The organism is Arthrobacter sp. MYb229 (assembly GCF_002975405.1).
Taxonomy (GTDB): Bacteria; Actinomycetota; Actinomycetes; order Actinomycetales; family Micrococcaceae; genus Glutamicibacter.
In genome coordinates this window covers 56,769-169,821 of the sequence record NZ_PCPS01000003.1, presented here as the reverse complement: position 1 = coordinate 169,821, position 113,053 = coordinate 56,769, and the positions used below count along the sequence as shown (strand labels likewise).

Below are 113,053 nucleotides of genomic sequence, written 5' to 3'. Positions count from 1 at the left end.
CCAGGCCTTGCGCCTGCCCGTCGACGTCGAGCTGGAGAAAATCTCCGGCTAGCAGGGTGAGCACCTGCGAGGTCCCCGCGTTGTGGAAGGACCCGGCCTTTTCGATCGAGCGAATCGAAAGTTGCCAGCTGCCCGAATCTTGGGATGCCGCGGTGAGCTGCCCGCCGTCAGTCAATTCACCGGCGCAGATCTGGCGGATCTGGCCCAGCTCCCACTGCTTCTTGCTGCTCTGGGCAAGCGGGGTGATGGAACCTGGCAGGAATTGCTGGGGAGCTTCACTCATGGTTCGAGTTTACTTCTCCAAGAGGGTCATCAGCTCATCGACCACCCGCGCGGTGCTCTGCGTGGCATCGATGACGGGCCAGCCGTGGGTTGCCGCAAGCCGCAGATACTCTGCCCGGCTGGCATGCAAGAAGGCGTAGGTTTCCGAATCCTCGCCGCGCGCAAGGATGCGAGCATGAGCGGTACGCACGTCGACGTCGAGGACGACCACCTGCGCCCGCTGCACGCTGTTCCGGGCCAGCCAAGTCAGGAAGCGTCCGTGCGGCAACTGGCGGATGCTGCGCAGCGCAAGCTGGCAAAAGAGGTGGCGGTCCATCACGGTCACGCCCGGGAACAGCGCGGCTCGCCTAGCGTTCAAGGCGATGTTGCCGGTGCGGATCATCGTCTCCATCGCGTCCTGAAGGGCTATTGGCATAGTGAGCCCGAGCTTTTGTTCCGCACGCGTCAGCCAGCGGCGCCCGGCAGGGTTTGCCAGGCTTTGGGCAGCTTGGCCACGGAGCTCCAAGCTGCGCACCAGTTCGCGGATGGTGGTGGTTTTCCCCGCACCGTCCATGCCCAGAATAATCAGGGCCTGGCAGGAATCCTCGGCGGGGGCTCGAACGGCAGGCGTGATGGGTCTAATGGCAATGGAGGCGATCTTGCGGCTCCCTTCGAATATTGGTGGATGGACAGTGTGCTCGAAACGTATAACGAGTGGCAACGCCGTGGTGATACCAATTTCTGGCTGAAAATTCGATGTGAATCTCATGAAGGCTGCTTGTGCGGGACGCGGTTCAACGGCGGTAACCGGAGTGGCCATCCCAGGCAAGGGCGAAAACAGAACTCAGCGGTGAAAGCGAAGAAGCCGAAAACTTTGGCGCGTAAGCTAACGAAACGACGTTATCGACGCGATTTTTACCGAATTTCTAGAAAAATTACCTGTTCTTCGCTTAGGCTATGAATGTGACTGCACCCACATGGAATCGAAGCTCATCGCAAGAACCGGAAACCGATCAGGGAATTGACGCCGCCCTGGACACGCTCGCGCTCGGCCGGCGGATCCGCCACCTGCGCAAATCCCAGGGGTTGACCCTGGACGACGTTTCAACCTTGGTCGATACGGCGCCGAGCCAGCTGTCGCTGATCGAAAACGGCAAACGCGAACCGAAGCTTTCCCTGCTGAAGTCTCTGGCCAGGGCGTTGCAGGTAGGTGTTGATGATCTACTAGGTGCGGAGCCTCCCACTCGTCGCGCGGCGCTGGAAATCGATTTGGAACGGGCCCAACGCGGCCCGCTCTACGAGGCATTGGGTCTGCCCACGGTGCGGGTCGGCACGCGGTTGCCGATGGACGTGCTGGAATCCCTGGTCGGCCTGCAGCATGAATTGGAGCGCCGGCTCAACGAACAGGCGGCAACTCCCGAGGAAGCTCGTCGAGCCAACACGGCATTGCGCCAAGAGATGCGCCAACGCAACAACTACTACAAGGAAATCGAGCAGGAAGCGGCCAAGGTGCTCGCGGCGGTAGGCCACGACGAAGGCCCGCTCTCGCACCATCGCGCGGCGGATATCGCCGAGCATCTCGGCTTCAGCCTCCGGTTCGTGGGAAATCTCCCGCACTCGACCCGTTCGGTCACGGATCTGAAGAACAAAAGGATCTATCTGACCCAGACCAGCCGCTCCGAGCATGATCCGCGCTCGGTGCTATTGCAGGCGCTGGGCCACTACCTGCTCGGGCATGAGGCACCCACAAGCTATGCGGACTTCCTGGACCAGCGCGTCGCCACAAACTATTTCGCCGCGGCGCTGATGATGCCGGAGAAATCCACCACGGCATTCCTGCGCCGGGCCAAGGCCAACCGGGAACTGGCCATTGAGGATCTGCGTGATGCCTTTGCGGTTTCCTACGAAACCGCGGCGCACCGGTTCACCAATCTCGCCACCGAGCATCTGGGCATGACCTGCCACTTCCAGAAGGTCCACGAATCGGGCATCCTGCACAAGGCCTACGAGAATGACCGGGTGAATTTTCCTGCCGACCATACCGGCGCCATCGAAGGGCAGAGCATCTGCCGCTACTGGACCAGCCGCGTGGTCTTTGACCAGCTGGATAAGTTCCGCTCCTTCGAGCAGTACACGGACACGGTCAACGGGACCTATTGGTGCACCGCGCGGACCGAGCGGCACTCCTCGGGATTGTATTCACTGTCCATAGGCGTTCCCTTTGAGCATGTGAAATGGTTCCGCGGCCGCGACACCAAGGAGCGTTGCCAGTCGACCTGTCCAGATGAAAATTGCTGCAGGCGTCCACCGGCCGAGCTGTCCAGCGAGTGGTTCGGCAACGCATGGCCTTCGACGCGCGCCAACACCCACCTCTTGGCCGCCATGCCAACCGGAGCCTTCCCCGGCGTGGATGAGACCGAGGTCTACCGCTTTTTGCAGCAGCAGAGATAGCCAATAAGTGGCGATGAATCGAAGCGATTTGTTCTTGCCGGTGCGTCGGATCGAGGCAAGCGAGCCGAATGCCGAGTTGCCCGCGCACTGGCCTATGGTGATGCCGCCGGTACGCCAACTTCTGCTCGAAGGCCTGGACCTGGGAGCGGTGACCGTAATGGTGGGGGAGAACGGGGTCGGCAAGTCAACGCTGCTCGAAGCTCTGGCCATCGCGTACGGGTTGAACGCCGAGGGCGGATCCACCGGCGCCATGCATGCCACCCGGGCCTCTGAATCCACCCTCTCGCAGCTGCTGAAACTTCACCGTGGTGCTGCCGCCTCACGCAAGGGGTTCTTTCTGCGTGCCGAAACCATGCACTCTTTCTACACGTACTTGGAGGAATCGAGAGTGGGATCGGCGTTGCATGAGCGCAGCCATGGCGAATCTTTCTTGGACCTCATCGAGGAACGGATCCGGCTCAAAGGGCTGTGGGTCCTCGACGAGCCCGAGTCGGCGCTGTCCCTAACCGGCAGCGTGCAGTTGATCGAGCGGCTGCGCGGGATCGTGGAGCGCGGCTCGCAGGTGCTCATCTCCACCCATTCCCCGGTACTGGCCGCCTTCCCCGGAGCACGAATACTGGAGGTCGGTTCCTGGGGGTTCCGCGAGCGCGAATACGACCACTTGGAACTGGTCAGAAACTGGCGGGAATTCTTCACCGATCCGGACGCTTTCCTCGGCTCGCCGGAGACGGAGTAACCGCGCAGAATTGCTGCACCGATGATGGTGAAACAGATGGTGATCACCGCCGGGGGCTTGGTGATCCAGGGACCGAAACGACTGGGGGTTCTGGCCTTGCCCGAAGGTACACGCAGTCATTCGGATACCGTCTGTTTTTGTGTTGCGATGTGCCAGACATCAGTTCAGGTGCCTTCGAATGAATTTCTCGGTGGCTTCGGTCAATTGTGCGCCATCCTCGGCGACGCTGCGACCGGAACGGGCAACCTTGAATGAATGGTCACCGCCCTCGAACCAGATAAGTTCGCAGTCGGCGTTCAACCCTGCGACTACGCGAGAGATGATTGCCGGGTTCGCGAAGGGATCACGGGTTCCTTCGAGGAAAAGCATCGGTGTGCTCAGCGGGTAGAGATGCTCGTCGCGAAGCTTTTCTTCCTTCTTGGGTGCATGCAAGGGATACCCAAGAAAAATGAGCGCTTCGGTGGGCATGTCCTCGGCAACCGCCAGAGACGCCATTCGCCCGCCGAAGGATTTCCCGGCGGTAAAAACGGGTAGGTCGCCTGTCAGGTGGGTGCCGGCCCATTCTCGGACGTGTTTCCACACCGCTAGGGCAACGGGAGCCTTATTAGGAAACTTCTTCCCGGCGTCCATATAGGGGAAGTTAAAACGCAATACCGATACTCCACGCTGAGCCATTGCTTGGGAAAACCCCGACATGAAGTCGTGGTCTTTGCCCGCTCCAGATCCATGAGCCAGAATCAGAAAAGCGCTGGGATGCTCCGCGTGGTCAACGATGGCGGTGAGGGTTCCGCTTTCCCATGGGATTCTCATTTCCTGGTCCATGCCTTCAAGGCTAAGTCTTGTTGTTCGGTTCCACGAACCGGGTGTTCACCACTTTGGCTCGTATGCGCGGGCCGGGGCCCGTCACTGACCAAACGCCTACTGGGTCCACTCTGATTTGTGTTCGGTACTCGTTTCCTCAGTTCCCTGCACCTTGACGGTGAGAGTTTCCACCTGCTCCGGTCCGTGGGCTTTGCTGTTGATTTTGAGCATCATGTTGCCCGAAACGAAGTCGACGCCGGGTATCGAATCGGTATCGTAGGTGTTCCCCTGCCAGATCCCCGGGGCGAGGGTGACGACTAGCTCGCCAATTGCCGGGGAAGAGACCGAATCGATGTAGGCGTGGGGATCGGTGGGAATGCAGTCGCGATAGGTTTCGATCTTCTTGATGTTCGCCGAGCAGAATGACTCGTAGGTATCATTCATTGCTTCGAGCCACTGCACGTACTTTTCCTCGGCCCAAGCCTCCCGGTCAGCCGGGTCCGCTCCGGTGCGGGCACGCGAGAAGGTGCCCGAATGCTGCTTGTTCTCCGTGGCAAAGGTGACCGATTCGAGCTCCGGGGATTTTTTGCCGATGCTTTCGAACATGATCCGCCCCATAAATCGCAGTTCGTCCGTGGAGACTTCATGGCTTTCGGCCGATCCGTCCTGATTAAAACGGTATGAGTTGTCCAGATGAATGGACAGATGCCCGGGCTTGGGTGAATCCCACGAATTCATGAGCTTGTAGGCACCGAGAAAACCCTTGACCGACTTGATGCCGGAGTTATCCAACCAGGCCTGGATCTTGGAATCGGCCCAGTCCTGTCCGCTAGCGTCTATGCCGCGCGCAGGATCATAGTCTTGCGTCGCTGAGGATTCGGCCGCAGCGGGGCTCGGGCTTGGCGAAGGTGATGACGTCGTGGCCGAAGCCGGAACACCTGCAGTTTCGCCGGGCGGTGGGGTTGCTTGAACCGAGCAACCGGTCAGCGCCAAGGCGGCTAGCGCCGCGGTGAAAACTACGCGCAAGCGCATGAGAACCTCCGGAGACTCGAGTAAATATCAGTCTATCGAAGCAAATTCGCTCAGCAAGTTTCGGTAGTGCGTGTGACTTAGTGTGGGTCGGAAAGGCAGAAGGTAATGCCGAAGGGATCGCGCAGTACGCTCCACCCAAAGCTAGGATCCTCGGTGTGTTCTTCAACCAAGACCGCGCCAGCGGCCACAAAGCCGGCCACGGATTGTTCGCGGTCGCCGTCGGCCTCTAGATCGAGATGCACTCGATTCTTATCAGCGGAGACCGACCCAACCTTCTGGAATCCAAGCCTGGCGCTGAAGCCCGGGGCGGTAAGCATGGTGAACCCCGGGTACTGCCCGGCGTATTCGGCTCCGAGACGTTCCCGCCACCACTCGGCGGCAGCCACTTCGTCTAGGGCATCGAGGGTGATCATGGCGATGTTTGGCATGAGCTCAACCTACCGCGAGCCGGCAGTGGTTTCTAGACTTAAACGAAAAGCAGACCCAACAGATCGCGATGATCTGTTGGGTCTGGCTTTCATGGGGTCTTAGCTGCCGAAGTAGTCCATAACCGGTGCAGCCGGTTCCGCGGCTACGGCCGGAACCTGCTTGGCAACCGAGAGCTGGCCTCCGGCGAAGTCCACCTCGATGGTGTCTCCGGCGGCGACTTCGTCGCCGATCAATAGATCGGCAATGGCGTCTTGCACCTTGCGCTGCACCAGGCGGCGCAACGGGCGGGCACCAAACTCCGGGTCATAGCCCTCGGCTGCCAACCAGGTGATCGCGGCGTCGGTGACGTGGAGCTTGAGTTCCTGCCCCGCCAGGTGCTTGCGAGTCTCATCGAGTACCAGCTTGACGATCTGGGCGATCTCGGATTCGCTGAGCTTGCCGAAGAGCAGTACCTCGTCGAGCCGGTTCAGGAACTCGGGACGCATGAACTCGCGTACCTTGCCCATTACCTTGGCTCGAATTTCGGCCTTCTCGCTGCCGGCATTGATCGAGGTGAAGCCGAAGTTGCCGGCCTTGCTGGCGAGGTGTTCGCCGCCGAGGTTACTGGTCATCAGGATCAGTGTGTTGGAGAAGTCCACGGTGCGTCCGGCGGTATCCGTCAGCCGACCGTCATCCAGTACCTGCAACAGCACGTTGAACACGTCCGGGTGGGCCTTCTCGATCTCGTCGAGCAGGATCACCGAATACGGGTTGCGGCGGACCTTTTCGGTGAGCTGCCCGGGTTCGTCGTGGCCGACGTATCCCGGAGGGGCTCCGATGAGCCGCGAAACCGTGTGCTTCTCTCCGTACTCGCTCATGTCGATGCGCACCAGCGACTCGGAGGAGCCAAAGAGGTTGTTGGCCAGGGCCTTGGCCAGCTCGGTCTTGCCCACACCGGTGGGACCGAGGAACAGGAAGGAACCGATCGGACGCTGTGCCGGGGCCAACCCGGTACGGCTACGGCGTACCGCGCGGGATACCGCGGCCACCGCGTCATGCTGGCCGATGACCGAAGCGTGCAGCTGCTCCTCAAGGGAGGCCAAGCGGGTCTTGTCGTCCCCGTTGATCCGCGAGGTCGGGATGCCGGTAGACCGGGAGATCACCTCGGAAATCTGGGCCTCATCGACGATGCGGGTAACCCCGGAGTCTCCCGCCTGCTCGGCAGCGGCGATGCGTTCGGTAAGTGTTGCGATGTGGTCGCGCCACGCACCGGCATCTTCGAAGCGTTCCTCGCCGACGGCTCGGGCCTTATCGCGATCTGCTTCCACCAGTTCGTTGCGCAGCGCCTGCACGTCTTCGGTACCGCCTGCGGCGATTGACCTGCGGGCACCGGCGATATCGAGCAGGTCGATGGCCTTGTCCGGCAGGCGCCGGTCGGTCAAATAGCGTGCGGACAGCGAGACCGCGGCCTTCAATGCTTCCGGGGTGTACTGCACCTGGTGGTGGTCTTCGTAGGATTCGCGCAACCCGTCGAGGATTGCCAGCGCAACTTCCTGAGAGGGTTCTCCCACGGTGACCTTGCCGAATCGGCGGGCCAGGGCGGAGTCCTTCTCTACCTTGCGGAATTCATCCAGGGTGGTGGCGCCGATCAGGTGCAGCTCGCCGCGGGCCAGGCGTGGCTTGAGGATATTCGCGGCGTCCATATTTCCGGACTCGCCGGAACCTGCACCGACCAAGAGGTGCATTTCATCGATGAATATCAGTGTTTGACCCTCGGCGTCGGCTACCTCTTCGAGCAGGCCGGTCAGCCGCTGTTCGAAGTCACCGCGGTACCGGGTGCCGGAGAGCATGCCGGGCAGGTCGATGGAGATCAGCTGGACGCCACGGATCTGCTCCGGGACTTCATCGGCAACGATGGCACGGGCGAGCCCCTCGGCGATGGCGGTTTTGCCGACGCCTGCCTCACCGATGAGCACCGGGTTGTTCTTGGTTCGACGGGCCAGGATCTCAATGGTCTGGGCCAATTCGTCCTCGCGGCCGATGACCGGGTCGATCTGGCCGTCGGAGGCCAGCGCCGTCAGGTCGGTACCGTAGCGTTCCAGCATAGAGACGTCTTGCTCTTCGCCGGACTCTGCCTCTCCCGTCTGGGCGCGCTGGGCCTGCTCCATGGCTGCCTGCTGCAGGGACTGGCCGGTGATCCCGTGCTGCGCGAGCAGCACGCCCACAGGAGATTCGGGGGAGAAGACAAAGGCGAGGAACAGGTGTTCCGGGTCGATGTAAGTCGAACCGTAATTTCGAGCGACCTGATAGGCATCGAAAAGGCTGCGCTGGGCTGCGGAGGAGAGGCGTGATGGCTTCTCGGTGGCTTCTTCCCGACGTGGCAAGCGTTCGATGGCGTCTTTGGCCAGGGCTTCCAGATCAACGCCCATGGCGCTCAAGTGCTGGCCAGCGGGTTCGGTGCGAAGCAGCGCGACCAGCAGGTGCAGTGCGTCGATTTCTGCATGACCGTTTTCATGTGCGAAGGCAGCCGCGATGGACACTGCTTCGTGGGTGCGCTGCGAGAGCAGGCGGGTAATGTCGATGGGTCGCGCGGCTTGGGTGCGCGAGGAAAGGAACCGGGAGAGGAATTCCTCGAACGAGCCATCTGACGAGGAGCCGAAAAATGCTGGCAAGTGAGCCTCCTAATAGAAACTTGAGTGGTCTATGCTCATGTTCAACGTAATACGAGCGAATCTATTCCCGCAATGTCGGTCAAGGCAACAATAAGAGGCCGAGTTCACAACTCTAGGCTTGGCGGGAGATCTCAACGAGTCCTAGCCTGGCTGCGGCCACAAGTGCCTGCACACGGTCGCGTACTTCGAGCTTCATGAAGATTTTCGCCATATGGGTTTTCACCGTCGCCTCGGAGATCACGAGCTGTCGGCTAATTTCCGTATTATTGAATCCCTTTGCCAAAAGATCCAATATCTGCATTTCGCGATTAGTTAGTCCGAGATCTTCGATAAGTCCTGCAATGTCGTGCGATTTACTATAGACGTTTTTTACAGCGGAGATTAGATCAGAAGAAACCGACGGGGAAATAGCCGCCGAACCTTGGTGAACGGCATGGACTGCCGCGATGATTTCGGCCGGTTCCGTGTCCTTCACGAGGTAGCCGCTGGCTCCGGCCATGAGGACCGGAACTAGATAGTCATCAGACGAAAAGGCCGTAATTGCAAGGACTGCTGGGCTGTTTTGGGCGGCCTTGATAATTTTGGTCGCTTCAATCCCGTCCATAATTGGCATTTGCAAATCCATAAGAACAACGTCTACATCATTTGTTTCACAATAATTAACCGCACCTTCACCATTTTCTTGAGTATTAACGGTCACAATTCGACGATCAGTTGCTAGGATCGTGCTAAGCGCATGCCGAATCAGCGGCTCGTCATCGACGATGAGCACCTTAATCTGTTCCATTGGAGTCCTTTGAACGGTGGTTGGCACAAGAACCAACCTGGCATGAATCGAAGTATATAAGTTCAAGAGTTTGGGGTTTGAAATGAAAGCTTTAAAGATCTTGGCGGTGGCCGCGCTGGCGGCAACTCCGTTGGCGTTTGCCGCGCCTGCTATGGCGGCACCAGTGGCAGAACCTACCTATTCTTCATCGGGCGTTGCGAATCCTGCCGGTTGGGGCACTGACTTCTCTAAATGGGTGTGCGAGAATTACGGCTACGCTTGCGGTTAGCGGCATATTTGACTTTACCCGCAACCAGGTAAAGTATTCCGCATATGAGACTGCGAATAAAAACCGCCCTGACTAAGCTTTTTGCTGGTCGGGGCGTTGTCGTCTGGACGGGTATTCTCGCCTTTGTCGCCATTACAGCGACTGAGGGATACACCTTGCTTCAGGACGGGATTGATAATTCGTCCTCGAGCGTTATTCGCGGGGTGGCCGTTGGGTTGCTGCTGTCCGCCTCGTTGGCGATCGGAATGCGATGGGTTGCCACTTCGCTCGGCATGTATCTAGCCACGCTCTTTTTCTTCTTCTGGGATGGCGGCCTCTTGCTATGGCTGGTCTTCTCGCTCGTTATCTTCAGTGTTCTCGCGGCGACGGTTGCATCTTCACTGGTGCGTAATTGGTATCTGGTGATGCTATTCGTGTGGATGGGGCAATACGGAGTTAGGGCAGGCAAGGACGCCATCTTGCTGGTGATTTTCGTTCCGCTTGCCCTGTTGGCCTATATCCTGGCCCGCAGCATTTTCAACTTGCGCGAACGAAATCTAAATGCGATTCGGCAGATGCAGGAGAACAGCGAGCAGAGCAGGATTGCCGTTGAGCGCGAACGCAAGAATATTGCGCGCGACCTGCACGATATCGTCGCGCACGATATTACCGTTGTGGCCATGCAGTCCAAAGCTGCAAAGTTCGCCAATAATGGGGAAGCGGCCATCGAGGCAATCGACATCATCGCCAAGCTCAGTACCGAAACATTGCATGATTTGCGCCTGATGCTAAACGTCTTGCGGACCGACGGAACGATGAGTGGCTCGCCTGGGTCCGGTGTCGACAAACCGGCGGCGACAACTGTTTATGCGGTCCAGGGCGTGGAGATCTTCTCTCAACGATTGCATGAGTCTGGATTTGAAGTGACATCTCACACGGGCGAGAACATTTCGGCGCTCCCGAGATCTGCGCAGACCGCGCTATATCGGGTTATGCAGGAAGCGACGACCAATATCATCAAACATGGTCGTCGGGGAGGAGCCTGCACCATGTGTTTGGAGATCGTAGGGCCGAATGCTGTTCTTGAAATGACTAATCAGATGCCGAATTCGCATTCCACGAGAGAGGAGCTCTCCGGCGGTGGAATCGGGCTGATCGGTATGAAGGATCGCATGAATGCCTTCGGTGGGCGGTTCAGCACTAGCGTTGTGAACGATCAGTGGATACTTAGTGCCAGCATCCCCTTCTGAGCCCTACCCTCCTACTTAAGTATGATTTCGGAATTCTTGTAATCGCGATAAGTTATATACGTATCGGTGAAGACCGATCACCGCAGGGAAATTGGTGATGTTTTGCGAGTGGCATCATCAAGGGTTCCGCAGTGATTAAAAGGTACGTTGCGTCATGGATGAACTGATCTTTCTTCGGCGTTGTGCCCCCATCGCACGCCTGAGTTCGTTAGTGGCGCGACGTACCTTTTATAATCACCTTCAGCCTCAGAGCGCTGTAAACCACTCCCCGATTTCGGGATGACCCCATCGAGCTTTCTTGCTAAGCCTCTTGAATCCTATTGTCATTCGAGAGTGGGCATCACATGTTGGTTCAGGCTGAAAACCAGCCCCGCGAATCGCTGAGCATTGGGTCGGAAGCGGCGGATCAACTGTTTTTCGAAGCCTGCAACGCAAACACCTTCAGCGATGAACCGGTTTCGGATGAAGTGCTTGAAGCTACCTACGAGACCATGAAAATGGGGCCAACGCTCATGGATAACCAGCCGATGCGCATCCCCTAGGTGAAGAGTGCGGACGCTCGCCAAGAGATCTCTGAGACTATGGCGGGAACCAATAAGCAAAAGGCACTGAATGCGCCGGTCTTTGCGATCCTTCCTGTCGAAACCGAGTGGCACGAAGGGTTCGCGTCTTTCTTCCCTCACGCCCCGGAATGCAAGGCGATGCTTGGTGATCAGGGCATGCGCGTAGCAGTGGGCAACCATAGTGCATGATTGCAGGCCGGGTATTTCATCACGGCAGTTCAGGCCGTCGGCTTTGCAGCAGGCCCAATGGCCGGGTTCGACAACTCTGCCGTTGACGCAATCGTAAACACCGATGGTCGAAACGAGTCATTCTTTGTAGTGAACGTGGGAAAGCCTGGCGCGGATGCGTGGTTCGGACGCATTCCACGCCACGCGGCCGAATTCGCTACGGGCAGCATCTAGGCTTCGCAGTGCTTAGACACCGGAGGGGTGAGAAACGCATCGCGTTTCTCACCCCTCCGGTGTTTTGGCCCAGTTACTCAGTCATGCCGACAGGGTCGTTCTCCAGCAGGTGATCCGACACCTTGGATAGCGCACGTTCCAATGCCGCGCGCAGGATCACCGGGACGGTGATTTCTTCCTCAAGTTTCAGCATTCCTTCGCGTTCAAAGGTCCGCAAGATCGCTTCAACCCGTGGGACGGACTCTTCGAGGCTCGTGATGAGGTGATGCTGCTCAACAGGCAGATCGTCTTCGGAAGGGATCTGCAGAGCGAATTCTGTGCGTGGTGGCTTCGAGGAGGCCGCATGGGTCAATAGCCCAGCAACCATCTCGGCAACCTGTGCCTGTCCGGGAATTTGCAAGGTGGTGATCAGCACATGCGAATAGATGATCTCTGCGATGAGTTCCTTGACCAGACGAGCACCCGGTCCGCTGGAGGCTAGCAGGGCCTCTCGCAGTGATTCGGTAGGGACCGCATTCGGCGCGCTGTAGCGAAGCATCGCGGTGCCGATCAAGGCATCCCAGTAGGCCGCGAGTCGGGGGATGGAGGCAAGATCCGAAACAACTGTGCCGTCTTCGGGTTCCCAGGCATTGGTGCCTTGGGCGGCGGGTTCATCGACGGAGACCAAGAGTCCCAGCGCGCCGGCGGCTTCCTGGAGCGTCTGTCCGCTGATCATTCCGGAGGGGTCGCTTGGCTTGCCGTCTCCAACCCACTCGATCAGCTCACGTGCCGCGAAAACGAATGGCATCGCCTCCAGGACTGCGTTAGCTTCTTCGTCATCCATAAAGGGGACCACGATCGGCGAATCACCGGCCATGCGGGAGAGGAATTCAAAGGTCTCCTTGAATTCCTCGACGCTACCGCCGAAGTTCGCAGTGGTGCCCAAGAAGGTCAGGTAATGCTTGAAGATCGCCGCGCTCGCTTCGGAGACCTCTTTGCCCAGTGAGGAAAGGTGGCCTAGCTGTTCACCGAGAACGGTGGGGTCCAGTGTGGTCACGTCGACTTTATTGCGCAACTGCGCGTGCGCGATCAGCAGGGTAGTCAAACCCTCCAGGCCGGCGCGAGTTTCGCTGGCCGGCTGGTCTTCTTCTTGGAAGTGGCGGAACAGCTGCGACTTGAAGGGCTGCAGAGCCTGGCGAACCTCGGATTCGAAGGGGGCACTGCTCCCTCCCGGACGTCGAGCTGGGTGACCTGTGGAGGCCTTCTTCTTGGGGGGCTTACGTGATGCCATGATCTACTGCTGTTCCTTCGCTATGCGGGAAAAGGTCGTTACTTCCAGTCTACGCAGGGCGCTCCGCCCGGCGAGGCCGGACGATCCTTGGGAGAACCACCTCTGGGGGATACCGCAGGGATAGCCTAAAAGCTACGTATTTTATACGGGAAGCAGGTGGACTTGCCGCAGAAAATGCAGATCACTTAGTTGTGTGGTTGCGGTCACCGTTGAATCCTCAGTGCCCGTTGATTTTCCTTTCTGTTCGCGCGAGAGTGAAGGTATATGGCTCCGCATGCGGGCCTCAAAAGTCGTTCTAGGAGAGTAGCCCATGGCGGTAACACCAGCACCGGATCATGTTGTTATTGTTGGCGCCGGATTCGTTGGACTGTCGACGGCTTGGTACCTGCAAGAGGCTGGCGTCAAAGTAACCGTGGTTGATCGTGGCGGTGTAGCGTCCGGGTCTTCGTGGGGTAACGCTGGATGGCTGACCCCAGCACTGACCTTGCCGATCGCCGAACCGTCGATCTTCTCCAGTGGCCTGAAAATGATGTTCGACCCGGCTTCTCCGCTGTACATCCCGCTGAAGGCCGACGCAAAGCTCTTGCGCTTCCTGCTCGGTTTCACTTGGCATTCCACTCCCAAGAAGTGGGAGCAGGCCATGCGCGTCTTCTCCGAGATCGGCACCAACGGCCTGGACTCCTTTGACGAGATCGCAGAGGCCACCACGGCCGGAGCGGGCGTAGCCGAAAAGACCAAGCCCGCAGATCCATTCCTCGCCGGATTCACGTCCGTTAAAGACCGGGAAGGGTTGCTGCACGAATTTGAGATGATCCACAAGACCGGCGGCAAGGTCGAATTCGACCTGTTGAGCGGTGACGAACTGCGCACCATCGAACCGACACTGTCCAACAGCGTCGCGGCTGGTATTGCCATCAAGAACCAGCGTTATATTAACCCGCCTAAGTTCATGGATTCGCTGGCAGAATCCGTGATCGCCCGTGGTGGCGACATCATCGGTTCCTTCAACGTCACCGACGTGCGCGATAACGGTGCATCGGTCACCGTGGTTGGTTCGGAGGGGCGTGCGATCACCGCGGATCACGTAGTAATGGCCACTGGCGCGTGGATGACAGATCTGGCCAAGAAGTTTGGCGTCAACGTGGTGGTTCAGGCGGGACGCGGTTATTCCTTCACCGTAGAGCCTGAAGACATGCCAACTCACCCAATTTATTTCCCGGCCCAGCGCGTGGCCTGCACCCCCCTGGGAGATCGCTTCCGCATTGCCGGGACCATGGAATTCCGGGACGTGAACCACAAACTCGAGCCGAAGCGCATCGAGGCCATCGTCGCCGCTGCCGCACCGGTGTACCAGGGAATCAATTGGGAGAATCGCAAGGAAGAGTGGGTGGGCGGACGCCCATGCACCGCGGACGGGCTACCTCTGGTCGGCCAAACCGAATCTTCGCGTATCTCGGTCGGAGGCGGTCATGGCATGTGGGGCGTCGCCCTTGGCCCGTTGACCGGCAAAATTCTTGCCGCGCAGATTACCGGCCAGACGGTGCCTAGCTTGGCACGTCACTTCAACCCGTTGCGCAAGGGGTTCTAAACCAGGGCGCATAGGTGCAAAAGCACCGGCCCGGTAGTCAATTCATGTGAGCCCTGCAATTGTGAGCGCATGTCTCAATTGCGGACCTGCAGCTTCGAGCCGTATCAGTAGCAGCCGGTGCGTCGGCCGACACGGCCAAGGGCGTTGTGCCAGGCAGGCGGCAGTAAATGTGGGCATTGAGCTTGGGGTCGAGGCCTCCGGAGCTATATCGGATCCCCAGGGTGTATGGCACACCGTGCGCTGAGAGGGAACTATAACTCCGCTGGATGACCTGCAACGTGGCTCGGCTCTGGTGAGCTTGTCCGGCCGGCGTTTACGCGAGCTGAAAGTTTGTGGATCTCGCCGATTCGCAACCGAGCTGATTGACACGATCGAAGTCTCGGCGATGCGTCCAGTGCTTGAGGCGGTGATCTGCCACTCGCTCGCAACTGAGCGGGCGCTGAATACTTTTGACGCCGGTAGTCGCACAGCATGGACATCGAAAGTGCTCAACTAGCTGACTGCTGACTGCTGACTGCTGACTAGCTGGTGGCGGACAGCCGGTCGCGAAGCCAAGAAATGGCGGCATCGCCCTGGTCTTGTTGAAATGCGCGCAGGGTAGGAAGGCGTGCCGGCGCGGGGAGTCGCGCACTATCGATGAAATATGCGGCCATGCCAGCCAAAAATCCATCAACGCATTCGGGGGTCATGGTTGCGAATATCTGGTGGTTCTGGATTATCGTGTCCACGTCGAATTCGCTATTGTGCACGCGCACATTGAGCAGCACTGATAAAGCGTCGAACCAAGGGGCGCCAAGACAAGCCCAAGGCCAATCCACGAGGATTGCGATGTGTTCGTCGGTTAGCAAGATATTGTCTGAACGAATATCCGAGTGAACCAACGTTTGCCCTTCGAGGTGCGTAAGCCCGATGCGAGCGAGATCCCGAAGTCGCTGAAGGTTTTCCCTGGCCCATGGATCCAAAGTGCGGGGTGGGTCATCATGAATCCGTTCCCAGCCGGAGAAATCAGATGCAAGCTCCGTGTGGAGTTTTGGTAGCTGAGACAAGGAGTCGGGAACTTCAAGGTCGCTGAGTTTCTGCAGCGAATTCAGCACGACGGTGAGCTCGGTAGCAACCCATGGAGTTTGCGGATGGCTGCCAGCGATGTCTTCAAACACCAGCGCTACCCAGCTGTTGGCATCGTAGGAACCAATGAGCTTTGGCACCGGTAAGGTATCGGGCAACGATGCGGCGATCTTTGCCTCAGCCCGGTGGATGCGTGGAGATTCTTTATTCAGAGGCTCTCCGACTGCCTTGACGAATGCTCTGCGCCCGTTGGCGGTGAGTGTTCGATCAGCTGTTCCTGGGGAGAAGCCACCTTGTTGGCCGGTTGCTTCGACTACTGGGGAGTCGAGTATTTCGTTGACTGCGCCGCGTACATGACCAGGCAGCTGTTCCCAACCGATTCGAGTAGTCCATCTGGATGTCATTCCTTCATTCTTTCAGCCGAAATCCACAAAAGGATAGGTGGCTTGAGAATTAAACATCTAGCGTTACCTACTCGTGGCGAGTGGAGTCGCCGGCAAGAATTGATTTGTAGCCTTCGCGGTAGCTAGGGAATCGGGGGATGAATCCAGAAGCGAGCAAACGGGCGTTGTTCAGCCTGCGGTCCGCGGACCGACGAGAAGCGTGGCTTTCTGCTTCGATCTCGGGAGATTTTTCTTCGAGCTCTTCGGCGAGGAAGCGGTATACGTCAGCAAGCTGAGCCGGTTCGCTGTCGGTGGCTATATAGAGGCTCTCGGCTCTATTTCCGAGTGCGGCAACGTGGACGATCGCCGCGGCAAGATCATCGCGGTGGATTCTGTTGGTCCAATGAGAGGTTCGCGGAAGTCGTGCGGTCCCGTTGCGCACCAGATCGATCAGTCGCGTGCGTCCCGGTCCATAGATTCCTGAAGCTCGGAGAATCGTTAGCGGCAGACCACTATCGGCCAGCAATAGCTCGGTTTCGGCCAAGATCTGCGATGTGGGGCGAGTCGGGGCTAGCGGTGATGATTCGTTGGCCCATTGGCCTTCCGTACCGCCGGTGACCGCGGAAGAAGAGACGTAGATAAGTCGTTGCAGGCCGGGGCATGAGGTGACCAGTGTCTCGACGAGGCGACGCGCTACTCGCAGATAGCCCCGGTCGTATCCGTCGACATCTCGGGTGGCGGGAACCGGAGTCAAAAGTACGATGTCGGTTTCCGGATCTATCTTCGGCCAGGCTTCTGGTTCGAGAAGGTCTACGCTGTGTCCGGTGAAAGAGGGCGGAAGTTTGCCGCCGTTTCGGCGCCATGCGGTGACCTGATGGCCCGCGGCCAGGAAGCGTAAGCCTGCTTCGGTGGCGACATCTCCGCAGCTGATCAACAGTATCTTCATTCGGCGCCTCTTCTGTTGGTCGGATGGCACCATTAGTGGAGCCCTGCTACTAACCCTAGGGCTTGCAAGGCGAGTTATGTGCTTGATGAAGAGGCGCGTGGTCCGCGGTTGCGGATAAATCGATAAAATAGACTGGTTGTGTGCCTTGGGTCGCGGTCTTGTTGACGGCGGAGTGCGGGTCGCAGGGGCATTCGCGTTGGATTGACCCATATTGATCACCATAGAAGGGTGCAAGAAGATTCGGTCTTCAATTTTTCGTAAGGTACATCCAGGCACTGCAATCCTTGAGATTCTGCTGGTCGCGGCTTTGATTAGTGTTCTCGTGGCTATCGAACCAACCGGTTGGGATCTGTCGGTGTATCGTGAAGGCGCACTGACGCTGTTGCGTGAGCCCGAAGCTCTCTACGGTCCATTCGTCGGTCCAGCGAATGCGCCGGGTTTGCCATTTACCTACCCCACATTTGCGGCTATTTTGTTTCTGCCCATGGCGTTTTTCCCTTACTGGGTTTCGGTCTCGCTCACCATGGCCGCCTCGATCATTCTGACCTACCTTGTCGCAAAAGATCTCTCTGCCCGGGTTGTGCAGAAATGGCCGACCTTGGCTCCTGTTATCACGCCATTAACATTGACGTGCCTGATGCTGATGTCCGCTCCCTTCCGGGACACGGTGTGGTTTGGCCAGATCAACATCTTGATACTTGGCGCCTGTTATCTGACCTTCGTGCGCTACAAGTCATTGATGCCGTTCGTGATTGCGGTGGGTATCTGCGCCGGCATTAAGCTCACCCCTATTGCACTACTGATTCTGCCTTTCGCAATGCGCAAGTGGCGTGCGGTGCTGGTCGGGGTAGCAACATTTATTGGTACCCAGGTTGTTGGCTTGCTTTTTCAAACGCAGAACACCTTGGACTACTGGCTAGACGTGGTGCAGGATCCATCGCGTGTGGGCAATGTGGGCTACATCGACAATGTCTCGCTTCAGGGAATGCTTGAGCGACTCAATGCTCCGTCCTTGGTATGGCTCGTGCTGGCCCTGGGTGTGGGCCTTTCCTTCGTCATTTTGCTCTGGAAGTTGCATGAGAAGGTGGATCGGGTGGTCCTGCTCGGTGTGGCGTCGGCCTGTCCGTTGCTCGTCTCTCCGGTGAGCTGGTCCCACCACTGGGTGTGGTTGCCGGTGATGACGTTCGCCTGGACCGTCTTGGCCCTGCGCTTCGCCCCGGTGCTGCGTCGCACGATGCTGATTTCCATGGTGCTGTGCTACGTCGTGTTGTCGATTGGGGCCAAGAAGATCGTGGCGTTCGCTGGATATTTCCCGGATGGGGAATTGCCAGTTTGGTGCTACATACTTCCCGCGGTGCCCGTGCTGGTGCAACTCTTGTGTCTTGCTATTTCCTTGGTAAGCACGCGGCAAGCCAGCAAAGCGGAGCCCGCCAGTCTGCTTTCCTGAGCCGGGTAACTAGGGGTCGGCAAGCGCTGTACAATTCTTAGTATTCGAAAGTTTGTTCTAGCTAAGGGTGGTGTCTAGGTGAGCGATGCTGACTCGGTGATGCCCCCGGGGGAAACCCAAGGTCCGGTGCAGGCGGTCTCCGCCATGGGCTTCCCCTCGCCTGCGCGAGATTATTTTGACGGCGGGCTCGACCTGAACAGGTTGCTCGTCCATGACCGGGTTGCCACCTTCATCATGCGGGTAGCTGGCCACTCGATGCATTCGGCCGGAATCTACGACGGCGACGAAATTATCGTGGACCGCTCGCTGAGCGTGAAACACGGATCGGTGGTTGTGGTGAGCCTGAATGGGCAGATGCTGGTGCGGCGCTGGCAAGTTGACGGAGCGCATGTTAGCTTGCTCAGCGACGAGTCGCCGCTACCGGTAGTGCTCACGGAGGGCGATGAAGTTGAAGTCTTTGGCGTGATCACTAGGTGCCTGCACCATGTCCGCTGAGCCGGGAGCTTCTGAGCAGAGTGACCACGTGGCGCTGGTGGACGTGAACAACTTCTATGTCTCGTGCGAGCGCGCCTTCGACCACTCGCTGCGGAACCGACCGGTGGTCGTCCTATCAAACAATGACGGGTGCGTGGTAGCTCGGTCGCAAGAGGCCAAAGGCCTGGGGATAGCCACCGGTGAACCGTTCTTCAAAGTGCGTCGCTATATGCAAAGCCATAACCTCGCGGTTCGCTCTAGCAACTATGAACTTTACGGCGACATGTCTGCTCGCGTCATGGAACTGCTTGGCCGCTTCGGCACCTGGCATGAGGTGTATTCCATCGACGAGTCATTTGTCGGATTGAATGGAACCCTTGAACAGGTGCGGAGCACCGCCGCGCAGATCCGTGCGGCAATCGACCAGTCGATCGGCGTGCCGGTGTGCGTCGGCGTCGCTGCAACGAAGACACTTGCAAAATTCGCAAACCATATTGCCAAGCACAATCCACATATGCGCGGGTTGTGCATCGAAGGGCTGATGGAACCGGGCCAAGTGGACAAGATCATGTCGCAGGTTCCCGCGACCGACGTCTGGGGTGTGGGGAAGAAATCCGGCGAGAAGTTGACCGGCATGGGAATCCAAAGCATCGCCCAGCTGCGCGCCGCTGATCCGCAAGTGATTCGCAAGAAGTTTTCGGTGGTGCTCCAACGCACCGTGCTGGAACTGAACGGGCAGCGCTGTATCGGGCCGATCGAAGAGCGATCGGACAAGGGCCAGGTGATGTTCACTCGTTCCTTCTCCACACCGGTTCGCACGCGCGAAGCGATGGCGGATGTCATGTCGATCTACGCGCAGAAAGCGGCAAGCCGCTTGGCACGCGAAGGACGCTATGCCAGCCTGCTGACAGTCACCGCCGGAACCAGCAGATTTGCGAACTCGGCGGCCTCATTTCCCACCGCTCAGGTACGGTTGGCCCGGCCCACCAGAGACCCGATCACGCTGACCCGAATCGCGGTCGGTGCGATGAGTGAGCTGATGGCACCCGGGGTCGACTATGTGCGTGGGGGAGTCATCCTCTCGGGGCTCAGCGACCACCCGGGGGCGGAAGAACTCGATTTGGGACTGCTCGATTCGCACAGTGCGCAGGAGTCCGAGAAGATCAACGTGAGCGACGTAGTGCAGCAGGTATCCCAGCGCTTCGGGGCCAAGGCCATCGGTTTAGGACGGGCCGGTATTGCCAAGGATCCCGAATGGTCGATGAAGCGCGAACATATGTCACAGCGCTACACCACCGACTGGGACGAGCTGCTCATCGTGCAAGCGTGAGGTTTTCGGTGGCAGAATGTCGAATATGAATACTGCGCTTCGTCGAACTTTGGGACTGGGCCTGCTCGGCACCCTGTTGCTCAGCGGGTGCACGGCCCCCACTGGCACCGCCGACCGGCCCGAGCCCGGTCAATCAAGCAATCCGAATACCCAAACGCCGGGCTCTGCAGCACCCGCGCCGAGTCCGACAGCAGCAGATCCACAGGCAGAACTGCGCGAGAAGGCCGAAGCGCTCGCCGATGAGATGAGCCTTGTCGAGCAGGCCGGCAGCCTCGTGATGGCTGGCGTATCGGCCGACGGTGCTTCTGCCGCGCAGATCCAGGCGCTCAAGCAGCAAGGGATCTCCAATGTGTTCCTGCGTGGCCGTTCGCAACTCTCGCATGCGCAGATTTCCAGCCACGTCGCGGAACTGCATGACTCATTGGCCGCAAATGTTCCAGCGGACCTGCCCGTCTGGGTTGCCACCGACCAGGAAGGCGGGTTCGTCCGGGTCCTTCAGGGACAGGGCTTCTCCGAGCTGCCCACCGCATTGGAGCAGGGTGCTTGGGATGCGAAGAGGCTTGGTGCGGAAATCTCCGAGCTGGGCGGAGAGCTAGCCGACGCTGGAATCAACGTAAACCTCGCACCGGTTGCAGATGTGGTACCGGCAAGCCTGGGTACAGGCAACGCGCCCATTGGCAAGTTCGGGCGGCAATACGCCAACAATGCGGGGGATGCCGCGGCCGCCATGCTGATTGTTAATGAGGAGCTGGCCGAGGCCGGAGTGCAACCGGTGGTTAAGCACTTCCCGGGACTGGGCAGGGTCTCTCTGAATACGGATACCCATGCGCAGGTGACCGACACAAAAGTCGGTGACGACAGCACCGACCTTGAACCTTTTGCGGCGGCGGTAGACCAAGACTTGGCCTGGGTGATGATTTCGAACGCCAGATACACCCGGCTCGATAAGGCAAACGACGCACCATTCTCGAAGAAGATCGTCACCGGTCTGCTGCGGGAGGACTTGGGCTACGAGCGGCTCATCATTTCCGATGACCTCTGCGACGCCAAACAGGTTTCCGCGGTTCCGGTAGGCCAGCGTGCGGTGAAGTTTGTTCGGGCCGGTGGCACCATGCCACTGTGCGTGGATGAAAGCAAGGCGCTGACCATGGCTGAAACGCTGGCCACGCAGTCCGGCGAAGACGAAGAGCTGGCGGGGCAGGTCCGCGAGGCAGCAATCTTGATTCTTGCCGAAAAGCTTCGCCTGCAGAGTTAATGATCGGCCCATTTTCCGGGCAGCAAAGCCTTTTGCGACAAGGGAAGACCCGGGCGAAACCCTACTCGCTAGGGAACGCCCGGGTCTAGATTGAAGGTCTGCGCGATCAAGCACAGACGCTTAGCTCAGGTGAGGTTTAACCCTTGCCGTTTCCTTTCTTGCCACCCTTGGTGATTTCCAGGACCTGTGCACGGTCTCCGGTCTGGTTCTTCTTCTCGCCGAGCGTGCCGGTGCTGTTGTGCAGGTGCAGCAACAACGCCTTGGAAGCAACGGAAGGCTCTGCCACGGTGACCGGGAGCTTGGTGCCGTTCAGATCGGTGAATAGCGAACCCTGAGCCCCAAAATCAACCTGAGGTTCGGCAATATCGAACGTGACCCAGTCGGTCTGATCCACCGGGATCATCGCCCCCTGGTCATTGGTGTGGTACCAGGAGAAACTGGAGACGCTGTAGGAGATTTCGGTGGAATCCTCATCCAGGCCGAGCGCCGCAAGCGATACCGGCAAGACTGCCACATTGGTGTCGAAGCTGTTGGTGTCAACATCTCCAAGCACCCCGTTGACCGGCTGCAGATCCACCTGTTCGCCGGTCTTCAAATCGAAGGTGGCAGCGAGGTCAAGGTCGATTCCGTCGAGCGCGGTCGTGAAGGTCACGAAGTCGGCTTCGCCGTCGCCATTGGTGTCGATATTGACATCCAATTCGGTGCCGCCGGCTAGATGCGCCCAGTTCCCCCAGGTCGAGATGCCCACGTTGAGCAGGCCATCGGCCACGCCGGTTCCCGGTGCGGTGCTTGAAGCGCCAACGTGCTGCAGATCCATCGAGCGGGCCCCTGGAACGCTGTCCATGGTCTTCGGCCCGCGTTCGCTGGAAGCACCCAATTCAAATGCGCCGAGCAGCGAGACTACCTCGGTGGCGCCTTCGCCCGCGCGGACATCCTTGCCCTTGAGCTTCAGCTCGGTGGTGTTCTCACCCTTCTTCAGCTTCTTGACCGAAGCGGACATATCGGCAGAGAGCTTTGGAGCTGCCTGAACCGGGACGCGCAAGGTTGGAGCCTCCGAGCTGGTGAGCTCGACGCGACCGCTGGCATCGGAAACCCATGCGCGGGCCAGACCCGACTGGGCGCTGTCCATGGTCGGATCCAGGGTCTTGGTCCATGTGGCTGGATCCACGCTCAGGGTGACCTCGACGTTCTGCGAGGTTCCCGGAGCCAGGGTGAGACTCTGGCGGTCCAGCGTGAAGCTGGTGCCCGGGATCTCGGTAGCTGGCACGTAGTCGACCTTGTAGGTCTGCGTCGTGTCGCTGGTGTTCTCCACGGTGATTGAACGTGAATCGGTAAACGTTTTCTTGCCTTCGATTTCAAGCACTCCGAAGACGACGCTTGTCAGATCCGCGGCCTCGGAATCGTAGGCGATGGCCGGGGTGGACAGGGCAGCTTCGGCCATGACGCGGCCCGAGCCTACACGGTTTGGACCATAAGCCTTGCCATTTGCCGCGAGGACATCGGCTGCCGCGGTGTTCATGATGGTGCTCTTGGCCTGCGCGGCGGTGAGCTCCTTATCCTGCATCACCAGGGCCGCCACACCGGCAACCATTGGGGTTGCCATGGAGGTGCCGGACATGACTGCCGGTCCGTTGCCGGTACCAACGCCTACCGAACCGATCTGCGTGCCGGGGGCCGCAACATCGGGCTTCACCACGCCGTTCGAACCATGTACGCCACGTGACGAGGAGGAGTTCAGGGTGTCCTTGACTCCGGAGTCGCCCGAAGCGGCACCCACAAACGAAGCATCCAAGCTGACCTGCAGCTCGCCAGCGTCGGCCGCTGGACGCAGCTTATTGGAGTAGTCCAGCGTGAACTGGGCGCCGGGGATGGTGGCGTTGCCGGCGATTCCGGCATCGAAGAGGTTGGTTTCAGCATCCAACAGGACGCCGGTGGCACCGGCGGCTTCGGCGTTGTTGAAGCGTGCGCCGGATCCACAAGGGAATTCGCCGTTCTCGCTCCACTGCAGCCAAACCCACTTGCCTTCCAGCGATCCTGGTTCAAAGGCCGAGCAGCCGAAAGCGTTATCGGCCGGAGCCATGGCCACTTCGCCGCTCAAGTCGGCCGGATCGGCCGCGGTGTAATTAAAGTTTGCCGAGTACTGGCCGGCGGCGGTTCCGGCAACGCCCTCGGGCGCATCGATCTGGATCTTATCCAGGGTGACCTGCGAGCCAACGGAGTTGGCGACGGTCAGCGAGGAACGCGAGTTGCCCGGCGAACCGCCGACATCGGTCACGTCCCCGGCATTGCCCGAGGCGATGACGGAGAGAATTCCAGCCTCGGAGAGCGCATCGACAATGTCATTTTCCGGGTCCTCGACGGGGGAGTGATCCGAGCCGAGGGACATGTTGACCACATCGGCGCGGTCTGCGAAGTCGCCGTCGCCGTTTGGATCAAGCACGTAGTCAAGAGCCTGGCCGACCACGGCGGAGGATCCGCCGCAACCGAAGACGCGAATGCCGATCAGTTGCGCCTCCGGGGCGGTGCCCGGGCCGACCTTCATCGTGGCTACCTCATCGGCGGTCAGCGAAGCGTAATCGCCGGTGAAGGTGGAACCTTCCGCGTTGACGCCATAACCGGCAGCCGAACCGGCCACGTGGGATCCGTGTCCTGCGGCTTCGCAGTCCAGCGGGTTAGGGTCGGGATTTGGAATCGGCTGGTAGTCCGGGGCGTCTGGGTTGGCGTTGTAGTCATCGCCGACCAGGTCCCAACCGCCAATGAACTTCTCTGAATCGATGAGGCCGGAATCCGCCGTCGGGAGTTCAGCTGAAGCCTGTGCCTGCTTATAAGCCTCGATGGTTCCGGGGCCGCCAAAGCCGGCGTGCGTGTAATCTACACCGGTATCCAGCACGGCGATTTTTACGCCTTCGCCGGTGGTGTCCAACGCGGTCCACGCGTCGATAGCCTCGGTGTCGATGACGGCGCCGCGGTTAGTTGGAGATTTTGGCACGATGGCGCTGATTTTTGCGACATCTCCGCGTTCGGCCAGCGCGCGTAGCTCTTTGGCGTCACCGGTAAGCGCGACACCCCGCAAGGCGTTGGACGTTGTGTAGATGACCTCGGACTTGGCTTCCTTGGCTAGCTCCTTACCCTTGGCTTTAACTTGGGATCGGACCGATTTGACCTTTGCCTTGTCTTTTTTCTTTCCGGACTTTTTGACCTCCTGGTAAGCGCTGTCTCCTTCGAGCTGGACGAATACCGACACCTCGCCGGAGGACTTCGCCAGCTGGCCGCTGACCTTCAGGTCTGCAAGAGTTTGGCTTTTAACTATTGGCAGGGAAGCTGCATTCTCTCCGTCAGATGGTTGCGGGATGTTGGCAGCTGACGCCGGACCTGTCATCGTGACAGCCAATGCTAAAGCGGTGGCTGATCCCAGAATGAGGCGCGGCAATCGTGGATTGCGCCGAGTGACCATGATTCTCCTAGCTGAACAGGAAGCGGGATGCTTCCGTGTGAAGATGCGACGGTTTCACTCGCGGCAGGTCGGTGCGCGTTGAGTGATGACCGGGGCCGACGTCCGCTGAAACGTCGAGTCTCCTACTGAGGAATCCTAAGTGACCCACGTCATATATCAAGGGGTTATTGAATAGTGATATTTTTCAGCTAAAAACATTTTGCATATGCTTCACACCCAAAACCCCGGATCACCAACCGAAACTCGACGTACTAAGCGCCTAGTGGTTCTCTATTTTTTAGAAATTATTAACCAAGTGTTACTCCCGGGTAGGGGATTTCATCACTCGGGTGAGATTAGTAGCCGTCGGAGTCCTTGGCGAAGCCCCAGCCCAAAACGAGCGGACGCAATGTGCTCATGCAGAGCCCGTTGCATCCGCCCGTGAAGCTGCGAAGCAGTTATGGGAAATGGACCTTAAACGCGGTCGACGAAGCTGTTGACCCGTTCCTCGAGCAACCTGATCCGTTCGGCCACTACCACCATCGGGTCGGGATAAATCGGGTTCTTTGGCGGGGGAATCCGCACGTTAGTCGAGCATTCGAAGTTTGCGCAGATCATGGTGCCCAAGGTATCGCCGTCGCGGCCCGGTTGCCCTGCCCGGCGGGTACTGAACATGCTCACGTAGCAAGGGATATTTACGTCCCGGCAGATATCGCACATGGCGACACTACTGCGTTTTCGCAGTCCATCGGCCGAGCGCAGCAACAGCGCCCGAATCTGGCCGGCTGGATTGCTGTGGATGAGATAACCGCGCTGCGGCATCTTGGGATCGCGCCACCCAAGGTACTCGAGGTTTTCCCAGTCCAGCGCCGAGAAGTTTTCCGGCAAGGTCAGTTTCTTCGTCTCGCTGCGACTGGCGTTGAGGAAGGAGGAGCGAATGGTTTTTTCTGTCAATGGCTGCATTGCAGGTCCTTAAAGAGATCTGCGGGCGTACGGCGCGCGCAGAGAGTTGCGGGGAAAGGGCATGTCCCATCGGCAACGGAAAACAGGCAGAGCAGCACAATTAAACGCCTGCAACGCCTATGGCGTTGGAGCGGTGTTTGGAAGCTACCCGTCCGTCGAGGGGACGAACGGGGAAGGCATCAAAGTGGCTTGCATAGCCGACCTCCCTACCGCGTGCCCTGAGCACGCAACGACTTGACAGTGTGGTCTCCAGGCTCAAGCTGGAGCCGCGATTTTCCAATCATAGCAAAGGCCACACCCGCAGATGTGGCCTTTGCCTACTACGACGCAAGTGCTGTTAGCGTCGGCCGCCCTGCCAGAGCGCATCGAAGGGGGTGTTTCCGGCGACGCGGTTGCGGATGCCTTCGGTAACAAAAGCCTTGGCGGTGCGCGCCGCTTCCAGCGGCGTCGCACCCTTGGCCAGCTCGGCGGTCACCGCTGCAGCGAGCGAGCATCCTGCGCCGGAGACGGCAACCTCGCCGATCTTCTTTTCGCGCAGCACTTCGAGGGTGGTTCCGTCGTAGAAGACATCGATTGCGTCTTCGCCGGCAATGCGCACGCCGCCCTTGGCCAGGACTGCGGCACCGGAAATGGCATGGATCTGTTTGGCGGCCGCAACAAGGTCATCCTCGCTGTTGATGCTCAGTCCGGAGAGCTGCTCGGCTTCGAAGTGATTTGGGGTGACAAAGCTTGCCAGCGGCAGCAGGTTCGATTTCAGCGCTTCGTCGGTGTCCAGCGCGTGCCCTGGTTCCTGGCCCTTGCAGATCAGCACCGGATCCAACAGCACGTTGTTCCACTGCTGGGATTTCAGTGCGGTGGCAACGGTGTTGATCGTAGCTGGTGATCCCATCATGCCAAGCTTGACGGTGCCTAGTTGGCCCTCGTAGCAGGTTTGGATGGCTTCGAGCTGGTCGGCGATGACCTGCTGCTCTACCGGCACGAAACGGTGATTCCACGAGGCCTTCGGGTCGAATGACACAATGCAGGTCAGGGCAACAATTCCGTAGGTGCCTAGCTCTTGGAAGGTCTTCAAATCTGCCTGCGCTCCGGCGCCTCCGGTGGCTTCCGAACCGGCAATGGTCAAGGTCAGGGCTGGGCCTGGGGTGTTGATTGTAGTAGTCATAGTCCCAATTGAAGGTAGTACGGATTGAATAGGTGTTTAGCTTTGCTGCCAAATGCTGATTTTAGTGGCTTTGGACCAGCCTTCTGTCATCGCTTCGGAATGTTCCGCGGCGGCAACGAGAAGAATCCATGGCAAATCATGGCTGTAAGCGGCTCCGGCAAAATTTGCCAGTACTGCGCGCCGCGCCAAATCCGGGTTCGTTGGTGCGTACAGATCCGGGTCGGACAAGAGTCCAAAAGTTGAACCATAATGCATTCGTCCGCGCGCTACCGGGCGATCGAATTCGGCCACCTCAACTACGTCGTAGTTGTCCATGGGAGCTTCGAAGGCGGTCGATGTCTCGGCCAGTTTGACGACCTGCTCTACGTCCTCCGGTTTGGCTGCCAGGAGGTTCAGCGTTGCGGTTTCATGCCAACCGGCCGAACTGAGCGAGGAGGCAACTGCCGGGTTCGGGGCCCCGAGCAGGATGACGCGACGATACTCGTTGGCTGGAACCCAGTCGTTTCTGGGCCAATAACGTAAAAGTTCAGGATCGTCGCCATTCAGATCAACCGAGCGCAACTGATCTGGGCCGGGGAATGAGGCGATGCGGTCGCGTAGGAGTGCGTAGCCTTCAGTCCACTCCGGCAGGGGAGTCGCAGTTCCGCTCATCGTGAGATTCGCTCCTAAGCATCTCGGAAGTAATTAGGTCGGTACTTCGACTTTACGCCTTAAAGGCGACGAGCACGGAACCATGAAGCGGAACCTGCGCCCCGCGATGCCACGGACCCAGCGGATCGAGCGCTTCCATGGAGGAAGGGGCGGCAACCGCCCAAATTACACCAAGGCCAGCTGCTACGAGGCCTTTGCCTTGGTGATGTTCGCCTGGCGGCTTGTTCCGGTGGCGGTACTGCCACGTTCCGCATTTTGGTCACCGCTGGAATCCATCAGGGCGAGTACATCTTCGAAAAGGGAACGCACCACCGGCAGGCGGCAGAGGATTGCAAACTTGCCGACGACGGGAGCGACGTTGCGCATCAGCGCTCGCGAACGTCGCTGATCGGGTGAACTGTCGTAGGCCCAAGCGGAGAATACCTGTCTGGACAGCAGCCAGAGGAACCTTGGCAGCTCACGCCGAATACCTAGCGGGGGAAGTGGCCGCGCGCCAGCGACCGCGCGTTCCCACAGCGACATCTCAAGCTGAGCCAGTTCGCTGTTTTCGGGATCGCGCGAGAGCAGGACCTTCAAGAATGCCGGCCCGAAATCGTGGTACTTCTCCATCACCTGCAGATTTGCGTTGAAGACCGTATGGATATTCGCTTCCAAGGTGTTGCCGTCGTCGAGTTGGCCATTGCATAGCGCGTATTGCTCCGCCCGCAAGGATAGGAGCAATTCGAGGACGATGTCTTCTTTGGAATGGAAGTAATAGTAGGCGTGCGACAGGGAAACCCCGGCCCGGGCGGCGATGGCGCGCATGCTCGCCGCTTGGTAGCCGTCTTCGGCGAAAGCCGCCAGAGCTGTGCGAAGCAGTTTGGCCTTGGTCTGCTGGCCCTTGCCGGTACGCGGTTCTTTGAGCTGCGTTAGCTCGCGAATAATTTCCATACGGGTCAAGTGTATCCAAATATTGAACGCGTTCAAAAATCAACTCTGATTACGCTGAAGCGTGCGGAGCGAGTCACTGCCATTTTTGGTTCCTCAAATTCATATTTTGAAGAACGCAAAGTGAGATAGCTGATTGAAAATTTCATGGATATCAAACTCCGGTTGCCGTGAAGCAGGTCACGGTGAGTTTGTGATGGCTCCGTGGGATACTGGCAAGGCAAGTGCTAATACAGCGGGACAGCGCTCCGCCACATAACCACAGATCAGCGAAGAGTTGCTGGTATCTGGGTGTCGGTCCACGCGGAGTCTTGGCGAACCACTTTTAACGAGGAACATTTTCATGGGCGAAACTAACGCCAAATCAGTAGCCGCGCGGCCTTCAAAAGCAATTTTTGCCGCCGCCGGATCTCCATACTTCTCCGCAGTGCTCGCGCTGATGGGAGCGGTCGTCATACTCTCCAATATTGGTGCGTCGAAGGGCGTGGCCATCGGCCCATTCATCACCGATGGCGGGTTTTTCCTTTTCCCATTGGCCTACATCATGGGCGATGTGATTTCAGAGGTCTATGGCCTCAAGGCCGCTCGCCGATCGATTCTCATCACCTTCGCCCTGGCCTTCTTCGCGGTGTTCGCCTTCTGGATTATGATCCAGCTGCCGTCGGCAGAATTCTACGACGGCCAAGAAGCCCTCGAACGCACCTTGGGGCCGATCTGGCAGATCGTGGTTGCCTCGGGCTTGGGCTTCCTGGTGGGGCAACTGGCCAACTCGTGGGTGCTGGTGCGGATGAAGCAGCGATTCGGGGAACGCGGGCTCATCGGACGGTTGATCGGCTCCAGCGGTGTTGGTGAATTCCTGGACACGCTGATCTTCTGCGCCATTGCGGCTCCGGTTATCGGAATCACCGATATGCCGAATTTCATCAACTATGTCGTGGTCGGGTTCGTTTACAAGACGGCGGTGGAGATCATCTTCGTGCCAATCACCTCGCTGGTGATCCGCTGGTTCAAGAAGCGCGAACCTAGCTATGCGGCGCTGCTTGCCGCACGGTAAGACACGAATCCCATCAGCAGTTTGGACGATGCCCCGGAGGCAGGCCACTAGATACTGTTGAGAGATGAGCATAGGGAACGTGCAACTGGCAGTCGAGCACTTGGAAATCGGCTACGCCGGTCAGGCCCTTTGCGAACCGATCAATCTGTCGTTGACGCCCGGTGCCGGTCTGGGAATCATTGGCGCGAATGGCAGCGGGAAATCCAGCTTGATCCGCACGGTGCTGGGCTTGCAGCCGGCGATCTCCGGTACGGTCAGCTTTCATGGTGCAGCCCTCGACGAAGGCTCGGCACGCTTCCGCAAGGACGTCGCGGTCCAGGTGAGCGACGGCGTATTCTTTGAAGAACTCACGGTGGCAGAACACCTTGAAATGGTGGCGCGAGGCCATGGGGTGCAAGACTGGAATGACGCGGTCACCCGAGAACTTGAGTTTTTCGAGCTGCAACAGGTTGCCAAGCAGCAGCCCCGGGAGTTATCTTCCGGGCAGCGGCGCAAATTGCTCCTAGCCGCGGCGCTGGTCCGCCCGGCAAGACTGTTGATCCTCGACGAACCCGAGCAGCGCCTCGACCAACGGATCAGGGTCCGGCTGTATCGCAGGCTGGCCCAGCTGCGCGAGCAATCCGTGAGCATCCTTGCGGTCACCCACGATCCGTTGATGATCCGCGACTGCCTCGAAAGTGCGCTGATGCTGCACGGCGGCCAGGTGCGAACGGTGGACGCGCAGTCCGGGGCGCTGTGGCTTGAGCGCTAGCAAGCAAGCCGACGAACTAGGCGGCTACGACCCACGGGAAATGATCACCCGGATGCGCAAGCGACGGGATCGTTCCGCGCGATTCGAGGCATTCTCCGATGCTTATATCTGGGTGCTGTTGGCGGTCATTGCCCTCGTCTATCTCTTCAGCGTGCTCTCCGGGGTGATCTTTGCCCTGCAGGGCGGTGGCATAGCGGCGCTGGATCTGCCAAGCGCGGTCTGGAACCTGCAGGATCTGGCGATCGTACTGATTCCGGCACTATTGCTCTGTGTATTTCGTGGGCTGCTCTACCTCGGCCCATGCGGGCTTTCCCCGGACAAGGCCAGCTGGTGGCTGCCGCTGCCCATCAAGCTCAGCGCCGTCAGGCAGCGTGCTCTCGGCAGCGCCATCGCGCTTGGTGCACTGGCGAATATCTTCGTCGGAGTCCTGTGGTTTGTGTGCCTCTTTGCGCTGTCCGGAGGATTCACCGCAGAAGTGCTGCTGCTGGGAATTGTTGCCGCCGCAGCATCCGGGGCGCTCTTGGGTGCCTTGGCCGCGCTCGCGCAAATCGGCGCCCGGCAAAGAGCCGCGCTCCGGGTGTGCCAGACGCTCTGGTCACTGCTCTTGCTGGGACTGAGTATTTCCTGGAGCCTGCTGCTGTTCGGGAACCGCTGGCTTCAGGGAGCCTACGGGCGGCTCGGAGAGCTGGTCTTTGAACCGAGCCTCTGGGCCGTTGCCTGCTCCGGGTTGCTAGTGCTCGCAGCGGCCGCCACATGGTTGGCGTTCAGCCGGATCGAGCGCTTGGACGCGAATTCCATGCGGCAGGCCGGGCAGGTACAGAACCAGCTGGTCGGATCGATGATCCAGATGGACCTGGGAGGAGTCCTGCCGGTGCCGAACGCGGGGCGCAACGCACGGACCAGATTGGCCCACAGTACGCTGCGCAGGTTGCCGGTGGTGCTTCAGATCTTGGTGCTGCGCTACCTGCGAGGCAGGCATTGGAATGGACCGCTGAGACTGGTCCTCACGGCCCTGGCCTTGACGCTGGGAGTCCGCGGCATCGCCAACCCGCTTGCGCTGACCGGATTCCTGGTGCTTGCACTATGCCTGCTGACGGAGAACCTCTCCCAAATGAACCGGCCACTGGCCAGCCAACCGGGTCTAGCCCAGCTGCTGGGATTGCCGCGGAGCCGGCTGGTACGCCCCGCCCTGGGGTTCACCTTGGGTTTGGCGTTCGGTGGGCTGCTCATCTGTTCGGCGTTGCCGGCCGCGCTGGGAATGATCCCGAGCGCGAATCTTTGGCCTTGGTGCGCCGGGCTGTTGGTGGCTGCCTGTGGCATCACGGCAGCGATGTGGGGCCGGGCCACGCGCGGGGAACGCGACTGGGAATCCTTGATCCTCGGATCAGCCAACGAGCTGCACACCGGTGCGTTGGCGCTCAAGGAATTTGGTCATTTCCTGCAGGCGTTGGCCTCGGGGCTGCCGATATTCTTCTTGCTTCTGGCGCCGGGGTCGCCGGTGCCGTGGGGAGTGTGGGCGCTGAGCACGCTATGCGCATACCCCGGCTATCTTGCCCTGCGCCGCGCCGGCGAACAGCAAACCGCAACGATCAGCTAGCCGCCGAGGACAGCGCGATGGCGGGCTACCCGTGCTCGGCCTGAACCGTGGTGGGCAACCCGCCGCCGTTTTTAATGCTCCGCGCCGTTAGCCGCGCAGGCCCTGCGGGTCGGGTTCGCCTTTGTAGTACTCGCCCAGGACCTTTTCCTTCAGCGCAAAGAAGCTGCCATCCTCGATGGCTTCACGGACCGAGTCCACCAGAGATACGGTGAAGTGCTCGTTGTGGATCGAAATGAGCGTGTGGCTGAGCAGCTCCTTCGACTTGTGCAGGTGGTGGATGTAGGCACGGGTGAAGTTCTGGCAGGTATAGCACGAGCAGCCATCGACCAGCGGGGTGAAATCGCGCTTGTAGCGGGCCCCCGAGAGGTTGAAGCGTCCGTGCGGGGTGTAGAACGCGGAATTGCGGGCCACCCGGGTGGGGGAGACGCAGTCGAAGGTATCGGCGCCGTTCTCGATGGCGGTGAAGATATCGTCCGGCTCGGAAATCCCCAGCAGGTGCCGTGGCTTGTTTTCGGGCAGTTCCTCGGAGCACCAGCCGACGATGGTGCCAAGGTTCTCTTTTTCCAAGGCGCCGCCGATGCCGAAACCGTCGAAGGCCATCGCGCCAAGGTCCTGGCAGGCCTTGCGCCGAAGGTCTTCATACTGGGCGCCCTGAATGACGCCGAACAAGGCCTGGTAATCCTTGCCCGCACGTGAATCGGTCAGTGCGAAGTGCTCGGCGATGCAGCGCTGGGCCCACAAGCGGGTGCGTTCCAAGGACTCAACCTGGTAGCCGCGCGAGTTCTGCAAGGTGGTCAGCTCGTCGAAGGCGAACATGATGTCTGCACCGATCTGGTGCTGCACATTCATCGAAATTTCCGGCGAGAAGCGGTGCTTGCTGCCGTCGAGATGGGATTTGAACCAGACGCCGTCGTCGTCGACATTTGCCAGGCGTTCCTTGCCTGGGGCTACCGCGTCGTCCGGACCGGACTGATCCACCGACTTCATGTCGATGACCTTCTTGAAGCCCGAGCCGAGGCTCATGACCTGGAAGCCACCGGAGTCGGTGAAGGTCGGGCCTTGCCAGCTCATGAACTTGCCGAGGCCGCCAGCCTCATCGAGGATGTCGGCACCTGGCTGCAGGTAGAGGTGGTAGGCGTTGGCTAGTACCGCTTGGGCGCCAAGCTCCGCTACCTGAACCGGGGTGAGTGCCTTGACGGTGGCTTTGGTGCCCACCGCGATAAAAGCAGGAGTTTTGATTTGCCCGTGCGGGGTGTTGATGACGCCGGTGCGGCCCAACATCTCCGAGCCTTCGGGGGAAGTGAGGCGCGTGCCTACCTCGAAACCGAATTCGGCTTGGCGGGAATGCGGGTTGCTGGGGTTAAAGTTCTTCTCGGACACGTACCAAGTGTGCCGTATGTGTAGCCGGGTGAGGAAAACGACAACCCGAAAGTGAGCCAAAACCTAGCGGTCGACTTGGTTAAAGGCGAATAATGCAAGTAACTGCACTGTGGCGAATGCGACGAAAGGATCCAGTGAATCTCCAGAATCTCAAGGAATCCGCGCGATCGTTGATAACCCTCGGACCTGCTCGGAAAGACCACTGGATCGGACTACGTACTGCCGTTGGCGTCTTCGCGCCGCTGATCTTCTTGCTCCTGATCGACCGGTTGGACCTGATGGTGTTCGTGGTCTTCGGCGCCTTTACCGGCGTCTACGGGCGCGTGGATGGCTACTGGAACCGCTTGCGCATGCAGACCCGGTCCGGGCTGTTGTTCTTCGTGGTGATCGGGTTGGCGCTGCTGGCTTCGACCTTCTGGATCGACCATGACAATCCGGAACTCAAGGCCTGGCAGGTGGTGGGGGCGACAACCCTTGTCGCCGGCGTCTGCTCGGTAGTCACCGGGTATCTGCGGTTGCGTCCGGGCGGTTCGCTGTTCCATATCTTCGCCTTCGCGGCGATTGCCTCGATCGCCAAGCCCGCACCCTTTGGCGAAGCGATGTTCGCCGCGGCGGCGACGATCCTGCTGGCGCTGTTCATCGGGGCCAGCGGCGCCCTCGGCCAGTGGTCAAGCCTGTGGAAACGCACCCCGGTGCCGCCGTTGTCCGATAACGTGCGCAAGGCTATCTGGTGGGAAGGCCTGTTCTATGTGCTGACCGCTGGTGTGGCCGGTGCCCTGGCGAATATCGTTGGCAGCCAGGTCGAAGCGGGGCACAACTATTGGGCCATGGTGGCGGCCGTGGTTCCGCTCGCCGGACACACCACCGCGTTGCGCGTGCGCCGTGGCGTGCACCGTGTACTTGGCACCTTGGCCGGCATGCTGCTCATCGCGGTGTTGATCCTAATCAACCCGGCCATGTGGATACTAGTTGCCTTCATCGGGCTGTTCCAGTTCTTGGCCGAGATGCTGGTGATGCGCAATTATTTCCTCGCGCAGGTTTTCATCACTCCGTTGGCCCTGGTGGGCACCACCCTGATCACCGGGCTGTCCACCGCGGTGATGTACGACCGTGTGGTCGAAACGATCATTGGTTCCGCGGTGGGCATCCTGGGTGTCGTGCTCGGCAGCTGGTTTGGAAACCAAATCCGGCGGCGACTGGGAATCACCGAGTCAAACGGATAGCAACCTGGCTAAATATTGATTCCGACATGAGCTAATGCCTGACGGAGAATATTCCCGCGGCCCCCGGCAAACGCACCCTGAATGTCTTCGCTCAGTGCTTCCGCTGGCGATAGCCAGGTCAGTTCGAGCGCGTCTTGACGCGGGGTCGATTCACCACGCACTGGAACGATATAGCACATGGCCACGGCATGCTGGCGATCGTCGGTCAGCCCGGTCTCGCTGGGAGATGGGAAGTATTCGGCGACGGTGAAGGGGACCGGAGACGCCGGGAGCTGGGGGAGCACCATGGTGCCCAGATCCTTTTCAATGTGGCGGATCAGGGCGGCACGAATGGTCTCGCGGTACATGACTCGGCCGGAGACAAAGGTGCGCAGCATGTGCCCGGTCTCGTCGCCGGTGAGCAGCAAGCCCACCTCGTTGACGTAGCCAAGCGGATCGAGGCGCACCGGGATGGCCTCGACGTAGAGCATGGGGAGGCGTTGGCGGGCTTCGTAGAGGTCCTCCTCGTTGAGCCAGCCTGGATAAGGGTCGGGCGTACGCACGTTCATAGAACCATCTTCATACATATTTGCTCGACCGTGGTGAACTTCCCGCTGTGTTGCGCAATTCACTGCCGATCCGAACTTTCCGCTCTGGTGCATTAAAAGGCCGAACTGTAGGATTAGTTGAACCGTTTCACCTTATTTTGGCGGTATTTTTCTCCTCGAACTTCTCTCGGAAGCAGTGTCCAGCCTTGACGAACGCCCCAGAGCGCTTGAGCAAAAAGAACTTCACCACGATTACGGTGCTGATCGTATCCAGCTTCGTGGTAATCCTCAATGAGACCATCATGAACGTGGCGTTGCCCGTACTCATGGTCGAATTCAACGTCACCGCCGATGCTATTCAATGGCTGGCTACGATCTTTATGCTCACCATGGCCGTCGTCATTCCAATGACCGGTTTCCTCCTGCAGAAGATGAGCACCCGCAACGTCTTTCTGCTGGCCATGGGCATGTTTGCCCTCGGCACCACGCTGGCGGCGGTGGCCCCCGGCTTTGGAGTGCTGCTGGTGGCCCGCGTCATTCAAGCCTGCGGTACCGCGGTGATGATGCCATTGCTGATGACCACGATTCTCGATCTGGTCCCTCCATCGCGTCGCGGCGTGCTCATGGGCAACGTATCTATCGTGATCTCGGTGGCTCCTGCCATCGGCCCGACGCTCTCGGGATTGATTCTGCAGTACCTCTCGTGGCGCTTCATGTTTATCGTGATCATTCCGATTGCGATCCTGGCCCTAGTCATCGGCACTCCACGCCTAGGCAACGAGGCGGGTCAGGCCAAGACCCCGCTGTCCTTCGTCTCGATCCTGCTGGCGGTGCCCGGCTTCGGTGGTTTGGTCTACGGCCTCAGCCGCCTCTCGGCAGCCGGTGCGTCGCCGCTGAACCTCGGGATCCTCTTCGTCGCGTTGCTCTGCTTGGTGGCGTTCACCGTCTTGCAGAGCCGTCTGCAACGTGAAGACAAGGCGCTGCTGGATCTGCGACCGCTGACCTACCGCGACTTCACCCTGTCGCTGGTGCTGATGATGTTCGCGATGGTGGCGCTGTTCGGCGTGATCATCTTGCTGCCGATGTTCTTCACCAATGTGCTCGGCATGGAGACACTGACTACGGGCCTGATCATGCTGCCCGGTGGCCTGCTTATGGGTATCTTGGCCCCGTTCGTCGGGCGACTGTATGACAAGGTAGGCCCGCGGCCATTGGTCGTTCCCGGTGCCTTGGTGCTCACCGCGGTGATGCTCGCCTATGCAATGATTCTGGATTCAACGACGCCGATCTGGCTTTTGGTCCTGTTGCATCTGGCGATGAGCCTGGGCCTGGCATTGATCTTCACCCCTGCGTTCACCACCGCGTTGAACCCCTTGCCGCATCACTTGCACTCGCACGGTTCTGCCCTGCTCTCCACCTTGCAGCAGCTCGGCGGCGCACTGGGCACCGCTCTGGTGGTTGGCGTAGTTGCCGCCACGACCGCTTCGAAGCTTGCCGAGGGAACCGACGAATTAGTCGCAGCCGTCGAGGGCTTCGCCCCGGGCTTCCTCGTGGGAGCCGCCTGCTCCATCGGCATCCTCATCATCGGTTTCCTGATGGGTGGCAAAAAAGAACTCGTGGAGGCAGAATCCGAGAGTACTTCTGCCATGCACTAATCCGGCACCGTGCAAAACCCTCGCAGATAAAAATCTGTGGGGGTTTTGCCGTTCCCAAATGCGAACTCTTCTCAAATCTTCCCGTGGCCGTTAGGCTAAATCCCAAGTCAACAACGCAAAAAAAGGGGATTCGATGGAACTGCAGGATACTGTCGCGCTAGTCACCGGAGGGCTATCCGGTCTGGGCCGAGCAACGGCAAGCAAACTCGCGCAGAGCGCCACCCACGTGGTGGTGCTTGATCTTCCCCGTGAAGACGGAGACGAAATTGCGGCCCAGATTTCTGCAAATGTCCGTTACGTCCCCGCGGATGTCACCCGGGCCGAAGATGTGGCGCTTGCGGTGCAACGCGCTGCCGAGTTGGGGCATCTGCGCGTCGTGGTGAACTGTGCCGGCGTGGCGACTCCGGGCAAGGTGCTCGGCCGCGAGGGAGTGCTCCCGCTGGAGAAGTTCGCCAAGGTTCTCGAAATCAATGTCACCGGCACCTTCAACGTGGTGCGTCTCGCCGCCGAAGCAATGGCGCACAGCGAAGCCGTGCTCGATGCGCAGGGCACCAGCGAGCGGGGAGTGATCATCAATACCGCATCGGTGGCAGCCTTTGACGGTCAGATCGGCCAGCCCGCCTATGCGGCATCCAAGGGAGCCGTGGCCGCCATGACCTTGCCGTTGGCCCGCGAGCTTGCGGCGCACCAGATCCGCGTGATGACCATCGCTCCGGGAATTTTCCACACACCCATGATGGACTCGCTGCCGCAAGCGGCCCAGGATTCCTTGGGCGCGCAGGTACCGCACCCTTCACGGCTGGGACGGCCGGAAGAGTATGCGGACCTCGTGGCGCACATTGTTTCTAACCCAATGCTCAACGGAGAAACCATCCGACTGGACGGCGCCATCCGCATGGCTCCACGCTAGTCCTCGGCGCGCAACCCCCGCTGGTTGCGATGCTCGGCGTGGCTGATCTGGAACCGCCGGCTTTCGGCGCAGATGAACACGATTATTGCCATGAAAACCAGCAATGCTGCGAACCACAGCGGCGCGCTCTCCTGCCGCCAGGCCTGATAGGCGGCGGCGAACATGCCAAATCCGTAACCGGTGGCCAAGGCGTGGCGGCCGCGCTCGGTCTGCGCGAATCCGGCGGCCAGGAGGGTAGCTAGAACGGTGACGATGCTGATCGCCAGCAAGTGCTCCGGCCGGTTCCAGCCGGCCGCGGAAAACCACAGCTGCAGGGTGAAGGTCAGCGAAAAGCCGGTGAAAAAACTGACCGGCAAATCGGTTGCGATACGTTCTAGGTGATTGCGGGCGGTGTGCCTGTTCATTTGGAACATGCCGTACAGCCCGAAACCGGTAGCCAGGGTGGCCAGCAGGGCGCCAGGCCAGAGGAGGAACCCGGCGGTGAAGGTCAGCGCGCAGGCCATGAGCGCCACGGCGGATAACCCATAGACGGTGATGGCCCGCTGCCTGCGTGAAGATAGCTGGTGCGGCAGTACCGAGTATCCTGCACTGGCGATCATGGTGATCGCTATGGCCGGCCACACGAAGGCGAGCACCGGCGAGGTATCGAGCAAGCCGCCCTGGGTGCTGGAACTGGTATCCAAAGCGGTGTTCAGCGAGGTGACCAGCAGCAGGACCCCGGCCAGGGCAAAGAGCGCTGCACGGACCTTGTCGAAGTTTTCCACCGCAGGATTGGGGCGGCGATCCGGGGCGGCGTAGGGCAATTGCAGGCTCTGCTTCTGCGAGGCCTCGGCGATCGCCTCCTGGGCCGAGTCCACTAGCGAACGCAAATTCTCGGTGGGCTGCGGCTCTGCCATCGGGGTACCGTCCTTGGGTAGGCACTTCTTCGACTGCGGTATCAATAACCGCCAGGTGTGTGCAACAGCCTAGGATAGTCCAACGGATTTTAGAAGAGCCGCAGGCTAAGGCGCCTCGATTAAGCGTTGCCGCGAGCTGAAACTGCGCGGCTGCCCGCTTAGCGGGTCGGTGAATGAAATCGTGTGCGCCAGCAGCTGCAGGGGGCGCGAATAATCATCTGGTGCCAAATCCCACAACCGCGGGTAGAAGGCGTCGTTGATGATGCCCAGCCCCAGCGAGGCAAGGTGAACCCGAAGCTGGTGGGTTTTACCCGAGAGCGGGTCCAGCTCCATCAGCGCGACCGGCAGGCCGGCATGGTGACCCTTGCTGGTGCCGAGGGAACCGAGCGAGATCCGCGTCTGGGCATTGGGAATCCCGTCTTCGACGGTGGCACGCAACTGGCCTTTGACCTTGGCCATCCGGTTTTCGAAGACCAGCGGCATGCGCTGCAGCAAGCCATGTAATTCTTCGGTGCTCCGTACATTGGGGTGTTCCCCATTGGCTTCGAGCACTCGCCCGGTTTCCAAGCCGTCGCCCGGCTGCAGGGCGACGACCGCCTGGTATTTCTTGGAGATCTTTCGATTCTCGAAAAGCATCTGATATGCGCCGCGGGTCCGCGGGTTCGCTGCGAAGAGGATGACACCTGCGGTGGCGCGGTCCAAGCGGTGCATGGGAACTAGCTCGGGGTTTCCGGTCTGGTTGCGAAGGCGCACCAGCGCGGATTCTTGAATGAAACGGCCGCCCGGTGTGGAGGGCAAGAAGTGCGGTTTGTCCACGGCGATCAGGTGCTCGTCCTGATGCAGGATTTTTGCTTCGAAGGGGATCGGTGTCTCAACCGGCAAGGAGCGGTAGTACCAAATGAATTCGTGCTCGCCCAGGGTGGTACTGGCGCTAAGCGGCACCCCGCCTAGGCCCACGATTTCCTGCTCTTCGAAGCGGCGCATGAGCCCTTGCGGATCCACATGGCCGAAGCGTTCGAGCAAGTAGTCGGCCACGGTTTCCCACGGTCCGTTCTTCGGCACACGCAAACGTGTTGCGTTGACGCCATTACGAACCGGGAGTGGGGAGAGCATTGCCATGGGACCTATTCTTTCATTGCCTGGCAATTCGGGCAGTAATAGCAGTCTCGTTCCATCCCGGTTTTCTGCCCGGCAAGCTTGAATACCGCCACGTTCGTCCCGCAGCGCAGACAAGGCCTCGCGGCGCGGCCGTAGACCCATAACGGTTCTCTGGTGCGGGGATCCCCGGTGGTGACACGGCGGCCGCGGTCCTTATTGAGCTGCAGGAGACGGTGGGACATCGAGATGACCGCGGGCAGGTTCTCGACCTCGCCCACGGGGGTCAGCGGATGAACTCTGGTGAGGAACAGCACCTCGCAACGGTAGATATTGCCGATTCCGGCCAGCAGGCGTTGGTCCAGCAGCGCCTCTTCGATGACCCGCTCGGGCTCGGCGAGCAGGTTCAGGGCGGCAAGCTCGGGATCCCAGTTGTCCCCAAGCAGGTCCGGTCCGAGGTGGCCGACCAGCCCCTGCTCCTCGGCGGTGGGCACCAGCTGGAGCTGGGCGATATCAAACCCGACGGCCGTCCAGGGAGCGGTATGCAGCGCTACACGGGCGGTATGCGCCGGACGCTTCCAGCGTTCCGCCGGCGCGTAGAGATCCCACCGGCCATCCATCAGCAAATGTGAATGCAAGGTCAACGGCACCTGCCCGCTGCCTTCGGGTGGGCTCAAGCGCATCAGCAGGTGCTTGCCGCGCGGCCGAACCTCGTGAACGGTGTAACCCGCCAGATCGGTGGTGGCCAGCTGCGGCACCCGGAAGTCGCTGCGGATCAGCCGCTGGCCGGCCAATGCCTGGTGCAGCCGTGCGGTGGCACGGTATACCGAATCGCCTTCGGGCATGGGACTCCTTCGTTTTGTCGACTACCGGCGGAACCGGATGCCCTGCGGAGTTGAATAGAATCCCGCCGTGAGCAGCGGTGCCGCCAACGGGTGGGAACTGACGGCCTGGCCATTAACCGTTGCGATGGCGATCTTGTCGATCTTCGCGGCCCGCAAGACCGCCACCAATTCGGTGGCGAGGAGCTGCCAGGCCTCTTCTGTGTGCTCCCCGAAGGTCAGGACCGTGCGGCCACCGCGTTCAAGATAGAGGCTCAGCGATCCGTCGAGCAGGCCGACCACGGCTCCTGCCTTGCGCCCCGGGCGGTGCCCGGTGTCGCCGACCGGCCAAGGCAGCGCCGCGCCGTAGGGATTGGCAGGATCGGTCGAGGCCAGCACGGTTGCGGCTGGTTTGCGGCGTGGGTCCTCGGGCAAGGAGAAGCCGCGCAACCGGTCGATGGTGTTGGATGTGGAGAACTGGGCGGCGCCGAGCTTTTCAACAAAGTAGCCGCGACGGGCGTGGCCGGCTTCCTCCAACTTGGTCAGGACCCGGTAGAGCTGGCCGAAACCTCCGGGGACGGATTCGGCGGCGACCGAGCCACGGGTGAGCACCCCGTAGCGTTCGAGCAATACCTCGGCGGTAGCATGCGCGGTGATAGTCGGGTCGCTGACCGGGACAGGAAGCAGGGACCATCTGGCCCCGCCGCGAATGGAACGGGCAGACTGCCCGGCTTGTTCGCGGGCCAAGCGGTTCAGGCCGGAAAGCCTGTTCAACCGGGCGGCGCGGGCACGCGGAGCCGGTTTGGCGATCTTGTGCGCGGTGCTGCCGCCGGCAAGGTAGCCGCGCACCGGGGCGAGGGTGTCAGGCGAAATAAGCCCCGCCCAGAACAGGTTCCAGCAGGAGTCGGTGACTTCCTGGGTCGTCGGCCGAGCCTCGTCCTCCGACCCGATGCGCGCGGCGAGCTCCTCGGTGAAGTAGGCGCCGGTGCTTTGGAATGAATTGAGTACCTTGAGATCCAGTGCGGTCAGGGCGCTGGCGTCTCCGCCGGAGAGGGTCAGTCCGGCATGCTCGGTGGTGTGCAAGGAGAGCCAACCATCCTTGCCGCCGGCGGCGCCTGCACCGCAGATCAGCACGTCGCCGGAACTGGTCAGTTCGTCGAGCCAGGCGCTCTGGTAAGCGCGCAGCCGGGCCGGGAGAATGAAGGATTCGAGGGCGGAGGCGGGCAGCTCGGAACCGGCCAGCTGGCCGATCACCTCGTAGAGCCCGTCGCTGCCCGACAGCTGGGAACCGACCTGTTGCCAGGCCGGCAGGAACCGCGCGTAGGTGGCTTGGTCGACGGGTTCCACCTCGGCGCGCAAGGCCGCCAGGGACCGGGTGCGGATGGTGCGCAGGACCGACACGTCGCTGAACTCGTCTCCGGAAATGCCTTCCGGGACCAGTTCCAGCGGTCGGAAGGCGCCGAGCGACAACCGTCCGGCGGCAACCAGCCGGTCCAGCACCGGACGCAGCAGGGCAACTCCCAGGCCCAATGTGGCCGCCAGCTCGGTGGCGGTGAATGGCGTGTGCGTGCGTGCGTAGCGCGAGACGAGGTCTTCGACCGGTTGCGCTGCGGGTTCCAGAAACACTGCCGGGATCCCGGTGGGCAAGGGCGTGCCCAAGGCGTCGCGAAGCTTTGCGGCGTCTTCGATTGCCGCATAGCTCAGCTCGCCACCCAAGCGCAGGGTGAAGGCGCGGCGGGTCGCGACCAGCGCCTCGGCGTGCGCTCGCGCGGCCGGCTCGTCGAGTTGTTCAGCTTCGTGCTCCGGGTGACGCAGGCGCCGGGCAAGTTCCGGCGCGGTGAGCGGGCCGAGCAAACGCAGCAGATCCGCGGCGCCCTCCAAGCCGGCGAACCGGCGGTTCGCCGCCAGATGCTGAAGTTGCTCACCGAGCTGCGCGATCACTTGGGCGTCGAGGACCTCGCGCACATCGTTGCGGCCAAGCAATTCGCCAAGCAGCACCGGGTCCAGGCTCAGCGCCGCGGCCCGGCGCTCGGCCAACGGAGCATCCGACTCATAGAGGAATTGGGCCACATAGCCAAAGAGCAAGGATTGCGCGAACGGGGAAGGAAGCTGAGTCTGCACTTCAACCAGGCGGATGGCCCGCGAGGAGACCTGGGAGAGGATTTCGCTCAGCGCCGGCAGGTCATAAACATCATTCAGGCACTCGCGCACGGTCTCCAGGATAATCGGGAAGTCCGGGTAGTTGCGTGCGACATCCAGCAGCTGGCTCGCCCGCTGGCGCTGCTGCCACAGCGGGGTGCGCTTGGTCGGGTTGATCCGCGGCAGCAGCAGCGCACGGGCGGCGCACTCGCGGAACCGGGCGGCGAACAGCGCCGAGTTGGCTACCTGCGAGGTGACCACGTCGACGATTTCATCCGCTTCGAAGGCAAAGAGCTCGGCTCCTGGAGGTTCGTCGTCCATCGCGGGGATGCGCAGCACGATCCCGTCGTCCGCGGCCATCGCGGAGGCATCCAACCCCCAGCGTTCGCGCACCCGGGCGCCGATGGCCAAGGCCCACGGGGCATGGACCGAAAGCCCGAAGGGAGAATGCAGGATCACCCGCCAGTCGCCGAGCTCGTCGTGGAATCTTTCGATAACGAAGTTCTGGTGGTTCGGTACCTGGCCGGTGGCACGGCGCTGCTCGCCCAGGTAGTTCAGCAAGTTCTGCGCGGCGTAGGGATCCAGTCCGCCGGACTCTAGCCGGGCCGCGGCGCTGCCGCCTTCCTCGGCAAGCAGCCCGGTAGTGAATTTTCCCAATTCGGCGCCGAGCTCAACGGGGCGTCCCAGCCCGTCTCCGTGCCAGAAAGGCAATTTGCCCGGCTGCCCGAAGGCGGGGGTCACCAGCACCCGGTCATGGGTGATGTTCTCGATGCGCCAGCTGGTGGCGCCGAGCGCAAAGACATCCCCGACGCGGGACTCGTAGACCATTTCCTCGTCGAGCTCGCCCACGCGTTTGGGCGCCTTGTCATCCTCGGACCCTGCGAGAAATACCCCGAATAGGCCCCGGTCCGGGATGGTTCCGCCCGAAATTACCGCAAGCCGTTGCGCACCGGGGCGGGCGGTGAGGGTACCGGCGTCGCGGTCCCAGATGAGCCTGGGCTTGAGCGTGGCGAACTCATCGGAGGGGTACTTGCCCGAGAGCATATCCAAGGTCGCCAGGTATACGCTGCGCGGAAGCTTCTGGTAGGGAGCCGCCCGGCGGACGGTATCGAACCAGGCCTCGACGCTCAGCTCGTCCATCGCCACCGCTGCCAGGGTTTGCTGGGCGAGCACATCCAGCGGGTTGGCGGGGATGACCATTTTCTCGATGGCGCCCGCTCGCATCCGCGTGACCACCAAGGCGGTGGAGAGCAGGTCCGCGCGGTGCTTCGGGAAGAAAATGCCTTTGGACACCGAACCGACCTGGTGCCCTGCGCGGCCTACCCGCTGCAGCCCGGAAGACACCGAATTGGGGGACTCCACCTGGATGACCAGGTCAACGAGTCCCATATCGATACCGAGTTCCAAGGAGCTGGTGGCGACGACCGCGCGCAGGCGGCCGAGCTTCAAATCCTCTTCGATTTGGGCGCGGGAATCCTTGGAGACCGAACCATGGTGCGCCCGGGCCAAAAGCGGTGCCTGCGGGTCGCTGGGCGCGCTGGATCCGGCTTGGGCCATCATCGCCGCCGGGCTGGAGCTTGCGGTATTCTCGGCGGCGAAGCCTTCGCGTTCGGCGTAGATTTCGTTCAGCCGCCCGGTGAGCCTTTCGGCCAGCCGACGCGAGTTGGCGAAGATGATCGTCGAGTGGTTTGCCAAGACCAGGTCCACCAGCTGGTTTTCCACATGCGGCCAGATGCTTGCGCCGGCCGTTGGCGAAGAACCGGGGCCCAAATCGTGGGCGCCCGCCGCCGAGGGCAGATCGGTCATATCCTCTACCGGGACCCGCACCGCCAGTTCCCATTTTTTGGTGGAAATGGGACGCACAATATTTGCCGGGGCCGAACCGGCCAGGAAGCGGGCTACCTCTTCGGCAGGTTCCACGGTGGCCGACAACCCAATGCGTTGGGCTGGGGTGGGCAGCAGGGCATCGAGGCGTTCAAGGGACAACGCCAGATGGGTGCCGCGTTTGGAACTGGCGATGGCGTGGACCTCATCGATGATGATGGTGTGCACCGTGGCCAGGGTTTGCCTCGCCTGGCTGGTCAACATGAGGTACAGGGATTCGGGCGTGGTGATCAGGATATCCGGCGGGTTCTTCAGTAGCTGACGGCGCACATTGGGGGGAGTGTCTCCCGAGCGCACGCCCACCGAAACCGAGGGCTGGGAGATCCCAAGCTGATGGGCCGTGGCGCGGATTCCGGCTAGTGGGGAGCGCAGGTTTCGTTCGACGTCCACGCCCAGCGCCTTCAGCGGGGAAATGTAGAGCACCTTGGTGCCGCTGCCCGAGCCTTGGGACTTCTCCGGCTCGAGACCCGGAAGGGCGGGCTTGGGAATCTCGGCCTGATGGAGCCGGTCCAGCGCCCAGAGGAAGGCTGCGAGGGTTTTGCCCGAACCGGTGGGAGCGATCACCAGCGTATGGTGCCCGCTGGAGATTGAATCCCAGGCGCCTTGCTGGGCCGCGGTTGGCTCGGTGAACACGTCAGTGAACCACTGGCGGGTCGCGGCACCGAACCGGGAAAGAATCTCACTCATATCTTCGATCTTAGGGGTGCGAACCGACCAAGCGAGGCCTGGCGGCATCCAAAGCCGAACTGAATTGCGCTGCTGCCAGGGGCGCTATTCGCTCTGTCTGCCCCATAGCGTGACGCACATGCTCAGCTTCGACAAATTAGGTTGCGTTTCTTCGCTGTTGGGAGAAGTAACAAAGCAGGACCGAAGAAACTTCGGTTCCACTTCAGGACGTGGCGCCACGTCCTGAATCAGTAGGGCAGGCATTTATCTCTCGTTTACCGATGATGCTAAGCAACTCAGCACCGTCTCTAGGCTCAACTTATCTCTGTGGTGTCCGGTTCGTTCTGAAAATTTCGACACCCCTACTTAAGTATGATTTACAAGTATTTCGGCATTGACTATGCTCAATATAGCAAATCGTCAGGAGTAAGCAGGTCTTCTGTTCGGTGAGCTTTCCCTTCGAGGGCACGGTACCCCTCGGTTTAGGCTACAGGCAACGCAGGAGGAAAATGCTGAAATTTTTTGGACTAACCAAGGATGACGCAGATGATGGAACATTGCCCATCTGGCAGGGTGCAAACAAGAAAAAACGGGTAATCTACTTTTCAGTTTCCCTAGTTCTGGCGATAGCTGTCTTTTTTGTAACGTCATGGTTGCTCGCAGACGTGCAACCAAAAGACTTCACCAAATATATCCCCGGCATGTTTGCATCGGGACTGCTCTTGTTTTCTACCGTGGTATCTGAACGCTCACTGCTGCGTGCTAAAGAAGGGCCCACGCGAAACGAAGACGAGCAGTAAATAGATAAGGCAACGTCCTTTTGTTTATATTTTGGAGAATGTGTGTCGATGTTTAAAAGCGCGTTGTGATGCTTTGCTCGGGGGTTCTCGTAGGAACTCTTCTAGTAGCAGCACCAAGCAGTGCTCTTGCGGCTGAAAGCCCTACCGTACCTTCAGTCGCTGTCGGGCAGCCCAAGGCGGTGGCGCTCGATCTGACTTCAAACCGGTTCGAAGATTGCCCTACGACAAATATTGAGGCCCCGAAAGCTAGCAAGCTCGGCGATAATCTAGGTCCCGGAATCACGGAAGAATTTGATACGGCAACACTCGTGGTTATCAACAAGTCGCGGATCGCCGCGGGCGAACCGGCTTTCGGAGTAAATGTCAAAGCTATGCGTTATTTCGATTCTGGACGGATCGCAACCCTGAGCGCTAAAGGCACGATCATTGAGGAAGTCGCTCCTGCCTATTCCAATACTCAAAACCTTGTTTCTTCCACAATTGCCCAACCAGCCGGTTGGCTTCATCCTGAAGTCAAGCGAATAATCACCGCCTGTCTGGGTGTTGGCTCGCATGGTGCTGCAACTTTTGAGCTGTTCCTTCAAGAACTAGCTACTCCTAAAAACGCTGCAAAGTTCGTCATTCGTCGCCTTGGCGTGTTGGGTGCGATCAGCTGTGCCGGCGGCATTATTTGGGAATACCTATAAACGACTTAGGGTAAAAATATCTTCCCCACCACTGAACAAAAGCCTGGAACACCTATGCTCATGGTGCTCCGGGCTTTTGCCTTGACTGCCGTAAGTACAGCATTAGTCCTCAGGCAAACCGCCCTGGACAGCTCGCGAAAAGAGCTGTCGTGCCGCTGGAGCCGGTCCAGCGCCCAGAGGAAGGCTGCGAGGGTCTCGCCAGAACCGGGAAAGAATCTCACTCATATCTTCGATCTTAGGGGTGCGAACCGACTAAGCGAGGCCTTGCGGCATCCAAAGCCGAACTGAATTGCGCTGCTGCTAGGGGCGCTATTCGCTCTGCCGTCCTCTGCTGCCCGGCCCGGCGGTTGACCTGACCCCCAGTCGCAAATGCGGCTTGCTGCGCCAACTCGTTTTGGCTCTGGCCATCGAATGTGAGGCTCGCGTCGAGCCGCTTCGAGCGGTCGAATCCAATCGAATATTTGAACGTTAAAGAATGCGGTAGGGTGAGCTTTGGTCGGTTTTTCGCGTTGCCGACCACCGATTCCGGCCAAAAATCGGTGATTCTTGGCACAATCGAGTGCCCGGAATGAGAGCTGAATCGCTCCACCTTGTAGTGCCCATCACCCTTCTGACCCCATGTTTCGGCACTTTAACTGGCGTCCTGCTTCCAGCCCCGGCAGCAGGCAGGCAAATTGGCAGTTCGAATTAGTTCCCTAGAATTTTCTCTGGCCGAGAATTTGCTGCTGATCAAGCGCAAGGGCCGAACCGAGTGAAAGAGGCAGCTCCGTAAAGCCGAACTGACCGAACGTATCCGCGACCCCGCGGCCAAGCTGAGCGAAGGAACGAGATGACCTTGAATGAAGCCGGACCCTGGTCCGGGCGCGATGACGGTCCCGGGGTGCAGAACGCACGCTGGCACAACACCATCAAGCCGTGGCGGCCAGGCGCGGGAGCCGGTGCCACGCTGCTGGGCTTCGCCAGCGACGAGGGCGTGCGCCGCAACAAGGGCCGCACCGGGGCCAAGACCGGCCCCGCGGCGCTGCGCGCGGCGTTGTCTTCCATCGCTCTTCAGGAGCCGGCCAACCTCTTCGACGCCGGTGACGTGATGGTTGAAGGCCAAGAGCTAGAAGCGGGCCAGGAAGAATTCGCGAATGCGCTAGCCGGCCTGTTGCGCGACGGCCAATTCACCGTGGGGCTGGGCGGCGGACACGAGATCACCTTCGCCTCTTATGCAGGCATCGCCAAAGCGCTGGGTGCCGCCGGTCCGTGGAGCCTGGGCTGCCTGAATATCGACGCGCACTTCGATTTGCGCGTCGCGCAGGCGGCTACCTCGGGCACCGGGTTTGCGCAGATCGCCGCGGCCGAGGCGGCCGCGGGCCGTCCATTCCGCTACGCAGCGGTGGGCATTTCCGAGGCGTCCAACACCAAGCTGCTCTTCGACCGTGCGCAGGACCTCGGCGTGCAGGTGCTGCTCGACACCGAATGCCACCTGGGCAATCTCGATGCGGTGCGGGAATTTGTTGCCGGCTTCGCCAGCTCGGTGGATCACCTGTACCTGACCATCGATCTGGACGCCTTGCCCGCGTCGGTGGCGCCGGGGGTGAGCGCGCCGGCCGGCTACGGCATTGGCCTGGAGGTGGTGCGTGCCATCGTGCTGGCGGCAGCGGCCAGCGGCAAGCTGCTTCACGCAGACATCGCCGAATTGAATCCCGACTTCGACATCGACCAGCGCACCGCCCGCACCGGTGCCCGCCTGGTCCACGACCTCATCATGAGCAAAGGGTAAAAGCTATATGGATATACAACTTGACCTGGTGCAGACTTCGGCCCTGGCGATGATCTTGCTGGCCGGTGGCGAATGGGCCCGGCGCAGGATTGGCTTCCTGCAGCGCTTCTGCATCCCGGCCCCCGTGGTGGGCGGCTTCTTGTTCGCGCTTCTGGTGCTGGCGCTGCGTCAGACCGACGTCGCGCAGATCCAGCTCGACACCACGTTGCAGACTCCTGCCATGGTCGCGTTCTTCACGACCATCGGCCTGGCCGGTTCGCTGGCCACCATCAAAAGGGGCGGCAAGCTGCTGCTCATCTACTTGGTGGCCTGCTGGTCCCTGGCGATCATGCAGAACGTGATCGGGATGGGGATGGCCAAAGCCGTCGGTATCGAGCCGATGCTCGGCATCATGGCCGGGGCGGTAGGCCTCGAGGGCGGGCACGGCAACGCCGCGGCCTTCGGCCCGACCGCCGAGGCCATGGGTTTCGAGGGTGCGACCACGGTGGCGATTGCCTCGGCAACCTTCGGCCTGGTGGCCGGCAGCATGCTCGGCGGCATGACCGCTAACTTCCTGGTGGCTCGGCATAACGTGCAGATCCCCGAGAAGGCCGGGCTGCTGGGCAAGATGGCAGTTGCCGGGACCGTAGCCAAGAACATGGTGACCGGCGCCAATGCGGCCGGAGGCAAGGACGGCGCGGCTGCGGTAGCCACCGACCGGCGGACCGGGGACGCCAACGCCGAGGGCGAAGGACTCCAATACAACCGGCTGCTGACCGTCTTGGTGGTCATTGCCGCGCTCATGGTTGCCGGCACGGTGCTCGGCGGCTGGCTTTCGGAGATCACCGGCCTGACCCTGCCCGCGTACGTGGGGGCGATGATCGTTGCGGTGATCTTCCGCAACGTCAATGACAAGCTGGGCTGGTTCAAGATCAGCGACGAAGCGGTCGAGCTGATCGCAAAGTTCACCCTCGGTTTCTTCCTGACCCTGGCGATGATGAGCCTGAAGATGTGGGAGCTCGCCTCGCTGGCCGGCCCGCTGGTTCTCATCCTGGTGGTGCAGGTGCTGTTCATTCTGGCGTTCGCCGTATTGGTGGTCTTCCGGATGCTCGGCAAGGACTACGACGCGGCCACCATGGTCGCCGGCTTCATCGGCCACGGCATGGGCGCCGCACCCAACGCGCTGGCCAATATGGATGCCTTCAACTCCAAGTTCGGCGTCCGCTCCGAGCGGGCGTTCCTGATCGTCCCGCTGGCCGGCGCCGTGCTGATCGACATGGTGGCGCTGCCATGGATCGTGTGGTGCATGAACCTGGTCGGCTAGCCGAGCCAGGGGAGCCAACCCGCCGGCCACCGGCCGGCGGGTTGCTGTCTTTGCGCCTCGAAAAATCTATCTCTATTGCCGGTTTTGCCCCAGGGACTGCGCCAGCTGGGGGCGCACCAACTCTAGGTCCTGTGCGCTAGCACCGGTCTACACGTGGTGGTATTTGCCTCCGGCGAGGATGTCCTGGGCGCGGTAGAGCTGTTCGGTGAGGATCAGCCGCACCAGTTGGTGGGGGAAGACCAGCTTGGACAGCGACCAGGCGAAGTTCGCGCGCTGGTGGACCGAGGCGTCCACCCCGTAGGCGCCGCCGATGATGATGACGACATTGCGCGAGGAATCGATCGGAGCACGAAGCGTGTCCGCCAGCGTGGGGGAGTCCACGTTCTTGCCGCGTTCGTCCAAGAGCACCACGAAGTCATCCGCGGAGATCTTCGCCAAGATCCGTGCCGATTCCTCGGTGCGTGCCGCGTCGTTCTCGCGCGATGAATGGTTGAGCAGCTGCCAGGACAAATCGAAGGGCTTCTTCAGGCGTTTTGCGTAGCGGGAGATTCCCTCCTCCACCCAGGACTCGTGCTTCTTGCCAATGGCTAAAACCTTGATCGTCATGTGACTATTCTTCCGCATGAGCCGGCATCGCCGGTGCGCCCGGCTGGCCACTACGATGGAAGTCATGAGATCTTCCTGGTACTTCCGTCAAGGTCAACGGCCCCGCGGCACGCAGATCCTGTGGATCATCTTTGGTCTCGTGGTTGCCATGTTCTATTTCACCCGCCGCGTGCTGGTCTCGCTGCATGTGGGCGGCTGGGCCAAAGACCTGGATGAGCCGGCATACCGCTGGGTCTTGGAGCATCAGGTCCCCGCGTGGCAATCCCTCGCCGACCTGCTGTACTTCTGGGGTTCCACCCCGGGAATGACGCTGATCATGCTGGTGCTGACCGGGTTGCTGTGCTGGTTCACGCGCAGCGTTTGGCCGTTGGCGGCGGTCGCATTCACGGCGCTGGTCTCGGTGCTGCTGACGGTGCTGCTGAAGGCGAATCTTCGGGTGCCGCGTCCGCAAGGGATCCCCGGCGGACCTGCGCCGCCCGAATCGTTCTCGTTTCCCAGCGGGCATACGCTGAACGCGATGGCGCTGATCGGCATCGCCAGTTACCTGGCCATCGTCTACGGACTGCGCCGCTACGCCTATCTGATCGCGACCCTGGCCGGGCTGTTTATCCTCGCCATGGGTGCCTCGCGCATCTACCTCGGGCATCATTGGGTCTCGGACGTGGTGGTGGGGCTGCTCATCGGGGCCGCCTGGGCCGCGGTGGTAGCGATCCTGCATTTCTACTTCGTGCCCCGGCGGTCGGTGGCTAGCCGCCCATCACGCGGATCGGCGAACCCTTAGCCCAGGCGCGGATGTTCTCCACCGAGTCACGGTAGAACATTTCGAACTGTTCGGCGGTCACGTAGCCGATATGCGGGGTGGCTATCAGCCCGCGCGTGCGGGTGAGCTGGTCAAGCACCGGCAACGGTTCCACATCGAATACGTCCACGGCCGCCAGCCGCAGCAGCTGGTTTTCCAAGGCGGAGATCAGCGCCGGGGTTTGCACGATGCGGCTGCGCGAGGTGTTCACCAAGATCGCTTCGGGCTTCATCCAGGACAGCTGCTTGGCGGAGATGGCCCCGGTGCTGCGCGCGGAGAGCTTCAAGTGGACGGTGAGCACGTCGCTGGTGGCGAAGAGCTCGGCCTCGGAGACCAGCTCGACGCCCACTTCGGTGGCCCGGGCCTTGGTCAGGTTCTGGCTGTAGGCGATCACGCGCATGCCAAAGGCCAGTCCGACCTTGGCCACCCGCGAGCCGAGATTCCCTAAGCCATACACGCCCAGGGTTTTCCCGGCCAGCCCGATGCCGAAGGTCGACTGCCAGGGCGCGGATTCGGTGCGCGGCGAGTCGGTGGAGAACAGTTCCACGTCGAGCCGGCGGGCGGCGGCGAGAATCAGCGCCCAGGTGTGTTCCACGGCGTCGGTCGGAACGTACCCGGTATGGGTAACGAGCACATCGTGCGCCGCGGCAGCGTCCAGGTCGATCGATCCATTGCGCCGGCCGGTGGAAACCAGCAGCTTCAGGTTGGGCAGCCGCTGGAAGCGGGCTTCGCTGAAGGGTGTGCGCTCGCGCATCGCCACGATGGCATCAAAGGGTTCCAGCGCCGCGCAGACGGCGCTGTCCTCGTGGCCGAGGTGCTCGTTGAAGACGGTCAATTCGGCGTTCAGCTCGGCCGCGAGCTCGTCGAAATCCGCGAAGTCGCGAGCCGCGTTCTGGTAGTCGTCCAAGATAGCAATGCGCATGCCTTCATCATATGCGTGGGCGGGCTTTGGCGCCGCAGCTTTGAGCCAATGAGTCGGCCGCGCGGGACCGGCGGGACCGGCGGGGCAGGCGAAGGCACAAAGAAGGTGGCGCCCGCATTGGATTATGCGGACGCCACCAGCAGCTGCTGCAGATTACTCGGTGACCTCGAAGGAGAGCTCCTCGGTGAAGGAGCGCCCGTGGACATCGGTAGCGGTGACCGTGGCGGTGTGTGCTCCCACCGTCAAATCCGTGGGCAGCTCAAGACGCCACAAGTGGTTAGTCTTCTCGGCCAGCCCGCCACCGTGGACGAACTGTTCGGCGATGGCCACCGGATCGGAGTATTCGGCGCCCACCAGTGGTCGTTCCCCCGCCATCTGCTGGGTGCGGGTGGCCAGCGAAGCTTCTTCGCCATCCAGGGTGACCTCCACGCTCGATCCGGTGCTGCCCATCCAGAAGTTCGTGGTCAGCCAGGTCTCTGCGGAGAGCTCGGCTTGGCTCACGGACAGCGGATTTTCAAGTGGGTCCACCGTGCCGCGTGGCTGGTCGACATTTTGTGCGTACCATTCGCGGTAGGCCGGGGTGTTCAGTCCCAGCGCCATCTGCTTGGTCTCGTCGCCGCCGGTGACGGTGAAGCGTTCGGTAATGGCATCATTCTTGATATCGAGGGTCAGCACGCCCGGCGGGGTGCCGTCACGCTGGATGGAAGTGGGGTAGCCGCTGTCGGTGACTCGGCCCGCGTACCACTGCCCGGAGACCGCAGGGACCGTCAGGTGGGTGAAGGGCAGTCCCTCCGCCCCAACCTCGTCACGCCATCCGTCCAACAGATCCCCGGCACGCAGGTTCTCGGACATGTGCGTGTGCCCGCCCAGCGACACGACTTCGCGGCCCTCAAGGATCTCGTAGATTTCCTTGACCTGCTTGGTGGTGTGCGAATCGCTGTAGAAGAATTCCAGCAGCGGGCTGTGCCCGGCCAGCACGATGGCCTTGTTCTTGGGAACCTTGGCGATATCCGCGCGCAGCCATTGAAGCTGCCGCTCGCCCAGGTCATAGGTGTAGTCGCTCTTCTTGGCGGGAACTTTCGTGGGGTACGCGATGGTGCTCAGCGCGACCACGTGCGTCTTGCCGGCGTCATAGGAGTAGTACTCCGGGCCGAACTGGGCGCGGTAGCTGTCGAATTCGTGCTCGCCGTCCAGGGCGTCAAAGTCCATGTCGTGGTTGCCTGGAAGGAAGCGCGCTGGCCCGTTGAGCATGGAGGTCAGCTCGCGGGTCTGCGCGAACAAGGACAGGTCATCTCCGACCAAGTCGCCAATGAACAGCGCCCCGCATCCGGTGTAATCGTTGCGTTCGGCCAGATCGGTGAAGACGCCGCTGCGGGCGAATTCAACTTCTTCCTGATCATAGGTCTGCACGTCCGCACCGATGAGGCAGCTCTGCTCCGGGGATTGGGTGGCGGAGCTGCGCGTCAGTGGGAAGTTGACGGCTTGCGGCAGCGGGCCGGTGGGCTCGATTCCGCCGTATTTCAACTCCGGCGAACCTTCCGGAAGGTGGGTGTAGGAGAACTGGGCGACGTTGTGTTCATCAACCGGCACCTGGTAGCCGCGTGGTTGGGTGACGAACATAGTCATGTTCTCGAAGGACGGCAACTCGTAGCGTCCCTGGCCGTCTGTGGTGGTCACCTCTCGTCCATTGGAGACGGTGACCCCTGGCCTGCCCGGTTCGTTGGAGTCATGCTTGGAGTTTTGGTTGCTGTCCTCGAACACCACGCCATCGATGGTTTTCGGGGTTTCAGCCTGGTCTTGGGTGGAGGCGGGAATCGCTTCGACGGTGCCGCGGTAGGCGCTGGATTCCCAAGTGGCGCTGGATGTATTAGCCGGCTCCGGAATGGGGGACGAATTCGCTGCGGTAAGGGCAACTGAGGTTGCAACGACGACGAGAGCGCCTGCGGTGAGTCGTACGGGGGTGATGCGATTGGTTTTGCCGGGTCGAGCGAATGATTTCACGAACGTTCCTCCGGGGTGGTGGCAATCTGCCGGACCTTTGACCGGCCAGAGCCAACGCTGCCAGCCGGAGGTAAATAGCAACCCCTGCTGAGGTAATCTCGAATAATCGATCTCGTTAAAACTAACTCGGTGTCTTGGGCTTATTTAACGTCCCTATGCGTCGAATGCTAGGAGTCAGAAGTGGATTTAGCGCATATATTGCCGGCCGGGCGGCGCGGGCGGCGCCTGCTGTGGGAATTTGCGCTGGCCAGCGAAGAGCAGCTGCTGCCCGCATTTGATGAGCATCCGCTGCACTCGGGAATGTTCCATGCCGCTTATCAGGTGGAAGCATGCCGCGGTGATTCCGTGGTCATGTTCGGGCCGGGAGCCGAGGTGGGACGCGGGATCAAAGTCGGTGCGGAAGAGCTTGGCGAACTCTTGAATGGCACCGAGCTTGTTGCGGTGACCGACATGCTCCTGAAGGCGGCGCTGGAGCGCTCCGTCGATGCTGCCAGATACTGGCAGGAGCCGGATGGCGAAGACACGCTGTTGGCCTCGCCGGTGCTCGCGGAGCCGCTGCAACGAATTGCTGGACACATTGCGGACTCCGGCAAGGCGCAATGGTGGTGTGCGCCCGTTGATCTGCGCTCACAGTTTCACGTGGAATTTGATCAACTCGATCCCAGCGCTTCGGTGACACTCGCCGAACGCAGCGTGGCCGACGAGCTCGAACGCTGGAAGGAACGGCTGATCCTGACCGAGGAGCGTTTCGCCGCCGAAAAGCCGACACCGGTCAGCGCAAACCTCAGTGGCGAATGGTGGTCCAAGCCCAGCATGAACCTTGTGGCCACCAGCGCAATCTTCGCCGACAAACAGCCGCTGGGCTTGAGCTGCGTCGAAGACGGTTTCGGCTGGGAGCAAGCGGTAACCCGAGCGGCGAGCGTGCCGCCCTCGGCGCGGATCCTGGAGATCTCTTCTGCCGCAGATTGGGTTCGGTTGAGCCGCAAATATGGCATCGAGGTTACCGCCGGCAAACGCAATGACTGGTATCGAACCACCGGCCGCGACGGCTCCTGGGTGATGCCCGACTGGTCGCTGGTCGCGCAGCATTATGACGGCGTCCATCTGAGCGTGGCCGGATATCTAGCCCTTGCCGGCGAATGCCTTGAAGTAGATGAAAATTTCGCCAGCACGATCGCCGGATGGGACCCGGATAAGACCTTTTGGCTCACCGATGAGATCAGATTCTATTCGGAACCCATGAATTGGAGCTGCCTGGATGCAAACAGCGAGGCGCGCCGTTGGGTTTGCACGACGGGACAAGAGAGTTCATGAGCAGGTCACGGGCGCAGCTGATCGGCCGGAAATCTGGTGCAATGGAAGCTATGACTGAAGCGAAATCCGAAAACCTGGCTGCTGCTACCGAGATCCTGCTGCAATTGCGCTGGTCGGATCAGGACGCATTGGGGCATGTGAACAATGCCCGCATCATCACGCTGATGGAAGAGGCACGCATCCGCTGGACACGCGAAGACGGCAAAACCGGCCGCTTCGAATTCGGCACGGTAGTCGCCTCGATCCAGGTCGACTACCTGCGCCCGCTCTATTACCAGCCGGAAATGCTGATCCGCATGGGGATTACCCGCATCGGGACCAAATCCTTCAGCGTGCGCGGGATCGGCTACCAGGATGGGCATCCGGTCTTCGACTCGACAACGGTGATGGTCCCCTTGGCCGCGGATGGCAAGTCCTCAAGGGCCCTGAGCGAATTCGAACGAAGCTGGCTTGAACGTTCAGTGATAGAAGCGCGCGCCTGAGTCATCGATAATTGCATAGACCGGCCTATTTGTCTCACGTGCTTTCTATGATGGGTAGAACGGCACCATCAATTCAGGCCGTTGGACAGCTGGAAGAAGTGAGTCGAAAACGTGGATTACTACGCCGTCCAAGGATTGCGCGAGAACCATCCCGGGTGGGCGCTGCTGCGCGCTGACCATGCGCCGCTGGTTGTCGCGTTCTTCGCCGCGGCTTTCATTGAACCGAATCGCCGCAACATTCCACGGCGGGAACTAATCGATGCTCTTGACGACGTGCTGTTTACGGTTCGTGAGGGACTGGGAGAAGGAAGTTTCCCACGCGCCGCAACGGAGTACCTTGATAACTGGGCCGCTCCGGAGAAAGCTTGGCTTCGAAAGTTCTATATTGCCGGTCAGGACGACCCGATCTTCGACCTGACGCCTACCACCGAGGACGCGGTGCGTTGGGTTCAGGCGCTGCAAGGCAGAGAATTCGTCGCCACGCAATCGAGGCTGACCGGGATATTTTCCCTGCTCAAGACCCTCGTTCGCGGTTCAGAAACCGACCCTGAGGTCCGTCTGGCACAACTACGCGCCGAGCGTCTGGCGATCGATGTGAAGATCGAAGCGGTCGCTGCCGGTGATATGCCGGTAATGTCTGCTCCGGAAGCCCTAGACCACTACCAGCAATTGCGTGCTCAAGCCCAGGATCTGCTCTCTGACTTCCGCGAAGTCGAACAAAACTTCCGTGACCTAGACCGCCAAGTGCGTGAACGAATTTCCACCTGGGAAGGCACCCAAGGCGAGTTGCTGGATGCGATCTTCACGAATCAAGAAGATATCTCCGGATCGTTGCAGGGACGAACCTTCCAGGGTTTTTGGGATTACCTGATGTCGCCAGCGCAACGTTCTGAATTGAACGAGCTACTGGAACAGGCAACACAAATCCCTGCACTGCAGCGGATCGAAGGATTGGGCGAGATCCTGCATCTTCAACGCGACTGGTTGCCTGCCGTAGAACAGACCCAAGGCACGGTGCGTCGGCTGTCTCAGCAGATGCGCCGGCTGCTAGATGACAAGGTGTTTTTGGAGAACAAACGCATCATGCAGCTGATCCGAAGCATCGAGTCGAATGCGTTGGTACTGCGCAACGAACCACCTAGCGGAACCATCGCCGAAATCCCTACCCAACAAATTGAGGTAGTCCTGCCCTTTGAGCGGCCCCTGTATAAGCCAGGGACTCAAGTAATAATCAATGACGAGGTAGAACTTTCCGAAGATAGCGAAGTCGATTCGAGCGCGCTTTTCGAGCAGTTTTATGTGGATCGCAGCGAACTTCAATCGAATATCGATGAGGCCTTGTCGCAGGACTCGCAAGCGAGTTTGGAAGAGATACTTCAGTTGCATCCCTTAGAAAAAGGATTGGCGGAGATCGTCACTTATTTCCAGATCGCGGCAGAGTCCAAATGGGCGAATATTGATGCGTCGCGGACCCAGACGCTGAGCTGGACGACAAATTCCGGTGCGCTGCGTGAAGCCACTGTGGAGCACATTACATTTGTGAGGGCTGACTAGAGATGACCGAAGCATTGCCATTCGATACCGACGCAGCAGTAACAGCAACCGCGGCCGCTCTGCCCACCGATTCGCTCTCCCTGGTGGTCACTCATCTGCTTAAAGGCGTGATCTACCGCGAATCAGATGAAAAGTTGTGGCAAGAGCTAGGGGAGAACATCAGCTCGGCGCGGGATTACGTGGCGGTGCTTGGCCTAGAGCTATTCCATGATGATATCGAAGGCTACGCATTCTTGCGTTCGAAAGCCGCAGAAGACTCCAAGCTGCCACGATTGGTAGCTCGCAGGCAATTGACCTTTCACGTCTCCTTGCTGCTCGCGCTGCTGCGGGTGAGGCTGGCCGAATTCGACCAGCAGACCGCCGAAACTCGTCTGGTTATGACGCGCGAACAGATCGCTGAGCTGGTCTCGGTATTTATGCCCGAAACCAGCAATGAGGTCAGGATGTTCGATCAACTGAACGCCAGCATCAAGAAGGTGGCCGAGATGGGCTTCCTGCGTAAGCTTCGCGGCAGCAATGACAGCTTTGAGGTTGCGCGGATCATAAAGGCATTCGTCGATGCTCAATGGCTCGGGGAACTCGATGCACGCCTAGCTGATTACCGCACCGCCTTGGAGGAGAAATAATGGCATCGAAAAACACCTCGGATTTGCAAGACTCGCTCTTCATCTCCCCACCCGATGTTGCCGCGGTGAAACCAGAGCCAACCAAGTCGACCGAGCCCTTGCCCAAGGCGAACGGCCCACGCGTTGAACAGACCGAGACCTTGGAATTCGAAGGACATGACCCCGGTTTTCGATTGCGCCGGCTGGAGATCCTGAATTGGGGAACCTTCGATGGGGCGGTGCGTCGCTTTATTCTGGACGGTGAAAACAGTTTGCTGACCGGAGACATCGGCTCGGGCAAATCAACCGTCGTAGACGCGATCACGACTCTGCTGTTACCGGCCCATCGGATTGATTTTAATAAGGCCGCCGGGGCCCAGAAAAAAGAACGCAGTCTCATGTCCTACGTGCGTGACTTCCATAAGTCAGAACGCGGTGGAGGAGACGCTTCAAAACCTGTAGCTTTGCGTAAACCTGGCAGCTACACCGTGGTACTGGGCATCTTCGGCAACGCCGAGATGGACAAGACTGTTAGCCTGGCGCTCACCTTATGGGCCACGCAAGAAGCCGGGCAACCTAACCGTTTCTATTCCCTTTCCGAGTCGGAGCAGTCAATCACCGGGAACTTCGCCGACTTCGATGGTGACCCGCTGAAACTCAAACGACGGTTGCGCGGCGACGGCGTGACGGTCTTTGACACCTTCGACAGTTATGAATCGGCGTTTAAGCGACAGTTCGGCATTTCTGGTTCCCAAGCCATGGAACTGTTCCACCGCACGGTGTCAATGAAGCAGGTTGAGAACATCACCAGCTTCGTGCGCACAAATATGCTCGACGACGATGACGTGGCTGGTCGGTTGAAGAACCTGATCCTGCATTTTGATGATCTGAAGAAGGCCCACGATGCGGTGCGCCGGGCCAATGATCAGATCGACATGCTTGTTCCGATTCGGGAACATGCTCAACGGCACCGGCAATTATCCGCAAAAGAATCCACGTACCGCTCGGTGCGCGAGGAACTGACCCCGTGGTTCATGTCCAGACAGCTAGAACTAAGCCTGGAACACCAAGCGGAGCTGGAACGCACCGCGACCAGGCTTCGTCGGGATTCTGCTGCCAAGAAAGCCGGGGTTTTCAAAGCGCAGGAACAACTAGCTGTGATTCGCGAGGACATCAGAGTCCACGGCGGTGGCCGGCTGGCAACCATCGACAGCGAAATCCACGCGGCTACCGTTCGTCAAGAGTCCCAAAAGGCCAAAGCCGAATCCTATGCAAGCTCGGCTGCCCTGCTGGCGCTGCAGCCCGTCCGAGACCAGGTGGATTTCGATGCGAACGTGGCCGATTTGCCTGAAGTTACCGTGCGATTGGAGCGGGAGGCTGCGGTACTCAATGACGGCCACGGAAGGCTGCTGGCGTTAATTGCGGAAGCCAAAGCCGAAGAACAGTCGCTGTACGAGGAACTCGCGTCCCTGCAGGCGCGAACGAACCTGCTTCCGCGCGAACAGCTTGAAATCCGCCGGCGACTTTGTGAGGCGACTGGGCTGGAGGAGACGAATCTGCCGTATATCGGTGAACTCTTGCGTGTGCGTCCCGGCGAACAGCTCTGGGAAGGCGCCGCCGAGTTGGCGCTGCGCGGGTTTGCACTGTCATTGCTGGTGCCCCAGCAGCATTATGCTGCGGTATCCGTTTGGGTAGACCGCAACAACCTTCGCGGGCGATTGGTCTACCGCAAGGTCGATTCGCAACCGATGCAAGCTGTGGAGCAACGTGCCGGAACGTTGGCGTCCAAGATTGAAATCAAGGTAGGGACGCAGTTCCGCCCATACCTGGCGGCACAGCTGAACACACGTTTCGACCACCACTGCTGTGAATCCCTGGATGAATTTCGTCGCCATGCCAAAGCCGTCACACCCAACGGCCAGTTAAAAACCGGTGGAGGGAGACACGAAAAAGATGACCGCCCTGCGCGCCGGGATCGACGGAACTTCGTGCTCGGCTGGGATAACCACGAGAAAACCACCACGATCCGGCGGCTCGTGGATGAGGCGGTAGCCAAACGGCAGGGAGTCGAACAGCGGATTGCTGTGGTGTTGCGGGAGCTTGGAAAACTTGGAGCGGCGCAGCGCGCGGTTGGCACGGTGGAGGCGGTTAAAACTTTCGCCGAAATCGGCTGGCAGCTCACCGCCAGGGAAATCGACAGATTGGTGGCGGAGCACAGGCAGCTGTCTTCGGCCAATGACCAACTCGCATTGCTGGCCGAGAAAGAGTCCGAACTGGTGCTTGAGCTGAAAAAGCTGCAGGATCAGGCCGAACAGTTTGGCATTCGAATTGGTAAGAACGAGCAAGGTCGCGAGGATATCGCTGGGACCATCAGCTCATGCGCGAAATCCTTGGAACTGCGTCCGGTAACCACCGGTGAACAGGTACTGGCCGAGCTCGGGCGGCTTACGGGTGAGGCGTTGGGCGAGGCGGAACTGAGCTACAAGAACGTCCCGGGAATCGAAAGCTCGGTGAATAAACAGCTCACCGGACGCATTGACAACCTGAACAAGCAGGTCATTAGGGCCGGGGAAAGAACCCTGAACTTGATGGGTGCTTTTCGGGCCAAGTACAAGGAAGAGTGCACCGAATTCGACGAGGCGCTGGAGGCTGCGGACGAGTTCATCGCGCTGCTTGAACGACTGCAGAAAGATGACTTGCCACGTTTCGCGAGCAAGTTCAAGGAAGCGCTGAACCAGAATACGATCAACGAGATTGTCGCGTTCAACGCCTTCCTCGATGCTCGGAAGACAGACATTACCGGCCGTATCGATCAGATTAATGAATCGTTGGCGCAGATCGAGTACGACCCGGCCCGGCACATTCAGCTCGAGCATCACCAGAGTTCGGACCAGGAGATTCGCGAATTCGTTGTCGACTTGCGGGCTTGCTCCGAAGGAGCATTGGGGGAAAGCGAGCAATACTCTGAGCTGAAATTCGCCCAGGTTTCCAAGCTGGTGGAGCGTTTCCGTGGACGTGACGGGCTTACCAGCCTAGATCAGCGCTGGACCGAGAAGGTCACCGATGTTCGCAACTGGTTTACCTTCAGTGCCTCCGAAAGGTGGAGCGAGACCAACGAAGAATTTGAGCATTTCACTGATTCGGGTGGAAAGTCAGGAGGTCAGAAAGAGAAACTGGCCTACACCATCCTTGCAGCGGCGCTGGCTTTCCAATTCGGACTGGGCGGACGAAAGAGCGGGGGAACCGAAACCAAACGGAACTTCCGATTTGTCGTAATCGACGAGGCCTTCGGTAGAGGCTCGGACGCTTCGGCGCACTATGGCCTTCAGCTGTTCAAACGGCTGAAGTTGCAGTTGCTGATCGTCACCCCGTTGCAGAAGATTCACGTGATCGAGCCGTTCGTGGCGCATGTCGGATTCGTGGACAATCCTTCGGGACAGGCTTCGCAGCTGCGGAACATGACTATCGCAGAGTACCGGGCCGAGAAGGAACGCCGTGGCAACTAAGGAATCCGGGTGGACCACAGTTTCTAGCTTGCGGGCGGCGTCACTGAAAACCTGGGAGCGCGGACAGCTGCTGTGCGAGCTGCTGGAGCCAACGGGAGTTTATCCGCGCCGCAGGCCTTTGAAATCGCCAAATGCCGGGGAGTTGAGGCAGCGATTTGGCGAGGCGAAGAATTGGGTGAGCGAACTTCACCGGGCAGCTTCCCACTACCGCATCGAGTCCAAGAGCATCGGACACCAAAGCATTGGTGCCAACGATGTACCTCAGGCGGCTTGGTTCGATACCGTGCACCAGGAGATCGCATTCCTGGGTAAGGGGCGGGAAGCTGCGGCATTCACGCATTTAGCCTCGGCACTGTTGGGGAATGAACCGCAACTACGGCCCTGGGTGCTTGCGCGTCCCTTCCGGCTCGCGGCGTTGGGCTCCGAGTCACTAGCCGTGGCAAAGGTGGCCCGATGGCTGGTGGAGAACCGCGAACCGGGAATCTACCTGCGACAACTTGCACTTGCCGGAGTGCACACAAAGTTTATAGAAAAGCATCTGCGCGAGATCGACGAGATGGAGGCGGTGCTCAGCGGCACGGTAACTCCCCGCAGTTCCACAATAAAGTCTTTCAAATTGCGTCACGGGTTCAAGCTGGAACCGGACACCCTGCGTATTCGGGGGTTGGCCGAAACATTGGGCGCACCGGGCGGCGCCGAAGACCTTGAAATGACGGTCCAAGCCTTTGCCTCGATGTCACTTGCGGTGCGTACGGTTCTCGTGACCGAAAACCGGACCAATTTCCTGGCCATGCCGCTGATGCCGGAGAGTCTGGTCGTTTTCGGCGCAGGCTACGGGCTGGATGGACTGGCCGCAGCCGACTGGGTGAATGCCTGTGAGCTTGTGTATTGGGGAGACTTGGACACCCACGGTTTCGCAATTCTGAATCAATTGCGCTCGCACCACGGCCACGTTCGCAGTGTGATGATGGACCGGGAAACGCTGGAAGCGCACCGCGAATTCTGGGGCACCGAAGGCAAACCGTCCAAGGCGCGGCTGGATCATCTCACTGCGGCAGAGGCCTCGCTCCTGGCAAGCCTCCGCTCGGATGCCGACAGCACGCAGTTGAGGTTGGAGCAGGAACAGATTAATTGGGGATATGCGGTGGAGAAAATTGCCAGCGCCTGCGGCTGGGACCTGCCCTGCGTGATCGAATAGCAGCCGCGGCTACCGCACCCTTGCGGGAACGTTGCAAATGAGGCTTGGCACCAACGGAATGAACGTTGATGCCAAGCCGTTCACTATCGACTACTCGTTCGCGTATTCGTCCAGCACCTTCTTGCCGATTTTGAACGCGACGTTCGCTGCAGGCACCGAGCAGTAGATTGCGCACTGCAGGAAGACTTCCTTGATTTCTTCGGCGGTCATGCCGTTGCGCAGGGCGGCATGCACATGCATTTCCAGCTCTTCCCAGTAGCCGCCGGCGATCATGGCGGTCAGGGTGATGGCGCTGCGCGTGGTGCGCGGCAGTCCGTCACGCGTCCAGATGGTGCCCCAGGCGTAGCGGGTGATCATTTCCTGGAATTCGTCGGTGAACTCGTTCGAGTTATTGGTGGAGCGATCTACGTGTTCGCTTCCGAGTACCTCGCGGCGCACCACCATGCCCGCATCATAGGAATCTCCGGGCTGACGCTGGGAATCTGACATGTCTCTGGCAACCTTTCTTAGTTGGCGGTGAAGAAATCAACCAGCAGGGCCGCGGTTTCTTCAGGCGCTTCGGCCGGTGCCAGATGCGCGGCGGAATCAATGACCGCTGCGGTTCCCTGCGGAGCGTTTTCGGCAATGAATTCTGCATCCGCCGGCGGGCAGACCTGGTCCTGGGCGCCGTTGATGGCGAGGATCGGGTCGGTCGTTGCCGCAAGGCGTTCGCGCACGTCGAATCCTGCCAGCGCGCCACAGACATGGGCGTAGGCGAAACGATCTGCGTCCTGCAGATTGTGCAGGAGGTCGGTGGAGATGACCGGTTGTTTTTCGATGAACCCCGGGGCGAACCAGCGCTGCGCGGAACCGGCAATCATGGTGGGGGTGCCTGCCTTCGCAACGAGCTCTGCTCGTTCGGTCCAGCCCTCAGGGGTTCCGATCTTAGCCGCGGCGCAGATGGAAGAGAGCCCGTCGAAGGTACCCGGGTAGTCAACCGCCAGTTGCAAGGCCGTTGCTCCGCCAACCGAAACGCCGGCGTAGTACAGCTTGCTGTCTTCGGAGATGACCGAATCGGCGCGCAGCGCATCGATCATGGTGATCACCCCGGTGGCCAGCTCGCCCAGGGAGAACTCTTCGGTGGATGGCTTGCTCGCGCCGTGGCCGGGAAGGTCCCAGGCAACGATCTGGAAGTGATCCATCAGTGCGGGAACCGCAGGTCCCCACAGGTGCAGGGAGGAAGTACCCAGCGAGGGACCAACAACCAGCGTTGGCAGGTTCTTGTCGGTGTGCAGCAGAGACGGGGTTAAGTGTGGGACTGCCATAATTCCTTTCGTGCCGAGTAATCGGCGAGAACGGTTGTAGTGAAACGATCCGCGGCACCGAGGTAGCCCGCCGGATCCAGTAATTCGGAAAGTTCTTCATCGGTTAGATCGTGTGAGGAGATCTCTAATCTCAACAGCTCACGCAGGCTGATCTGATCGGTCAGCGATCGCAGGACCAAGGCCTGAATGGCTGGTTTGCCGCCGCTGACAAGCGGGGCGAGGACCATGGCGAGGCGTTCGGAGAGAATCGCATCGCCGCCCAGCTTCAGGTTGCGCTCCATCGCGGGTGCGTTGACCGTGAGCCCGGTGGCGAGCGCGGCGGCATGGTGAGCCGCACCGGAGGCCAGCCGCAACAGTTCGCGCAGGGCGCTCCATTCGGAGTGCCAGCCGCCATCGGGGCGTTCATCCACCGCGCTGCCGGCGGCGGCAAACAGGGTGGCGGCGAGCCCCGGGGCGCTGATCGCGGCATTGCGCAGCAAGACCGAACGCACCGGATTCTGCTTTTGCGGCATCGCCGAGGAACCGCCCTTGCCAGCTTCGCGCGGTTCGGACAGCTCACCGATTTCCGGGCGGGATGCGGTGAGCACATCCGCGCCAAAACTTCCCAGTGCCGCGATGCAGGCGGCCAAGGCCGAGCCTGCCTGCACGATGGGCAGGCGGTTGGTATGCCATGGTGTCCCCGCATCGGCAAGTCCCAGGACCTCGGCCAGCTTGGTGCTCAGCTCTGCGGAGCCGGTGTTCAGCTCCGGGCGGTCACCGAGGAACTGCTCCAGCGAGGCGAGGGTGCCCACGGCGCCACCCCATTGAAGGGATAGCTGGCTTTCGGTGTGGGACAGCTGCTGCTCAGCGCTGAGCACTGCGGACAACCAGCTGGCCGCCTTCCAGCCGAAGGTGGTTGGCAGCGCGTGCTGCGTCAGCGAGCGTGCAATGCACAGCGTCCCGCGGTGCTCTTCGGCCAGCGCGGCCAGGCCGCGCGCGGTACTGCGCAGGTCGGCGAGGGTGGAGCGCAGGGTGCGCGAGAGGACGAGCATCAGCGCGGAATCGATAATGTCCTGGCTGGTGGCTCCCCGGTGCAGCGCGGTGCCAGCGCTCTTCGGCGCGTTGTCCTCGGTGAGCCGTTCGCGCATCATGCCCAGCAGCGGGATGAGCGCATTGGCGCCATCCGGGGTCTTCGCGGCAAGCAGCTTCAGGTCATAGCGGGCCACCCGGGCGGCATTGGCTACGGCGTGCGCGTCTTCGGGGGTGCACAGGCCTGCATCTGCCTGAACCCTGGCCCAGCCGGCCTCCACATCGAGCATCGCCTGGACAAAGGCCACGTCGCTGGCGGTGGCTGCCGCCGGAGTTCCGGCCCATGCGGGGGAGAGCACCCCGTAATCCACGGTGTCCATAGGGTCCCTCAATTCATTATCCATGTGGTTCAAATGTTAGTGCCCGGCAACGGGCAAATCCCCGTCGGCGCACCTGCACCGAATTTCTACGGTTGCAGGTGCGCTCCAACGGGGCCGTGCGGCGGGGCTTAACTCCCGCGTGGGTAGGAGAGGAACACCGTTTCCAGATCTCCTTGCAGGCGAATATCAAAGCGTAACGAACCATCTTCTTCGCGGGTTGCGATCAGCGTTCGGCGCTGTTCGTCATCCAGCGCGGCGAGCAACGGATCGCTGGCCAGCGCCGCGGTGTCCTCGGGCAGGTAAATGCGGGTGAACAACCGGTTCAGCAGGCCGCGGGCGAAAACGGTGAGCATGATGAACGGCGCCTTGCCCGCCTCGGTGGCACCCGGGTTCAGCGTGGTGAAGGTGTAGTGCCCGACATTGTCCACCGCCGTGCGGCCCCACCCGGTGAAGGTGTAGCCGTCACGGACCAGCGAGCCGTCCTTGGAGACCACGATTCCGTGCTCATCTGCCTGCCAGATTTCCAGCAGTGCGTCCGGGATGGCCTCGCCCTTGCCGTCGGTGATGACCCCGTGCAAGCGGACGGAGTTCGGGTTGGCCTGGTTGACCAGCTCGTTGTCCTTGTCGAAGGGCATCGCGTAGCCGTAGAACGGGCCGATGGTCTGTCCCGGGGTGGGGGCCAGCTTCAGCGCAGGGGCCTGGGTGTTTGCTGCCTGAGGCATTTAGTTCTCTCCCTCTTCGTCTTCCATCCAGGTCCGGTTGGACCCGGTGAGCACGATGTCCCAGTTGTAGCCGGTGGCCCATTCATGGCTGGTGATCGAGTGGTCGTAGCTGGCGACCAAGCGGTCGCGGGCATCCTGGTCCGTGATGGCCTGGTAGATCGGGTCCAGGCTGAACAGCGGATCGCCCGGGAAGTACATCTGGGTGATCATGCGCTGCGTGAAATCGGTGCCGAAGAGCGAGAAGTGGATATGCGCCGGACGCCAGGCGTTGTGATGGTTCTTCCATGGGTAGGGTGCCGGCTTGATGGTGGTGAAGGAGTACTCGCCGTTGGGGCCGGTGATGGCGCGGCCCACGCCGGTGAAGTTCGGGTCGATCGGGGCCGGGTGCTGGTCGCGCTTGTGGATGTAGCGTCCGGCGGCGTTGGCTTGCCAGATTTCCACGAGCTGCCCGGCGACCGGGCGGCCGTCGCCGTCGAGCACGCGCCCGGCGACCACGATGCGCTCGCCGATCGGCTCGCCGTTGTGCTGGATGGTCAGATCCGATTCCAGGGCGTGCACGTCGCGCTCGCCGAAGGCCGGGGAGTGCAGCTCGATGGTTTCGGGATCCACGTGGTGCAGGTTCTTCGTGGGGTGGCGCAGCAGCGAGGAGCGGTAGGGCGCGAAGTCGATGCGCGGCTGCGTCTCGGCCTTCTTGCCCTCGACCACCGACTGGCGGTAGGCGGCGTGGATGTCGGTGATTTCCTGGCTGATGGATTCTTGCGAGAGCGTCGTGGCTGCGGGGTCCAGCACGTGCGAATCGTTGAACGTCTCGTTAGCTGTGGTTTCGGTGCTCACTGCGTGCTCCTTTCGAAGGGGGCGTACGGGTGTGGTGGAGAAAAGGCTGGGGTGAAGGCTAGGCGTGCGGCCAGCCGGTATAGGACTCGGCCAGGTACTGCATGCCATAGCGCGAGGAGGTCACGGTATCCAGCTCGCCGAGGGCGCGCCGGGCCATGAACGGATCGGCACCAACAGGGGTGTGCAGCATCGAGGTCATCCAGTAGGAGAAATTCTGTGCCTTCCAGACCCGCTTGAGGGCCAGCTCCGAATAGCCGCCCAGCAGCTTGTCGCTGCCGCTGGAGAAGTAGGAATCCAGCGCTTCGAAGAGCACCTTCACATCGGCAAAGGCGAGGTTCAGGCCCTTGGCCCCGGTGGGCGGAACGGTGTGCCCGGCATCGCCGATCAGGAACATCCGGCCGTGGGAGAGCGGCTCGCGCACAAAGGAGCGGAAGCCGAGCACGGTCTTATCGAAGATTTCCCCGGTCTGCAGCTGGAAGTTGTCCGGGCCAGCAACGCGGCGCTGCAGTTCGGACCAGATCCGGTCATCGCTCCAGGCGTTCACGTCTTCATTCGGGTCGCACTGGAAATACATGCGCTGCACGGTGTCGCTGCGCTGGGAGATCAGCGCGAAGCCGTGCGGGGAGTTCGCGTAGATCAATTCCGGTGAGGACTTTGGCGCCTTGGCGAGGATGCCGAACCAGGCGAAGGGGTAGGTGACCTTAAAATCCTTGCGCAGAGTTTCCGGCATCTGGCGGCGTGCGAAGGACCGTGACCCGTCGGCCCCGACGATCACCTCGGCGTGCACCTCGAAGAGGTTGCCTTCCGCGTCGGTGAAGCGGAACTTCGGGGTGGAGGCCTCCATGTCCAGGATCTCGGTGACCTCGCAGGAATAGCGCACATCCCCGGCATCGCGCTGGCGGGCCGCGGCGAGATCCACGAAGACCTCGTTCTGCGCGTAGAGGGTGACCGTCGCGTCGACCAGATCGCGGAAGTCCAGCGGGTGCGATGCGCCGTTGAAACGCAGGTCGATGCCGGCGTGTTCATCGCCTTCGGTGAGCACGCGGCCCTCAACACCGGAGTCGGTGAGCATCTTGACCGCCTGGGCTTCGAGGATGCCGGCGCGGTGGGTGTTGCGGATCGTCTCGTGGTCGCGCATTTCCACGACGAGGTTGTCGATGCCCGACTTCGAAAGCAGATGCGAGAGCATCAGGCCTGCGGGGCCGCCGCCGATAATGCCGACCTTGGTCTTGATGATCCGTGGACTCTGAACCATGGGAACCTGCCTATCTGTGCGGGACCATCCGCATCGAATTTCGGCGGCGTTGCCGGAATTCCTGCGCGCGGTCGAGGAGATGGAACTTCCTCAAGGATGCGGTGGAGTCCGTCGCGCCGGCACTCGATGTCTCATTGAACGAGAAAACTTGGTCTTTGGTTACGCCTTCTCATTTCGAGATTGCCACGAACGGCTTTGCGCCTCGGTCGGACTGTCGGGCCGCCAATAGCGCGCAACGCCGAGCTGGCTTAGGGTGGGGTCGTAGAAACCCGGGTTGGCGGTGCGTGTATTCGCCAACTTTGGTCCGCGAGTTATTCTGCCCCTGGCCCCAAGGCGCGGGAAATGCCACGGGCCGCGGTCCGCAGCGCCATGACGGCCGAAGGTAGCAGATCGGAACCCCGCGGAACCACCACGGACAGCACGGCCAGCGCGTGGCCATGGTTATCGAGGATCGGTGCGGCGGCGCCGGTGGACTCCGGGTCGATGAACCCGTCGAAGGTCGCGAACCCATTGCGTCGGATCTCCGCCAGCTCGTGGCGCAGCTTCGGGTGCCGGGAGAGCATGGCCTCTGCATGGCGTTCGAGATAGCCCTCCAGTACGCTCGCGGGGGAGTAGGCCAGCAATGCCATGCCCATGGAGGTCAGATGCACCGGCATCCGCCCGGCCACATTGGCCTGGTTGACCACGGAGCCGGGTCGGGAGAGCCGCTCGATAACCAATACGTCATCCTCGTGCAGCACCGCCAGCTGAGTATTCTGGCCCACCAGCTGGTTGATGTCCTCCATGAAGGGCAGGGCCGCTTGGCGCAGCGTCAGCGTGGAAGCGCTGCGGTTGGCCAGCTCCCAGAGCCGCAGCCCCAGGCGTACCTGGCCATCAGGCTCGCGGGCCAGGAGGCCGTGGGAGATCATATTTTCCAGCAACCGGTAGGTGGTTGCCCTGGGCACGTCCGCCCGGCGGGCCAGCGCATTGACGGTCAGTGTTGGATTTTGCGTGTCAAAGGAATCGAGGATCCGCACCAGGCGGTCCAACATTGAATCCCCGCTGGGCGAATTGGCCATGGCTCTACTCTATTCCAGCAGAATCGCTGAATCCGATTGCTTGGTGTTCCAGCTCGTTGATCAAGCATTCTCCCTGAATTTCGGGTGAACTAACTGTTCACTATTCATTCGTCGATTTTAATCATTTAGGGGGATAGATTCTTTTCATTGAGAGAATCTACAGCGATAGCAGGGGAATGTTGGGTCAGAAAAATGCGCAGACCGTAGTGGCGCTCGCGATGGTCGGGGCACTAGCTCTGAGTGGTTGCGATAGTGCATCAAGCGATACCGAAGCCCAATCCTCGGCTGAATTGTCGAAGCAGCCAACTTCTGAGTCATCGACTATCCCAGCTGATCACCTGGAATCGCCCCCTGCGCAGCCGGCGAAGCCAGTAAAGCCTGCTGCGCTTGCTGAGAATACCGACAAGGGGTTGGGGGCTGCAGCCAACTACTGGGTTGAGTTGCGGAACTACGCTGTTGCAACTGGAGACACCGAGCCCTTCAGGGAATTCTCTGCTCAGGATTGCATTCTTTGCGAGAAGCTAGCTGTCCAGGTCGATGATGCCTATGCTTCGGGTGGTCGCATCGAAGGCGGTGAATTCTCTGTTGTAGAAGTTTCAGGTGTTACGGACCAATTCGGCGAAGAAGACGGGGCCGAGCAAGTCGCCATGGCGATTCTCAAATTGGAGCGAGCCGCCGGCGAAGTGATTGACTCTGATGGCAAAACAACAAGAAGGATTGAACCAGTCTCATGCGATGAAGTCGATTCGAACTGGGACGAGGTTGCCTACGATCAAGACGGAGAATTCATCGGATCCATCTGCAGTTTGGTTGCTTCGGATCCGGAATTCGTCGATTCAACTGGCTGGCAGCCGTTGGATGTGATGGTCAACGCGCAGTGAAAGACTTGGATCCCATGGTGCCCTAATCGCCTCGCTCGATTAGGGCATTTTTGTCACGTACCGGCAGTTTTGCAAAGTGAAGAAGCCTTGAAGCTACGCTCGCCAACTGCTAAAGTTCATACTACGAACAGAAGTTCACAATGTGAACAATACGCAGCGATGGAGCAGTGGATACATGCAGCAGGCCTACCTATACGACGCAATCCGTACCCCGTTCGGCAAAATCGGCGGAGCCCTTGCCTCCCACCGTCCGGACGACCTCGCGGCGCACGTAGTGCGCGAGCTGGTAGCCCGTGCTCCCAAGCTGGATGTTGCAGACATCGACGAGTCCATCTTCGGCAACGCGAACGGCGCCGGCGAGGAAAACCGCAACGTGGCCCGCATGGCCACCCTGCTCGCCGGGCTGCCAACCTCGCTGCCGGGCACCACGATGAACCGCCTGTGCGGCTCCTCGCTGGATGCCTCGATCGCGGCATCCCGCCAGATCGCTACCGGCGATGCGGACCTGGTACTGCTCGGCGGAGTCGAATCGATGAGCCGCGCCCCATGGGTGCTGCCGAAGACCGAGCGCCCCTTCCCGATGAGCAATCTCGAGCTGGCGAACACCACCCTGGGCTGGCGCCTGGTCAACCCGGCCATGCCGGGACAATGGACCGTCTCGCTGGGCGAGGCCACCGAGCAGCTGCGCGAAAAGCACAGCATCACCCGCGAGGATCAGGACGAATTCTCCGCACTTTCGCACCAGCAGGCGGCAGCGGCCTGGGACGCGGGCAAGTACGACAATCTGGTGGTCCCGGTGCCGCCGGCGAACAAGCGCGGCACCGAGTTCACCCGGGATGAAACCATTCGCGCGGATTCCACCGCCGAAACCCTGGCCAAGCTGCGCACCGTCTTCCGCACCGGCGAGAACGCCACGGTCACCGCCGGCAACGCCTCGCCGATGAACGACGGTGCCTCGGCTGCCTTCATCGGCTCGGCGCGTGGCGGCGAGTTGCTCGGCGCCGCCCCGCTGGCCCGCATCGTGTCCAACGGCGCCTCCGCGCTGGATCCGCAGTTCTTCGGCTTCGCGCCGGTCGAGGCCGCGAACAAGGCCCTGTCCAAGGCCGGGCTGAAATGGTCGGATATCGCCGCCGTCGAGCTGAACGAAGCCTTCGCGGCGCAGTCCCTTGCCTGCATCCGCGCCTGGGATATCGACCCAACCATCGTCAATGCCTGGGGCGGCGCCATCTCCATCGGCCACCCATTGGGCGCCTCGGGCCTGCGCATCCTGGGCACCGTGGCCCGCCGCCTGGCGGAATCCGGTGAGCGCTACGGTGTGGCAGCGATTTGCATCGGTGTCGGCCAGGGCCTGGCGGTAGTCGTCGAGAACGAAAACGCAACCAAGTAGTTCCGCTGCTTGGGTCTGGAAACTTCGAGAAAGGCAGAATTATGGCACCACGCATTGCCACCTCGGCGGCCGACGCCGTCGCCGAAATTAAGGACGGCTCAACCGTCCTGATCGGCGGCTTCGGCAACGCCGGCCAGCCGATGGAACTGATCGACGCGCTCATGGAGTGCGGCGCCAACGAGCTGACCGTGGTCAACAACAACGCGGGCCAGGCCGATGCCGGGCTCGCGCTGCTGATCAAGGAACGCCGAGTCAAGAAGATCATCTGTTCCTTCCCGCGCCAGTCCGACTCCTGGCACTTCGACGAGGCCTACCGGGCCGGCGAGATCGAGCTCGAACTCGTTCCGCAGGGCAACCTGGCCGAGCGCATCCGCGCCGCAGGCGCCGGGATCGGCGGCTTCTTCACCCCGACCGGCTACGGCACGCTGCTGGCAGAAGGCAAGGAAACCCGCGTCATCGACGGCAAGGGCTATGTCCTGGAAACCCCGATCAACGCGGATTTCGCATTGATCAAGGCGCTGAAGGCCGACACGCTGGGCAACCTGGTGTACCGCAAGACCGCCCGGAACTTCGGCCCAATCATGGCCACCGCGGCCAAGCAGGCCATCGTGCAGGTGGATGAGGTTGTCCAAGCTGGCGGCCTTGACCCGGAGAACGTCATCACCCCGGGCATCTACGTGGATACCGTCGTGGCACTTGGAGGAACTAAGTAATGAGCAACTACTCCAGCACCGAAGAAAAACTGAGCCGGGACGAAATGGCCCAGCGCGTCGCCGCAGACATTCCTGCCGGTGCCTTCGTCAACCTCGGCATCGGCCAGCCGACCAACGTGTCCAACTTCCTGACCGGTGAACAGGGAGTTACCCTGCACACCGAAAACGGCATGCTGGGCATGGGGCCGGTGGCCACCGGAGAGGACGTTGACGAGGACCTGATCAACGCCGGCAAGATCCCGGTGACCGAACTTCCCGGGGCCTCCTTCTTCCACCATGCCGATTCCTTCGCCATGATGCGCGGCGGGCACCTGGATGTCTGCGTACTCGGAGCTTTCCAGGTATCCGGTGCCGGAGACCTGGCCAATTGGCACACCGGGGCAGAAGGCGCGATTCCTGCCGTCGGCGGAGCCATGGATCTGGCCATCGGCGCGAAGCAGACCTGGGTGATGATGAGCCTGTTCACCAAGACCGGTGAATCAAAGCTTGTCGAAGCGCTGTCCTACCCGGTGACCGGATTGGGCTGCGTCTCGCGGATCTACACCGAGGTGGCGATCTTCGAACTGCTCGATTCAAAGGTCTTCGTGCGCTCCAGCCATGGACTCAGCTTCGAGGAACTGCAGGCCAAGGTGCCGGTAGAACTAATCAAGGCCTAGAACACAGTAGATTAGTGGGGGTGCTTCCGAATGATTTCGGGGCACCCCCAATTTTCATAACCCGCGCGCCGCACGGTGAGGCGCGCGCAAGGAGCACGGTGAGCGAGCAGGCAGCAAATAGTACGTCGGTCCAGTCCTTAGCGCGGGGTCTCCAGGTGATCAGCAGCTTCGACGCTGAGCATCCGTCGATGACCCTCTCCGAGGTCGCGGTGCGCACTTCGCTATCGCGCGCCACCGCACGCCGCTTTCTGCTGACCCTGCAAGATCTGGGCTACGTCCGTTCTGACGGCAAGCATTTCGAACTGACCTCCAAGGTTTTGCAGCTTGGCTACGCCTACCTTTCCAGTGCCACGTTGCCGCAGCTGATCGAGCCGGTATTGGAAGAGCTCTCCGCAACGGTCCATGAGTCGGCTTCGGCCTCGGTATTGGACGGAACCGAAATCGTCTACATTGCCCGCGTGCATACCCGCTCGATCATGCGAGTCGGGATCTCGGTGGGCACTCGGTTCCCCGCGGTGAATACCTCGATGGGCCGGGTCCTCCTGGCCTACCAGCCCGAAACGGTGCGCGAATCAGTGCTGGCTGCCGGGGTTCATGCGACCACCGGGCTGGGCATCGGCAGCGCGGATCAGTTGCGCGTGGAGCTGGAGCGGATCCGCGCGCAGGGGTTCGCCGTGGTGGACCAGGAGCTGGAAATCGGGTTGCGCTCGGTGGCGGTCCCGGTTTTCACTTCGGAGGCAAGCGTGGCGGCCGCGATGAATGTGTCGATGAGCGTGCACCCCAAATCGGCGTTGAGCGCCGAACAGGCGGCGGAAGCCGTCCTTCCCGAATTGCTGAGGGCCGCCGAGCAGGTGCGCGAAGCCCTGGCCGCGAGCCGCTGAGCAGCTACAGCTCGCGCGCATCGCGCCGGATCGGGTGGTGCTCGGGAACCTGTACCAGCACGATGCGGGTCCCGTCGGGATCCTGGATCCAGCCTTCGATGAGCCCCCATGGCTCTGTGAGCGCTTCGCGGAGGATGGGCACTCCCTGGCCAGCCAGCCGCTCCAGCTGGGCCTCCACATCGCGGACCTGGATCCACAACACCAGGGAGGAGGCGGTCGCCGGGTCGCGTTGGCCGGAGACCTCCAGCAGTCCGTTGCCGAGGAAAAACACCTCGCCGCGGTGCTCGGGCGGGCCGAATTCGCGGGACACCGCCAACTGCAGCACGTCGCGGTAGAAGCTCTGGGTTTCGGCCAGGTTCACGGGCCGCAGCAGCACTCGGCTTGAAAGGATTTCCATGGGCACCAATCTATCCGGCGGCCGCTGTGCAGCCTAGCGCCGCGGAGGCGCAGATCTCCGGTGGAGAATATGGAGGCTGACAAAATATTTGTTGTAACTTCAACTAAAACCTGTAATGTTGTCATAGCGGAGTCCGTTGCCGCGACTAAGCGGCCACGGAAACCCAGCCATCGCCGGGCCCGGCCCGGACGTAAATCACGAGGAGTTGATCCGCCATGACCGACCTACTGAGCGACATCCGTTCGGCAGACTGGAACCGCACCGCCGAACCCGGCGCGGTAATCCTGTTCTTGCACGGCTTCGGCTCCAACGAAAACGATCTGAGCTCGCTGGCGGAGCCGCTCGGGTTCAAGCTGCCTTGGGCATCGCTTCGCGCTCCGCTGGAACTCGGCAACGGCGGCGCCGCTTGGTTCCAGATCACCACCCCGGGAGTGCCCGACGCGGCTCCCGTCGAGGCGGCCACCGCAGCCATCTGGGCTTGGATCGATGAAAACGTCGATGCCGGCACGAAGGTCATCCCGATCGGGTTCTCGCAGGGCGGTCTGATGGCCAGCCAGCTGCTGCGCACCCGTCCGGAGCGCGTAGTTGCCACCACGATCCTCGGCGGATTTGTGCTCGGCGGCGAACAGCCGGCCGATGCCCGGCTCGCCGCTCAGCGTCCGGCAGTGTTCTGGGGCCGCGGCACCGAGGACCGGGTGATCGCCCCGGTGGCGATCGCGCGCACCACCGACTTCCTGCCCCAGCACTCGTCGCTGACCGAGCGCACCTACCCGGGCCTGGCCCACGGGATCAACATCGAGGAACTGGACGACGTGCGCAGCCACGTCACCGAGGCGCTGGCCGCCTTGCCAGCCGCCAAGGGCTGAGCCCGCCGGCGCCTTTCACGATCGGGACCTTCGATTTCGGTGAACCGGCCAGCGGCGCCCAAAGCCAGTTGCCGGAGCGCTACGGCGAATACTCTGAAGAGAAGCTGGATCTGCTGCTGCGGATAGGTGCGGAAGAACCCGGACATCTGGATCGTGAATCCTTTTAAGCTATGAGGCATCCCTTTTTTCTGGCCCGGAGTAGGGCTTGGTGGGCTGTCGCCGGGGCAAGCGCTGAGCTGAATCGGGCCGCTGGCCACGGATGTTCTGCCGGCGGTGCGCGCAGCGCCGAAGCAGTAGCCTTGGCGGGCACGGGTAATCTTGGTTCATGGCCACGGTAGAACGAACGTTGATTGAAATCCGCGAGGCAATCGCGAAACTGCATCGCGCCGCGGCACACGACCAGGATCCGCAGCGCGCCCATGCGGCGCACTGGCTCGATGGACTCTTTGAAAACGTTGAATCCCGTGCGCAATTGCGCGAGGCGGCCAGGCAGGCCCTGGAGCTCTATCGTGGCGGAATGGGATCTTTCCAAGACGTGGGTACCGCGGTCATGGCCGAGGCCGTGGACGGACTGCGCCGTGCGCTTAGCGCAGCCCGCTCGTGGTTGCTGCGGGACTAATCGCGGCTCGTTGAGCCCGCCGGAAGAATGAGGCAAATTTACCGGCAGCGCATTGGCGCGACGGCCGAACGCCGCGGCAAACCCCGACAACTCGAAACCGCCTAGGGTCCGGTCCGTTCGGGTCTCCTGTCGGTGGGTGAAGTGCGAATCGGATTGCCAGTTCCGCGCATTTGATGACTGCGCCGCAACGTTGAACGCTCAACACAGAAAATGCAGTCCCAAGGGAAAGCCCGTGGGACTGCATTGGCAGGGTGTGAAAGAGCTTAGGCGGTTACGGCCAAAGCATCGATTTCCACGAGCATAACCTCGTGCGGCAGGTCGACAAACACCGTGGTGCGGCTCGGAAGCTGGCCGCTTGGGACGTTCTCCTTGATGAACTCGCCGTACACCTCGTTCATGGCGGCAAAGTCATCGCGCGTGGTCAGGTAAACACGGAACATGATGACATCCTCTACTGAGGAACCGCCAGCTTCCAAGATGGCCTTGACGTTTTCCAAGGTACGCCGAGTCTGTCCCTTGACATCGCCGGCGGCGATGTATTCGTTGCTCACCGGATCCATTGGGCCTTGGCCGGATACCTGAAACATGCCACCTTTCTTGATTCCTTGGCTGAAGGTATGCGCCGGGGCAGGGGCGTTGTCAGTCCGGACGATTTCCTTATTCATAAGGTTTTCCTTTCGGTTGGGATGAAGCCGAGGTCGGCGGAAATCGCCTCGGCAACGGATTTGATCTCTGGCACTAGGGCCAGCAGCTCTTCCTGGCTCAGCAATACCACCGGTACCGAGCATGAGACGGCGGCCACGACATGGCTGCTAGCGTCCCGGATTGGCACGGCGACGCAGTGCACAAATTCTTCATGCTCTCGGTTGTCGAAAGCGAAGCCCTGTCGTTCGACGGTATCCAAGGCCGTCAGAAAATCTTCGGCGTTGCTTAACGTGTGCTTTGTGTAGCGGTGGTAATTCAGCGACTCGGCAATGTGCTGACGTCGTTCTACGGGCAGCTCCGAGAGCAGCACCTTGGCCACCGCGGTGGCATGCAGCGACGCGGTCAAGCCGATGCGGGAATACATGCGTACCGAGTGCCGGGACTCCAGCTTGTCGATGTACACCACCTCGGGGCCTTCGAAAGCGGCCAGGTGGATGGTCTGTCCCGTTAGCCGGTTTAGTGCGGTCAGATGCGGATGGGCTACCTGAACGATATTTCGCTGTTCCAGGGCGAGTGAGGATAGTTCAAAGAGCTTGGACCCCAATTGGTACTTGCCTTGGTCGTTGCGCACCACGAAGCGGCATTCTTCCAAGGTGTGCAACTGGCGCATGATTGTAGTCTTGTGCACTTGGCTATCGGCCGCGATGTCGTCCAAGCTTTGCGGTTCAGTGGCGATAAGGTTCAGTAGCCCTAGCGCGCGCTTGAGTGTGGCGCTCACGATATTCCTTTACGGTAGATCTGTTCACCGAAAACACTAATGCCTTCAGCTGAAAGGACTGTACCGCTCCACTGGGATTCCTGAAGCTGCAGCAGGTGCGAAATCACCTCTGCCGGGGGGAGATCGCCGCGGTCAGCGCGCACCGTGAGGGTGCAGGCTGCCGCAAGGTGGCCGCGGCGCAAGGCCCGGTGTGTGGTGAGTCCAGCCAGCAGGCCGGAGAGGAAGCCGGCCGCAAAGGAATCTCCTGCCCCGACGGGCTCGATTACATCAACTTGTAAGGAAGGCACTTCAAAGCGTCCTTCCGGGGTCAGCGCGATAGCGCTGGTGGATTCATTTTTCAGTACCAGGATCGAAGGATCTGGTAGCAGCTGGCGAATGCGTTGTTCATCGCTGGTGCCGAAGGCCAGTTCGGCTTCGTCCAGCCCCACCATGACGACATCGGCCTTATTGGCCAACTTCTGCAGCAGCGAGGCATCGCGGCCCTGCCACAGCTGAGACCTCCAATTGACATCGAAGCAGATCCGGGCTTGGCGTGGTGCGGAGCAGAGCTCGAGCATCATCTCAGCACAGGAGTCCGAGAGCGCTGCGGTAATTCCGGAGAGGTGGATCAACTTCACGGCGCGCAGTGCAGTCGCCCGGGACGGGTGGCGGAGGAAGGCGCGATCCATGGCGCTCGCTGCCGAACCGGCGCGGTAGTACAGGACCTTGGCGGGGGATCGATCGTGTGCCGGAGCCTTGACATAGAGCCCCGTGGGACGACGATCGTCAGACTCAACGAGGGAAGTGTCCACGCCCCCGGCGTTTAGTTCTTCGGTGATTCGCGACCCGAAATCATCGGCCCCCACCCGTGATACCCAGGAAACATCTACACCCATGGCTGCCAAGCCGAGCGCCACGTTGGATTCGGCCCCGCCCATGGCCAAAGCCATCTCGTGGGCGTGATGCAAGGCTGAGCCGTTGGCCGGAGTCACCATCGCCATGGTTTCTCCGAGGCAAATCACATCGCTCATGCGCTACTTCCTTATGGGTTGAGGGTTTATCGGTGATCGACGCCGGGTGGTGAGTCAAGTCTCGATAAAGCATTGACGGGATCACGGGATCAATGCTAAACATATCCAGGCAACATTTGCAATCATGATTGCGATATACGCAATGAAGGGGTTTTAGTAATGGTTTCATCCAGCAACGAGCAGATCGACGTCCAGCACGTCGCTGAGCTGTCCGCGGAAACCCTCGATTGGCGGCATCAGGCGATCCCGGCGGCTTTCCACGGCCGTACCGTCGACGAATTCCTGGCTGCGGAGCCACATCTGGGCAACCTGCAGACCCCGGTGCTGACCCTCGACGAGGCGGCCATGGCGCATAACCTCCAGTTGCTGGCCAGCTGGTGCAAACGGCACTCGGTGCTGTTGGCACCCCATGGCAAAACCACCATGGCCCCGGCACTGTGGAAACGCCAGCTCGAGTTGGGCGCCTGGGGCTTGACCTTGGCCAATGCCCACCAATTGCGCACCGCCCGGGCCTTCGGCGTGCAGCGGATCATGATCGCAAATTCAGTCACCGATCCACAGGCCATCGCGTATCTAGCGGTCGAAACCGCCAAGGGCGCGCAGATCATTTCCTGGGTCGACTCGGTGCGGACGGTCCGGCTGCTGGAGCGTGAATTGGCCACAACGCCGCAGATTGTCCTTCCAGTAATCGTCGAGCTCGGCGCCCTGAATGGACGCACCGGCGCACGTGCCAACACCGAAGCGCTGGAGATCGCACGATCCGTTGCCGCCTCGCCGCAATTGGCGTTGGCTGGCGTAGGCGGCTACGAAGGCTCACTGGCGCATACCACCGACGAAGTAGCACTCGGTGCCGTGCGTGGTTACCTGCGCCGAGTCGGAGAATTGCACCGATCCGCGCTGGATGAAAAGCTCTACGGCACGGACGAGGTGATCATCACCGCCGGCGGCAGTGCCTATTTCGACGAGGTTGCCTCCGAATTGTCCGAACTGAGCCAAGAAGCTACCGATCAGGTCCCCGCGGTGCAGGTGGTGCTGCGATCGGGTGCCTATGTGATTCACGACGACGGCTTCTACCGGATGATCTCCCCATTGGGGCGACAGGATCCAGAAGCTCCCGAAGCCCTGCGTTCGGCCATGCATGCCTGGGTCCGAGTGGTGTCCCAACCTGAGCCGGGCCTGGCCATCCTGGACGCCGGTAAGCGTGACCTTCCCTTTGACGAGGGATTGCCCGTGCCACAGGCAGTCGGCACCGGGTTAGGCAGAGAGATGACAGCACTGGAATCGGCGGCAATCACTGCGGTCAACGACCAGCATGCTTTCCTCAGCTTTGACCCGTCGCTGAAGATCAACCCCGGGGATGTAGTCCGTCTGGGACTCTCCCACCCGTGTACGGCACTGGATAAATGGACCCTGCTGCCGGTGCTCGATACGGCTGCCAACAGCAACCCGCGCATCGTTGATGCCGTGCGCACCTTTTTCTAAGGAACACCAATGAGCGAACCGACACTTTTCAGCAATGCCACGATCGTGGACGGCACCGGGGCACCGCGCTACCGTGCCGACGTCCTGATCTCCGAAGGCATCATCAAACGCATTGCCTCGGCCGGCGCCCTGGCGGCTTCCGCGGAAATACGCCAAGTAGACGCCGAATCGCTGGTGCTTAGCCCCGGATTTATCGACATGCACGCGCACTCGGACCTCTACCTGTTGACCGCCCCGGAGCATCTGCCCAAGATTACCCAGGGAGTGACCACCGAGGTGCTTGGCCAAGACGGGATCTCCTATGCGCCGGTCAATGACGAGATCCTTCCGCAGATCCGCGAAAAGATTGCCGGATGGAACGGTAACCCGCAGGATTTCGATTTTTCCTGGCGCAGCGTAGCCCAATACCTCGATCGGCTGGATGCCGAAGACGCGCAAGGCCAGCGCATCGCCACCAACGCCGCCTATCTGATCCCCCAGGGCACCGTGCGCGCGTTGGTTATGGGATTCGGGGACCTGCGCGCCGACGGCGCTCAGATCACCGCCATGCGACAGGTCATTGCCGAAGGCATGGAGCAGGGGGCGGTGGGTCTTTCCAGCGGCCTGACCTATACACCGGGCATGTATGCGAGCACCGCCGAGCTCGGAGAACTGTGCGCCGAGGTAGCCGCACACGGCGGATTCTACGCCCCGCACCACCGCTCCTACGGAAAGGGTGCGCTGGATGCCTATGCGGAGATGATCGAGCTTTCGCGATCCTCCGGATGCGCACTTCACTTGGCACACGCCACGATGAATTTCGCAGAAAATAAGGGTAAGGCGCCAGCCTTGCTCGAACTCATCGACCAGGCCTTGTCCGAAGGGGCAGATATCAGCCTCGACACCTATCCTTATCTGCCAGGCTCCACCACGCTCTCCGCAGTTCTGCCCAGCTGGTCCTCGGCCGGATCCGTGGATGACACCCTAGCGCGTCTAGCAGATCCGCAAGACCGGGCCCGCATCCGCCAGGCCTTGGAAGTCACCGGATCAGATGGCTGCCACGGAGTCGTGGCCGAGTGGGAGACCCTGGAAATTTCATCGGTGCAGAACCCAGCGCTTGCCGACTATGTGGGGCGAACTATCCAGGACATCGCCGCCACAGAACGCCGCGAACCCTTCGAGGTCTTTTGCACGATCCTCACCGAGGATCGGCTGGGGGCAGGCATCCTGCAGCATGTGGGCCACGAGGAGAACGTGCGAGCCATTATGACCCACCGCGTGCACACCGGCGGATCGGACGGGTTGCTGCACGGCGCCAAGCCGCATCCGCGGGCCTGGGGCACCTTCCCGCAATACCTAGGACGGTACTCCCGCGAACTCGGGGTGATGTCGCTGGAGGAAACCGTGCACCACCTCACCGGGCGGCCAGCGCAGCGGCTGAAGCTGGTAAAACGTGGCGAGATCCGCGAAGGCTACGCGGCGGACTTGGTGCTTTTTGACCCGCAGACCGTTGCTGCTGGATCGACTTTTGACAATCCTAAGCAACCCGCCATTGGCATCCAGGCCGTCTATGTCAACGGTGTGGCCGCACTACGCGACGGCCGGCCCACCGGAGCACGGGCCGGACGCGCCCTGCGTCGCACTACAGAAGGAACGCAAGCGTTATGACAACTACTTTGAACCAGCTGCTAGCAGCAGACAAGACCCTTGCAGTGGTGCGCGCGGAGCGCATCTCGGACGCTGCGGAACTAGCGGGGGCACTGGCTCGCGGAGGAATCCGCACCATGGAATTGACGTTCACCACCCCGAATGTACTGGAGCACATCCGCCGTGTGGCAGATACCGCACAGGAGCACGGGGTCATGATTGGCGTGGGAACGGTGCTCAGCGCCGCACAGGCAGAGGCCGCGTTGGATGCCGGGGCCCAGTTCCTGGTCACCCCGGGGCTACGCACCGAGGTCGCCGCGGTAGCTCGAGAACGCCAAGTGCCCTTCAGCCTTGGAGCGCTCACTCCCACCGAAGTTGCCCAGGCTGTTGATCTAGGTAGCGAAATCGTGAAGATTTTCCCAGCTCGTCATGTGGGGCCGGGATATCTCAAGGATCTGCTGGGTCCCTTCCCAGAGTTGAAATTGCTGCCATCTGGCGGCATCAACGAGCAGAATGCGGCGGATTTCTTAGCCGCCGGGGCGCTAGCGGTATGCTGCGGAACCTCCGTCGTGCATCCAACGTTAGTAGCCGAAGGCGCATGGGAGCAGATCACCCAACGCGCACAAAAATTTACCTCTTCACTCGGATAATTAATAGCTTAGAAACGAGGTGGCACCGTGGCCACATTCCTTGAATGGCTCAGACACGATACACTCGGCCTGCTGTTGCTGGCCGCTGCTGGCATCGCCCTGCTGCTAACCCTGATCATCAAGTCCAAAATTGAACCTTTTATTGCCCTGGTGGCTACCGGTGTGCTCGTCGCCCTTGTCGGCGGAGTCTCCCTGACAGATCTAGTCGGAACCCCGGTCAAAGCCTCAGACGCCTTGATCGAAAAGGGCTTCGCCGGCATTCTGGGCCACATCACCCTGATTATCGGTCTGGGTACCGTGTTGGGCGCCATCCTTGAACACTCTGGCGGCGCGCAAGTTCTGCTGGACAGGCTGATCAAGGTTTTCGGCGAGAAGGGGACGCCTGTGGCCATGGGCGTTACCGGTTTCCTATTGGGTATTCCGGTATTTTTCGACATCGGTATTTTCGTCTTGGCGCCATTGGTCTACGTTGCCGCGGTTCGCGGGGGACGTTCGCTCGCGCTGTACGCCTTGCCGCTTCTGGCAGGCTTGTCCGTGACGCATGCCTTCCTGCCGCCGCATCCGGGTCCGGTGGCAGCCGCCGGGTTCTTTGGCGTCTCCCTAGGCTGGATCATTGTTATGGGGCTGGCTTGTGGTATCCCGGCATGGTTTGCTTCAGGCATCATGTGGGGACGCTGGATCGGTGCTCGCGTGCATGTTGAGGTGCCAGGTGAGCACGTGCGCAATACCAAGGAAGGATCTCAGCTGCAGGCACCTGGAATTGGCAGTGTTTCCTTAGCCATTGGCCTGCCGATGGTGCTAATCCTGTGCGCAACCTTCGGCAATGTTCTACTGCCGGAAGGGTGGCTGAAAGACCTGCTGATCTTCACCGGAAATCCAGCTATCGCACTGACAATCGCGGTGTTGCTAGCCATGTGGATTCTTGGTACCCGGCGGGGGATGACCCGTGCGGAACTTTCAAAGGTCACCGGCGAGTCGCTGCGCCCGGTAGGCATGATCCTGCTCGTGGTGGGTGCTGGCGCGTTCTTCGGTGCGGTATTGGCCGCCACTGGCGTGGGGCAAGCCGTAGCCGGTTCGCTGTCACAAGCAGGCCTACCGCTGATATTGTCGGCCTACGTAATTTCCTGCGGTATGCGCATCGCGCAGGGTTCTGCCACCGTGGCTATCGTGACAACGAGCGGCATCCTTGCCCCGACTATGGCATCCGGTGATTTCAGCCAACCCCAGCTGGCGCTGATCGTCATTGCGATTTCTTCCGGTTCCATCATTGCCAGCCATGTCAACGACGGTGGCTTCTGGATTATTGCCAAGTACTTCAACATGTCGGTCAAGGACACTTTGAAAACCTGGACGGTGCTGGAGACAGTTCTGTCGGTGGTTGGTTTCGCCGTGGCCGCGACACTATTTGCGATCGTGTCTTAGCTAGGGAAGCGGACTTTGATTTGCCCCGGAGCCATGAGGGTTCCGGGGCAAATTTTATGTGTAGCTTCAAACCATGAATTACGACGGGGTGACGTCGACGTACCAGTGTTCTACCAACTCCGGCGCATGATCACCGGTTGGACCAGTGGATGCCTCCGGAACTTCGAAGAGCCCTTCGCCGGAGGCCCGTCCAAGAATCAAATTTCCGCAACCGTGCTAGGCATCGGGTGCTGAGCCGAACCTAAGATGTGGCCAATTCGCCTAAGGCAACTGCACTGCTGCAGCAGCTAGGCGATCCGGTTGAAACGCGGCCCGCGATAGCCCTCGCGCTCTACCACTTCCTCGAACATTGACAGCGGTCGGGCCCAAAAGCTGTAGTCATCGTAGAGCTTGCGATAGAACACCAGCGATTCCTCGGTTTCACTGTGCCTGCCCACGGCCAGCACCTCGTAGCGCTGCCCCTTAAAATGTTCGTAAATGCCGGCTTCAACGCTCAACGGGTGGCCTTTCCTGCCAGTAGGTGCAAATTAGCGCGGACCATGTTCGCGAGCACCGCTGCGCTGGTCCAAGAGGTGATTCAAAATAGGGTCCAGCACGGCCAGACCATCGGCCACGCCACCGGTGGATCCGGGCAGGGTCAGCACAAAACTGTTCCCGGCGAATCCGGCGACGCCACGGGTCATGATCGCCATCGGGGTCATCGCTTCGCCGCGCCGGCGGATGGCCTCGATGATCCCGGGTAGCTGCACATCCAGCAGCGGGGCAACCATCTCAGGTGACTGATCATCCGGGGAAACTCCGGTTCCTCCGGTGACCACCACCACGCGGGCTCCGGCGGCAAGCTGCTCTTCCACGGCAACGCGCACCGGCAGCCCATCGGCGGCCACCAGCGGCTGGGCGGCAGCAAAGCCGCGTTCGACGAGCCACCGGGCAATGACCGGGCCCGTCTTGTCCGTGGCGGTTCCGGCCGCGCAGCTGGTCGAGGCAACAACGACCGCGGCTCGGTCACCGGGGACTTTACCGCTCATTGTCACGAGTCCAGTCCCCGCTCTTTCCGCCGGACTTGGACAGCACCTTGATGCCGGTGACTTCGGCGTGCTTGTCTACCGCCTTGGTCATGTCATACAGGGTCAAGGCCGCGACGCTGGCAGCGGTTAGTGCTTCCATTTCCACCCCGGTGACCCCCTTGGTGGTGACCTGTGCGGTGATGCGCACGGTGTCTGCCTCGGCCGTAAAGTCCACCGATACCTTGGAGATCGGCAACGGGTGGCACAGCGGCACCAGTTCCCAGGTGCGCTTAGCCGCCATGATGCCTGCCACGCGGGCGGTGCCCAGCGCCTCGCCTTTGGGCAGGTTCCCGCTCATCAGCTGCTCGATGACATCGGGGCGGGTAACGAACAGCGCCTCGGCCGTGGCCACCCGCTTGGTGACGGTCTTGTCGCTGACATCCACCATGTGGGACGTGCCATCGGCGCGCAGGTGGGTGAGGCGTTGGTTCTCAGACATTAAAGCTCCAGGTTTCAATTTCTGCGCCGGCGGGCAAATGGGTCAGCCCCACCGGTAGATGGACTAGCGCATCGGCTCGGGCAAGATCATGGATCAGGTGCGAGCCCGGAGCGAGCACGGTGACCTGCCCATCTGCCAGCATCGCGCGGCGCACCTGATGTTTGGACTCGGGGGAGCTGACCTCATGGGCAAGCACTCCGCGCGTTGCCCGCGGCTGTGGAAGTGCTGCGAAGGCGCGCAGCAACGGGGCGAGGAAGAGCTCGGCGGAAAGCAGCGCGCTGACCGGGTTCCCGGGGAAGCAGAGTACCGGGGTACGCGAACCATCTGGGTTTTCCAAGCTCGCATGTCCCTGGGGCCCACCGGGTTGCATCGCCACATGGTGGAAGTCGCCGCCCAGGGGTTCGAGCACCTGGCGAACTACTTCGAATGCCCCGGCACTGATCCCGCCAACGGTGAGCAGCAAGTCAGCCTGCGCGGCATGCTTCAAGAGATGTTCTGAGAAAGCCTGCGGATCATCGGGCAAACGTGCCACCGAGACCTCGGCACCGTAGTCCCGCAAGAGGGCGGCGAGCATCGGGCTATTGGCATCCGGGATGCGAGCCGCCGCGACCTCGGAACCGGGGGCGGCCAGCTCGTCGCCGGTGGTGCACAGCAGCACCTGTGGCCGAGCTTGCACCGGAACTTGATGCACGCCGCTGGCCGCCAGCGCGCCTATCAAGGTGGGGGTCAGCAACTCGCCGGCCTCGGCCACGACCGCGCCGCCGGCCAGTTGTTCGCCGGCCTCGCGGATGAAACGCCCCGCGCCGCTCGGCCGTGTAAAGGTGGCCGTGCCGCACGGCGTGCCGGCTCCTGCCCGAACCAGCACAGGGAAAGCTGCTGAAACCGTCTCCTCGATGGGAACCACGGTATCTGCCCCGTAGGGGATGGGAGCGCCGGTCATCACCGGGATGACGGTACCGGGTTCAAGCTTCAATCGCGGGTCGCCGGCCGCGGCGGTGAAACGGAGCGGGAAGGTCAACGGGGATTGACTACTGGCCGCGGCGAGCTGCTGCGAGTGAAGGGCGTAGCCGTCCATCTGCGAATTGGTAAAGGCGGGGATCGGCAGCACGGCGGTGATTCGCGCGGCGGTGACCCGACCGGCGAGCGCAGGGTGGCCAATGCTCAATAGTTCCGGCGCTTCGCCGTGAAGGCGCTGCAGCATTGGCACCAGCAGATCACGCACATGGATGCGGTGGGATTCGAGAGTACAACTCATGAAGGGTGATTACCCGCCGGCGAACGGTGGAAGCACATCAACGGTCAGCGGTTTGCTGTCTGCTTCATCCCCGGCGGTGCGCAGCGCACCGGTATCGCGGCGGACCGTGCCGTTGACCAAGAAACTTCCGGAGTTGAGTACTTTTGCCATCTCTTGGCCGTACTTTTCCTGGAGTTCGGCGCGTAATTCCGCGAGCGTTGTTACGGTTGGCCAATGCTCCTCTTCGGCGCCGGCGGCCTGGGCGGCGGCGGCGAAGTAACGGATCAAGATCGAGGTCATATCTCCATGCTATCTTGTGCGTAGCGGGCAGGTAAGACGATTAACACGTAGGATCCCAGTATGAATCAAAGCGTATCTCCGGGTGGTGCCACGCCTCCTGCCGCGGTGCAGGTGGGCGCGGAACTCAACGACGAACAGCGCGCTCGTGCCCAGCGGCAGCTCTCATTGCCCGGCTTCGGTTTCGAGTCCCAACGCAGGCTTGCCCACGCGCGGGTTTTGGTCATCGGCGCCGGTGGACTGGGGTGCGCGAGCGTGCCGTATCTGGTCGGCGCCGGGGTGGGGACCATCGGGCTGGTGGATGACGATGTGGTCGAGCTTTCGAATCTGCATCGGCAGGTTGCGCACACCACGGCGAACCTCGGTGTCGCTAAGACCTCCTCTTTGGCGCAGGCGGCCAAGGCGCTGGACCCGAGCATTACGGTTGTTGAACACAACCTGCGGTTGACCGCCGAGAACGCCTTGGAGATCTTTGCCGGCTACGACCTGGTAGTTGATGGGAGCGATAATTTTCCTACCCGCTACCTGGTTAATGATGCGGCTCAGATCAGCGGGATTCCGTTGATCTGGGGATCCATCCTCGCCCATCATGGGCAGGTCAGCGTGGCTTGGCATGCGTACGGCCCGGGCTACCGGGATCTGTTCCCGAGTCCGCCGGAGCCGGGCACCGTGGTGAACTGTGCCGTCGGCGGGGTGCTGCCGGGGCTATGCGGAACGGTTGGTTCCTTGCTGGCCACCGAAACGTTGAAGGTGATTACCGGACTGGGGGACCTGCTCATTGGCCGGGTGCTGATCTATGACGCGCTCGCCGGCCGCACCAGGGAAATCGCCTACGGCCGTGACCCGCAAGGAAAACCGGTGAGCGAATTGATCGACTACGAACTATTCTGTGCCGGAGCGGAACCGCAACCCGAGGCGATCTCGGCCTCCGAACTTGCGGGAATGATGCGTTCCGGTGATGCCCCGCGTCTGCTTGACGTGCGGACCCTGGCAGAACGCGAACAGCTGCGCATCGCCGGATCCCAGTTTGTGCCGTTGGATGAGCTTGAAGCGGCTTCCCAAGCGGAGCAAGCATTGGTCCTGCCCGGTAGCGGCGAGCTGATTGTCTATTGCGCCCGTGACCCCCGATCCATCCGTGCCGCACAGCTATTAGCCAAGCGCGGGGTGCCGGTGCGCTACCTTTCAGGTGGTATTCACGAGTTCGCCCCGCTTGCCCCGGAATTCACCGCGACAGATGCCGCGGAGGCATCAACAGACAGCTTGAAGGAGAACTCATGACCGAGTTGAACAATTCACTAGCCCGCATCAGCACTGAGGCCATCGATGAGTCCGCGGTTCGAGCGGCGGTGGACGGTCCGGACGCCGGAGCGGTGGTGATGTTCCATGGCATCGTACGCAACCATGACGGCGGCGAAAAGGTCCTGGGACTGGACTACTCAAGCCACCCGCAGGCCGAAGAGTTTCTGGCCAAGATCCTGGCCGAAGAGCAGGAACGCTCCGGGGTGCGTATGGCGGCGGTGCACCGCGTGGGGGAACTGAAAATTGGCGACGCCGCCTTGGTCGCGGCGTCCGCCGCCGCGCACCGTGGTGAGGCCTTCGCCGCCATCGAGGCTTTGGTTGAGCGCATCAAGCACGAGGTGCCGATCTGGAAGCGTCAGCATTTCGAAGCGGGAACCAGTCAATGGGTGGGTCTCTAAGCACGGAGACATCAGCCACCGGTTTCAGTCTTCTCGGCGCGGCTGAGGTGGCAGCAAAGCTAGATCTGCCGCCAACCACGAGGGATATTCTCTTAGACCGGTGGTTTTCTGGCTTGGCGCACAGCGACAACAACCCACAAGGAAGCAAGCGCCAGCATCGCACCGCCTGGCCAAACCGTGCCGGTCGCCAACTGCCAAACACCCACGAGCAGGAAAAGCGCCGCGAGCACCGAGGCAGTTGTGGGTGAAACCGTGGATTTCTTCATGTCGCCAATTTCCGCTAAGTCCTAGATCCAGAGAGCTTCGAAAACGCCTGATTTTGCCACTCCCAGCAAACCGCCAGCGGCAGCAGCCAGTCACATGATATCTCTAGCTGCGGCGCATTTCCGTGTCCGGGTCAGCCACCGCCGCGGGTGTCGGCGCGGCCCGGCAATACGGGGTTTCCGCCATCGAGCCAGAGCCTGAAAACATATGCGCCAGCTCGCCGCACAGTGATAACCGTTCGAGAGTTGTAATTTGTACGGCACCGCCGGCGAGATGGCCGCACCTCGGCTTAGCGACACGCGGCCGCAGGCCGTGCCGGCATCCTCGGACGAGCAACTGTGATGGATCGTGAAGTCGGCGCGGAAATAACTCGTGACGCGCGCGACATCGGCGGTAGCATGGCAAAGTACCGTTTTTGAAGGAGCCGAGCATGCAACTACGCCCAACGCTGGCGTTAGCCGGACTTCTTGTTCTGGCATTAAGCTCATGCGCAGCTAATGGCGGGATGGAAAACGCCGCACAGCCGCAGACCCAAATCAACATTTCGGCAGCAACCTCATTGCATGAGCCCTTCGAACAGTTGGCTCAGGAATTCCGGGAGCAGCACCCCGAAATTCTGCTCTCCGACATTAGCTACGACGGCTCCTCAACGCTTGCGACGCAGATCCTCGCCGGAGCGCCAACAGATGTTTTTGCCTCCGCAGATGAACCCAACATGGACGCGGTCCAAGAAGCCGGCTTGGCGACCACCGCGAGCATCTTCGCTACCAACACGCTGGTGATTGCCGTTCCCCATGGGAACCCGGGCAATATCAATGAGCTGGCGGACCTGGCAAAAGCCACCACGGTGCTCTGCGCTCCCGAAGTGCCTTGTGGCTCCGCGGCCAAGAAATTGCTAGATCTTGCCGGCGTGCAGGTTGAAGCTGCAAGCCTGGAACAGAACGTAGGCACCGTACTGGTCAAGGTTGCCACCGGGGAAGCTGACGCGGGGCTGGTATACCGCACGGAAATTGCCAATGAGCCGACCGTGGAAAGCATTATTCCTCCCGACGCTCACAAGGTCGTCAACTCGTATCCCATCTCGGTAGTCGACAATGCCAGCGATGACGAACAGGAAGTTGCCAAGCGCGAGGCTGCCGAAGTGTTCGTGGACTATGTCCTGAGCGAGCATGGACAACAGGTGATGAGCGAATACGGCTTCGGAAGCCCGTCGACCTCCGCACAGCTGAAGACCGAGCAGAAATGACCGCCCAAGTAGATGTCGGCACCCGGGCGCCGAGCCTGGTATTGCTGCCCGCCGTATTGGCTGTGGCCTTGCTCGTATTGCCCCTGATGGCATTGCTGACGCAGGCCTCCTGGAGCACCTTGTGGGCGGATGTGACCAGCCCCCAGGCCTTGCAGGCCCTTGGCCTGTCGCTGCGCACCGGGCTGCTGGCTACGGTGCTGTGCACGCTGCTCGGAGTGCCACTGGCACTGCTCATTGCCCGCAGCTCCCCGCACGTTGCGCAGGTTCTCCGTGCTTTGGTGGCGGTGCCCCTAGTGCTCCCGCCTATGGTCGGCGGAGTCGCGCTGCTGTTGCTCTTCGGCCGGACTAGCGGCATTGGACAGCTGCTGGAACAGCTCTGGGGGTTCACCCTCCCGTTTTCCACCGCCGCGGTGGTGATGGCGCAAATGTTTGTCGCACTGCCTTTTCTGGTGCTCACCGTCGAAGGGACCCTGCGTACCAGCGGCGCAGCCTATGAGCAGACCGCGGCCACGCTTGGTGCCGGACGCTGGATGGTGCTGACCCGAATCAGCCTGCCCTTGGCCGCACCGGGGTTGCTCGCCGGGATGATCCTCTGCTTCGCCAGGGCTCTGGGCGAGTTTGGGGCTACCGCGCTTTTCGCAGGCAATGCGCCGGGACGCACCCAGACCATGCCACTGGCAATCTATACGGCTTTTAATGGGGCAGGCGCCGGACGAGAATCAGCCGTGGCGCTTTCGTTGTTGTTGCTCGCGGCCGCGGTACTGGTCCTGGTTTGCCTGCGGGCGTGGCGTCCGGGGGCGTTGAAATGACCACCGGGCTTCGGGCAGCAATCCGTGTGGCGCGACCAAGCTTCGAAATCGACGTGCAACTGGATCTTGAACCCCGGAAGACCCTCGCGTTGATGGGCCCCAACGGAGCTGGCAAGTCCACGATTGTGCATGCAATAGCTGGAATTCAGCACCTTACAGCCGGGCAGATTTCCCTGAACGGTACGGTGCTCTCCGGTCCCGGTGTGCACCTGCCGCCACACCGCCGAGCGATCGGACTGCTCGGGCAGCAGCCCAGGCTCTTCCCGCATTTTGACGCCGCGGAGAATATCGCCTTCGCTGCCCGCGCGGCTGGCCTAAGCAAACGTGCCGCCCAGCAGGTGGCGCACGACTGGCTTGAACGCTTGGGGCTCATGGCATTCGCGACGCAACGACCCGCCGCGCTTTCCGGTGGGCAGCAGCAGCGTGTCGCGCTGGCTCGTGCCTTGGCCGCAGGACCGAAATTGCTGCTGGTTGATGAGCCGTTCTCCGCACTTGATGTCCAAGCGGCGGTGGAGATGCGCGAGCTGGTCCGTGAAGAACTCTCCCGCACCGGAACCACTGCGGTTGTCGTCTCGCATTCGGGGGCGGATGCGCTGGCCCTGGCAGAGCGATTATTGGTAATCGAACGCGGTGTGGTCGTTCAACAGGGGCATACGCGGCAAGTGCTTGCGGAACCCGCTACGGAGTTTGTGCGGGCCGTGGCCAATAGCGTTCCGGCGGGCTACGAGAGCGAACCGGAGAAGAGATGTTCTCCTTAGTCATGAAGCCAATGATTGCTTCGTCTGGCACCTTTCGAATATTTCTTGTTTCCGGGACTCAACAACTTTTGAAGGCAATGAAGGATGAGGAGCGATGGGGATAAGCCCTGCAGAACATCTGGCGTGGATTCTTGACCGAGTCACTCCGGTAGCCACCAGCACGGTTGGCCTAGCCGAGGCGCGCGGAACGGTGCTTGCCGAGGATGTGTTCGCCGCTCACCCGCTGCCGCTGTGGGAGAACTCGGCCATGGACGGCTACGCGGTGCGCAGCTACGATACGTCGAACGCTAGCGAGCAGCAGCCGATAGCGTTGAGCGTTGTGGGCGAAGTAGCCGCGGGAAGTTCCTGGGATGCGCCGCTGGAGCCGGGCCAGGCGGTGCGCATTATGACCGGTGCTCCCATCCCCACCCGCGCCGACGCGGTAGTGCGCGTCGAATCGACCATTGGCGATCAAGGCGAGAGCACCTGGGCCGAAGACCTCGTGCGCGTATTCAAACCGGTTCAACCCGGCCAAGAGATCCGCGCCCGGGGAGAAGACCTGGCCCGAGGCGCATTGGTGGCCCGCGCCGGAGACCAGCTGACCGCGGTGCGCCTCTCGGCATTGGCCGCGGCCGGAATAGCCAAGGTGCTGGTTCGGCGAGCGCCGCGTGTTGCGGTGCTGGTCACCGGTGCCGAACTGCGGCCCCTCGGTGCTCAGCTGACTCGCGGTCAGATCCCGGAATCAAACTCCTTGCTCATTGGCGGGCTGCTGGCCGAGGCGGGCATCATCGAGGTCAGTGTGCAGCATTGCCCAGATGAGGTAGCCGAGGTGAGCGAAAGGCTGGCCGAACTGGGTTCGAGCTACGACGTCATCGTGAGCACCGGCGGGGTGGGCCCGGGCACACGGGACGTGATGCGGTTGGCGCTGGCAGATGAGGCAGAAGTTCGTGCCGTGAGGTTGGATGCCCGTCCCGGGCAGCCGCAATGCACCGGGCGTTTGGCCGCCGGCGCGTTTGTCTTCGCGCTGCCGGGCAATCCGGTCAGCGCGGCGGTCGGCTTTGAACTGTTCGTAATCCCGGCGCTGCGTGCCATGCAGGGCCACGGGACATCCGAGCGTCCGAGATTGACCGCTACCGCCGGGATTGGATGGCGTGGATTCACCGGGAAGCTGCAAGTGCTCCCGGTTGAATTTGAATACGGGCAGTCTTTGCGCTGCTATCCGGTGGTGCACTCCAAGCGGGTGTCGCATTCCGTCGGTGGTTTCGGCACGGCCCAAGGGTACGCCTTGGTCGAACCTGAACGCGGGGACATCGCCGAAGGCGACAGCGTGCAAGTAATCCGGATGCTTCCATGATGGCCGCCGACGCTTTGATTCTTGCCGGTGGCCGTGGGTCCCGGCTCGGTGGCCTGGATAAGGCCGGACTGCTCCTTGGCGGGCAGCGGCTGGTGGATCGCGTGGTGCGCGCTTGCCGGGAAGCGGTCAATGGCCAGGTGATCGTTGTGGGTCCCGAATCCGCTGGAACCCAAGCGGACGTGGTGCTGCGCGAAGAACCGGAATTCGCCGGACCGTTAGCCGCGGTTGCGGTGGGGCTTCGTGCGGTGACGGCTGACTGGGTAGTGGTTCTGTCTTGCGACCTGGAATATCCGGCCGCGGTCTGCGAGGCGCTTTCCGCGGCCATCGATGCTTCTGGGACGGATGGCGTGGTGCTGGTAGACGACAACGAGCGGACCCAGTGGCTTGCGGGTTGCTACCGCACCGAGCCGTTGCGCGAAGCCTGCGAGGCGCTGGGCGATGGCGTCGTCAATGCACCGGTCAGGCGGGCCTTCAACAACCTTCGGCTGAGCAGGGCCAATATTTCGGTGGAGAAATCGGCGGATATTGATACCCCCGAAGCCCTGGAAGAAGCCCGCCTGCGGCAAAAGGATTCAAGTCAATCGACGAAGCCAATTAAGTCTTAGCGAGCAAAGGAAAATAATCATGGCACAGCATCTCCCACCCGAGGCACTCATTCCGTGGCTGGAGGCCGCGGCCGAGGAACTCGGCTTGGACGCCAACGAGGTATCTATAGGCACGCTGCTCGACGTGGCCAAGCACGTTGCCCACGACGTCGCAAGGCCAGCGGCCCCATTGAGCACCTTCCTCTTGGGCTTGGCTCTTGGCCGCGCGGAACCGGGCACCGAGCTGTCGGCGCTCGCCGAGAAGCTCAACGCACGGGCCGCGCGCTGGGCGGCCGAGCAGGAGTAATCCCGCGTTGCTGGCGTTCCATCACGTGCCTCAGCGCAACGCGTTGTAGCCACCCAATGGCAAGGTAGGCATCACCGGCTTCAGCGGGCTAAGCATTGCCGTGTACCGCCTCCGGGCGCACAATCGGGAGATGACTAAATATCTGATCTCGTTTCCGAGCCGGGCCATGGTGGTTGCGGACGAAGAGTTGCCGCGTGTCGCCGCCGATGCCCGTGCGGTGATTTCCGAGGCCAAAGCGGCAGGCGTCTATGTCTTCGGTGGTGGCATCGAGGAACGCGTCGATCCGGTACTGGTATCGGCAGATGGTTCGGTGAGTGACGAAATCTATTCGGGCTCGGAGCTCAAAGGCGGATTTACCGTGCTGGAGGTGCCCGCCCGCGCGGAAGCGCTGGGTTGGGCTCGAAAGATCGCGGTGGCCTGCCGGTGTGCGCAAGAGCTGCGCGAATTCGCCTATGACTCGGCGAGCTAGCCCCGCACCACTGTAGACTCGTGACTTATGGCAATCGGCGCGACAATACAAACTTTCGAAGTCCAACTGGCTGATGTGGATCGCGGTGTTTACGAAGATCTCTCATTGCGTGTGGCACAGCAAGCCTCGGAGACCGACGCCTATCTGGTGACCCGGGTTCTAGCCTACTGCCTCGAAGCGGAGGAAGGCATTGCATTTTCTGCCGGAGGGGTATCCACAGGGGAGGAACCGGCGGTGCTGGTCAAGGACCTCACCGGAAGCATCTTGGCCTGGATTGAGGTAGGCGCCCCGGATGCCCAGCGTCTTCACCAAGGCAGCAAACGCGCGGAGCGTGCCGCCGTGTACACGCACCGCGAACCGGCGAAGCTATTGGCCTCGTGGAAGGGCAAGACCATCTACCAAGCCGATGAAATTGTTGTCCGTTCCTTTGACCCGGGTTTCATCGATTTGGCGGCCAAGGCCCTCACCAGACGCAACACCATGTCGGTTTCGGTGACCGAGGGGCAGATCTATCTCGAACTCAACGGCAGCAATTTTGAGACGCAAATTCACGAGCATCACATCGAGTAGCGACCGCAGAAGGTAAAGCACGCCTCCAGCGTAAATATCATTCTTGACCGAATGAATTGGCCTGCAAAGGCATCCGGCATGGCAATCGAACTCCAGCCCAATCCAAAGACCGATTGCCTCCGTTTTATAGAATATTAGCCCGCGGATTCAAGAGGAAGAGGCTATGGCCGTGCGACCTCGATCGCTATATCGCGGGCCCCTCATCTACCATATCTTTGACTCTGGTTTTCCTTTTTTACGCCCCGGACCCCGGGGCGAGGTTTGCCGACCATGAGTCCAGCAGTGAGCGCAGTTGCTCCGGCTGCACATCGCTGACCTTCGCCTCGCTCATCGCAAGCCCGAAGGCAGCCCAAGGCAAGTTGGCGTTCTCGGTGCGCACCATGGCGCTGTGTTCATCGAGCGGCCGGATCTCGAACCACCGGCCGATGCGCGGTGCTAGCTCCCCGGCGCTGGCATGCACCCGCGCGCTGATCTGTTGCTGTCCGGATCCGCGCAGGCCTTCGCGGACAAACTGGGCTGCATCGCCGCCGGGAATCTCCCGCGGCGCAAAGCGCAGTGCCCGCGCCACGGCGTTCTCGGCTCGATCCACCCGAAAGCTGCGCCAATCCGCGCGATCCAGGTCATAGGCCACCAGATAGTAGCGGTTGCCCACATTGACCAGTTTGGCCGGTTCCACCCGCCTTGAACTGGCGATTCCCTTAGCGTCGCGGTAGTCGAAGGCCACCCGTTCGCGGTCGCGGCATCCCTGGGCGAACACCACCAGCACCTGGGGGTCCACCGGTTCTGGAACAGAGTGCTGCGAGTTCAGTGGGACGGTGCTGGCAGCCAATGCCTGGGCCCGCTGCCGTAACCTGGCCGGCAGCACCGGGACGACCTTGGACAGGGCGCGCAATGCGGCTTCGGCTAACGCGGAAGAACCGCCATGCACCGTAGATTGCAGGCCAATGACTAACGCCACGGCTTCCTCATCGTCGAGGACCAACGGGGGCAGGGCAGCGCCGGAAGCCAGCTGGTAGCCGCCACCCACCCCGCGGTCAGCCTGCACCGGGTAGCCGAGGTCGCGCAGCCGGTCGATATCCCGGCGCACGGTGCGCAAACTGACTTCCAGCCGCTCGGCCAACTCGTCGCCGGACCAGTAGCGGTGGGTCTGCAGCAAGGAGATCAAACGCAAGAATCTGGTGCTGGTACTCATGTAACCAGTCTGCCTTGATTTAGGACAAAAACTGACACTTATTGCTTTTAAGCTTGTAGATATCAGCTGGAAATACCGGCTGAAGCCGATGCCAGGAGGCAACAATGAGCACCATGGCCACCACCGAAACCACCCTGAGCGGGGAACGCGCCGACCTATTCCAGGCGTTGGCCAACGCCCGGCACTTCCTGCGCTTCACCGTCCGCGGACTCAGTGATTCACAGGCTGCACAGCGCACCACGGACAGCGAACTGACCCCGGGCGGCCTAATCAAACATGTGACCGCAGTGGAAAAGCAGTGGCAGGAATTCATCGTCAAGGGCCGGGCCGCCATGGCCTGGGACGGGGCAGACTTCAGCAAGATGCCACCCGAAGCAATGGAAGCTTTCCAGAACGAATTCCGCATGTCGCCCGAAGAGAGCTTGGATGAGCTGCTGGAAAACTATGCGCGGGTCGCAGCCCGCACCGATGACCTGCTGGCAGAGGTAGACATGGACACCGTCCACGAATTGCCCCAGGCCCCATGGTTTGTCGATACCCATTGGACGGTGCGCCGCACATTGCTGCACATCATCGCAGAAACCACCCAACATGCCGGGCATGCCGACATCATCCGCGAATCCTTGGACGGACAAAAAACAATGGGCTAACCGCCGAAGCCGTTTGCGTCCCGACATTGGCGGCAAAGAAGGATGGGTTCATCGGGTTGATCTGCGAACGTGCATTGCAAGTAACCTTAGAGAGTTCCGCATTACCCAGCCTCGAATGTTGCCTTGCCAGCCTTCGCGAACTAGCTACTGGCAAAGAAAAACCCCGAGAATTCAATGATTCTCGGGGTTTTCGCTGGCGGTGACGGTGGGATTTGAACCCACGGTACGGGGTTACCGTACACAACATTTCGAGTGTTGCACCTTCGGCCGCTCGGACACGTCACCAGACCTGATAACTCTATAACGAACCTTTCGAGAACACCAAAACGAACGAGGCGAAAAGCGCGGTTAGTGGCTCGAAACACATATGCGTGCTTGGTCAGCCGCGTTTGGATCGGAAGAACTCGCGCAGCAGGTCCGCGCACTCTTTTACCTTGACCCGTGGGTATACCTCGACCCAGTGGTTCAAGCGGGGTTCGCGGACGATGTCGAAGACCGAGCCGCAGGCTCCGGCCTTCTCATCCCATGCGCCAAACACCAGCCGGGGGATGCGCGAAAGCACGATGGCTCCGGCGCACATGGCGCAGGGCTCGAGCGTGACGACCAGGGTGCAGTCTTCTAATCGCCATCCGTCGGCGTTGCCGTCTGCCTGTAGTTTTTTGACTGCGTTGCGGATGGCCACGACTTCGGCGTGAGCCGTCGGGTCAAAGTTTGCTTCGCGCTCGTTGCGTCCGGTAGCCAGCAGCTTGCCTTCGGGGGAGATGATGACCGCCCCGATCGGGACATCATCGGTGTCCAATGCGGCTCGGGCCTCTGCGAGGGCGAGGTCCATCCAAGTCTCGTGTTCGTGCGCCATAGTGCCTTTACCTTACGTGTTTTAGCGTCGTCGGCGCATGCGCTTGGGGACTAGCTCTCCTCAAAACACCGATAGGCCCTGGCCATAGGGACCGCAATCCCGCTGATTCCTGTTTAGTTGGGCACATCAAGGAGTTTTTCCGCCGGAATTTCGCGCTTTTATCTCGTTTGCTTCATTGGTGGGCTGATAGATTTCTACTTATGCGCGTACAGGTAGTCGACCACCCATTGGTGGCACATAAGGTTTCAGTTCTTCGAGACAAAGATACTCCGTCCCCGATCTTCCGCCAGCTGACCGACGAACTGGTCACCCTGCTGGCCTACGAAGCAACCCGCGAGGTGCGCACCGAAGAAGTCGAGGTAGTCACCCCGGTAGCCACCACCACCGGAATCACCTTCGCCAAGCCAACCCCTTTGGTGGTGCCGATCCTGCGTGCGGGCCTGGGCATGCTTGAAGGCATGACCCGACTGGTGCCCACCGCCGAGGTCGGCTTCCTGGGCATGGCTCGCAACGAAGAGACCCTGGACATCATCACCTACGCCGACCGCGTGCCAAACGACCTGTCCGGTCGCCAGGTTTTCGTGCTGGATCCGATGCTGGCCACCGGCGGCACCCTGGCCGAGGCGATCAAGTTCATCTTCGAGCGCGGCGCCGAATCGGTGACCTGCATCTGCCTGATCGCGGCCCCAGAAGGCGTGGAGCGCTTGAAGGAAATTCATGGTGCCGACGAGCGCGTTCACATCGTGCTAGCCGCGATGGACGAACGACTGGACGAGAAGTCCTACATCATCCCCGGGCTCGGAGATGCCGGCGACCGTCTGTACGGCGTCACCCCACCGATCGTCTAGGCGCTCGTCGCTTAGCCTGCGGTTTCGCCGCTGGCGGGCTTTTCGCCCGCCAGCGGCAAGCGCACCTCGAAGAGCGTATGGCCGGGCTCTGAAGTCACCGAAATGGTGCCCCGGTGTGCTTCGACAATGCTCTTGGCAATGGGCAGCCCGAGTCCGGTAGTACCGTCCATTCCGGAGCGGGCCTTGTCGGCGCGGGTGAATCTTTCGAAGACCTTGGGCAGGAACTCCTCGGAGATCCCCTCTCCGGTGTCCTGCACCTGCAGCACCGCCTCGCCGCTTTCGAGATCTTGCCCCACGCTGACGGTTACGGAGTTGCCGGCCGAGGTGTGCTTGCGTGCATTGGCCAGCAAGTTGGTAATCACTCGGCGCAGGGAGGACGAATCGGCATTGACTGTGGTCCCCGGTGCCTGGCAGGCGAATTCCCAGAGATGGTCATCCGCGGTGGCCTTGAAATCTTCGGTGATATCTGAAGTTAATGCACAAAGATCCAGCGGCTTCATGGTGAACGAGGTCTCCTCGTCCAGCCGGGCCAAGAGCAACAGATTTTCTACCAGTGAACCCATGCGATTGCTTTGCTGCAGTACTCGATCCACCGAGCGCCTGCCATCGGGGGAGAAATGCTCGGTTGCCGACAGCAATTCGGTGTAGCCGCGAATTGCCGATAGTGGAGTGCGCAACTCATGCGAAGCATCCGCCACGAATTGACGCATCTGGTCCTGAGATTTTTCACGTGCGGTCAGCGCGGTAGATACGTTGTCTAGCATGGCGTTCAGGGCGCGTCCCACATTGCCAACTTCGGTGCCTGGAACGGCATCCTCGGAAGCGACTCGCTGGGTCAGCTCGACCTTGCCCGATTCAAGTTCTTCGGCGGCTACCGAGGAAGCCACCGCCGCGACGCGTTTGAGCGGGGCGAAGGAACGGCTAATGAGCCAGGTTCCCACCAGACCGGTGCCGATCACCAGGCTGATCGCGATGAACAGCGTCAGCCACGCCATTTCGAGCAGCGTTTGATCCGTGGAATCCAGCGGCAAGCCAACAATCAGCACGCCTCCGGAGCCAGGATCTGGAACCGCCGAGAGCAGATAGTCGCCCACGGACAACGAGCGGCGTACGGGTTCTGCATTGACCTCGATGGTCACCAGGTGGATGGCGTCATCCTGAGAGAGCATGACTCGTTCGCCATGCTGGTCAAGCACGTCTCCGGAGAAAACATAGCGATCCACGAAGCGCGCGGTGAGGGTGCCCGCGGCCTGTCCGGGCGCATAGAGGCGTTGATCCGGACGGGCTAGACCCACCGAGTAGCTACTGGCTCGTTCCACCGAGGCCTTGAGCTGTTCGTCCAGCTGGTCCATGAGCGTCTGGCGCATGCCGGCATTGTAGAGCAGCCCGAGCAAGACGCAGACTGCGGTCAGCGAGCCCAGGAGGATCATCAGCAGTTTGCGCTGCAGCGCGAGTGGTGAACTTGGCCTGAGGCCGGTGGGAAATGAACTCATGCAGCGGGCTTGAGGACGTAGCCCACACCACGCACCGTGTGGATCATTGATTCGGCGTCGACATCGATCTTTTTGCGCAGGTAAGAGATGTAGAGCTCCACAATATTTGCTTGGCCGTCGAAGTCGTAATGCCAGACGTTATCGAGGATTTGCGACTTGGAGACCACCCGGCGGGCGTTGTTCATCAGGTAGCTGAGCAGATCAAACTCTGTTGCGGTCAACGAGATCGAGCGTCCGGCGCGGGAGACGTCGTGTGAATCCAGATTCAGCACCAGATCGCCAACTACGAGTTCTGCGGAGTCCGCGGTAGAGGCACCGGAGCGTTCAACTAGACGGTGCAGGCGAATGAGTACTTCTTCAAGGCTGAACGGTTTCGCCACGTAATCATCGGCGCCGGCGCCCAAACCTTCGATCCGGTCCTCGACCGCATCCTTCGCGGTGAGAAATAGTACGGGGACTTCTGGCAGATAACTGCGAACCTTGCGCAGCACCTCGGGGCCGTCAAACCCTGGGAGCATCCAGTCCAGAACCAGAACATCCGGGGAGAGCGAGCGCGCTGTGGCTACGGCTTCCGGTCCGTCGTGGGCCATCGTTGCTTCCCAGCCAAGCATGCGAGTACCCATGGCCACCAGTTCCGCCAATGATGGTTCATCATCGACGACTAGGACCTTGATGGGTGTGCCATCTGGATGGGTCAGCCGGGGTAATTGCGCGGGAGAAAAACGTGAATCGCTCATGTTAACCAGCTTCTCCTATTGTCATTGGGCTACTTTATGATTCAGCTGTGCAACAGCTATGACTGTATGTCGAGTTTATGCGGGAATATTCCGTTCGGGTAGCGGTTAATTTGGTCAAATGCCGCAATGCACGAATGTTTGACCTATGGACTACCCGTGAACCTGAATGAATATTCATGACTGTGAATGGTATGGTCATTCTGCATATTTTGGCGGCTGATATTGATCATTCCGATTAGTTAAGCGCTTAGATACCCGATAATTGCCCAAAGTGTCCTCCATCACTTTTGGACGGATCTGTCTCACATGCTGAACAGTGGCGACCTTTGTTACTTGCAAGTTTCGAATGTTACGGGGAATACTTGGTGTGTGAGTACGGCGCAGATCAACAACAGCAATCAGGGTAGAGGCCCTGAGGGTACGCTTGCGTGCTGTTGTCGAATGCTCGGCGTCGGTGAAATTGGATCGATCGGCTGAAGTAATAAGCGATTGAGTCCAGGTGCACCGACGGGAAACCCAACTGCTGTTCGTGAAAGAAGGTCGCGGGCGGCGCAAGCAAAACCCGAAGCATTAACGCCAAATCACTTGGCCTTCGCACGAAAAGGAAGTCATCATGTCGGCTGGATCCGGATACGTACACGTTTCAATTCGCAACGCTCAGAATCGAGCGGCGGCGGCACAGCGCGCCGCTGCTGGTAGCGGAAGCTATGCTCCGGCCGGCTATCGCCCGCTGCGTGCGGTCAACAACGTTCATGAAACGCGTGAACCGATGACTCAAACTATCGCCACACCAGTGCAGTCCTCTGGCACGCCTAGCGCGGACACCAGCGCTCGTGGTTTCGTGCTGTATGTCGGTTTGGATGAAGCTGCTGCCCAGGCTCAGGGAACCTCGCTGGGAAAGCTGGCAACCCAGGTTCGCGCATTCCTGGCGACCTTGTCACCGCAGGCGCAGACCCATGCCGCAGTAGCGCTGGCGCCAACCAGCGCGCAAGGCGAGCCAATTGACGTCGTGCGCCAGGCGCTGGGCGATCCCACCCTGTCACGCCGCCCGCGTGCCGAAGCGCGTCCAAGTGCGCCACGCCCATCCGGCGTGCTGATCGATCTGTCCCGCCGAGAGGTTTACCTCGATGGTGAAACGCTGAACCTGACCTTCAAGGAATTCGAACTGCTGAATTTCTTGGTGGAGAACGGCACCCGCACCGTGGGCCGTGAAGAATTGCTGGAAAACCTGTGGCGCAATGCCGAGGAGATCCCGAATGAGCGAACCATCGACGTGCACATCCGCCGCTTGCGCTCGAAGCTGGGTCGCCTGGCTAACACCGTGCGCACCGTGCGTGGACAGGGCTACCGCTTCTACGAGCACCCAGAGGTAGTCGTCTGGGCCGCTCCGGAGTACTCAATCTAAGTAGAACGTTTTTTCGCTGAGGCGAGCAAACCACCCTGGTTTGTTCGCCTCAGTTTTTTTTAAGTTCCGCGCATCTAAGCTTGGACTATGAATACTATGCAGCGCCGTCGGCTGATTCTCATGCGCCATGGAAAGTCTGACTACCCGCTGGGAGTGAGCGATCATGACCGCCCGCTGGCCGCTCGCGGCAACCGCGAAGCCCCGGCCGCCGGTGCCTGGCTGGTGGAGAATGATCTGATACCGGATTACATCATCTGCTCCGACGCGTTGCGCGCTAGGGCAACCTGCGCCTGGGTGCTCTCGGAGCTCGGCGAAAAAGGTCCAACTCCGTACGTCGACTCGCGCGTTTACGGCGCAGGGGCCACCGCCTTATGCTCAATTATCAACGAGGTCCCTGATACTGTCTCCACCTTGCTGGTCATCGGACACCAGCCGACGCTCCAGGACCTCGCGCTGCGTCTGGCCTCGGCGCAATCCGATGAGGAAGCAGTCTACGAACTGGCGATGAACTATCCGACATTGGGCACCACGGTGCTGGAAACAGACCATTCCTACTCACATTTGGATGCGCGTGATGCGCGGGTCACACATTTCATTGCCCCGCGGCCTGAATGAGAAGATTCTCATGAGGAATTTTTAAAGACCCTTGTCAGTCTCGTAATACGAGCTGTGTTGGCTTTATGAGGCGTTCATGAGAACGCCCTCATCATTTTCTTCCCAAGGCCTCAGGATTGATTCATCTTCGGTTCATCTTCGCTCGCTTGACTGATATTCATCGAGCCAAACGGCCGACTGAAGATGACGGTTTTCCGCTCCCCGGGAACCGAAGTGAGAAAGGCCGAAGCCATGGGCATCATTGCAGAGATCATCCCGAACGAGAGCACCGAAACCTACACCATCAAAGAAGCTCGGATTGCGATCGATGCCCTCCGAGCCAGCACCATCAAGGCGGCCTACACCACGCGCTTTGTCGCAGCCGAACTCTCCCGCAATCCACAGGACTTTCAGATTGTCTCCAGCTCGGGCATGGCTCCGCGCTCGGGTGATGTGGTGATCGCCAAGGTTTCCGAGCTTGGCAAGCACAAGGGCCTGCAGTCGCCGCACGCGCGCCGCCAAAAACTCTTTGTCGGCCAGGAAATCATGGTGGCCTACGGCCACCGCTACGCACCGGACCAGTTCCTTTCCCATGTACCGACGGATCTTGGGCCATGCGAGCTGGTTGCCGGTGGCGGACTAGCCTCACGCGTGGAGCAACAGCACGCCTCGATTGACAAGGCCACCGAGATTGAGCCGGTCGGTCTACTGACGCGTGGCGGCAAGGTCGTCACGCTCAGCGATTTCGCTCCGCTGAGCGTCCAGAACCCCTCGGTTAACGTCACCTCCCGCATCGCGGGTAAGCGTCCACCGGTGATCGCGGTGCTCGGAACATCGATGAACTCCGGAAAATCCACCACCCTCGGTTGCCTGGTCAACGGGTTGAGCAACGCTGGACTGCGGGTCGCCGCAGGCAAGGCGACCGGAACAGGCGCGGGGAACGACCCGAACCTGTTCACCGACGCCGGCGCTTTCAGCGTCTGCGACTTCACCGACTTCGGCTACCCCACCACCTACCGGTTGGACTATGAAACCGTTCGCGAACTGCTGATCTCGATGATCAATGAGCAGAGCGCCTCCGGCGCCGATGCGGTCATCATCGAGATCGCCGACGGCTTGTTCCAGGGCGAGACCTCACGACTGCTCCGGGACCCGGTATTCAAGGAACACGTAGACCGTGTGCTGTTCAGCGCCCAGGATGCGCTCGGCGCGAAGGCGGGAGAAAAAATTCTCCTGGACGCAGGGCTCGACCTCGCCGCGGTTTCCGGGGTGCTCACCGCTTCCCCGCTGGCGGCCTCGGAAGCGCGAGCCCACATGGACACCGAAATTATCGACACCTATGACCTGTGCGACCCACAGGTGGCCAGCGCCCTGCTGCCGACCCGCTAGGAGGCCCAATGACCGGCTCGCAGCCAGTAGACCCACCCGCCAAGGAACCTTCGCTCCCGGCGTTGCTGGCGCCGGGGCGACGCGGGCTGTTGGCTGCCCTGCTGGCGCTGGCACTGGGTGTCGGGGTGCTGTCCATCGCCATCGCTTGGCAGGTAGGCCAGCTAGCTTCGGCCTTCAGCCTCGGGGCACTGTCCTGGGTCATCGTCCTGTCCCTGGCATTTTTCTGTGCGAAGTTTATCGAACGAGTGCTGGCCGAAAGGCTTGGCCAGCACTATGTGGCTCAGCTGCGCGGATCATTGATATCGCATGCCCTCAAGGCTCGCCGGGGACCCTCGGTGGGGATCACCGTGGCGCGTTCAAGCAATGACCTGTCCTCCATCCGCAATTGGGTCACCCAGGGAATTGTGCCGTTGATCGCGGGCATCCCGCTGATCGTTTTCGCCGCGCTCGGCTTGGGAGCCCTGCACCCACTGCTGGCCGCGGCGCTGGTACTTCCGGTCCTGCTGGAAGTTGGGTTGCTCGCGTTCTTGGCCCGAGGGGCCTTGCGCACCGCACGAGTGCTGCGCAGGCACCGGGGGAATCTTGCGGCACGGATCGCCGACACGGTCACCGCGGCCACCACCATCGCCGCGGGCGGAGGCGTGCGCCGCGAGGTCGAGCGAGTCGACCGAAGCTCGCAGAAAGTCGTTCAGGCCGCCGTGGATCGCGCAAAGTATGCCGGCGCCTTGCGGGCCGGATCGCTGACGGTGCCGTTGTTGGGCACCGCGCTGGTGGTGGCTGCCGGCTCCTGGGCGGGCCTTGGCGCGGGGACCTTGGCCAGCGCCTTGACGTTGATGGGGATCTGCGCAGGGACCATGGGCGAATGGGGGCGCATCGTTGAGTACCGGCAAAACTATCGAGCCGGCCGACGGATTATTGCTCCGCTGCTGCACGCAGAGAAATCCTGGAGCATCGCGGAGCAGAAAATGATCTCCACCCGAGAGGTGAAGGACCTGAACCGCAAAGAAATCACCGTGCGGATCCGTCCCACGGCACCGGGCTTGGAGAACTGGCCGGTGCTTCGAGCGCACGCAGGGCAACGGATCCAGGTGGTGGGGCCCGGGGCAGAATCCGGAGCACTGCTCGAATCTTTGGCCACCGGCAGGATCACCGCCCACGGCGATTCGCTCGGCGGGTTGTGGATCGCCGAGGGACGCAGCGAGGACCTTCCGGCTACCGAACGACGTAAGCTGATAGGCGCAGCGTTGAGTTCCATGGTTCCCGAACGCGGCACCATCATCCGTGCGCTGACCTACCGGCATCCGGGGTCTTCGGTGAAACGCGCGCTGCGCGTGGCCGCCGACTGCGGGCTAGAGCTCGGCCCGCTCCCCGCCGCGGAGCGCACCATGTTGCGTCGTGGGGGAGAACCTCTGGACTCCGCACAGCGCGCCTGCCTGATCATGGCACGCGCCCTGCTGAGACAGCCGCCGGTATTGATCCTCGACCCGGTGCTCAACCGCCTGCCGAGCGCCGCCCGCGAAGCGGTGATTCGAAAACTCAACGAATATCCCGGAGTGGTGATTTTCCAAGGAGAAATTCCGGGGCTCGAAGCAACCGGCACGTGGCAGGCACCGCTGCGCGTCGGAGCCCATGCCGAGAACCCGGCCCCGCTGGAAGACGCGGAATAGCCAAGCCGAGGATGCTCGCCTAGGACGCCACATGCTGGTGGGTGGCAAGCAAACCGTCAACGCTGTACAGCACCGCGTTGAGGGTGGCTTCGCGATCGGCCACGTTGTCCGAAACGGTGCGCATACGTGCGGAGAACAAGGCCGCGCCGAAGATCGCCGTCGCGGCTGGCTGCTTTTCCTCGGGAGCCAGGATGACCAGGCGATCCAAGACTTCAATGAGGGTCGAGGTGACCCGTGAATACACCGGGGTAATCTGGTCGCCCCAGTCGCTTTCGGGCCGCAGCTGTTCGCTGATCCAGATTTGCGCGAATGACGGGTATTTCTCGACGAATTCAACGGCGATAGTGGCCATTGCCCGCAAAGCCTCGCGGGGGTCGGGCTTTGCCGCGGCCTGATCCAGCTCGGCGACCAGCATATCGGCACCGAATTCCAGAACCTGGCCGATCATCTCGTCCTTGGAACCAAAGTTGTAATACACGGTCCCCTTGGAGACCCCTGCCATTTGCGCGATCTCGTCCACCGACACGGCGTTGGGGCCACGGGCGCCGAGCAGCTGCATCGAGGCCGCGAACAGGCGCTTCTTGGAGGCGGTGGCCCGCACGCGGGGCCGCCCGCTAGGTGGTGTGGTCATACCGTCAGCTCCGGTTGTAGCGTCTTCAACGTCCAGGTCTTGTGCTTGCGCACCGCTAGGAAGCTCAACAGCAGACCCAGCAGCGTGTAACCGATGACCGGGAGGATGGTGGCGCCGAGCATTCCCAAGTCTGCACCATACATCACATGTCGCAACGCCACCACGACATTGCTCATCGGCAGAACCTGGTGCAATACCTGCAGTGGTGCCGGCAACGTTTCCCAAGGGAACGTGCCGCCAGCGGTCACCAGCTGCAGGACCATCAGCAATAGCACCACAAACTTACCTGCAGCACCCAGCAAGGCGCAGATTCCCTGGATCAATGCGCTGAAGCACAGTGCGGCGAGAAGGAACAAGCCCAAGGTCAACCATGGGTGTGCGGGTTCCAACCCGACGGCGAACACCACCACCGCGTAGAGCGCGGTGCACTGGATGAGCGAAATGAAAGCAAAGGGAAGCCATGCGCCCAACGCGATCTTCCAGCTGCTGCCGTTGGAAGCCAACGCACGGTTATTGACCGGGCGCATCACCTGGGTGAGGATGAACGTGCCAATCCAGGTAGCGAGGGTCATGAAGAACGGTGCGAGCCCCGCACCATAGGCGCTGGCCTCGGATTGCGCATGGGAGTTCACCCGCAGCGGGTCACCGATGACGTCGGCTAATTGCGCCGAAGTTGGCGAGTCGGGGTTTGGCACCTGGCCCACACCGCTGTCCAGGCCCTCGGATAGATCGCCCGAGCCGTCTTGCAATTCGCTTGCGCCATCGCCGAGCTCGCTGACTCCTTGGTCCAGCGTGATAAGTGAATCGTGCAAGGTGGTGGTTCCGGCGGCCAGGTCCTTGGCCCCGGCATCGAGCTTGGCGCTGCCTTGGGCCGCGTCTTCGGTACCTGCTAGTGCGGATTTCTGGCCTTCTGCCAGGGTGGAGCTTCCCGAAGCGAGCTTTGCGGCTCCGTCGGAGAGTTTGCTGCCTCCATTCGCGGCGGATGAGATGCCATCGGCAAGAGCGGGAACGGCATCGTTGAGCTTGCCGGTGCCTTGGGCCAGGGTGTGCAGTCCGGAAGCCAGCTGCTTATTGCCGTCGGCAACCTGTTCGGAGCCATCGGCGAGTTTATCCAGGTCGTTTTGCGCCGCGGTGAGTTTCACGTTGACGTCTTTGACCTTGGAGTTCAACTGCTGGGTGACCGTGGAATTCTCCACGGTGGATTGCAGCTGAGTGCCGATCTGGTCGGCCTGCGCCTGGGTGAGCGTTCCGGATTCGACCTGCCGTGCAAGGAACGCGTTGGTGTTTTGCTGCACCTGGTCCAGCCGGGATTCGGCATCCGCCTGCAGATCCCGGATGACCGCAATTGCCTCGTCGGCCGTGGCGCTGAGCTCGGCGTTTCCATTGGCTACCTGACGCGATCCGGCGGCTAGTTGATCTGCCGAGGCAGCGGCCTGCTGGGCTCCGTCGTTGAGCTTGGAAACCGAGCTGGGCAGGGGGGCCGTCTTTGACTCCAGGGTGTCTAGCCCGCTGCTGAGCGTTTTCGCCCCGGAATTGAGCTCGGCGCTGCCACTGGCCAAGTCATCTGTGCCAGCTACGAGCTTGCCTTGCCCGTCAACGAGTTTCTTGAGGCCGCCGGATAGCTGGCCGGTACCGTCATGCAGGGTTTGTGCGCCAGCTTCAAGTTCGGCGCTGCCGGTCACGAGCTGCGTGGTGCCGTCTTGGAGGGTGAGGACCCCATCCGAAAGAGAAATCGTGCCGTCGTAGAGTTTCTTCGCGCCATCGGCCGCCTCGTCCATCGAATCGTGGATGTCGACAAAGCCGGCAATCATCCCTTCGGCGGTTTCGGTGCCGACTTCTTTGGAAACCGAATCACGCACTTCATTGGCCAGGGTCTTTGCGAAATTGCCAGCCATGAAATTATTGGCGTCATTGGTAGTTAGCTCCAGATTTGCCGCATTCGCGCTTTTCAGCTCCGCCGGGGAAGTCAACGAGGCGGAAAAGTCTTTCGGAATGGTCATCGCGAATGCGTAGTCACCGTGCGCAACTCCGTCCAAGGCGGCTTCTTGCGAGTCGACTACCTCCCAGCCGAAGGTGGAGTCTTCGAGCAGGGAATCAACAACTTCGTCGCCGACATTTGTGGCTTCACCCTCGCGTTCGGCGCCTTCATCGAGGTTCACCAGAGCTGTTTTGACGCCATCCAGATTCGACTGCGGATCCCAATTGCCATAGAGGTAGAGGGCTCCGTAGAGCAGCGGTACGCAGGTGACCGCGATCAGTGCCAGCTTTGGCAAGGTTCCACGGGTCATGCGCTTGAGCTCGGAGAGAGCTAGGCCCAGAGTCGTCATGAGTTAGTCCTTAGTCGTGGGTGGTTCAAGTGGAAGCTCGGCTTCCTGGGAAGGCAGAGCTACTCGCGCTTCGGCGGCCACGGTTTCCCCCTCCGGGGCTTGGCCTTGCTCGGCCGGAGCTTCGTCGGAAGAGGATTCGTCCGAAGTATTTTCCGCCGGGTCTGCCGCCGGCAGTTCCGCCATCTCGGTGCTGGGTTCAGGGTGCTGCGCGAGCGGCGCCCGGCTAGTTTCCGCGTCTTCAGCCTCAGACCCGGTAGCGGAATCGTGCACCGGTAGTGCTGAATCCAGCTGTGGAACTTCGTCGGTAAACGAAGCGTTTTCTGGCATGTCTTGGGTTTGCCCGATGAAGGCCACCGGCCCATCCCAGCAATCTGGAATGCGTGAGACCACGGCAATAACCGCGAGGTTCCGGCGAGTTCGGGTAAACCGCTCGAGGGTTTCCAACCAGCTGGTTTCTTCGATGCCATGGCGGTCGGGGGAGTCGAAGACCAGAGCATCAACGTCATGGTTCTCTAATGCCAAGCGCGTGAGCAAGTTGATGCGAGTCAGCGCATCGACCGCGTCGATCCAGCTGCTGGCGATGTCTTCGAAACCATGCCGAGCCAACCATTTCTTGCTCCGGGCGCGGCGCCAAAGGGGTGCAGGCACCAAGGAGAGGTCTTCGCTGACAACATCGCGAACCTTCAGATGGGCCTCTGGTTCATTGATCTGGGGTGCGTCGAGTAGCGCGCTGTGTGAGCGTATTTCCTTGAGTCGTGAAGCGCCATCCCAACTCAACTCACCTGCGCTGGGCTTCATGCGGCCGGAGAGCATCAACGCGGTGGCGGTGCGCGCGCTCTGCGAGTCTGCGACGACGAGCAGCAGCGAACCGCGGTTGGCTGTCAGCGAGGTGGCATCGACAAGTTGGCTGTGGCGCCCTTGGAAGCTCATTGAATTAGCAATTAACACACTTCCACACTAATTGAACTGACCGGTCAGTTCAATTAGTGTGCTAGTTTCTTTGCTCACCTCTGGACGTGACGTGGCTCATGGACTTGGATAGTTCATGGACCAACAACCGGTCGCTGTTTATAGATTCACCAAGAGTTCATAACTGGCTGATTGAATCGTTTGCGGGTCGACCGCGCGCTACCGCGCTGCGGTACTTACAACGAATTAGGACTATCCATGAAGAAGCGCGCTACAACAGCGTTCGCGGCTACCTGTTTGGGTGCCGCGCTGGTGACCGGAACGATGGCTCCAGCCTCCGCCGTCGAGCCCGAAGTCGAGCTGACGTCCATCGAAGAAATCCAGGGCACCGAAGATGCTACCGGCATGGCTGGCCAGCAGGTCAGCGTCCGAGGAGTAGTAACCGGCGCCTACCCCGAAGGCGGCATTCGCGGTTTCTATGTGCAAACTGCAGGCTCGGGAAGCGAAATTTCCCCGGCCGGAAGCTCTGCAATCTTCGTATATTCTCCCGGCGGCGTGGGCAAGGTAGCCGTAGGTGATCACGTTCAGGTCTCCGGCGAGGTCAGCGAATACTACGGCATGACCCAAATCAGTGCCTCGGACCAAGCGGTCGAGGTGCTGGTCGAACCAGCCGAAGCCATCAAGCCTTTGGCCATCGACATCCCGGCAGCCGATGCCGAGCGCGAGCGTTTCGAGGGGATGCTGATGGATCCGCAGGGACAATGGACCGTGGCCGACAACTACCGGCTGAACCAGTACGGTGAAGTAACCCTTGCCGAGGGAACCAGCTCAATTATCGAGGGCGAGCGCACCTTGCGCCAGGCCACCGACGTCTTCGCTCCTGGAAGCGACGAAGCCCAGGCGCTGGAGGCCGAGAACCAGGCCCGTGAGCTGGTCTTGGATGACGGGGCCACATTGAATTTCCTGGGGGCGAAGGCGAACAAGCTCGTCGAGCTGCCGTATATCTCCGCGGATCAGCATGTCACCGTGGGCAAGCAGGTGAGCTTCACCGGCCCGGTAATCATGGATTACCGCTATGATTTGTGGCGCCTGCAGCCGCAGGGGCAAATTGTCGGTGCCGAGGACCCGGATATCCCGGTGAGCTTTGAGCAGGTCACGCAGGATGCCCCGGCAGCCGTCGGCGGCAACGTGAGCGTGGGCAGCTTCAACGTGCTGAACTACTTCACCACCACCGGCGATCAGCTTGATGGGTGCAATTACTATACCGATCGCGAAGGAAACCCGATTTCGGTACGAAGCGGCTGCGATGCTCGCGGTGCGGCCAGCGCCGAAAGCCTCGAGCGCCAGCAGTCCAAGATCGTCACGGCGCTGAACAAATTTGATGCCGACGTGGTCGTGCTGGAGGAAATCGAGAACTCCGCCCGCTTCGCTCAGGACCGCGACGCGGCGCTGAAGATCCTGGTAGCTGCCTTGAATGAGGCTTCAGGGCAGGAGCGTTGGAGCTTCGCGCCAAGCCCCGAAGAACTGCCAGCCGATGAAGATGTCATTCGAACCGCAATGATCTATCAGCGCGACGCGGTCAAGCTGATCGACGAGTCGGTGGTCTTGGACGATGCGGCCTTCGACAACGCGCGTGATCCACTGGCCCAGGCATTCCAGCGCGTGGGCGGCAATTCGAAGACTCGCTTCCTCGTGGTCGCCAACCACTTCAAGTCCAAGGGGTCCGATCCAAAAGACGGTTCGGCCAATGCCGACCAGGGCGACGGCGCCGGAGCATGGAACGCAGCGCGCGTGGAGCAGGCTCACGCGGTAGTGCGTTTCGCCGAAGGGCTGAAGGATTCGCGCAACACCGACAAGGTGCTGCTGGCCGGCGACTTCAACTCCTACTCGGCCGAGGATCCCATCAAGGTGATGACCGATGCCGGCTACGTTAATCTGGGTGCCGAAGCGAGCACTCAAAGCTACCTCTTCGGCGGTCGCACCGGTTCGCTTGACCATGTTCTGGGTTCGGCCGAAATTGCCGACAAGGTCACCGGAGAAACGATTTGGAACATCAATGCCACCGAATCGGTCGCCTTTGAGTACAGCCGCTACAACAACAACGTCGCCCAGCTGTTCTCGCCTGACCAGTTCCGCTCCTCGGATCATGATCCGGTGCTCGTGGGGCTGCAGCTGAACAAGAAGTAGGCCTTGAAAATCCGGCGGGCCCACTTGGCTCGCCGGATTCTCTTTGCACTGATTTATTTTCGCGACAGCGTGCCGCCATGTTCTGCAAATCCTAATTTGACCTGTGGGCTTTGCTAGGGCCGATGGCACCATGGAACGTCAGGGGTGACGGGCTCTGGCGGTGGAATGCAAATTCGTTCTTGACATCGCCTCGCAATCGGGCAGAATAATGGAAGGTGATTTGTGAGAGCGCTCACACGGGTTCGATTCAAGCGCTTTTATACTTCATGGCACGGATGGAAACTCGCAAGAGTTGGACACTTGTTTTATTTTGAGAGCGCTCTCATTTTGAATGTGCACGAGTCTCTCGAAACCCGCACTCACACCTGGAGACCCCATGAAAACCTCGCGCAAATCGAAGCTCGCGCAGTCGGCAGCCCTGCTCGGCACCATTGCCCTGCTGGCCACCGGATGCGGCGGAGCAGATAACGCGGCCGATGCCGAGCCTGCCTCGGTGGATAATCCGGTCACCCTGACCGTGACCACTTTCGGCACCATGGGCCTGGAAGCCCTGTACGAGAAATACGAAAAGGAAAATCCTGGCGTCAGCATCGAGGCGACGAATATCGATACCGGTGGAAACGCCCTGGTTGATTGGAAGACTAAACAAGCCTCGGGTGCGGGCCTGCCCGACCTCCAAGCCGTTGAAGAAGGCTGGCTCGGGCAGGTAATGGCCGTTTCCGATTCCTTCACCGACCTGCGCGACTACGGCATAGAAGATCTCAAGTCACAGTGGGTCGATTGGAAGGTCGAACAGGCCACCGACGCCGAAGGGCGGATCATCGGCTACGGCACGGATATCGGTCCAGAAGGACTCTGCTACAACACCAAGCTGCTAGAACAGGCAGATATGCCGGCAGAGCGCACCGAATTCGCGGAACTCATCGGTGGTGATGATGCCAGCTGGGAGGCCTACTTCGCAGCCGGCAAAAAATATGAGGAAAAAACCGGCAAAGCCTGGTTCGACCAGTCCGGGTTCGTCTGGAATGCCATGGTCAACCAACTCGATGAGGGCTATTACAAGTCAGATGGTTCGCTGAATATCCAGGGCAACGCAGAATTGAACGAACGCTGGAAGCAGCTGGCAGGGGCTGCCGAAGCAGGGCTCTCGTCGGGGCAGACCCAGTGGGACTGGGGTAAAGGCCAGGCTTTCCTGGACGGCTCTTTCGCCACTATGCCCTGCCCAGGCTGGATGTTAGGAGTAGTCAAGGGACAGGTTGAAGGTGCTGGTGGAGATGCATCCTCTGGTTGGGACTTTGCAGATGTCTTCCCTGGCGGTCCGGCAAACTGGGGCGGAACCTTCTTGACCATTCCCGCCACCTCGAAGAATCCAGCCGAAGCGGCCAAACTCGCCACCTGGCTGACCGATGCGCAGTCGCAGGCAGCCGCCTTTGAAACTGCCGGGACATTCCCCAGCAACCTCGAGGCTCAGGGTTCCGAACAGGTCACCGGAAGCAACGAGCTGACTAAGTTCTTCAACGATGCTCCCATCGGCCAGCTCCTGGCAAACCGGGCCGAGGGCGTGAAGGCACAGTTCAAGGGGGCAGATGATTCGGTCATCCAGGAGCAGGTCTTTGGCCCGGCAACTATCGCGTTGGATGGCGGCAAGGACGGCCAAGCCGCGTGGGATGAGGCCATGTCGACGCTGACGAACTTGGACATCAAGTAATCACCATCTGTAGGCCGGCCGGCAATGCGGCCGGCCTATGCGGAAAGAGAATCCGATAAATGAGCATCTTGACCAACAACGCTTCGGGCACCCCAGGTGCCGCGGCGCCGACGGGGGAGCAGCCCCCAGGCAAAAGGCACCGCAGGGCTGATCCGGCAGCCGGGAA

General features: G+C 60.9%; 104 protein-coding genes and 1 tRNA gene (2 of these 105 only partly in view). 56 read left to right on the top strand and 49 right to left on the bottom strand.

Features of this window, described 5'->3' with window-relative positions:
• Together CQ019_RS11415 and CQ019_RS11410 are read right to left on the bottom strand one after the other, a co-directional pair.
• Window positions 1-283: the start of a HutD family protein gene (locus CQ019_RS11415; RefSeq protein ID WP_105569731.1), read on the bottom strand. 320 nt of this gene lie to the left of the window's left edge; the window shows 283 of its 603 coding nt (coding positions 1-283); the start codon lies at window positions 281-283; its stop codon lies beyond the left edge, outside the window.
• 9 nt (window positions 284-292) lie between these two features.
• On the bottom strand, window positions 293-835 hold the full coding sequence (locus CQ019_RS11410) for a thymidylate kinase (RefSeq protein ID WP_258133568.1): 543 nt from the start codon (window positions 833-835) through the stop codon (window positions 293-295).
• A 389-nt stretch (window positions 836-1,224) separates the two neighbouring features.
• On the opposite strand from CQ019_RS11410, the gene CQ019_RS11405 reads away from it, so the two are divergent.
• Window positions 1,225-2,712 (top strand): helix-turn-helix domain-containing protein, encoded by a 1,488-nt coding sequence (locus CQ019_RS11405; protein ID WP_374954790.1) that lies wholly within the window; start codon window positions 1,225-1,227, stop codon window positions 2,710-2,712.
• Between the two features lie 13 nt (window positions 2,713-2,725).
• A complete protein-coding gene (locus tag CQ019_RS11400) occupies window positions 2,726-3,448 on the top strand; it encodes an ATP-binding cassette domain-containing protein (protein ID WP_105553486.1) in 723 nt (240 codons plus the stop codon).
• A gap of 159 nt (window positions 3,449-3,607) precedes the next feature.
• On the opposite strand, the gene CQ019_RS11395 is transcribed toward CQ019_RS11400, so the two are convergent.
• The 5 genes from CQ019_RS11395 to CQ019_RS11375 all read right to left on the bottom strand — a co-directional run bounded on the left by CQ019_RS11395 (window position 3,608) and on the right by CQ019_RS11375 (window position 9,148).
• Window positions 3,608-4,270 (bottom strand): alpha/beta family hydrolase, encoded by a 663-nt coding sequence (locus CQ019_RS11395; protein WP_105553485.1) that lies wholly within the window; start codon window positions 4,268-4,270, stop codon window positions 3,608-3,610.
• Window positions 4,271-4,366: 96 nt separating this feature from the next.
• Window positions 4,367-5,281: a hypothetical protein gene (locus CQ019_RS11390; protein ID WP_105553484.1), complete on the bottom strand. Its 915-nt coding sequence runs from the start codon at window positions 5,279-5,281 to the stop codon at window positions 4,367-4,369.
• A 77-nt stretch (window positions 5,282-5,358) separates the two neighbouring features.
• Window positions 5,359-5,709, bottom strand: a complete 351-nt coding sequence (locus CQ019_RS11385) for a VOC family protein (RefSeq protein WP_105553483.1) — start codon at window positions 5,707-5,709, stop codon at window positions 5,359-5,361.
• A gap of 99 nt (window positions 5,710-5,808) precedes the next feature.
• Window positions 5,809-8,361 (bottom strand): ATP-dependent Clp protease ATP-binding subunit, encoded by a 2,553-nt coding sequence (locus tag CQ019_RS11380; RefSeq protein WP_105553482.1) that lies wholly within the window; start codon window positions 8,359-8,361, stop codon window positions 5,809-5,811.
• A gap of 112 nt (window positions 8,362-8,473) precedes the next feature.
• On the bottom strand, window positions 8,474-9,148 hold the full coding sequence (locus tag CQ019_RS11375; protein ID WP_105553481.1) for a response regulator transcription factor: 675 nt from the start codon (window positions 9,146-9,148) through the stop codon (window positions 8,474-8,476).
• A gap of 312 nt (window positions 9,149-9,460) precedes the next feature.
• Between CQ019_RS11375 and CQ019_RS11370 the strand changes: the two genes are divergently transcribed.
• Window positions 9,461-10,645: a histidine kinase gene (locus CQ019_RS11370; RefSeq protein ID WP_105553480.1), complete on the top strand. Its 1,185-nt coding sequence runs from the start codon at window positions 9,461-9,463 to the stop codon at window positions 10,643-10,645.
• A 344-nt stretch (window positions 10,646-10,989) separates the two neighbouring features.
• Window positions 10,990-11,187, top strand: a complete 198-nt coding sequence (locus tag CQ019_RS18750) for a hypothetical protein (RefSeq protein WP_258133566.1) — start codon at window positions 10,990-10,992, stop codon at window positions 11,185-11,187.
• A gap of 496 nt (window positions 11,188-11,683) precedes the next feature.
• Here CQ019_RS18750 and CQ019_RS11360 read toward each other — a convergent pair whose 3' ends face one another.
• Window positions 11,684-12,880, bottom strand: a complete 1,197-nt coding sequence (locus CQ019_RS11360; protein WP_105553479.1) for a hypothetical protein — start codon at window positions 12,878-12,880, stop codon at window positions 11,684-11,686.
• A gap of 310 nt (window positions 12,881-13,190) precedes the next feature.
• Between CQ019_RS11360 and CQ019_RS11355 the strand changes: the two genes are divergently transcribed.
• A complete protein-coding gene (locus CQ019_RS11355; protein WP_096285538.1) occupies window positions 13,191-14,468 on the top strand; it encodes an FAD-binding oxidoreductase in 1,278 nt (425 codons plus the stop codon).
• Window positions 14,469-14,989: 521 nt separating this feature from the next.
• Here CQ019_RS11355 and CQ019_RS11350 read toward each other — a convergent pair.
• Window positions 14,990-15,937: a phosphotransferase gene (locus CQ019_RS11350; protein WP_105569730.1), complete on the bottom strand. Its 948-nt coding sequence runs from the start codon at window positions 15,935-15,937 to the stop codon at window positions 14,990-14,992.
• Between the two features lie 67 nt (window positions 15,938-16,004).
• Complete coding sequence (locus CQ019_RS11345) at window positions 16,005-16,862, bottom strand: NAD(P)H-binding protein (RefSeq protein ID WP_105569729.1); 858 nt, start codon at window positions 16,860-16,862, stop codon at window positions 16,005-16,007.
• 211 nt (window positions 16,863-17,073) lie between these two features.
• On the opposite strand from CQ019_RS11345, the gene CQ019_RS11340 reads away from it, so the two are divergent.
• From CQ019_RS11340 to CQ019_RS11325, 4 genes are all read left to right on the top strand, one after another.
• Window positions 17,074-18,309 carry a glycosyltransferase 87 family protein gene (locus tag CQ019_RS11340; RefSeq protein ID WP_105569728.1) on the top strand — a complete coding sequence of 412 codons (1,236 nt, stop codon included), beginning with the start codon at window positions 17,074-17,076 and terminating at the stop codon, window positions 18,307-18,309.
• 78 nt (window positions 18,310-18,387) lie between these two features.
• Window positions 18,388-18,804: a LexA family transcriptional regulator gene (locus CQ019_RS11335; RefSeq protein WP_105569727.1), complete on the top strand. Its 417-nt coding sequence runs from the start codon at window positions 18,388-18,390 to the stop codon at window positions 18,802-18,804.
• Entirely contained in the window at window positions 18,794-20,113 is a 1,320-nt protein-coding gene (locus tag CQ019_RS11330) for a Y-family DNA polymerase (protein ID WP_105569726.1), read from the top strand. The genes CQ019_RS11335 and CQ019_RS11330 overlap by 11 nt, the downstream gene beginning before the upstream one ends.
• Before the next feature lie 25 nt (window positions 20,114-20,138).
• Window positions 20,139-21,368, top strand: a complete 1,230-nt coding sequence (locus CQ019_RS11325) for a glycoside hydrolase family 3 protein (RefSeq protein ID WP_181148436.1) — start codon at window positions 20,139-20,141, stop codon at window positions 21,366-21,368.
• 136 nt (window positions 21,369-21,504) lie between these two features.
• Here the strand turns inward: CQ019_RS11325 and CQ019_RS11320 are convergent, their stop codons facing one another.
• From CQ019_RS11320 to CQ019_RS11300, 5 genes are all read right to left on the bottom strand, one after another.
• The gene (locus CQ019_RS11320; protein ID WP_258133990.1) at window positions 21,505-24,747 is read right to left on the bottom strand and encodes a S8 family serine peptidase; all 3,243 of its coding nucleotides are present in this window, start codon (window positions 24,745-24,747) and stop codon (window positions 21,505-21,507) included.
• Between the two features lie 528 nt (window positions 24,748-25,275).
• Window positions 25,276-25,764 carry an FBP domain-containing protein gene (locus CQ019_RS11315; RefSeq protein ID WP_105553473.1) on the bottom strand — a complete coding sequence of 163 codons (489 nt, stop codon included), beginning with the start codon at window positions 25,762-25,764 and terminating at the stop codon, window positions 25,276-25,278.
• A gap of 337 nt (window positions 25,765-26,101) precedes the next feature.
• Window positions 26,102-26,926, bottom strand: coding sequence for a hydroxymethylpyrimidine/phosphomethylpyrimidine kinase (locus tag CQ019_RS11310; protein ID WP_105553472.1), 825 nt, complete (start codon window positions 26,924-26,926; stop codon window positions 26,102-26,104).
• A gap of 36 nt (window positions 26,927-26,962) precedes the next feature.
• Entirely contained in the window at window positions 26,963-27,577 is a 615-nt protein-coding gene (locus CQ019_RS11305) for a hypothetical protein (protein WP_105569724.1), read from the bottom strand.
• Window positions 27,578-27,760: 183 nt separating this feature from the next.
• Window positions 27,761-28,507 carry a TetR/AcrR family transcriptional regulator gene (locus tag CQ019_RS11300; protein ID WP_105569723.1) on the bottom strand — a complete coding sequence of 249 codons (747 nt, stop codon included), beginning with the start codon at window positions 28,505-28,507 and terminating at the stop codon, window positions 27,761-27,763.
• A gap of 340 nt (window positions 28,508-28,847) precedes the next feature.
• On the opposite strand from CQ019_RS11300, the gene CQ019_RS11295 reads away from it, so the two are divergent.
• The 3 genes from CQ019_RS11295 (at window position 28,848) to CQ019_RS11285 (ending at window position 31,906) form a co-directional block, all read left to right on the top strand.
• Complete coding sequence (locus tag CQ019_RS11295; protein ID WP_105553469.1) at window positions 28,848-29,558, top strand: queuosine precursor transporter; 711 nt, start codon at window positions 28,848-28,850, stop codon at window positions 29,556-29,558.
• A gap of 64 nt (window positions 29,559-29,622) precedes the next feature.
• Window positions 29,623-30,309, top strand: coding sequence for an ABC transporter ATP-binding protein (locus CQ019_RS11290; RefSeq protein ID WP_105553468.1), 687 nt, complete (start codon window positions 29,623-29,625; stop codon window positions 30,307-30,309).
• A complete protein-coding gene (locus CQ019_RS11285; RefSeq protein WP_105569722.1) occupies window positions 30,299-31,906 on the top strand; it encodes a DUF6297 family protein in 1,608 nt (535 codons plus the stop codon). The genes CQ019_RS11290 and CQ019_RS11285 overlap by 11 nt, the downstream gene beginning before the upstream one ends.
• A gap of 87 nt (window positions 31,907-31,993) precedes the next feature.
• Here CQ019_RS11285 and tgt read toward each other — a convergent pair whose 3' ends face one another.
• Window positions 31,994-33,286, bottom strand: a complete 1,293-nt coding sequence (gene tgt / locus CQ019_RS11280; RefSeq protein WP_181148434.1) for a tRNA guanosine(34) transglycosylase Tgt — start codon at window positions 33,284-33,286, stop codon at window positions 31,994-31,996.
• 134 nt (window positions 33,287-33,420) lie between these two features.
• Between tgt and CQ019_RS11275 the strand changes: the two genes are divergently transcribed.
• Window positions 33,421-34,509, top strand: a complete 1,089-nt coding sequence (locus tag CQ019_RS11275) for an FUSC family protein (RefSeq protein ID WP_258133564.1) — start codon at window positions 33,421-33,423, stop codon at window positions 34,507-34,509.
• Between the two features lie 8 nt (window positions 34,510-34,517).
• On the opposite strand, the gene CQ019_RS11270 is transcribed toward CQ019_RS11275, so the two are convergent.
• Complete coding sequence (locus CQ019_RS11270; protein WP_096285505.1) at window positions 34,518-35,057, bottom strand: NUDIX hydrolase family protein; 540 nt, start codon at window positions 35,055-35,057, stop codon at window positions 34,518-34,520.
• Window positions 35,058-35,242: 185 nt separating this feature from the next.
• Here CQ019_RS11270 and CQ019_RS11265 point away from each other — a divergent pair, with 185 nt between their 5' ends.
• Window positions 35,243-36,691: an MDR family MFS transporter gene (locus CQ019_RS11265; protein WP_105569843.1), complete on the top strand. Its 1,449-nt coding sequence runs from the start codon at window positions 35,243-35,245 to the stop codon at window positions 36,689-36,691.
• A gap of 133 nt (window positions 36,692-36,824) precedes the next feature.
• The gene (locus CQ019_RS11260; RefSeq protein ID WP_105553464.1) at window positions 36,825-37,601 is read left to right on the top strand and encodes an SDR family NAD(P)-dependent oxidoreductase; all 777 of its coding nucleotides are present in this window, start codon (window positions 36,825-36,827) and stop codon (window positions 37,599-37,601) included.
• Here CQ019_RS11260 and CQ019_RS11255 read toward each other — a convergent pair.
• From CQ019_RS11255 to CQ019_RS11240, 4 genes are all read right to left on the bottom strand, one after another.
• Complete coding sequence (locus CQ019_RS11255; protein WP_105553463.1) at window positions 37,598-38,497, bottom strand: hypothetical protein; 900 nt, start codon at window positions 38,495-38,497, stop codon at window positions 37,598-37,600. The genes CQ019_RS11260 and CQ019_RS11255 overlap by 4 nt on opposite strands.
• Before the next feature lie 105 nt (window positions 38,498-38,602).
• Window positions 38,603-39,610, bottom strand: coding sequence for a pseudouridine synthase (locus CQ019_RS11250; RefSeq protein ID WP_105553667.1), 1,008 nt, complete (start codon window positions 39,608-39,610; stop codon window positions 38,603-38,605).
• 11 nt (window positions 39,611-39,621) lie between these two features.
• Window positions 39,622-40,437, bottom strand: a complete 816-nt coding sequence (locus CQ019_RS11245; protein ID WP_105569721.1) for a DNA-formamidopyrimidine glycosylase family protein — start codon at window positions 40,435-40,437, stop codon at window positions 39,622-39,624.
• A gap of 21 nt (window positions 40,438-40,458) precedes the next feature.
• Window positions 40,459-45,123, bottom strand: coding sequence for an ATP-dependent helicase (locus CQ019_RS11240; protein ID WP_105569720.1), 4,665 nt, complete (start codon window positions 45,121-45,123; stop codon window positions 40,459-40,461).
• Between the two features lie 488 nt (window positions 45,124-45,611).
• Here CQ019_RS11240 and CQ019_RS11235 point away from each other — a divergent pair, with 488 nt between their 5' ends.
• From CQ019_RS11235 to CQ019_RS11220, 4 genes are all read left to right on the top strand, one after another.
• Complete coding sequence (locus CQ019_RS11235; protein WP_105553460.1) at window positions 45,612-45,902, top strand: hypothetical protein; 291 nt, start codon at window positions 45,612-45,614, stop codon at window positions 45,900-45,902.
• Between the two features lie 179 nt (window positions 45,903-46,081).
• Window positions 46,082-46,588: a hypothetical protein gene (locus CQ019_RS11230; RefSeq protein WP_105569719.1), complete on the top strand. Its 507-nt coding sequence runs from the start codon at window positions 46,082-46,084 to the stop codon at window positions 46,586-46,588.
• An 829-nt stretch (window positions 46,589-47,417) separates the two neighbouring features.
• Window positions 47,418-48,356, top strand: coding sequence for a formimidoylglutamase (gene hutG / locus CQ019_RS11225; protein WP_105569718.1), 939 nt, complete (start codon window positions 47,418-47,420; stop codon window positions 48,354-48,356).
• A 7-nt stretch (window positions 48,357-48,363) separates the two neighbouring features.
• Window positions 48,364-49,659 carry a sodium/glutamate symporter gene (locus tag CQ019_RS11220; protein WP_105553457.1) on the top strand — a complete coding sequence of 432 codons (1,296 nt, stop codon included), beginning with the start codon at window positions 48,364-48,366 and terminating at the stop codon, window positions 49,657-49,659.
• Between the two features lie 147 nt (window positions 49,660-49,806).
• Here CQ019_RS11220 and CQ019_RS11215 read toward each other — a convergent pair whose 3' ends face one another.
• Complete coding sequence (locus tag CQ019_RS11215; RefSeq protein ID WP_105553456.1) at window positions 49,807-50,265, bottom strand: 23S rRNA (pseudouridine(1915)-N(3))-methyltransferase RlmH; 459 nt, start codon at window positions 50,263-50,265, stop codon at window positions 49,807-49,809.
• Window positions 50,266-50,329: 64 nt separating this feature from the next.
• Here CQ019_RS11215 and CQ019_RS11210 point away from each other — a divergent pair, with 64 nt between their 5' ends.
• Window positions 50,330-51,046 (top strand): phosphatase PAP2 family protein, encoded by a 717-nt coding sequence (locus tag CQ019_RS11210; protein WP_181148432.1) that lies wholly within the window; start codon window positions 50,330-50,332, stop codon window positions 51,044-51,046.
• Here CQ019_RS11210 and CQ019_RS11205 read toward each other — a convergent pair.
• Window positions 51,012-51,986, bottom strand: a complete 975-nt coding sequence (locus tag CQ019_RS11205) for a D-2-hydroxyacid dehydrogenase family protein (RefSeq protein WP_105569716.1) — start codon at window positions 51,984-51,986, stop codon at window positions 51,012-51,014. The genes CQ019_RS11210 and CQ019_RS11205 overlap by 35 nt on opposite strands.
• Before the next feature lie 153 nt (window positions 51,987-52,139).
• Window positions 52,140-53,987, bottom strand: a complete 1,848-nt coding sequence (locus CQ019_RS11200; RefSeq protein ID WP_105569715.1) for a calcineurin-like phosphoesterase family protein — start codon at window positions 53,985-53,987, stop codon at window positions 52,140-52,142.
• A gap of 180 nt (window positions 53,988-54,167) precedes the next feature.
• Here CQ019_RS11200 and CQ019_RS11195 point away from each other — a divergent pair, with 180 nt between their 5' ends.
• The 6 genes from CQ019_RS11195 to CQ019_RS11170 all read left to right on the top strand — a co-directional run bounded on the left by CQ019_RS11195 (window position 54,168) and on the right by CQ019_RS11170 (window position 62,646).
• Window positions 54,168-55,301, top strand: a complete 1,134-nt coding sequence (locus CQ019_RS11195; RefSeq protein WP_105569714.1) for a hypothetical protein — start codon at window positions 54,168-54,170, stop codon at window positions 55,299-55,301.
• 50 nt (window positions 55,302-55,351) lie between these two features.
• Window positions 55,352-55,783: a thioesterase family protein gene (locus CQ019_RS11190; protein WP_105569713.1), complete on the top strand. Its 432-nt coding sequence runs from the start codon at window positions 55,352-55,354 to the stop codon at window positions 55,781-55,783.
• A gap of 111 nt (window positions 55,784-55,894) precedes the next feature.
• Window positions 55,895-57,337, top strand: a complete 1,443-nt coding sequence (locus CQ019_RS11185; protein WP_105569712.1) for a DUF3375 domain-containing protein — start codon at window positions 55,895-55,897, stop codon at window positions 57,335-57,337.
• Between the two features lie 2 nt (window positions 57,338-57,339).
• Window positions 57,340-57,963, top strand: coding sequence for a DUF4194 domain-containing protein (locus CQ019_RS11180; RefSeq protein ID WP_105569711.1), 624 nt, complete (start codon window positions 57,340-57,342; stop codon window positions 57,961-57,963).
• Window positions 57,963-61,448 carry an ATP-binding protein gene (locus CQ019_RS11175; RefSeq protein ID WP_105569710.1) on the top strand — a complete coding sequence of 1,162 codons (3,486 nt, stop codon included), beginning with the start codon at window positions 57,963-57,965 and terminating at the stop codon, window positions 61,446-61,448. The genes CQ019_RS11180 and CQ019_RS11175 overlap by 1 nt, the downstream gene beginning before the upstream one ends.
• The gene (locus tag CQ019_RS11170) at window positions 61,438-62,646 is read left to right on the top strand and encodes a Wadjet anti-phage system protein JetD domain-containing protein (protein ID WP_105569709.1); all 1,209 of its coding nucleotides are present in this window, start codon (window positions 61,438-61,440) and stop codon (window positions 62,644-62,646) included. Before CQ019_RS11175 ends, CQ019_RS11170 begins: the two co-directional genes overlap by 11 nt.
• A gap of 90 nt (window positions 62,647-62,736) precedes the next feature.
• Here the strand turns inward: CQ019_RS11170 and pcaC are convergent, their stop codons facing one another.
• The 7 genes from pcaC to CQ019_RS11135 form a co-directional block, all read right to left on the bottom strand.
• Complete coding sequence (pcaC, locus tag CQ019_RS11165; RefSeq protein ID WP_105569708.1) at window positions 62,737-63,135, bottom strand: 4-carboxymuconolactone decarboxylase; 399 nt, start codon at window positions 63,133-63,135, stop codon at window positions 62,737-62,739.
• Window positions 63,136-63,152: 17 nt separating this feature from the next.
• Window positions 63,153-63,950 (bottom strand): alpha/beta fold hydrolase, encoded by a 798-nt coding sequence (locus CQ019_RS11160; protein WP_105569707.1) that lies wholly within the window; start codon window positions 63,948-63,950, stop codon window positions 63,153-63,155.
• Entirely contained in the window at window positions 63,932-65,362 is a 1,431-nt protein-coding gene (locus CQ019_RS11155) for a lyase family protein (protein WP_258133987.1), read from the bottom strand. The genes CQ019_RS11160 and CQ019_RS11155 overlap by 19 nt, the downstream gene beginning before the upstream one ends.
• A gap of 104 nt (window positions 65,363-65,466) precedes the next feature.
• Window positions 65,467-66,060: a protocatechuate 3,4-dioxygenase subunit alpha gene (gene pcaG, locus CQ019_RS11150; RefSeq protein WP_105569705.1), complete on the bottom strand. Its 594-nt coding sequence runs from the start codon at window positions 66,058-66,060 to the stop codon at window positions 65,467-65,469.
• Window positions 66,061-66,894 (bottom strand): protocatechuate 3,4-dioxygenase subunit beta, encoded by an 834-nt coding sequence (gene pcaH / locus CQ019_RS11145; protein WP_105569704.1) that lies wholly within the window; start codon window positions 66,892-66,894, stop codon window positions 66,061-66,063. It abuts the gene before it with no gap.
• A 58-nt stretch (window positions 66,895-66,952) separates the two neighbouring features.
• Window positions 66,953-68,149: a 4-hydroxybenzoate 3-monooxygenase gene (locus CQ019_RS11140; protein WP_105569703.1), complete on the bottom strand. Its 1,197-nt coding sequence runs from the start codon at window positions 68,147-68,149 to the stop codon at window positions 66,953-66,955.
• A 311-nt stretch (window positions 68,150-68,460) separates the two neighbouring features.
• Window positions 68,461-69,207, bottom strand: a complete 747-nt coding sequence (locus tag CQ019_RS11135) for an IclR family transcriptional regulator (RefSeq protein ID WP_105569702.1) — start codon at window positions 69,205-69,207, stop codon at window positions 68,461-68,463.
• 176 nt (window positions 69,208-69,383) lie between these two features.
• Between CQ019_RS11135 and CQ019_RS11130 the strand changes: the two genes are divergently transcribed.
• From CQ019_RS11130 to CQ019_RS11110, 5 genes are all read left to right on the top strand, one after another.
• On the top strand, window positions 69,384-70,088 hold the full coding sequence (locus CQ019_RS11130) for a DUF6318 family protein (RefSeq protein WP_105569701.1): 705 nt from the start codon (window positions 69,384-69,386) through the stop codon (window positions 70,086-70,088).
• 175 nt (window positions 70,089-70,263) lie between these two features.
• Entirely contained in the window at window positions 70,264-71,475 is a 1,212-nt protein-coding gene (locus CQ019_RS11125) for a thiolase family protein (protein ID WP_105569700.1), read from the top strand.
• 41 nt (window positions 71,476-71,516) lie between these two features.
• Window positions 71,517-72,188: a 3-oxoacid CoA-transferase subunit A gene (locus tag CQ019_RS11120; protein WP_105569699.1), complete on the top strand. Its 672-nt coding sequence runs from the start codon at window positions 71,517-71,519 to the stop codon at window positions 72,186-72,188.
• Window positions 72,188-72,844 (top strand): 3-oxoacid CoA-transferase subunit B, encoded by a 657-nt coding sequence (locus tag CQ019_RS11115; RefSeq protein ID WP_105569698.1) that lies wholly within the window; start codon window positions 72,188-72,190, stop codon window positions 72,842-72,844. Before CQ019_RS11120 ends, CQ019_RS11115 begins: the two co-directional genes overlap by 1 nt.
• 98 nt (window positions 72,845-72,942) lie before the next feature.
• Window positions 72,943-73,725 carry an IclR family transcriptional regulator C-terminal domain-containing protein gene (locus tag CQ019_RS11110; protein WP_181148430.1) on the top strand — a complete coding sequence of 261 codons (783 nt, stop codon included), beginning with the start codon at window positions 72,943-72,945 and terminating at the stop codon, window positions 73,723-73,725.
• A 4-nt stretch (window positions 73,726-73,729) separates the two neighbouring features.
• Here the strand turns inward: CQ019_RS11110 and CQ019_RS11105 are convergent, their stop codons facing one another.
• Window positions 73,730-74,122, bottom strand: coding sequence for a VOC family protein (locus CQ019_RS11105; protein ID WP_105569697.1), 393 nt, complete (start codon window positions 74,120-74,122; stop codon window positions 73,730-73,732).
• A 215-nt stretch (window positions 74,123-74,337) separates the two neighbouring features.
• Between CQ019_RS11105 and CQ019_RS11100 the strand changes: the two genes are divergently transcribed.
• Together CQ019_RS11100 and CQ019_RS11095 are read left to right on the top strand one after the other, a co-directional pair.
• Complete coding sequence (locus CQ019_RS11100; protein WP_105569696.1) at window positions 74,338-74,988, top strand: alpha/beta hydrolase; 651 nt, start codon at window positions 74,338-74,340, stop codon at window positions 74,986-74,988.
• A 325-nt stretch (window positions 74,989-75,313) separates the two neighbouring features.
• Window positions 75,314-75,607: a DUF6966 domain-containing protein gene (locus CQ019_RS11095; RefSeq protein WP_105650160.1), complete on the top strand. Its 294-nt coding sequence runs from the start codon at window positions 75,314-75,316 to the stop codon at window positions 75,605-75,607.
• 263 nt (window positions 75,608-75,870) lie between these two features.
• On the opposite strand, the gene CQ019_RS11090 is transcribed toward CQ019_RS11095, so the two are convergent.
• From CQ019_RS11090 to CQ019_RS11080, 3 genes are read right to left on the bottom strand one after another with little or no spacing between them, the layout of a single operon-like run.
• Window positions 75,871-76,272: a RidA family protein gene (locus CQ019_RS11090; RefSeq protein WP_105553433.1), complete on the bottom strand. Its 402-nt coding sequence runs from the start codon at window positions 76,270-76,272 to the stop codon at window positions 75,871-75,873.
• Window positions 76,269-77,030 carry an IclR family transcriptional regulator gene (locus CQ019_RS11085; protein WP_105569694.1) on the bottom strand — a complete coding sequence of 254 codons (762 nt, stop codon included), beginning with the start codon at window positions 77,028-77,030 and terminating at the stop codon, window positions 76,269-76,271. Before CQ019_RS11085 ends, CQ019_RS11090 begins: the two co-directional genes overlap by 4 nt.
• Entirely contained in the window at window positions 77,027-78,040 is a 1,014-nt protein-coding gene (locus CQ019_RS11080) for a sugar kinase (protein ID WP_105569693.1), read from the bottom strand. The genes CQ019_RS11085 and CQ019_RS11080 overlap by 4 nt, the downstream gene beginning before the upstream one ends.
• 159 nt (window positions 78,041-78,199) lie before the next feature.
• On the opposite strand from CQ019_RS11080, the gene CQ019_RS11075 reads away from it, so the two are divergent.
• Genes CQ019_RS11075 through CQ019_RS11060 form a run of 4 tightly spaced genes read left to right on the top strand, consistent with a single transcriptional unit; the run spans window position 78,200 to window position 83,220 of the window.
• A complete protein-coding gene (locus tag CQ019_RS11075; protein ID WP_105569692.1) occupies window positions 78,200-79,522 on the top strand; it encodes an alanine racemase in 1,323 nt (440 codons plus the stop codon).
• A 9-nt stretch (window positions 79,523-79,531) separates the two neighbouring features.
• Window positions 79,532-81,169, top strand: a complete 1,638-nt coding sequence (locus CQ019_RS11070) for an amidohydrolase family protein (protein WP_105569691.1) — start codon at window positions 79,532-79,534, stop codon at window positions 81,167-81,169.
• Window positions 81,166-81,798: a bifunctional 4-hydroxy-2-oxoglutarate aldolase/2-dehydro-3-deoxy-phosphogluconate aldolase gene (locus tag CQ019_RS11065; RefSeq protein WP_105553428.1), complete on the top strand. Its 633-nt coding sequence runs from the start codon at window positions 81,166-81,168 to the stop codon at window positions 81,796-81,798. Before CQ019_RS11070 ends, CQ019_RS11065 begins: the two co-directional genes overlap by 4 nt.
• A gap of 27 nt (window positions 81,799-81,825) precedes the next feature.
• Window positions 81,826-83,220 (top strand): GntP family permease, encoded by a 1,395-nt coding sequence (locus tag CQ019_RS11060; RefSeq protein WP_105553427.1) that lies wholly within the window; start codon window positions 81,826-81,828, stop codon window positions 83,218-83,220.
• Window positions 83,221-83,507: 287 nt separating this feature from the next.
• Here CQ019_RS11060 and CQ019_RS11055 read toward each other — a convergent pair whose 3' ends face one another.
• The 5 genes from CQ019_RS11055 to CQ019_RS11035 are packed head-to-tail and all read right to left on the bottom strand — an operon-like array spanning window position 83,508 to window position 86,260.
• Window positions 83,508-83,717 carry a DUF1653 domain-containing protein gene (locus tag CQ019_RS11055; protein ID WP_105569690.1) on the bottom strand — a complete coding sequence of 70 codons (210 nt, stop codon included), beginning with the start codon at window positions 83,715-83,717 and terminating at the stop codon, window positions 83,508-83,510.
• Window positions 83,718-83,747: 30 nt separating this feature from the next.
• Window positions 83,748-84,248: a molybdopterin-binding protein gene (locus CQ019_RS11050; protein WP_105553425.1), complete on the bottom strand. Its 501-nt coding sequence runs from the start codon at window positions 84,246-84,248 to the stop codon at window positions 83,748-83,750.
• Entirely contained in the window at window positions 84,238-84,726 is a 489-nt protein-coding gene (gene moaC / locus CQ019_RS11045; RefSeq protein ID WP_105553424.1) for a cyclic pyranopterin monophosphate synthase MoaC, read from the bottom strand. Before moaC ends, CQ019_RS11050 begins: the two co-directional genes overlap by 11 nt.
• Window positions 84,719-85,981, bottom strand: a complete 1,263-nt coding sequence (glp, locus tag CQ019_RS11040; RefSeq protein ID WP_105569689.1) for a gephyrin-like molybdotransferase Glp — start codon at window positions 85,979-85,981, stop codon at window positions 84,719-84,721. The genes moaC and glp (CQ019_RS11040) overlap by 8 nt, the downstream gene beginning before the upstream one ends.
• 9 nt (window positions 85,982-85,990) lie before the next feature.
• Window positions 85,991-86,260, bottom strand: coding sequence for a MoaD/ThiS family protein (locus tag CQ019_RS11035; RefSeq protein WP_105569688.1), 270 nt, complete (start codon window positions 86,258-86,260; stop codon window positions 85,991-85,993).
• A 60-nt stretch (window positions 86,261-86,320) separates the two neighbouring features.
• On the opposite strand from CQ019_RS11035, the gene CQ019_RS11030 reads away from it, so the two are divergent.
• Together CQ019_RS11030 and CQ019_RS11025 are read left to right on the top strand one after the other, a co-directional pair.
• Complete coding sequence (locus CQ019_RS11030; RefSeq protein WP_105569687.1) at window positions 86,321-87,535, top strand: ThiF family adenylyltransferase; 1,215 nt, start codon at window positions 86,321-86,323, stop codon at window positions 87,533-87,535.
• Window positions 87,532-87,954 (top strand): molybdenum cofactor biosynthesis protein MoaE, encoded by a 423-nt coding sequence (locus CQ019_RS11025; protein ID WP_105553421.1) that lies wholly within the window; start codon window positions 87,532-87,534, stop codon window positions 87,952-87,954. The genes CQ019_RS11030 and CQ019_RS11025 overlap by 4 nt, the downstream gene beginning before the upstream one ends.
• 92 nt (window positions 87,955-88,046) lie before the next feature.
• Here CQ019_RS11025 and CQ019_RS18535 read toward each other — a convergent pair whose 3' ends face one another.
• The gene (locus tag CQ019_RS18535) at window positions 88,047-88,220 is read right to left on the bottom strand and encodes a hypothetical protein (protein ID WP_181148428.1); all 174 of its coding nucleotides are present in this window, start codon (window positions 88,218-88,220) and stop codon (window positions 88,047-88,049) included.
• 428 nt (window positions 88,221-88,648) lie between these two features.
• On the opposite strand from CQ019_RS18535, the gene modA reads away from it, so the two are divergent.
• From modA to CQ019_RS10985, 8 genes are all read left to right on the top strand, one after another.
• Window positions 88,649-89,464, top strand: a complete 816-nt coding sequence (gene modA / locus CQ019_RS11020) for a molybdate ABC transporter substrate-binding protein (RefSeq protein WP_105569686.1) — start codon at window positions 88,649-88,651, stop codon at window positions 89,462-89,464.
• Window positions 89,461-90,273 carry an ABC transporter permease gene (locus CQ019_RS11015; RefSeq protein WP_105569685.1) on the top strand — a complete coding sequence of 271 codons (813 nt, stop codon included), beginning with the start codon at window positions 89,461-89,463 and terminating at the stop codon, window positions 90,271-90,273. The genes modA and CQ019_RS11015 overlap by 4 nt, the downstream gene beginning before the upstream one ends.
• Window positions 90,270-91,031: a sulfate/molybdate ABC transporter ATP-binding protein gene (locus CQ019_RS11010; protein WP_105569684.1), complete on the top strand. Its 762-nt coding sequence runs from the start codon at window positions 90,270-90,272 to the stop codon at window positions 91,029-91,031. The genes CQ019_RS11015 and CQ019_RS11010 overlap by 4 nt, the downstream gene beginning before the upstream one ends.
• 94 nt (window positions 91,032-91,125) lie before the next feature.
• Window positions 91,126-92,364, top strand: a complete 1,239-nt coding sequence (glp, locus tag CQ019_RS11005) for a gephyrin-like molybdotransferase Glp (protein WP_105569683.1) — start codon at window positions 91,126-91,128, stop codon at window positions 92,362-92,364.
• Window positions 92,361-92,969 carry a molybdenum cofactor guanylyltransferase gene (locus CQ019_RS11000; protein WP_105569682.1) on the top strand — a complete coding sequence of 203 codons (609 nt, stop codon included), beginning with the start codon at window positions 92,361-92,363 and terminating at the stop codon, window positions 92,967-92,969. The genes glp (CQ019_RS11005) and CQ019_RS11000 overlap by 4 nt, the downstream gene beginning before the upstream one ends.
• A 19-nt stretch (window positions 92,970-92,988) precedes the next feature.
• Entirely contained in the window at window positions 92,989-93,255 is a 267-nt protein-coding gene (locus CQ019_RS10995; protein WP_105553415.1) for a DUF6457 domain-containing protein, read from the top strand.
• Window positions 93,256-93,385: 130 nt separating this feature from the next.
• Window positions 93,386-93,724 (top strand): YciI family protein, encoded by a 339-nt coding sequence (locus CQ019_RS10990; RefSeq protein WP_105569681.1) that lies wholly within the window; start codon window positions 93,386-93,388, stop codon window positions 93,722-93,724.
• Between the two features lie 27 nt (window positions 93,725-93,751).
• Entirely contained in the window at window positions 93,752-94,294 is a 543-nt protein-coding gene (locus tag CQ019_RS10985; RefSeq protein WP_096285421.1) for a YaeQ family protein, read from the top strand.
• Window positions 94,295-94,529: 235 nt separating this feature from the next.
• Here CQ019_RS10985 and CQ019_RS10980 read toward each other — a convergent pair whose 3' ends face one another.
• On the bottom strand, window positions 94,530-95,486 hold the full coding sequence (locus tag CQ019_RS10980; protein ID WP_105569680.1) for a YafY family protein: 957 nt from the start codon (window positions 95,484-95,486) through the stop codon (window positions 94,530-94,532).
• A gap of 104 nt (window positions 95,487-95,590) precedes the next feature.
• Between CQ019_RS10980 and CQ019_RS10975 the strand changes: the two genes are divergently transcribed.
• Window positions 95,591-96,136, top strand: a complete 546-nt coding sequence (locus CQ019_RS10975) for a DinB family protein (RefSeq protein ID WP_219843924.1) — start codon at window positions 95,591-95,593, stop codon at window positions 96,134-96,136.
• Window positions 96,137-96,330: 194 nt separating this feature from the next.
• Here CQ019_RS10975 and CQ019_RS10970 read toward each other — a convergent pair.
• Together CQ019_RS10970 and tadA are read right to left on the bottom strand one after the other, a co-directional pair.
• A tRNA-Ser gene (locus tag CQ019_RS10970) sits at window positions 96,331-96,421 on the bottom strand.
• A 94-nt stretch (window positions 96,422-96,515) separates the two neighbouring features.
• Window positions 96,516-96,992: a tRNA adenosine(34) deaminase TadA gene (tadA, locus tag CQ019_RS10965; protein WP_105553412.1), complete on the bottom strand. Its 477-nt coding sequence runs from the start codon at window positions 96,990-96,992 to the stop codon at window positions 96,516-96,518.
• Window positions 96,993-97,192: 200 nt separating this feature from the next.
• On the opposite strand from tadA, the gene upp reads away from it, so the two are divergent.
• Window positions 97,193-97,840 (top strand): uracil phosphoribosyltransferase, encoded by a 648-nt coding sequence (upp, locus tag CQ019_RS10960; protein WP_096285410.1) that lies wholly within the window; start codon window positions 97,193-97,195, stop codon window positions 97,838-97,840.
• 11 nt (window positions 97,841-97,851) lie between these two features.
• Here upp and CQ019_RS10955 read toward each other — a convergent pair whose 3' ends face one another.
• Both CQ019_RS10955 and CQ019_RS10950 read right to left on the bottom strand, forming a co-directional pair.
• The gene (locus CQ019_RS10955) at window positions 97,852-99,333 is read right to left on the bottom strand and encodes a cell wall metabolism sensor histidine kinase WalK (RefSeq protein WP_105553411.1); all 1,482 of its coding nucleotides are present in this window, start codon (window positions 99,331-99,333) and stop codon (window positions 97,852-97,854) included.
• Window positions 99,330-100,070 carry a response regulator transcription factor gene (locus CQ019_RS10950; protein ID WP_096285408.1) on the bottom strand — a complete coding sequence of 247 codons (741 nt, stop codon included), beginning with the start codon at window positions 100,068-100,070 and terminating at the stop codon, window positions 99,330-99,332. Before CQ019_RS10950 ends, CQ019_RS10955 begins: the two co-directional genes overlap by 4 nt.
• A 613-nt stretch (window positions 100,071-100,683) precedes the next feature.
• Here CQ019_RS10950 and CQ019_RS10945 point away from each other — a divergent pair.
• The 4 genes from CQ019_RS10945 (at window position 100,684) to CQ019_RS10930 (ending at window position 105,125) form a co-directional block, all read left to right on the top strand.
• Window positions 100,684-101,475 carry a winged helix-turn-helix domain-containing protein gene (locus CQ019_RS10945; RefSeq protein ID WP_105553410.1) on the top strand — a complete coding sequence of 264 codons (792 nt, stop codon included), beginning with the start codon at window positions 100,684-100,686 and terminating at the stop codon, window positions 101,473-101,475.
• An 87-nt stretch (window positions 101,476-101,562) separates the two neighbouring features.
• Window positions 101,563-102,090 (top strand): histidine phosphatase family protein, encoded by a 528-nt coding sequence (locus CQ019_RS10940; RefSeq protein ID WP_105553409.1) that lies wholly within the window; start codon window positions 101,563-101,565, stop codon window positions 102,088-102,090.
• A gap of 213 nt (window positions 102,091-102,303) precedes the next feature.
• Window positions 102,304-103,458, top strand: coding sequence for a DUF1611 domain-containing protein (locus CQ019_RS10935; protein ID WP_258133561.1), 1,155 nt, complete (start codon window positions 102,304-102,306; stop codon window positions 103,456-103,458).
• Window positions 103,459-103,466: 8 nt separating this feature from the next.
• Window positions 103,467-105,125 (top strand): ABC transporter ATP-binding protein/permease, encoded by a 1,659-nt coding sequence (locus tag CQ019_RS10930; protein ID WP_105553408.1) that lies wholly within the window; start codon window positions 103,467-103,469, stop codon window positions 105,123-105,125.
• Window positions 105,126-105,144: 19 nt separating this feature from the next.
• On the opposite strand, the gene CQ019_RS10925 is transcribed toward CQ019_RS10930, so the two are convergent.
• The 3 genes from CQ019_RS10925 to CQ019_RS10915 are packed head-to-tail and all read right to left on the bottom strand — an operon-like array spanning window position 105,145 to window position 109,031.
• Entirely contained in the window at window positions 105,145-105,756 is a 612-nt protein-coding gene (locus CQ019_RS10925) for a TetR/AcrR family transcriptional regulator (protein ID WP_105553407.1), read from the bottom strand.
• The gene (locus CQ019_RS10920) at window positions 105,753-108,083 is read right to left on the bottom strand and encodes a YhgE/Pip domain-containing protein (protein ID WP_105553406.1); all 2,331 of its coding nucleotides are present in this window, start codon (window positions 108,081-108,083) and stop codon (window positions 105,753-105,755) included. Before CQ019_RS10920 ends, CQ019_RS10925 begins: the two co-directional genes overlap by 4 nt.
• A 3-nt stretch (window positions 108,084-108,086) precedes the next feature.
• Window positions 108,087-109,031: an ABC transporter ATP-binding protein gene (locus tag CQ019_RS10915; protein ID WP_146113360.1), complete on the bottom strand. Its 945-nt coding sequence runs from the start codon at window positions 109,029-109,031 to the stop codon at window positions 108,087-108,089.
• 219 nt (window positions 109,032-109,250) lie between these two features.
• On the opposite strand from CQ019_RS10915, the gene CQ019_RS10910 reads away from it, so the two are divergent.
• The 3 genes from CQ019_RS10910 to CQ019_RS10900 all read left to right on the top strand — a co-directional run.
• Window positions 109,251-111,179: an ExeM/NucH family extracellular endonuclease gene (locus CQ019_RS10910; RefSeq protein WP_105553404.1), complete on the top strand. Its 1,929-nt coding sequence runs from the start codon at window positions 109,251-109,253 to the stop codon at window positions 111,177-111,179.
• 376 nt (window positions 111,180-111,555) lie between these two features.
• On the top strand, window positions 111,556-112,887 hold the full coding sequence (locus CQ019_RS10905; protein ID WP_105553403.1) for an ABC transporter substrate-binding protein: 1,332 nt from the start codon (window positions 111,556-111,558) through the stop codon (window positions 112,885-112,887).
• A gap of 59 nt (window positions 112,888-112,946) precedes the next feature.
• Window positions 112,947-113,053: the beginning of a carbohydrate ABC transporter permease gene (locus CQ019_RS10900; protein ID WP_105553402.1), read on the top strand. Its footprint extends 1,054 nt past the window's final position; 107 of the gene's 1,161 nt are visible here — the first part of the coding sequence; it begins with the start codon at window positions 112,947-112,949; its stop codon lies off the right edge, out of view.

Excerpts from the sequence above, each read along its gene's own strand:
- CQ019_RS11410 (WP_258133568.1), bottom strand. The coding sequence starts at position 835 with ATGGACGGTGCGGGGAAAACCACCACCATCCGCGAACTGGTGCGCAGC.
- CQ019_RS11400 (WP_105553486.1), top strand. The coding sequence starts at position 2,726 with ATGAATCGAAGCGATTTGTTCTTGCCGGTGCGTCGGATCGAGGCAAGC.
- CQ019_RS11395 (WP_105553485.1), bottom strand. The coding sequence starts at position 4,270 with ATGGACCAGGAAATGAGAATCCCATGGGAAAGCGGAACCCTCACCGCC.
- CQ019_RS11390 (WP_105553484.1), bottom strand. The coding sequence starts at position 5,281 with ATGCGCTTGCGCGTAGTTTTCACCGCGGCGCTAGCCGCCTTGGCGCTG.
- CQ019_RS11385 (WP_105553483.1), bottom strand. The coding sequence starts at position 5,709 with ATGCCAAACATCGCCATGATCACCCTCGATGCCCTAGACGAAGTGGCT.
- CQ019_RS11375 (WP_105553481.1), bottom strand. The coding sequence starts at position 9,148 with ATGGAACAGATTAAGGTGCTCATCGTCGATGACGAGCCGCTGATTCGG.
- CQ019_RS11370 (WP_105553480.1), top strand. The coding sequence starts at position 9,461 with ATGAGACTGCGAATAAAAACCGCCCTGACTAAGCTTTTTGCTGGTCGG.
- CQ019_RS18750 (WP_258133566.1), top strand. The coding sequence starts at position 10,990 with ATGTTGGTTCAGGCTGAAAACCAGCCCCGCGAATCGCTGAGCATTGGG.
- CQ019_RS11360 (WP_105553479.1), bottom strand. The coding sequence starts at position 12,880 with ATGGCATCACGTAAGCCCCCCAAGAAGAAGGCCTCCACAGGTCACCCA.
- CQ019_RS11355 (WP_096285538.1), top strand. The coding sequence starts at position 13,191 with ATGGCGGTAACACCAGCACCGGATCATGTTGTTATTGTTGGCGCCGGA.
- CQ019_RS11350 (WP_105569730.1), bottom strand. The coding sequence starts at position 15,937 with ATGACATCCAGATGGACTACTCGAATCGGTTGGGAACAGCTGCCTGGT.
- CQ019_RS11345 (WP_105569729.1), bottom strand. The coding sequence starts at position 16,862 with ATGAAGATACTGTTGATCAGCTGCGGAGATGTCGCCACCGAAGCAGGC.
- CQ019_RS11330 (WP_105569726.1), top strand. The coding sequence starts at position 18,794 with ATGTCCGCTGAGCCGGGAGCTTCTGAGCAGAGTGACCACGTGGCGCTG.
- CQ019_RS11325 (WP_181148436.1), top strand. The coding sequence starts at position 20,139 with ATGAATACTGCGCTTCGTCGAACTTTGGGACTGGGCCTGCTCGGCACC.
- CQ019_RS11320 (WP_258133990.1), bottom strand. The coding sequence starts at position 24,747 with ATGACAGGTCCGGCGTCAGCTGCCAACATCCCGCAACCATCTGACGGA.
- CQ019_RS11315 (WP_105553473.1), bottom strand. The coding sequence starts at position 25,764 with ATGCAGCCATTGACAGAAAAAACCATTCGCTCCTCCTTCCTCAACGCC.
- CQ019_RS11310 (WP_105553472.1), bottom strand. The coding sequence starts at position 26,926 with ATGACTACTACAATCAACACCCCAGGCCCAGCCCTGACCTTGACCATT.
- CQ019_RS11305 (WP_105569724.1), bottom strand. The coding sequence starts at position 27,577 with ATGAGCGGAACTGCGACTCCCCTGCCGGAGTGGACTGAAGGCTACGCA.
- CQ019_RS11300 (WP_105569723.1), bottom strand. The coding sequence starts at position 28,507 with ATGGAAATTATTCGCGAGCTAACGCAGCTCAAAGAACCGCGTACCGGC.
- CQ019_RS11295 (WP_105553469.1), top strand. The coding sequence starts at position 28,848 with ATGGGCGAAACTAACGCCAAATCAGTAGCCGCGCGGCCTTCAAAAGCA.
- CQ019_RS11290 (WP_105553468.1), top strand. The coding sequence starts at position 29,623 with ATGAGCATAGGGAACGTGCAACTGGCAGTCGAGCACTTGGAAATCGGC.
- CQ019_RS11270 (WP_096285505.1), bottom strand. The coding sequence starts at position 35,057 with ATGAACGTGCGTACGCCCGACCCTTATCCAGGCTGGCTCAACGAGGAG.
- CQ019_RS11260 (WP_105553464.1), top strand. The coding sequence starts at position 36,825 with ATGGAACTGCAGGATACTGTCGCGCTAGTCACCGGAGGGCTATCCGGT.
- CQ019_RS11255 (WP_105553463.1), bottom strand. The coding sequence starts at position 38,497 with ATGGCAGAGCCGCAGCCCACCGAGAATTTGCGTTCGCTAGTGGACTCG.
- CQ019_RS11250 (WP_105553667.1), bottom strand. The coding sequence starts at position 39,610 with ATGCTCTCCCCACTCCCGGTTCGTAATGGCGTCAACGCAACACGTTTG.
- CQ019_RS11245 (WP_105569721.1), bottom strand. The coding sequence starts at position 40,437 with ATGCCCGAAGGCGATTCGGTATACCGTGCCACCGCACGGCTGCACCAG.
- CQ019_RS11240 (WP_105569720.1), bottom strand. The coding sequence starts at position 45,123 with ATGAGTGAGATTCTTTCCCGGTTCGGTGCCGCGACCCGCCAGTGGTTC.
- CQ019_RS11235 (WP_105553460.1), top strand. The coding sequence starts at position 45,612 with ATGCTGAAATTTTTTGGACTAACCAAGGATGACGCAGATGATGGAACA.
- hutG (WP_105569718.1), top strand. The coding sequence starts at position 47,418 with ATGACCTTGAATGAAGCCGGACCCTGGTCCGGGCGCGATGACGGTCCC.
- CQ019_RS11220 (WP_105553457.1), top strand. The coding sequence starts at position 48,364 with ATGGATATACAACTTGACCTGGTGCAGACTTCGGCCCTGGCGATGATC.
- CQ019_RS11215 (WP_105553456.1), bottom strand. The coding sequence starts at position 50,265 with ATGACGATCAAGGTTTTAGCCATTGGCAAGAAGCACGAGTCCTGGGTG.
- CQ019_RS11210 (WP_181148432.1), top strand. The coding sequence starts at position 50,330 with ATGAGATCTTCCTGGTACTTCCGTCAAGGTCAACGGCCCCGCGGCACG.
- CQ019_RS11205 (WP_105569716.1), bottom strand. The coding sequence starts at position 51,986 with ATGCGCATTGCTATCTTGGACGACTACCAGAACGCGGCTCGCGACTTC.
- CQ019_RS11190 (WP_105569713.1), top strand. The coding sequence starts at position 55,352 with ATGACTGAAGCGAAATCCGAAAACCTGGCTGCTGCTACCGAGATCCTG.
- CQ019_RS11180 (WP_105569711.1), top strand. The coding sequence starts at position 57,340 with ATGACCGAAGCATTGCCATTCGATACCGACGCAGCAGTAACAGCAACC.
- CQ019_RS11175 (WP_105569710.1), top strand. The coding sequence starts at position 57,963 with ATGGCATCGAAAAACACCTCGGATTTGCAAGACTCGCTCTTCATCTCC.
- pcaC (WP_105569708.1), bottom strand. The coding sequence starts at position 63,135 with ATGTCAGATTCCCAGCGTCAGCCCGGAGATTCCTATGATGCGGGCATG.
- CQ019_RS11160 (WP_105569707.1), bottom strand. The coding sequence starts at position 63,950 with ATGGCAGTCCCACACTTAACCCCGTCTCTGCTGCACACCGACAAGAAC.
- CQ019_RS11155 (WP_258133987.1), bottom strand. The coding sequence starts at position 65,362 with ATGGATAATGAATTGAGGGACCCTATGGACACCGTGGATTACGGGGTG.
- pcaG (WP_105569705.1), bottom strand. The coding sequence starts at position 66,060 with ATGCCTCAGGCAGCAAACACCCAGGCCCCTGCGCTGAAGCTGGCCCCC.
- CQ019_RS11140 (WP_105569703.1), bottom strand. The coding sequence starts at position 68,149 with ATGGTTCAGAGTCCACGGATCATCAAGACCAAGGTCGGCATTATCGGC.
- CQ019_RS11135 (WP_105569702.1), bottom strand. The coding sequence starts at position 69,207 with ATGGCCAATTCGCCCAGCGGGGATTCAATGTTGGACCGCCTGGTGCGG.
- CQ019_RS11130 (WP_105569701.1), top strand. The coding sequence starts at position 69,384 with ATGTTGGGTCAGAAAAATGCGCAGACCGTAGTGGCGCTCGCGATGGTC.
- CQ019_RS11125 (WP_105569700.1), top strand. The coding sequence starts at position 70,264 with ATGCAGCAGGCCTACCTATACGACGCAATCCGTACCCCGTTCGGCAAA.
- CQ019_RS11120 (WP_105569699.1), top strand. The coding sequence starts at position 71,517 with ATGGCACCACGCATTGCCACCTCGGCGGCCGACGCCGTCGCCGAAATT.
- CQ019_RS11115 (WP_105569698.1), top strand. The coding sequence starts at position 72,188 with ATGAGCAACTACTCCAGCACCGAAGAAAAACTGAGCCGGGACGAAATG.
- CQ019_RS11105 (WP_105569697.1), bottom strand. The coding sequence starts at position 74,122 with ATGGAAATCCTTTCAAGCCGAGTGCTGCTGCGGCCCGTGAACCTGGCC.
- CQ019_RS11100 (WP_105569696.1), top strand. The coding sequence starts at position 74,338 with ATGACCGACCTACTGAGCGACATCCGTTCGGCAGACTGGAACCGCACC.
- CQ019_RS11095 (WP_105650160.1), top strand. The coding sequence starts at position 75,314 with ATGGCCACGGTAGAACGAACGTTGATTGAAATCCGCGAGGCAATCGCG.
- CQ019_RS11090 (WP_105553433.1), bottom strand. The coding sequence starts at position 76,272 with ATGAATAAGGAAATCGTCCGGACTGACAACGCCCCTGCCCCGGCGCAT.
- CQ019_RS11080 (WP_105569693.1), bottom strand. The coding sequence starts at position 78,040 with ATGAGCGATGTGATTTGCCTCGGAGAAACCATGGCGATGGTGACTCCG.
- CQ019_RS11075 (WP_105569692.1), top strand. The coding sequence starts at position 78,200 with ATGGTTTCATCCAGCAACGAGCAGATCGACGTCCAGCACGTCGCTGAG.
- CQ019_RS11070 (WP_105569691.1), top strand. The coding sequence starts at position 79,532 with ATGAGCGAACCGACACTTTTCAGCAATGCCACGATCGTGGACGGCACC.
- CQ019_RS11065 (WP_105553428.1), top strand. The coding sequence starts at position 81,166 with ATGACAACTACTTTGAACCAGCTGCTAGCAGCAGACAAGACCCTTGCA.
- CQ019_RS11050 (WP_105553425.1), bottom strand. The coding sequence starts at position 84,248 with ATGAGCGGTAAAGTCCCCGGTGACCGAGCCGCGGTCGTTGTTGCCTCG.
- moaC (WP_105553424.1), bottom strand. The coding sequence starts at position 84,726 with ATGTCTGAGAACCAACGCCTCACCCACCTGCGCGCCGATGGCACGTCC.
- glp (WP_105569689.1), bottom strand. The coding sequence starts at position 85,981 with ATGAGTTGTACTCTCGAATCCCACCGCATCCATGTGCGTGATCTGCTG.
- CQ019_RS11035 (WP_105569688.1), bottom strand. The coding sequence starts at position 86,260 with ATGACCTCGATCTTGATCCGTTACTTCGCCGCCGCCGCCCAGGCCGCC.
- CQ019_RS11030 (WP_105569687.1), top strand. The coding sequence starts at position 86,321 with ATGAATCAAAGCGTATCTCCGGGTGGTGCCACGCCTCCTGCCGCGGTG.
- CQ019_RS11025 (WP_105553421.1), top strand. The coding sequence starts at position 87,532 with ATGACCGAGTTGAACAATTCACTAGCCCGCATCAGCACTGAGGCCATC.
- CQ019_RS18535 (WP_181148428.1), bottom strand. The coding sequence starts at position 88,220 with ATGAAGAAATCCACGGTTTCACCCACAACTGCCTCGGTGCTCGCGGCG.
- modA (WP_105569686.1), top strand. The coding sequence starts at position 88,649 with ATGCAACTACGCCCAACGCTGGCGTTAGCCGGACTTCTTGTTCTGGCA.
- CQ019_RS11015 (WP_105569685.1), top strand. The coding sequence starts at position 89,461 with ATGACCGCCCAAGTAGATGTCGGCACCCGGGCGCCGAGCCTGGTATTG.
- CQ019_RS11010 (WP_105569684.1), top strand. The coding sequence starts at position 90,270 with ATGACCACCGGGCTTCGGGCAGCAATCCGTGTGGCGCGACCAAGCTTC.
- glp (WP_105569683.1), top strand. The coding sequence starts at position 91,126 with ATGGGGATAAGCCCTGCAGAACATCTGGCGTGGATTCTTGACCGAGTC.
- CQ019_RS11000 (WP_105569682.1), top strand. The coding sequence starts at position 92,361 with ATGATGGCCGCCGACGCTTTGATTCTTGCCGGTGGCCGTGGGTCCCGG.
- CQ019_RS10995 (WP_105553415.1), top strand. The coding sequence starts at position 92,989 with ATGGCACAGCATCTCCCACCCGAGGCACTCATTCCGTGGCTGGAGGCC.
- CQ019_RS10990 (WP_105569681.1), top strand. The coding sequence starts at position 93,386 with ATGACTAAATATCTGATCTCGTTTCCGAGCCGGGCCATGGTGGTTGCG.
- CQ019_RS10985 (WP_096285421.1), top strand. The coding sequence starts at position 93,752 with ATGGCAATCGGCGCGACAATACAAACTTTCGAAGTCCAACTGGCTGAT.
- CQ019_RS10980 (WP_105569680.1), bottom strand. The coding sequence starts at position 95,486 with ATGAGTACCAGCACCAGATTCTTGCGTTTGATCTCCTTGCTGCAGACC.
- CQ019_RS10975 (WP_219843924.1), top strand. The coding sequence starts at position 95,591 with ATGAGCACCATGGCCACCACCGAAACCACCCTGAGCGGGGAACGCGCC.
- tadA (WP_105553412.1), bottom strand. The coding sequence starts at position 96,992 with ATGGCGCACGAACACGAGACTTGGATGGACCTCGCCCTCGCAGAGGCC.
- upp (WP_096285410.1), top strand. The coding sequence starts at position 97,193 with ATGCGCGTACAGGTAGTCGACCACCCATTGGTGGCACATAAGGTTTCA.
- CQ019_RS10955 (WP_105553411.1), bottom strand. The coding sequence starts at position 99,333 with ATGAGTTCATTTCCCACCGGCCTCAGGCCAAGTTCACCACTCGCGCTG.
- CQ019_RS10950 (WP_096285408.1), bottom strand. The coding sequence starts at position 100,070 with ATGAGCGATTCACGTTTTTCTCCCGCGCAATTACCCCGGCTGACCCAT.
- CQ019_RS10945 (WP_105553410.1), top strand. The coding sequence starts at position 100,684 with ATGTCGGCTGGATCCGGATACGTACACGTTTCAATTCGCAACGCTCAG.
- CQ019_RS10940 (WP_105553409.1), top strand. The coding sequence starts at position 101,563 with ATGAATACTATGCAGCGCCGTCGGCTGATTCTCATGCGCCATGGAAAG.
- CQ019_RS10930 (WP_105553408.1), top strand. The coding sequence starts at position 103,467 with ATGACCGGCTCGCAGCCAGTAGACCCACCCGCCAAGGAACCTTCGCTC.
- CQ019_RS10925 (WP_105553407.1), bottom strand. The coding sequence starts at position 105,756 with ATGACCACACCACCTAGCGGGCGGCCCCGCGTGCGGGCCACCGCCTCC.
- CQ019_RS10920 (WP_105553406.1), bottom strand. The coding sequence starts at position 108,083 with ATGACGACTCTGGGCCTAGCTCTCTCCGAGCTCAAGCGCATGACCCGT.
- CQ019_RS10910 (WP_105553404.1), top strand. The coding sequence starts at position 109,251 with ATGAAGAAGCGCGCTACAACAGCGTTCGCGGCTACCTGTTTGGGTGCC.
- CQ019_RS10905 (WP_105553403.1), top strand. The coding sequence starts at position 111,556 with ATGAAAACCTCGCGCAAATCGAAGCTCGCGCAGTCGGCAGCCCTGCTC.